The sequence below is a fragment of the Bacillus sp. ISL-35 genome (assembly GCF_018613355.1).
Classification (GTDB): domain Bacteria; phylum Bacillota; class Bacilli; order Bacillales; family Cytobacillaceae; genus Mesobacillus.
Genome location: NZ_JAGGQK010000013.1, coordinates 1 through 108,045, shown reverse-complemented (window position 1 = coordinate 108,045; position 108,045 = coordinate 1). Strand labels below are relative to the sequence as shown.

The 108,045-nt window shown below is 45.1% G+C and carries 100 protein-coding genes, 21 tRNA genes, 1 rRNA gene, 1 riboswitch and 2 other annotated features; of the genes, 92 read left to right on the top strand and 30 right to left on the bottom strand.

Translation table 11 applies throughout. From position 1 onward, the window contains the following. Positions 1-143: 143 nt before the first annotated feature. From rrf to J7E38_RS17560, 27 genes are all read left to right on the top strand, one after another. A 5S ribosomal RNA gene (gene rrf, locus J7E38_RS17690) occupies positions 144-259 on the top strand. A gap of 10 nt (positions 260-269) precedes the next feature. Continuing rightward, positions 270-345, top strand: a tRNA-Val gene (locus tag J7E38_RS17685). A gap of 11 nt (positions 346-356) precedes the next feature. Then, positions 357-429, top strand: a tRNA-Thr gene (locus tag J7E38_RS17680). A gap of 10 nt (positions 430-439) precedes the next feature. Further along, positions 440-515 (top strand) — tRNA-Lys (locus tag J7E38_RS17675). Positions 516-532: 17 nt separating this feature from the next. Next, a tRNA-Leu gene (locus J7E38_RS17670) sits at positions 533-617 on the top strand. A 20-nt stretch (positions 618-637) separates the two neighbouring features. After that, positions 638-712, top strand: a tRNA-Gly gene (locus J7E38_RS17665). A gap of 7 nt (positions 713-719) precedes the next feature. After that, positions 720-808 (top strand) — tRNA-Leu (locus J7E38_RS17660). Between the two features lie 25 nt (positions 809-833). Further along, positions 834-910, top strand: a tRNA-Arg gene (locus J7E38_RS17655). A 20-nt stretch (positions 911-930) separates the two neighbouring features. Next, positions 931-1,007, top strand: a tRNA-Pro gene (locus J7E38_RS17650). Between the two features lie 15 nt (positions 1,008-1,022). Continuing rightward, a tRNA-Ala gene (locus J7E38_RS17645) sits at positions 1,023-1,098 on the top strand. 21 nt (positions 1,099-1,119) lie between these two features. Further along, positions 1,120-1,196: transfer RNA gene (locus J7E38_RS17640), tRNA-Met, on the top strand. 39 nt (positions 1,197-1,235) lie between these two features. Continuing rightward, positions 1,236-1,312: transfer RNA gene (locus J7E38_RS17635), tRNA-Ile, on the top strand. A gap of 19 nt (positions 1,313-1,331) precedes the next feature. Then, positions 1,332-1,424 (top strand) — tRNA-Ser (locus J7E38_RS17630). A gap of 24 nt (positions 1,425-1,448) precedes the next feature. Next, positions 1,449-1,522: transfer RNA gene (locus J7E38_RS17625), tRNA-Met, on the top strand. A 3-nt stretch (positions 1,523-1,525) separates the two neighbouring features. Further along, positions 1,526-1,601: transfer RNA gene (locus J7E38_RS17620), tRNA-Asp, on the top strand. A gap of 166 nt (positions 1,602-1,767) precedes the next feature. Continuing rightward, positions 1,768-1,840: transfer RNA gene (locus tag J7E38_RS17615), tRNA-Phe, on the top strand. Positions 1,841-1,877: 37 nt separating this feature from the next. Continuing rightward, positions 1,878-1,950: transfer RNA gene (locus J7E38_RS17610), tRNA-His, on the top strand. Positions 1,951-1,964: 14 nt separating this feature from the next. Next, positions 1,965-2,038: transfer RNA gene (locus J7E38_RS17605), tRNA-Gly, on the top strand. Between the two features lie 5 nt (positions 2,039-2,043). Then, positions 2,044-2,117, top strand: a tRNA-Ile gene (locus J7E38_RS17600). Between the two features lie 13 nt (positions 2,118-2,130). Beyond that, positions 2,131-2,205 (top strand) — tRNA-Asn (locus J7E38_RS17595). Positions 2,206-2,209: 4 nt separating this feature from the next. After that, positions 2,210-2,300 (top strand) — tRNA-Ser (locus J7E38_RS17590). A gap of 3 nt (positions 2,301-2,303) precedes the next feature. Continuing rightward, a tRNA-Glu gene (locus J7E38_RS17585) sits at positions 2,304-2,375 on the top strand. 872 nt (positions 2,376-3,247) lie between these two features. Further along, on the top strand, positions 3,248-5,206 hold the full coding sequence (gene glgB, locus J7E38_RS17580) for a 1,4-alpha-glucan branching protein GlgB (RefSeq protein ID WP_214709290.1): 1,959 nt from the start codon (positions 3,248-3,250) through the stop codon (positions 5,204-5,206). Further along, positions 5,124-6,272, top strand: a complete 1,149-nt coding sequence (locus tag J7E38_RS17575) for a glucose-1-phosphate adenylyltransferase (protein WP_251030378.1) — start codon at positions 5,124-5,126, stop codon at positions 6,270-6,272. The genes glgB and J7E38_RS17575 overlap by 83 nt, the downstream gene beginning before the upstream one ends. A gap of 23 nt (positions 6,273-6,295) precedes the next feature. Continuing rightward, on the top strand, positions 6,296-7,324 hold the full coding sequence (locus J7E38_RS17570) for a GlgC family sugar phosphate nucleotidyltransferase (RefSeq protein ID WP_214709289.1): 1,029 nt from the start codon (positions 6,296-6,298) through the stop codon (positions 7,322-7,324). Further along, positions 7,321-8,772: a glycogen synthase GlgA gene (glgA, locus tag J7E38_RS17565; RefSeq protein WP_214709288.1), complete on the top strand. Its 1,452-nt coding sequence runs from the start codon at positions 7,321-7,323 to the stop codon at positions 8,770-8,772. Before J7E38_RS17570 ends, glgA begins: the two co-directional genes overlap by 4 nt. Next, positions 8,762-11,164, top strand: coding sequence for a glycogen/starch/alpha-glucan phosphorylase (locus J7E38_RS17560; RefSeq protein WP_214709287.1), 2,403 nt, complete (start codon positions 8,762-8,764; stop codon positions 11,162-11,164). Before glgA ends, J7E38_RS17560 begins: the two co-directional genes overlap by 11 nt. Positions 11,165-11,214: 50 nt before the next feature. Here J7E38_RS17560 and J7E38_RS17555 read toward each other — a convergent pair whose 3' ends face one another. After that, positions 11,215-12,087 carry an EamA family transporter gene (locus tag J7E38_RS17555; RefSeq protein WP_214709286.1) on the bottom strand — a complete coding sequence of 291 codons (873 nt, stop codon included), beginning with the start codon at positions 12,085-12,087 and terminating at the stop codon, positions 11,215-11,217. Positions 12,088-12,220: 133 nt separating this feature from the next. Here J7E38_RS17555 and J7E38_RS17550 point away from each other — a divergent pair, with 133 nt between their 5' ends. The 3 genes from J7E38_RS17550 to J7E38_RS17540 all read left to right on the top strand — a co-directional run bounded on the left by J7E38_RS17550 (position 12,221) and on the right by J7E38_RS17540 (position 14,153). After that, positions 12,221-13,120, top strand: coding sequence for a cupin domain-containing protein (locus tag J7E38_RS17550; RefSeq protein ID WP_251030382.1), 900 nt, complete (start codon positions 12,221-12,223; stop codon positions 13,118-13,120). 120 nt (positions 13,121-13,240) lie between these two features. Next, positions 13,241-13,684: a DUF2243 domain-containing protein gene (locus J7E38_RS17545; protein ID WP_214709284.1), complete on the top strand. Its 444-nt coding sequence runs from the start codon at positions 13,241-13,243 to the stop codon at positions 13,682-13,684. A gap of 16 nt (positions 13,685-13,700) precedes the next feature. Next, positions 13,701-14,153, top strand: coding sequence for a hypothetical protein (locus J7E38_RS17540; protein WP_214709283.1), 453 nt, complete (start codon positions 13,701-13,703; stop codon positions 14,151-14,153). Between the two features lie 120 nt (positions 14,154-14,273). Here J7E38_RS17540 and J7E38_RS17535 read toward each other — a convergent pair whose 3' ends face one another. Both J7E38_RS17535 and J7E38_RS17530 read right to left on the bottom strand, forming a co-directional pair. After that, complete coding sequence (locus J7E38_RS17535) at positions 14,274-15,041, bottom strand: TraR/DksA C4-type zinc finger protein (protein WP_214709282.1); 768 nt, start codon at positions 15,039-15,041, stop codon at positions 14,274-14,276. 109 nt (positions 15,042-15,150) lie between these two features. Next, positions 15,151-16,083 carry a 1,4-dihydroxy-2-naphthoate polyprenyltransferase gene (locus J7E38_RS17530; protein ID WP_214709280.1) on the bottom strand — a complete coding sequence of 311 codons (933 nt, stop codon included), beginning with the start codon at positions 16,081-16,083 and terminating at the stop codon, positions 15,151-15,153. A 329-nt stretch (positions 16,084-16,412) separates the two neighbouring features. Between J7E38_RS17530 and J7E38_RS17525 the strand changes: the two genes are divergently transcribed. From J7E38_RS17525 to hmpA, 7 genes are all read left to right on the top strand, one after another. Then, the gene (locus J7E38_RS17525; protein WP_214709278.1) at positions 16,413-17,819 is read left to right on the top strand and encodes an isochorismate synthase; all 1,407 of its coding nucleotides are present in this window, start codon (positions 16,413-16,415) and stop codon (positions 17,817-17,819) included. Further along, positions 17,816-19,567, top strand: a complete 1,752-nt coding sequence (gene menD, locus J7E38_RS17520; protein ID WP_214709276.1) for a 2-succinyl-5-enolpyruvyl-6-hydroxy-3-cyclohexene-1-carboxylic-acid synthase — start codon at positions 17,816-17,818, stop codon at positions 19,565-19,567. Before J7E38_RS17525 ends, menD begins: the two co-directional genes overlap by 4 nt. Beyond that, positions 19,564-20,373: a 2-succinyl-6-hydroxy-2,4-cyclohexadiene-1-carboxylate synthase gene (gene menH, locus J7E38_RS17515; RefSeq protein WP_214709275.1), complete on the top strand. Its 810-nt coding sequence runs from the start codon at positions 19,564-19,566 to the stop codon at positions 20,371-20,373. Before menD ends, menH begins: the two co-directional genes overlap by 4 nt. A gap of 15 nt (positions 20,374-20,388) precedes the next feature. Beyond that, entirely contained in the window at positions 20,389-21,207 is an 819-nt protein-coding gene (gene menB, locus J7E38_RS17510) for a 1,4-dihydroxy-2-naphthoyl-CoA synthase (RefSeq protein WP_214709273.1), read from the top strand. A 70-nt stretch (positions 21,208-21,277) separates the two neighbouring features. Beyond that, positions 21,278-22,768 (top strand): o-succinylbenzoate--CoA ligase, encoded by a 1,491-nt coding sequence (locus tag J7E38_RS17505; RefSeq protein WP_214709271.1) that lies wholly within the window; start codon positions 21,278-21,280, stop codon positions 22,766-22,768. Further along, on the top strand, positions 22,758-23,864 hold the full coding sequence (menC, locus tag J7E38_RS17500) for an o-succinylbenzoate synthase (RefSeq protein WP_215038770.1): 1,107 nt from the start codon (positions 22,758-22,760) through the stop codon (positions 23,862-23,864). The genes J7E38_RS17505 and menC overlap by 11 nt, the downstream gene beginning before the upstream one ends. Positions 23,865-24,298: 434 nt before the next feature. Beyond that, positions 24,299-25,513 (top strand): NO-inducible flavohemoprotein, encoded by a 1,215-nt coding sequence (gene hmpA, locus J7E38_RS17495; RefSeq protein ID WP_214709267.1) that lies wholly within the window; start codon positions 24,299-24,301, stop codon positions 25,511-25,513. A gap of 139 nt (positions 25,514-25,652) precedes the next feature. On the opposite strand, the gene J7E38_RS17490 is transcribed toward hmpA, so the two are convergent. Next, positions 25,653-26,087: a DUF4275 family protein gene (locus J7E38_RS17490; RefSeq protein ID WP_214709265.1), complete on the bottom strand. Its 435-nt coding sequence runs from the start codon at positions 26,085-26,087 to the stop codon at positions 25,653-25,655. Positions 26,088-26,246: 159 nt separating this feature from the next. Further along, positions 26,247-26,521, top strand: a binding site (T-box leader). Between the two features lie 54 nt (positions 26,522-26,575). Between J7E38_RS17490 and metG the strand changes: the two genes are divergently transcribed. Together metG and J7E38_RS17480 are read left to right on the top strand one after the other, a co-directional pair. Further along, positions 26,576-28,213, top strand: coding sequence for a methionine--tRNA ligase (gene metG / locus J7E38_RS17485; protein WP_214709263.1), 1,638 nt, complete (start codon positions 26,576-26,578; stop codon positions 28,211-28,213). A gap of 63 nt (positions 28,214-28,276) precedes the next feature. Further along, positions 28,277-28,966 carry a Dph6-related ATP pyrophosphatase gene (locus J7E38_RS17480; protein WP_214709262.1) on the top strand — a complete coding sequence of 230 codons (690 nt, stop codon included), beginning with the start codon at positions 28,277-28,279 and terminating at the stop codon, positions 28,964-28,966. 49 nt (positions 28,967-29,015) lie between these two features. Here J7E38_RS17480 and J7E38_RS17475 read toward each other — a convergent pair whose 3' ends face one another. The 4 genes from J7E38_RS17475 to J7E38_RS17460 all read right to left on the bottom strand — a co-directional run bounded on the left by J7E38_RS17475 (position 29,016) and on the right by J7E38_RS17460 (position 32,760). Beyond that, positions 29,016-29,171, bottom strand: coding sequence for a DUF1540 domain-containing protein (locus J7E38_RS17475; protein ID WP_214709260.1), 156 nt, complete (start codon positions 29,169-29,171; stop codon positions 29,016-29,018). Positions 29,172-29,257: 86 nt separating this feature from the next. Then, complete coding sequence (locus tag J7E38_RS17470; RefSeq protein WP_214709257.1) at positions 29,258-30,307, bottom strand: cytochrome d ubiquinol oxidase subunit II; 1,050 nt, start codon at positions 30,305-30,307, stop codon at positions 29,258-29,260. Between the two features lie 15 nt (positions 30,308-30,322). Further along, positions 30,323-31,684, bottom strand: coding sequence for a cytochrome ubiquinol oxidase subunit I (locus J7E38_RS17465; RefSeq protein WP_214709255.1), 1,362 nt, complete (start codon positions 31,682-31,684; stop codon positions 30,323-30,325). Between the two features lie 110 nt (positions 31,685-31,794). Next, on the bottom strand, positions 31,795-32,760 hold the full coding sequence (locus J7E38_RS17460) for a metal ABC transporter substrate-binding protein (RefSeq protein WP_214709253.1): 966 nt from the start codon (positions 32,758-32,760) through the stop codon (positions 31,795-31,797). Between the two features lie 224 nt (positions 32,761-32,984). Here J7E38_RS17460 and J7E38_RS17455 point away from each other — a divergent pair, with 224 nt between their 5' ends. Further along, a complete protein-coding gene (locus tag J7E38_RS17455) occupies positions 32,985-33,548 on the top strand; it encodes a beta-class carbonic anhydrase (protein WP_214709251.1) in 564 nt (187 codons plus the stop codon). Positions 33,549-33,577: 29 nt separating this feature from the next. Here the strand turns inward: J7E38_RS17455 and yidD are convergent, their stop codons facing one another. After that, positions 33,578-33,832: a membrane protein insertion efficiency factor YidD gene (yidD, locus tag J7E38_RS17450; RefSeq protein WP_144477032.1), complete on the bottom strand. Its 255-nt coding sequence runs from the start codon at positions 33,830-33,832 to the stop codon at positions 33,578-33,580. Between the two features lie 57 nt (positions 33,833-33,889). Beyond that, entirely contained in the window at positions 33,890-34,057 is a 168-nt protein-coding gene (gene ytzI / locus J7E38_RS17445; RefSeq protein WP_214709249.1) for a YtzI protein, read from the bottom strand. A 131-nt stretch (positions 34,058-34,188) separates the two neighbouring features. On the opposite strand from ytzI, the gene J7E38_RS17440 reads away from it, so the two are divergent. Further along, positions 34,189-34,629 (top strand): Dps family protein, encoded by a 441-nt coding sequence (locus tag J7E38_RS17440; RefSeq protein WP_214709247.1) that lies wholly within the window; start codon positions 34,189-34,191, stop codon positions 34,627-34,629. A gap of 104 nt (positions 34,630-34,733) precedes the next feature. Here the strand turns inward: J7E38_RS17440 and J7E38_RS17435 are convergent, their stop codons facing one another. Further along, positions 34,734-34,988 carry a DUF6154 family protein gene (locus J7E38_RS17435; RefSeq protein ID WP_144477042.1) on the bottom strand — a complete coding sequence of 85 codons (255 nt, stop codon included), beginning with the start codon at positions 34,986-34,988 and terminating at the stop codon, positions 34,734-34,736. A 251-nt stretch (positions 34,989-35,239) separates the two neighbouring features. Here J7E38_RS17435 and J7E38_RS17430 point away from each other — a divergent pair, with 251 nt between their 5' ends. Both J7E38_RS17430 and ytkD read left to right on the top strand, forming a co-directional pair. Further along, positions 35,240-35,560: a hypothetical protein gene (locus J7E38_RS17430; protein ID WP_214709245.1), complete on the top strand. Its 321-nt coding sequence runs from the start codon at positions 35,240-35,242 to the stop codon at positions 35,558-35,560. Between the two features lie 90 nt (positions 35,561-35,650). Then, complete coding sequence (gene ytkD / locus J7E38_RS17425; RefSeq protein WP_214709243.1) at positions 35,651-36,115, top strand: RNA deprotection pyrophosphohydrolase; 465 nt, start codon at positions 35,651-35,653, stop codon at positions 36,113-36,115. A 273-nt stretch (positions 36,116-36,388) separates the two neighbouring features. Here ytkD and J7E38_RS17420 read toward each other — a convergent pair whose 3' ends face one another. The 3 genes from J7E38_RS17420 to J7E38_RS17410 are packed head-to-tail and all read right to left on the bottom strand — an operon-like array spanning position 36,389 to position 38,965. After that, entirely contained in the window at positions 36,389-37,195 is an 807-nt protein-coding gene (locus tag J7E38_RS17420; protein WP_214709241.1) for an ABC transporter permease, read from the bottom strand. After that, entirely contained in the window at positions 37,176-37,952 is a 777-nt protein-coding gene (locus J7E38_RS17415; RefSeq protein WP_214709239.1) for an ABC transporter ATP-binding protein, read from the bottom strand. The genes J7E38_RS17420 and J7E38_RS17415 overlap by 20 nt, the downstream gene beginning before the upstream one ends. A 17-nt stretch (positions 37,953-37,969) precedes the next feature. Further along, complete coding sequence (locus tag J7E38_RS17410; protein WP_214709237.1) at positions 37,970-38,965, bottom strand: ABC transporter substrate-binding protein; 996 nt, start codon at positions 38,963-38,965, stop codon at positions 37,970-37,972. A 188-nt stretch (positions 38,966-39,153) separates the two neighbouring features. Here J7E38_RS17410 and J7E38_RS17405 point away from each other — a divergent pair, with 188 nt between their 5' ends. Next, positions 39,154-39,873: a prolyl oligopeptidase family serine peptidase gene (locus J7E38_RS17405; protein WP_215038769.1), complete on the top strand. Its 720-nt coding sequence runs from the start codon at positions 39,154-39,156 to the stop codon at positions 39,871-39,873. A 41-nt stretch (positions 39,874-39,914) separates the two neighbouring features. Further along, entirely contained in the window at positions 39,915-40,157 is a 243-nt protein-coding gene (locus J7E38_RS17400) for a DUF2584 domain-containing protein (protein ID WP_214709233.1), read from the top strand. Positions 40,158-40,377: 220 nt separating this feature from the next. Here the strand turns inward: J7E38_RS17400 and pckA are convergent, their stop codons facing one another. Next, positions 40,378-41,967 (bottom strand): phosphoenolpyruvate carboxykinase (ATP), encoded by a 1,590-nt coding sequence (gene pckA, locus J7E38_RS17395; RefSeq protein ID WP_214709231.1) that lies wholly within the window; start codon positions 41,965-41,967, stop codon positions 40,378-40,380. A 280-nt stretch (positions 41,968-42,247) separates the two neighbouring features. Further along, positions 42,248-42,388: riboswitch (SAM riboswitch) on the top strand. Between the two features lie 284 nt (positions 42,389-42,672). Between pckA and metK the strand changes: the two genes are divergently transcribed. After that, a complete protein-coding gene (metK, locus tag J7E38_RS17390) occupies positions 42,673-43,875 on the top strand; it encodes a methionine adenosyltransferase (RefSeq protein WP_144477067.1) in 1,203 nt (400 codons plus the stop codon). 256 nt (positions 43,876-44,131) lie between these two features. Further along, positions 44,132-46,027: an asparagine synthase (glutamine-hydrolyzing) gene (gene asnB / locus J7E38_RS17385; RefSeq protein WP_214709229.1), complete on the top strand. Its 1,896-nt coding sequence runs from the start codon at positions 44,132-44,134 to the stop codon at positions 46,025-46,027. 3 nt (positions 46,028-46,030) lie between these two features. Here asnB and J7E38_RS17380 read toward each other — a convergent pair whose 3' ends face one another. Continuing rightward, positions 46,031-46,900, bottom strand: coding sequence for a C39 family peptidase (locus J7E38_RS17380; RefSeq protein ID WP_251030380.1), 870 nt, complete (start codon positions 46,898-46,900; stop codon positions 46,031-46,033). A 96-nt stretch (positions 46,901-46,996) separates the two neighbouring features. Continuing rightward, positions 46,997-47,518: a gamma carbonic anhydrase gene (locus J7E38_RS17375; RefSeq protein ID WP_214709225.1), complete on the bottom strand. Its 522-nt coding sequence runs from the start codon at positions 47,516-47,518 to the stop codon at positions 46,997-46,999. A gap of 105 nt (positions 47,519-47,623) precedes the next feature. Here J7E38_RS17375 and J7E38_RS17370 point away from each other — a divergent pair, with 105 nt between their 5' ends. Together J7E38_RS17370 and J7E38_RS17365 are read left to right on the top strand one after the other, a co-directional pair. Next, positions 47,624-48,427: an alpha/beta hydrolase gene (locus tag J7E38_RS17370; protein ID WP_214709223.1), complete on the top strand. Its 804-nt coding sequence runs from the start codon at positions 47,624-47,626 to the stop codon at positions 48,425-48,427. 25 nt (positions 48,428-48,452) lie between these two features. Next, entirely contained in the window at positions 48,453-49,547 is a 1,095-nt protein-coding gene (locus J7E38_RS17365; protein ID WP_214709221.1) for a tetraprenyl-beta-curcumene synthase family protein, read from the top strand. A 434-nt stretch (positions 49,548-49,981) separates the two neighbouring features. Here J7E38_RS17365 and mnmM read toward each other — a convergent pair whose 3' ends face one another. Together mnmM and mnmL are read right to left on the bottom strand one after the other, a co-directional pair. Beyond that, on the bottom strand, positions 49,982-50,554 hold the full coding sequence (gene mnmM / locus J7E38_RS17360; protein WP_214709219.1) for a tRNA 5-(aminomethyl)-2-thiouridylate-methyltransferase MnmM: 573 nt from the start codon (positions 50,552-50,554) through the stop codon (positions 49,982-49,984). After that, positions 50,544-51,518 (bottom strand): tRNA modification radical SAM protein MnmL/YtqA, encoded by a 975-nt coding sequence (gene mnmL / locus J7E38_RS17355; protein WP_214709217.1) that lies wholly within the window; start codon positions 51,516-51,518, stop codon positions 50,544-50,546. Before mnmL ends, mnmM begins: the two co-directional genes overlap by 11 nt. A 253-nt stretch (positions 51,519-51,771) precedes the next feature. Between mnmL and J7E38_RS17350 the strand changes: the two genes are divergently transcribed. The 20 genes from J7E38_RS17350 to J7E38_RS17255 all read left to right on the top strand — a co-directional run bounded on the left by J7E38_RS17350 (position 51,772) and on the right by J7E38_RS17255 (position 68,595). Further along, positions 51,772-52,035 (top strand): YtzC family protein, encoded by a 264-nt coding sequence (locus J7E38_RS17350; protein WP_214709215.1) that lies wholly within the window; start codon positions 51,772-51,774, stop codon positions 52,033-52,035. 17 nt (positions 52,036-52,052) lie between these two features. Beyond that, positions 52,053-52,232 carry a hypothetical protein gene (locus J7E38_RS17345; protein WP_214709213.1) on the top strand — a complete coding sequence of 60 codons (180 nt, stop codon included), beginning with the start codon at positions 52,053-52,055 and terminating at the stop codon, positions 52,230-52,232. 292 nt (positions 52,233-52,524) lie between these two features. Further along, positions 52,525-53,484, top strand: coding sequence for a hypothetical protein (locus J7E38_RS17340; protein WP_214709211.1), 960 nt, complete (start codon positions 52,525-52,527; stop codon positions 53,482-53,484). Beyond that, complete coding sequence (locus J7E38_RS17335; protein ID WP_214709209.1) at positions 53,484-53,933, top strand: cytochrome c maturation protein CcmE; 450 nt, start codon at positions 53,484-53,486, stop codon at positions 53,931-53,933. The genes J7E38_RS17340 and J7E38_RS17335 overlap by 1 nt, the downstream gene beginning before the upstream one ends. 21 nt (positions 53,934-53,954) lie before the next feature. Next, complete coding sequence (locus tag J7E38_RS17330) at positions 53,955-55,928, top strand: heme lyase CcmF/NrfE family subunit (protein ID WP_214709207.1); 1,974 nt, start codon at positions 53,955-53,957, stop codon at positions 55,926-55,928. Between the two features lie 5 nt (positions 55,929-55,933). Further along, positions 55,934-56,404, top strand: coding sequence for a cytochrome c-type biogenesis protein CcmH (locus J7E38_RS17325; RefSeq protein WP_214709205.1), 471 nt, complete (start codon positions 55,934-55,936; stop codon positions 56,402-56,404). 13 nt (positions 56,405-56,417) lie between these two features. After that, entirely contained in the window at positions 56,418-56,792 is a 375-nt protein-coding gene (locus J7E38_RS17320; RefSeq protein WP_214709203.1) for a hypothetical protein, read from the top strand. 5 nt (positions 56,793-56,797) lie between these two features. Beyond that, positions 56,798-57,142: a hypothetical protein gene (locus J7E38_RS17315; RefSeq protein ID WP_214709201.1), complete on the top strand. Its 345-nt coding sequence runs from the start codon at positions 56,798-56,800 to the stop codon at positions 57,140-57,142. A 14-nt stretch (positions 57,143-57,156) separates the two neighbouring features. Continuing rightward, positions 57,157-57,861 carry a heme ABC exporter ATP-binding protein CcmA gene (gene ccmA, locus J7E38_RS17310; RefSeq protein ID WP_214709199.1) on the top strand — a complete coding sequence of 235 codons (705 nt, stop codon included), beginning with the start codon at positions 57,157-57,159 and terminating at the stop codon, positions 57,859-57,861. Further along, positions 57,858-58,541 carry a heme exporter protein CcmB gene (locus tag J7E38_RS17305; RefSeq protein WP_214709197.1) on the top strand — a complete coding sequence of 228 codons (684 nt, stop codon included), beginning with the start codon at positions 57,858-57,860 and terminating at the stop codon, positions 58,539-58,541. The genes ccmA and J7E38_RS17305 overlap by 4 nt, the downstream gene beginning before the upstream one ends. Continuing rightward, positions 58,541-59,251 (top strand): cytochrome c biogenesis protein, encoded by a 711-nt coding sequence (locus J7E38_RS17300; RefSeq protein ID WP_214709195.1) that lies wholly within the window; start codon positions 58,541-58,543, stop codon positions 59,249-59,251. Before J7E38_RS17305 ends, J7E38_RS17300 begins: the two co-directional genes overlap by 1 nt. A 21-nt stretch (positions 59,252-59,272) precedes the next feature. Continuing rightward, on the top strand, positions 59,273-59,404 hold the full coding sequence (locus J7E38_RS17295) for a CcmD family protein (protein ID WP_214709193.1): 132 nt from the start codon (positions 59,273-59,275) through the stop codon (positions 59,402-59,404). Between the two features lie 209 nt (positions 59,405-59,613). Next, positions 59,614-60,120, top strand: a complete 507-nt coding sequence (locus J7E38_RS17290; RefSeq protein ID WP_214709191.1) for a TlpA family protein disulfide reductase — start codon at positions 59,614-59,616, stop codon at positions 60,118-60,120. Positions 60,121-60,214: 94 nt separating this feature from the next. After that, the gene (locus J7E38_RS17285) at positions 60,215-60,739 is read left to right on the top strand and encodes a cytochrome c3 family protein (RefSeq protein ID WP_214709189.1); all 525 of its coding nucleotides are present in this window, start codon (positions 60,215-60,217) and stop codon (positions 60,737-60,739) included. Beyond that, complete coding sequence (locus J7E38_RS17280) at positions 60,732-62,165, top strand: ammonia-forming cytochrome c nitrite reductase subunit c552 (protein ID WP_214709187.1); 1,434 nt, start codon at positions 60,732-60,734, stop codon at positions 62,163-62,165. Before J7E38_RS17285 ends, J7E38_RS17280 begins: the two co-directional genes overlap by 8 nt. A gap of 478 nt (positions 62,166-62,643) precedes the next feature. Then, positions 62,644-63,834 carry an MDR family MFS transporter gene (locus J7E38_RS17275; RefSeq protein ID WP_215038752.1) on the top strand — a complete coding sequence of 397 codons (1,191 nt, stop codon included), beginning with the start codon at positions 62,644-62,646 and terminating at the stop codon, positions 63,832-63,834. Positions 63,835-64,147: 313 nt separating this feature from the next. Then, positions 64,148-64,675, top strand: coding sequence for a CueP family metal-binding protein (locus tag J7E38_RS17270; protein WP_251030377.1), 528 nt, complete (start codon positions 64,148-64,150; stop codon positions 64,673-64,675). A gap of 91 nt (positions 64,676-64,766) precedes the next feature. Further along, a complete protein-coding gene (locus tag J7E38_RS17265) occupies positions 64,767-66,131 on the top strand; it encodes a sigma-54 interaction domain-containing protein (protein WP_214709179.1) in 1,365 nt (454 codons plus the stop codon). A 351-nt stretch (positions 66,132-66,482) separates the two neighbouring features. Further along, a complete protein-coding gene (locus J7E38_RS17260) occupies positions 66,483-67,802 on the top strand; it encodes a GntP family permease (protein ID WP_214709177.1) in 1,320 nt (439 codons plus the stop codon). A gap of 16 nt (positions 67,803-67,818) precedes the next feature. Further along, positions 67,819-68,595 carry a 3-hydroxybutyrate dehydrogenase gene (locus J7E38_RS17255; protein ID WP_214709175.1) on the top strand — a complete coding sequence of 259 codons (777 nt, stop codon included), beginning with the start codon at positions 67,819-67,821 and terminating at the stop codon, positions 68,593-68,595. Positions 68,596-68,633: 38 nt separating this feature from the next. Here the strand turns inward: J7E38_RS17255 and J7E38_RS17250 are convergent, their stop codons facing one another. The 4 genes from J7E38_RS17250 to J7E38_RS17235 all read right to left on the bottom strand — a co-directional run bounded on the left by J7E38_RS17250 (position 68,634) and on the right by J7E38_RS17235 (position 72,582). Beyond that, entirely contained in the window at positions 68,634-69,353 is a 720-nt protein-coding gene (locus J7E38_RS17250) for a LutC/YkgG family protein (RefSeq protein ID WP_251030376.1), read from the bottom strand. Further along, the gene (locus tag J7E38_RS17245; RefSeq protein WP_214709173.1) at positions 69,350-70,780 is read right to left on the bottom strand and encodes a LutB/LldF family L-lactate oxidation iron-sulfur protein; all 1,431 of its coding nucleotides are present in this window, start codon (positions 70,778-70,780) and stop codon (positions 69,350-69,352) included. The genes J7E38_RS17250 and J7E38_RS17245 overlap by 4 nt, the downstream gene beginning before the upstream one ends. 60 nt (positions 70,781-70,840) lie before the next feature. Next, positions 70,841-71,557, bottom strand: a complete 717-nt coding sequence (locus J7E38_RS17240; protein WP_214709171.1) for a (Fe-S)-binding protein — start codon at positions 71,555-71,557, stop codon at positions 70,841-70,843. 650 nt (positions 71,558-72,207) lie between these two features. Further along, positions 72,208-72,582 carry a nuclease-related domain-containing protein gene (locus J7E38_RS17235; protein WP_214709169.1) on the bottom strand — a complete coding sequence of 125 codons (375 nt, stop codon included), beginning with the start codon at positions 72,580-72,582 and terminating at the stop codon, positions 72,208-72,210. A gap of 348 nt (positions 72,583-72,930) precedes the next feature. Beyond that, positions 72,931-73,151 (top strand) — a binding site (T-box leader). Positions 73,152-73,234: 83 nt separating this feature from the next. On the opposite strand from J7E38_RS17235, the gene leuS reads away from it, so the two are divergent. The 3 genes from leuS (at position 73,235) to J7E38_RS17220 (ending at position 76,378) form a co-directional block, all read left to right on the top strand. Then, on the top strand, positions 73,235-75,649 hold the full coding sequence (leuS, locus tag J7E38_RS17230; protein WP_214709167.1) for a leucine--tRNA ligase: 2,415 nt from the start codon (positions 73,235-73,237) through the stop codon (positions 75,647-75,649). Between the two features lie 175 nt (positions 75,650-75,824). Next, a complete protein-coding gene (locus J7E38_RS17225) occupies positions 75,825-76,136 on the top strand; it encodes a rhodanese-like domain-containing protein (RefSeq protein ID WP_214709165.1) in 312 nt (103 codons plus the stop codon). 56 nt (positions 76,137-76,192) lie between these two features. Continuing rightward, complete coding sequence (locus J7E38_RS17220; RefSeq protein WP_144477167.1) at positions 76,193-76,378, top strand: sporulation protein Cse60; 186 nt, start codon at positions 76,193-76,195, stop codon at positions 76,376-76,378. A 208-nt stretch (positions 76,379-76,586) separates the two neighbouring features. Here J7E38_RS17220 and J7E38_RS17215 read toward each other — a convergent pair whose 3' ends face one another. Then, complete coding sequence (locus tag J7E38_RS17215) at positions 76,587-77,855, bottom strand: BaiN/RdsA family NAD(P)/FAD-dependent oxidoreductase (protein ID WP_214709163.1); 1,269 nt, start codon at positions 77,853-77,855, stop codon at positions 76,587-76,589. Positions 77,856-78,123: 268 nt separating this feature from the next. Here J7E38_RS17215 and J7E38_RS17210 point away from each other — a divergent pair, with 268 nt between their 5' ends. Then, the gene (locus J7E38_RS17210) at positions 78,124-79,752 is read left to right on the top strand and encodes a putative polysaccharide biosynthesis protein (protein WP_214709161.1); all 1,629 of its coding nucleotides are present in this window, start codon (positions 78,124-78,126) and stop codon (positions 79,750-79,752) included. 42 nt (positions 79,753-79,794) lie between these two features. On the opposite strand, the gene J7E38_RS17205 is transcribed toward J7E38_RS17210, so the two are convergent. Beyond that, a complete protein-coding gene (locus tag J7E38_RS17205; protein WP_214709159.1) occupies positions 79,795-80,025 on the bottom strand; it encodes a hypothetical protein in 231 nt (76 codons plus the stop codon). A gap of 104 nt (positions 80,026-80,129) precedes the next feature. Between J7E38_RS17205 and J7E38_RS17200 the strand changes: the two genes are divergently transcribed. Next, positions 80,130-80,846: a pseudouridine synthase gene (locus tag J7E38_RS17200; RefSeq protein WP_215038750.1), complete on the top strand. Its 717-nt coding sequence runs from the start codon at positions 80,130-80,132 to the stop codon at positions 80,844-80,846. An 82-nt stretch (positions 80,847-80,928) separates the two neighbouring features. Here the strand turns inward: J7E38_RS17200 and J7E38_RS17195 are convergent, their stop codons facing one another. Then, positions 80,929-81,150, bottom strand: coding sequence for a DeoR family transcriptional regulator (locus J7E38_RS17195; protein WP_023626930.1), 222 nt, complete (start codon positions 81,148-81,150; stop codon positions 80,929-80,931). A gap of 479 nt (positions 81,151-81,629) precedes the next feature. On the opposite strand from J7E38_RS17195, the gene pepV reads away from it, so the two are divergent. The 3 genes from pepV to speD all read left to right on the top strand — a co-directional run bounded on the left by pepV (position 81,630) and on the right by speD (position 84,969). Continuing rightward, on the top strand, positions 81,630-83,045 hold the full coding sequence (pepV, locus tag J7E38_RS17190) for a dipeptidase PepV (RefSeq protein WP_214709157.1): 1,416 nt from the start codon (positions 81,630-81,632) through the stop codon (positions 83,043-83,045). Positions 83,046-83,069: 24 nt separating this feature from the next. Beyond that, on the top strand, positions 83,070-83,924 hold the full coding sequence (dat, locus tag J7E38_RS17185) for a D-amino-acid transaminase (protein WP_214709155.1): 855 nt from the start codon (positions 83,070-83,072) through the stop codon (positions 83,922-83,924). A 196-nt stretch (positions 83,925-84,120) separates the two neighbouring features. Continuing rightward, positions 84,121-84,969, top strand: a complete 849-nt coding sequence (speD, locus tag J7E38_RS17180; protein WP_214709153.1) for an adenosylmethionine decarboxylase — start codon at positions 84,121-84,123, stop codon at positions 84,967-84,969. 658 nt (positions 84,970-85,627) lie between these two features. Here the strand turns inward: speD and cysK are convergent. After that, positions 85,628-86,563, bottom strand: coding sequence for a cysteine synthase A (cysK, locus tag J7E38_RS17175; protein ID WP_214709151.1), 936 nt, complete (start codon positions 86,561-86,563; stop codon positions 85,628-85,630). A 220-nt stretch (positions 86,564-86,783) separates the two neighbouring features. Here cysK and thpR point away from each other — a divergent pair, with 220 nt between their 5' ends. From thpR to J7E38_RS17150, 5 genes are all read left to right on the top strand, one after another. Continuing rightward, on the top strand, positions 86,784-87,359 hold the full coding sequence (thpR, locus tag J7E38_RS17170; protein WP_214709149.1) for an RNA 2',3'-cyclic phosphodiesterase: 576 nt from the start codon (positions 86,784-86,786) through the stop codon (positions 87,357-87,359). A 36-nt stretch (positions 87,360-87,395) separates the two neighbouring features. Continuing rightward, a complete protein-coding gene (locus J7E38_RS17165; RefSeq protein ID WP_214709147.1) occupies positions 87,396-88,367 on the top strand; it encodes a hypothetical protein in 972 nt (323 codons plus the stop codon). Between the two features lie 48 nt (positions 88,368-88,415). Then, on the top strand, positions 88,416-89,375 hold the full coding sequence (locus tag J7E38_RS17160) for a diacylglycerol/lipid kinase family protein (RefSeq protein WP_214709145.1): 960 nt from the start codon (positions 88,416-88,418) through the stop codon (positions 89,373-89,375). A 6-nt stretch (positions 89,376-89,381) separates the two neighbouring features. After that, a complete protein-coding gene (gene pulA, locus J7E38_RS17155; RefSeq protein ID WP_214709143.1) occupies positions 89,382-91,523 on the top strand; it encodes a type I pullulanase in 2,142 nt (713 codons plus the stop codon). A gap of 227 nt (positions 91,524-91,750) precedes the next feature. After that, positions 91,751-92,524 carry a phosphotransferase family protein gene (locus tag J7E38_RS17150; protein WP_214709141.1) on the top strand — a complete coding sequence of 258 codons (774 nt, stop codon included), beginning with the start codon at positions 91,751-91,753 and terminating at the stop codon, positions 92,522-92,524. Between the two features lie 8 nt (positions 92,525-92,532). Here the strand turns inward: J7E38_RS17150 and J7E38_RS17145 are convergent, their stop codons facing one another. Further along, positions 92,533-92,811, bottom strand: coding sequence for a YtzH-like family protein (locus J7E38_RS17145; RefSeq protein ID WP_214709139.1), 279 nt, complete (start codon positions 92,809-92,811; stop codon positions 92,533-92,535). 148 nt (positions 92,812-92,959) lie between these two features. Between J7E38_RS17145 and trmB the strand changes: the two genes are divergently transcribed. Both trmB and J7E38_RS17135 read left to right on the top strand, forming a co-directional pair. Further along, positions 92,960-93,604, top strand: a complete 645-nt coding sequence (gene trmB / locus J7E38_RS17140; RefSeq protein ID WP_214709292.1) for a tRNA (guanosine(46)-N7)-methyltransferase TrmB — start codon at positions 92,960-92,962, stop codon at positions 93,602-93,604. A gap of 332 nt (positions 93,605-93,936) precedes the next feature. Further along, the gene (locus tag J7E38_RS17135) at positions 93,937-94,776 is read left to right on the top strand and encodes a YtnP family quorum-quenching lactonase (protein ID WP_214709137.1); all 840 of its coding nucleotides are present in this window, start codon (positions 93,937-93,939) and stop codon (positions 94,774-94,776) included. Positions 94,777-94,808: 32 nt separating this feature from the next. Here J7E38_RS17135 and J7E38_RS17130 read toward each other — a convergent pair whose 3' ends face one another. Next, positions 94,809-95,123, bottom strand: coding sequence for a PepSY domain-containing protein (locus J7E38_RS17130; RefSeq protein ID WP_214709135.1), 315 nt, complete (start codon positions 95,121-95,123; stop codon positions 94,809-94,811). Between the two features lie 201 nt (positions 95,124-95,324). Here J7E38_RS17130 and J7E38_RS17125 point away from each other — a divergent pair, with 201 nt between their 5' ends. The 8 genes from J7E38_RS17125 to murC all read left to right on the top strand — a co-directional run bounded on the left by J7E38_RS17125 (position 95,325) and on the right by murC (position 106,309). Next, entirely contained in the window at positions 95,325-96,398 is a 1,074-nt protein-coding gene (locus J7E38_RS17125; protein WP_214709133.1) for a M42 family metallopeptidase, read from the top strand. Between the two features lie 64 nt (positions 96,399-96,462). Continuing rightward, positions 96,463-96,981 carry a DUF84 family protein gene (locus J7E38_RS17120; protein ID WP_214709131.1) on the top strand — a complete coding sequence of 173 codons (519 nt, stop codon included), beginning with the start codon at positions 96,463-96,465 and terminating at the stop codon, positions 96,979-96,981. A gap of 171 nt (positions 96,982-97,152) precedes the next feature. Further along, positions 97,153-97,656: a hypothetical protein gene (locus J7E38_RS17115; RefSeq protein ID WP_214709129.1), complete on the top strand. Its 504-nt coding sequence runs from the start codon at positions 97,153-97,155 to the stop codon at positions 97,654-97,656. A gap of 1,134 nt (positions 97,657-98,790) precedes the next feature. Further along, entirely contained in the window at positions 98,791-99,105 is a 315-nt protein-coding gene (locus J7E38_RS17110) for a thioredoxin family protein (RefSeq protein WP_214709127.1), read from the top strand. A gap of 85 nt (positions 99,106-99,190) precedes the next feature. Beyond that, entirely contained in the window at positions 99,191-99,985 is a 795-nt protein-coding gene (locus J7E38_RS17105) for a DUF1444 domain-containing protein (RefSeq protein WP_214709125.1), read from the top strand. Between the two features lie 205 nt (positions 99,986-100,190). Beyond that, a complete protein-coding gene (locus J7E38_RS17100; RefSeq protein ID WP_251030375.1) occupies positions 100,191-103,562 on the top strand; it encodes a DNA translocase FtsK in 3,372 nt (1,123 codons plus the stop codon). 84 nt (positions 103,563-103,646) lie between these two features. Continuing rightward, positions 103,647-104,747, top strand: coding sequence for a nicotinate phosphoribosyltransferase (locus J7E38_RS17095; RefSeq protein ID WP_214709123.1), 1,101 nt, complete (start codon positions 103,647-103,649; stop codon positions 104,745-104,747). Between the two features lie 260 nt (positions 104,748-105,007). Beyond that, the gene (gene murC, locus J7E38_RS17090; protein ID WP_214709121.1) at positions 105,008-106,309 is read left to right on the top strand and encodes a UDP-N-acetylmuramate--L-alanine ligase; all 1,302 of its coding nucleotides are present in this window, start codon (positions 105,008-105,010) and stop codon (positions 106,307-106,309) included. Positions 106,310-106,628: 319 nt separating this feature from the next. Here murC and J7E38_RS17085 read toward each other — a convergent pair whose 3' ends face one another. Beyond that, positions 106,629-107,744: an aminopeptidase gene (locus J7E38_RS17085; protein WP_214709119.1), complete on the bottom strand. Its 1,116-nt coding sequence runs from the start codon at positions 107,742-107,744 to the stop codon at positions 106,629-106,631. Positions 107,745-108,045: the final 301 nt, after the last annotated feature.

Below are 108,045 nucleotides of genomic sequence, written 5' to 3'. Positions count from 1 at the left end.
ATGATCATTCGATTCTCTTGTTTTCTTCTTACACATTATCTAGTTTTGAGGGAATAAAGATTTTTACGAAGTGAAATATCTTTAAAATTTCTCTTGCAAATTAGCTTAAAGCCAGTATAATAAATATTGTCTTTAAAAAAATGTCTGGTGACGATGGCGAGAAGGTCACACCCGTTCCCATACCGAACACGGAAGTTAAGCTTCTCAGCGCCGATGGTAGTTGGGGGTTTCCCCCTGTGAGAGTAGGACGTCGCCGGGCAGTTTTAAATGGAGGATTAGCTCAGCTGGGAGAGCATCTGCCTTACAAGCAGAGGGTCGGCGGTTCGATCCCGTCATCCTCCACCATTTACTTTAATGCCGGTGTAGCTCAATTGGTAGAGCAACTGACTTGTAATCAGTAGGTTGGGGGTTCAAGTCCTCTTGCCGGCACCTTTTGTACGAGCCATTAGCTCAGTCGGTAGAGCATCTGACTTTTAATCAGAGGGTCGAAGGTTCGAGTCCTTCATGGCTCACCAGTTTTTCAAAAAAATATGCGGGTGTGGCGGAATTGGCAGACGCACCAGACTTAGGATCTGGCGCCGCAAGGCGTGGGGGTTCGACTCCCTTCACCCGCACCATTTTTTCAAAAGCTAAATATGCGGAAGTAGTTCAGTGGTAGAATACAACCTTGCCAAGGTTGGGGTCGCGGGTTCGAATCCCGTCTTCCGCTCCATTTCTTAGCCGGGGTGGCGGAACTGGCAGACGCACAGGACTTAAAATCCTGCGGTAGGTGACTACCGTACCGGTTCGATTCCGGTCCTCGGCACCACCAAGTTAGCTAATATATTAAATATGCGCCCGTAGCTCAATTGGATAGAGCGTCTGACTACGGATCAGAAGGTTATGGGTTCGACTCCTTTCGGGCGCGCCATTATTTTTTTCTCAATAGAACGGGGAGTAGCTCAGCTTGGTAGAGCACTTGGTTTGGGACCAAGGGGTCGCAGGTTCGAATCCTGTCTTCCCGACCATTTCAATTTTAATATGGGGCCTTAGCTCAGCTGGGAGAGCGCCTGCCTTGCACGCAGGAGGTCAGCGGTTCGATCCCGCTAGGCTCCACCATATGTCTTAATAAAATAATTTGGCGGTGTAGCTCAGCTGGCTAGAGCGTACGGTTCATACCCGTAAGGTCGGGGGTTCGATCCCCTCCGCCGCTACCAAATTTAATCTGGTTGAACCTATTCAATCTAGGATATCCTGGACCTTTAGCTCAGCTGGTTAGAGCAGACGGCTCATAACCGTCCGGTCGTAGGTTCGAGTCCTACAAGGTCCACCATTTTACTTGTTTTAAATACGGAGGTATACCCAAGTCTGGCTGAAGGGATCGGTCTTGAAAACCGACAGGCGGGTAACACCGCGCGGGGGTTCGAATCCCTCTACCTCCTCCATAATTTTATTATCATTAATATCGTCGCGGGGTGGAGCAGTCCGGTAGCTCGTCGGGCTCATAACCCGAAGGTCGCAGGTTCAAATCCTGCCCCCGCAATCTGGTCCCGTGGTGTAGCGGTTAACATGCCTGCCTGTCACGCAGGAGATCGCCGGTTCGATCCCGGTCGGGACCGCCATTTTTATTTTTAGGATGCAATATTATAGTGGCTCAGTAGCTCAGTCGGTAGAGCAAGTTGCTCACATCGTTGAATAAGCTTCTGCGGCAACTTGCGAGAAAGACCGAAGGTCATTCGAGCAAAGGACCTAAACCAGTAAAAGTTTAGGATGCAATAATATTATAGTGGCTCAGTAGCTCAGTCGGTAGAGCAAAGGACTGAAAATCCTTGTGTCGGCGGTTCGATTCCGTCCTGAGCCACCTTATTTAATTTAAATAATTATATGATTGAGATATGGCGATTGTGGCGAAGTGGTTAACGCATCGGATTGTGGTTCCGACATTCGTGGGTTCGATTCCCATCAGTCGCCCCTTTTCTTAATATGCGGGTGTAGTTTACTGGTAAAACCTCAGCCTTCCAAGCTGATGTAGTGGGTTCGATTCCCATCACCCGCTCCATATATGGGCCTATAGCTCAGCTGGTTAGAGCGCACGCCTGATAAGCGTGAGGTCGGTGGTTCGAGTCCACTTAGGCCCATTTTTTATATTATTCCGCAGTAGCTCAGTGGTAGAGCACTCGGCTGTTAACCGAGCGGTCGTAGGTTCGAATCCTACCTGCGGAGCCATTATGGGGAAGTACTCAAGAGGCTGAAGAGGCGCCCCTGCTAAGGGTGTAGGTCGGGTAACCGGCGCGAGGGTTCAAATCCCTCCTTCTCCGCCATAAGGCCCCTTGGTCAAGCGGTTAAGACACCGCCCTTTCACGGCGGTAACACGGGTTCGAATCCCGTAGGGGTCATAAGGAAAGCTGTTAGCAATTATGCTAACAGCTTTTTTTTGTTTCTTAAAATTTGCCTGCTTTTGCTTCCAGTTTGTTGTTTTCTCAATACAGCACGCAGCAAACACTATCAAAACAGAGTACTTAGAAGATCTATGGATTTATGCCAGTTTAAAGATCGAAAAGGAAAAACGGGTGACATAAAGAAGAAATATATGCCCGGTTATAGGAAGAAAGGAAAAACGGGTCACATAAAGAAGAGATATGTGCCCAGTTATGGGGAGAAAGAGAAAACGGGTCACATAAAGAAGAGATATGTTCCCGGTTGTAGGCAGAAAGAGAAAAACGGGTCAAATAAGAAAGAGATATGTTCCCGGTTATAGGGAGAAAAGGGAAAACAGGTCACAAAATTAGAACCAGTACCCCTAATGTCCAAGTATGTAAGGATACGCGAAATAATACTGTTGAAATAACAGTTTAATCTGTTTGTCTAATATAAGCTTTTCAACAGCCTCATATTACCATTGCTACACCAGGCAGCTTAACCTAGACTTCTTCACACCTAACCACCATCCCATCACCTCCTCGACAATATGAAAACGCTATCAACCCAAAAACATTTTTAATCAACTTCTATCTATCAAACCTAATAAATTCAACCAGCCCTCTCGAAAAATCATTATTCACTTTCAACTTTCGTTCTCCAAATTTCGCGTAATTGGAAGATTTAGTACATTAAAGCGCTACCATTTGCGGGCTTTTGTCGAATTACAGGCTTTACTGAGTATTATTGTCGAAAAATTAAGAAAATGTTTACAAGGAATTCTTTATGGTAACTAGAATACTACTCAAATAGGAAGTTTTATTTGTTCAACAAAGGCAGGTGGAGGGCATTGGTGATTAATCCTACAGAGTTTGAATTGCATCTGTTCCATGAAGGGAATTTGTATCAGAGTCATAATTTATTTGGTGCGCATGTCATGAATCGAGGAACTGAAACATATACTCGATTTTGTGTGTGGGCTCCGAATGCGTCTGAAGTAAGGCTTGTGGGTGATTTTAATCATTGGAATGGAGAGAATCACAAGTTTCATAAAGTGAATAAGGAAGGTGTCTGGCAGCTTGCCTTAGAGGGTGATCTGACCGGGGCTATCTATAAATATGATATTTTGACAGCTGGTGGGGATAAGAAGCTTAAAGCTGATCCGTTTGCTTTCTTCTCGGAAGTGAGGCCAAATACCGCTTCGGTTGTTTATCCCCTTGATGGGTACAAATGGGGCGACCAGAGGTGGCTCCAGAAGCGTGAGAGGCGAAGCACACTTGATGAGCCGATGTTCATTTATGAACTGCATGTGGGTTCCTGGAAAAAACATGATGATGGATCGTTCCTTACATATCGTGAGCTTGCAGATGAGCTGATTCCTTATATTCTTTCACATGGATATACACATATCGAACTATTGCCTTTAACTGAGCATCCGCTCGACATGTCCTGGGGCTATCAATCCACAGGTTATTTTTCTGTTACAAGCCGTTATGGGACACCACATGATTTTATGTATTTCGTAGATATGTGCCATCAAAACGGGATCGGAGTTATCCTTGACTGGATTCCTGGCCATTTTTGCAAGGATGCTCATGGGCTGTATCAGTTTGATGGCAGTTATGTTTTTGATTACCAGCGTGAGAGTGACCGGGAGAACCTCGTTTGGGGAACAGCCAATTTTGACTTAGGAAAAACAGAGGTTCAGAGCTTCCTGATTTCGAGTGCAATTTTCTGGCTGGAGAAATATCATATTGACGGCTTCAGGGTTGATGCGGTCGCGAACATCATCTATTGGCCTAATTCAGTCAATGCAGCCAATCCATACGGGGTGGAATTTTTAAAGAAGCTGAATAAAGCAGTGAAGGATTTTGAACCTGGTGCTTTGATGGTTGCGGAGGATTCGACTGACTGGCCGCAGGTGACAGCTCCAGTGGAGTATGGCGGACTCGGGTTTACCTACAAGTGGAACATGGGATGGATGAACGACACCTTAAAGTATATGGAGGAAGAAAGCCATAACAGGAAACATATACATGATAAGGTTACGTTCTCCCTGCTTTATGCTTTTTCAGAGAATTTTGTCCTGCCTTTTTCACATGATGAGGTGGTGCATGGAAAGAAGTCACTGCTTGACAAAATGCCGGGGGATTACTGGCAAAAATTCGCGCAGCTGCGCCTTTTACTTGGATTCATGGTGGCGCATCCGGGAAAGAAGCTGACCTTCATGGGGACAGAATTTGGCCAGTTTTCGGAATGGAAGGACCAGGAACAGCTTGACTGGAATCTCTTTGGGTATGAAATGCATGAAAAAATAAACCATTATACAAAAGAGCTGATCAAACTGTATAAGCGTTCAAAGCCGTTGTATGAGGTTGACCAGAGCTATGAAGGGTTTGAGTGGATTGATGCGGATAACCGTGACCAGTCGGTTTTCTCTTTTATCCGAAAAGGTCAGAATCCGGAAGATTTACTTGTCATCGTCTGTAATTTTACTGAGAAAGTTTACAGTGACTATCGGATCGGTGTTCCGAAGCCCGGGGAATATCGGGAAATTTTAAACAGCGATGCCGAGGTTTTCGGGGGTTCAGGCGTGTTGAATAAAAAAGTGCGAAAAGCAGAAGAAATAGCTTTCCATGGAAGGCCATATTCTATAGAGATGAGTATTTCTCCATTCGGAATCTCAGTTTTACGTCCTGTTATCAAAAGAAAGGGGAGAAACAATCATGCAAAAGAAGAAATGCGTGGCAATGCTGTTGGCAGGAGGAAAAGGAAGCCGGCTGCACTCACTGACAAAGAATCTCGCTAAACCTGCTGTCCCTTTTGGCGGCAAATACCGGATCATCGATTTTCCATTGAGTAACTGCACCAATTCAGGGATCCATACAGTCGGAGTATTGACCCAGTATCAGCCTTTATTGCTTAACTCCTATATTGGCATTGGCAGTGCATGGGACCTCGACAGAAAGGATGGCGGGGTGACAGTGCTGCCGCCTTATGCTGAGAGTTCCGAGGTCAAATGGTATTCAGGCACGGCAAGTGCGATTTTTCAGAACCTGAATTATCTTGATCAGTATAATCCTGAATATGTTTTGATTCTTTCAGGTGACCATATCTATAAAATGAATTATGAATTGATGCTCAACTATCATGAGGAAAAAGGAGCTGATGTGACCATTTCGGTCATAGAGGTGCCTTGGGAAGAAACCAATCGTTTCGGGATCATGAACACGGATTCCGAGCTGAGAATTACTGAATTTGAAGAAAAACCGGATGTCGCGAAAAATAATCTCGCTTCGATGGGTATTTATATTTTTAAATGGAGTGTTTTAAGGGAATATCTGATAAGGGATGACCAGAATCCCGAATCCAGCCATGATTTTGGCAAGGATATCATTCCGCTGCTGATCGAAGAAAATATGAAGTTATTTGCCTATCCTTTTAAAGGCTACTGGAAGGATGTAGGGACAGTTCAGAGCCTGTGGGAAGCGAATATGGATTTATTGGATAAGGATTGTGAGCTGAATCTGTTCGACCAGTCGTGGCGGATTTATTCCGTGAACCCGAATCAGCCGCCGCAATACATTTGTCCAGAGGGGGAAGTTTCGGAATCCCTGGTCAATGAGGGCTGCAAGATTGAAGGGGAAGTTTCTAAAACGGTCGTGTTCCAGGGTGTGACGGTTAAAAAAGGTGCAGTCATCAAGGAAGCGGTCATTATGCCAGATGCCGTCATTGGCCATAATTGCGTGATTGAAAAGGCGATTGTGTCGCCAGGCGTGTATGTCCCGGATGGAACGATCATCAGGCCAGATGATAGCTGCAATGAAATTACATTAGTATCGGAAGAAACAATCGGTGAATTGCAATCCAATTGAACCGACTTCGGGAGGAAATAGAAATGAATAAACGATTATTGGGAGTAATAGATGCGACAACCGTTCACGAAGATCTCCAGGATCTATCCCTGCATCGGTCGGTGGCGGCGATTCCCTTTGGCGGACGATACAGGCTGATTGATTTTATCCTTTCCAACATGGTTAATTCGGGAATCGAGAGTGTGGCGATTTTTCCGAAATTCCAGTACCGGTCGTTGATGGACCATTTAGGCTCAGGCAGGAATTGGGATCTCAACCGAAAAAGGGATGGATTGTTTTTCTTCCCTGCACCTAATCTTGATAAACATTATACGGGAATTGGGACTTTGGATCATTTTGCCGATAACATTGATTATTTTGAACGCAGTACACAGGATTATGCGTTGATTGCGAATTCCTATACGGTTTTCAATATGGATTTCCAGCCTTTGCTTGACTGGCATATTGAATCCGGCTGTGACATTACAGAGGTACAGAAGAATGGAAGGTCGCTAGGAATTTACCTTGTAAAGAAAACGCTGCTGATGGATTTGATCCTGACAAGGAATGAAACAGGATATTCGAATATGAGGGATGCTGCCAGGGATACCAGCAGTCAGTTACAGCTTTGTTATTACGATTATGAAGGCTATGCCGTGATGGTCGATACCATCTCCAAATATTTCAGTGTGAGCATGGATTTGCTAAAGCCTGAGGTTTGGAAGGAGTTATTCCCTAAAGAACGCCCTATTTTAACAAAGGTAAAAGATGAGCCGCCAACTCGCTATGATGTCGATGCATCGGTCCGAAACTCAATGGTCGCTAATGGAGGGATGATTGAGGGGACCGTTGAAAACAGTATTATTGGCAGAGGTGTGAAAATCGGGAAGGGTACAGTGATCCGCAATTGTATCATCATGCAAAAGACGCAGATTAAGGAGAATTGTATATTGGACTCAGTCATTGTAGATAAGGATGCAAGAATCGAGGCAGGAACCGTGATTACAGCGCCAGCAGACTCGCCTGCTGTCATCCGTAAAGGGGCAGTCCAGGGAGTGGGGAGCAGCTCGTGAAGGTTTTATTCGCAGTATCGGAATGTGTTCCTTTCATCAAGTCAGGGGGCCTAGCAGATGTAGCGGGATCACTTCCGAAGGAACTAAAGAAAATGGGAACGGATGTCAGGGTGATTTTACCGAAATACGGGTTGATTCCTGAGAAATTCCGTTCTGAAATGAAGAAAGTGACAGAGTTTACTGTGCAATTAGGCTGGCGCTCGCAATATTGCGGCATTGAAACTCTTGAACATGATGGTGTCACATTTTACTTTGTGGACAATGAGTATTATTTCAAGCGGGATAGCCTTTATGGGCATTATGATGATGGGGAGCGTTTTTCCTTTTTCAGCAGGGCGGTGCTCGAGTTCATCGCTGAAAGCGAATTTTATCCTGATGTGATCCATTGCCATGACTGGCATACCGGGATGATTCCATTCTTGCTGCGGACAGAGTATTATAAGCGTCCGGGTTATGGACTGATCCGGTCGGTATTCACAATTCATAATCTACAATTCCAGGGAATCTTCCCACAGGAAGTGCTGGGTGACCTGCTGCAGATTGAGAGCTCTTATTTCAATGAGGAACAGCTTGAATTTTACGGGATGGCCAATTTCATGAAAGCGGCATTGATTTCAGCAGATCATATCACGACTGTCAGCCCCACCTATAAGGACGAAATCCAGACCGAGTATTTTGGTGAAAAACTTGATGGGATCCTGAGAAAAAGAAAGGAGGATCTTTCCGGGATCCTGAACGGGATCGACCATGTTGCATATGACCCGGAAAGCGATCCTGGCCTGGCCGCCAGTTTTGGAGTATGGGGACTTGAAAGAAGAGTGATCAACAAGCTGCAAGTACAGCGAAGTTTTGGCCTGCCAGTCAATGATGATGTTCCGGTTGTAGCGATGATCACAAGGCTTACCAAACAAAAAGGCCTTGATTTGGTCAGGAAAGTTTTCCATGAAATCTTGGCAACAGGATTGCAGCTCGTTGTTCTTGGCACCGGTGACCCTGAGTTTGAGCACTTCTTCAGGGACATGGCTGTGCAGTACCCTGATCAATGTGGCGTTTATATCGGTTTTGATGAAAATCTTGCACATCAGGTGTATGCAGGATCGGATTTATTTTTGATGCCATCAAAGTTCGAGCCTTGCGGATTGAGCCAGATGATCGCGATGCGCTATGGATCGATCCCGGTTGTCAGGGAGACGGGCGGGCTGAACGATACGGTCCAGCCTTATAATGAATTTAACGGGCAGGGCAATGGTTTTACTTTTGCAAATTTCAATGCCCATGACATGCTCTTTACGATTGAACGGGCACTGTCTTTTTACCATCAGCGTGAAAAATGGCTGCAGCTGATGGCAACGGCGATGGAAACAGACTATAGCTGGGCGCAGTCGGCAAGACAATACAAAGACTTGTATTCCGATCTCATCTCAAGGAGTGAATCGCATGTTTTCTAATGTTCCCAAATTCAAAACCGCTTTCTTGAAAAAACTCGAGATGATGTTTGGAACCAGCTTTGAAGAAAGCACGAGCCGGGAGCAATTCCAGACTCTCGGGCATATGATCAGGGAGCATGTGAGTTCTGATTGGATTAAAACAAATGAATTATATCGTGCTGGCGCGAAAAAGCAGGTGTATTACCTGTCAATCGAATTCCTGTTGGGACGGCTGCTCAGGCACAATCTAATCAACCTGGGTGTTGAAGAGGTTGTATGCAAGGGACTCAGAGAACTGGGAATCGAGCTTGATCAATTGGAGGAAATCGAGGCGGATGCCGGTCTTGGCAATGGCGGTCTTGGCCGTCTTGCCGCCTGTTTCCTTGATTCGCTGGCATCGCTTGATTTGCCTGGACATGGCTGCGGAATCCGTTACAAGCATGGCTTGTTTGAGCAGAAAATCGTTGATGGCTACCAGGTTGAACTTCCGGAGCAATGGCTGAGGCACGGTCATGTGTGGGAGGTACGCAAGACGGATGATGCAGTGGAAGTCCCTTTTTGGGGAGAGATTGAGAGCAGAATGGAAAATGGCCGGCTCGTTTTCAGGCATCTGAACGCCGAGACCATCATGGCTGTTCCATACGATCTTCCTGTCATCGGGTATCAGACCCAGACGGTAAATACCCTTCGTCTTTGGAATGCTGAGCCATCGAGATTTCCGGCTAATGCCGATATTTTCAAATATAAGAAGGATACCGAGTCGGTTTCGGAGTTTTTATATCCGGACGATACCCATGACGAAGGAAAAATCCTGCGGCTGAAGCAGCAATATTTCCTTGTCGCAGCGAGCTTGAAGGCGATTGTGAAATCGTTTAAAAAGAAGAATAAGAGTTTGCTAGAGTTCCATGATTATGTGAGCATCCACATCAATGATACACACCCTGCAATCGCGGTACCTGAGTTAATGAGGATTCTCATGGATGAAGAGGGACTTGGCTGGGAAGATGCGTGGCATATTACTGTCCAGACGCTTTCCTATACAAACCATACAACCCTGGCAGAGGCGCTTGAACGCTGGCCAATCAGGATATTCCAGCCGTTGCTGCCTCGTATATACATGATCGTGGAAGAGATAAACGAGCGTTTCTGTAAAGAGGTATGGGAGCAATATTCAGGGGATTGGACCCGGGTCGAAAGCATGGCAATCATTGCCCATGGCGAGGTGAGGATGGCTCCGCTAGCGATTGTCGGCAGTCACAGCATTAATGGGGTGGCAAAGCTCCATACGGATATCTTGAAAAATCGGGAAATGAACTTGTTTTATCAATTCTATCCAGAGCGATTCAATAACAAGACGAATGGCATCACTCACCGGCGCTGGCTGTTGAAGGCAAACCCTGGATTGTCCGGGTTGATTACCGATGCAATTGGTCCAGATTGGGTAGGTGCGCCGCATAAACTGGAGGAATTGATGCGCTACAAGGAAGATGCAGCCTTCCTGGAAAAACTGCATGGCATCAAGCAGGAGAATAAAGAACGACTCGCAAGGCGGATTTTTGATAAAACGGGGATTGAAGTCGACACAGAATCGATTTTCGATATCCAGGTAAAAAGGCTCCACGCCTATAAGCGGCAGCTGTTGAATGTGCTGCACATCATGCAGCTGTATAATGCGTTGAAAAAAGACCCGGAAGCACTGTTGTATCCACGGACCTTCATTTTTGGCGCCAAAGCCTCACCTGGGTATTATTTTGCCAAAAATGTGATTAAACTCATTAACAGTGTTGCTGACAAGGTGAATAATGACCCGGCGACGAAAGAGAAGCTGAAGGTCGTTTTCCTTGAAAATTATCGTGTGTCGCTGGCCGAGGAGATTTTTCCGGCAGCGGATATCAGTGAGCAGATTTCAACGGCGAGCAAGGAAGCTTCTGGGACAGGAAATATGAAGTTCATGATGAACGGCGCTTTGACACTGGGCACACTTGATGGTGCCAATGTCGAGATTACGGAAATGGTTGGCAGGGAGAACATCTTCCTGTTCGGATTGAGTGCAGAGGAAGTGCTGGATTACCAGCATAACGGCGGCTATCATTCGCTGGAGTACTACCACCATGATGAACGGATCCGGGAAGTCGTTGACCAGCTGGTGAATGGGTTCTTCCCTGATACTGAGAACCATTTCAATGAAATCTATGATTCTTTGCTGGGCCATAATGACCAGTATTTTGTTCTGAGGGACTTTGCTTCCTATGCAGAGGCACACCAGGAAGTCAGCCGGAAATACTTCAACCGCGGCGAATGGCTGCGGATGAGCCTGGTGAATATCGCCAAGTCCGGATATTTCTCCAGCGACAGGACCATAAGGGAATATGCGGATGAAATCTGGAAAGTCCAATCTGCTTTGAAAGTATAGAATTAGGCCAAACCGTTGACGGTTTGGCCTGTTCTTGTCTTATATCCTTTTCATAGAATCAACAGCCCAGTGCCAATCGTAATCAATACAGCACCTGTCACGGTAGAGCGGGTCGGTTTTTCTTTTAGAATGATGAAGCTCAGGATCATTGTGAGGACGACGCTGAATTTATCGATGGGATTAACGATACTTACCTTTCCGATTGCGAGTGCGGCGAAGTAACAAAGCCAGGAGAAGCCTGTGGCTGCACCGGATAGGATCAGAAAGATGTAAGACTTCCTTGAAATCTTCTTCAATTCCTTCACAGTTCCCTGAAAAAATACAATTCCCCAGGCAAAAATAATGATCACGACAGTCCGGATGAAGGTCGCCACATTGGAATCGACATCTTCAATTCCGATTTTTGCGAGAATATTGGTCAGCGCCGCAAAAACAGCAGACATGATGGCGAGGAACAGGTACGATTTCGTGTTGAATCCCTTTTTTCTCTGCATGTTTTTCTTTTTCTTTTTTCCAATCAATACGAAGGTACCTATCGAAATGATGATACCACCTGCCACAACAGGCATTGTGGCAGGTTCCCTCAGGATGATAAAAGAAAGCAGGATCGTCAGTACCACGCTTGATTTATCAATCGGGACAACCTTGGAAACACCCCCAATCTGGATTGCTTTGAAAAAAGCCAGCCAGGAAAGGCCTGTTGTCAATCCTGATAGAACAAGGAATATCAGTGATCTCGTTGATACTGCCATTATATTTTCGGTCTGGCCCGTAATCACCACCATCAAATAAGCCATGATGACGACCACCACAGTCCTGACAGCGGTGGCCAGGTTCGAATCGACATCCTCAATGCCAATCTTTGCGAGAATTGCTGTAAAAGAGGCAAAAAGTGCAGCAAGCAGAGCAAGAACAATACTCATTTTTTTATCTCCGTCCCATATGATTTAGTCTTAGTTTGAGACTCTGCCCCAAGAATATTCTTGTCCATAAATTGAACAATGTACGAATCCAAATGAATGGGCATAGGATAGGTTGATAAAATCTGTGAAGGGAATGAGTAATGTGTACGGTCCCACCTATCCCTATCAATCTTATGTAAGTTCAGGTTCATATAGCCCAAACAATATGATGCGATTCAATCAAAATAGCCAAGAGCAGGTACTTGAAGCGCTGCTTGCTGGTATAAAAGGAGAAGCTTCAGCCATTGATTTTTTTGGCCGCCTGGCGGAAGCAGCGCCAAACCAGAGGCACAGGAAAGCGATCATGCAGGCTTTAGAGGATAAACAAATCCATTTCAACCAATTTGCAGACTTATACATCACACTGACAGGCCAACAGCCGCAAACTCAATATGAAAAGATAGAATTCGAGTCTTATCGTGATGGTCTGCAAAGGGCCTATGAACTGGAGAACCAGGATTACCATGAATATCGTAACCGCTATTTACTGACACAGAATCTTCCGGTTGGCCATGTCTTTTTCCGTGCGTTTACTGATGAATTAGAGCATGCGACGCGGTTTAGCTGTCTGCGGGAAGAGGCGGGAAGCCGTTTACAGGACTATGGAAAAGAACCTTATACCCTCAATATTGAAGATGCGACCTTGCAGAACGAAACCTTCCGGACAGCCATTTGGACGGGGAAGAATTTGCAGGTGACGGTCATGAGCATCGATGTTGGGGATGATATTGGCCTCGAAATCCATGAAACAGGGGACCAGTTCATCCGCGTCGAAGAAGGGGAAGCACTTGTGCAGATGGGCGACAGTAAGGATAATCTCGATTTCGAAGCGAGAGTGTATGATGATTATGCCATCCTGATTCCAGAAGGGAAATGGCATAACGTGACAAACATAGGGAATACAAAGCTGAAAGTATATGTGATTTACGCACCGCCTGAGCATCCGTTTGGCACTGTCCACGAGACAAAAGCAGATGCAGTGGAGGCAGAATGATGATTTTACCCGCGAGATTGGAGATGAATTGCTCCAATCTTTTTTTAATTCCTCTGTATACTATCCCCATTATTTGGGCACTAATCGTGATAGTATGCAATTTTTTAAGAGGTGTTTTCATTGAAAAGGGAAAATAAAAACTTATTCATTGCCGGTTTGATCCTTGGCCTGGGCTTATTGGGAGCGATTGATGGTATTGTGTTCCACCAGCTCCTTCAGTGGCATCATATGGTCCTCAGCGATAATATTCAGCTGGAGATTGTTACAGATGGACTGTTCACAGCGCTGTTCTCAGCCACTCTCATCTGGGGTGGCGTGAAAATTTTTCAGGATGCCCGGAAAAAAGAGCTTGGCACCAGCTGGAGGATCTTCCTTGGAGGGATTTACATCGGCGGCGGTGCATTCAATATCGTAGAAGGAATTGTTGACCATCATATACTCCAGGTACACCGGGTCAAACCAATGGCTGAAAACCCATTAATGTATGACCTGGCATTTTTAGCGATCGGGGCATTGCTTGTGGTGATTGGCTTCATGATCAAACGGCTGGAACCAGATGCATGAAGGCGAGGTGTTGAATATGAAAAAGTTCAATAGCTTTTTAGTTTTTTTCATCCCGTTCATCGTGTTCTTTTTTTACTTTACAAGTAATAACGAACATAATCTTTCTTCAGCCAGTCACATGCAGCATGATGTAGCCGAAATTCCAGGCGGATACAAAGTTCCTTCGGTCAATATAAGCGTCACTCAAGACATGTCAGGTACCTGGCTTTTGGGAGTTAATACTGCTAATTTTTCTTTTGCTCCAAAAAAAGTAGGGAGTGAGCTCCCAAGTTACAACGAGGGCCACGCGCATCTTTACATAAACGGCAAAAAAGTAAATCGGCTGTATGGACAATATTACAATCTTGGCACCTTGAAGAAAGGGAAAAATGAAATCATGGTTACTCTCAACTCCAATGATCACGGAGTGCTGACTTATAGGGGGAAACCAATCAGAAGCAGTGTTATTGTGAATACAGAGAGTGAGTAGGGACAGTTGCGGCATGAAAACAGCGGCCGTTTTTCGTCGCTGAACGGCTTTATTTGCTCCCTGGATTTCCAAATGGTTATTAAAAAAGCCTCAGTTCACTTAATGAACTGAGGCTTCTGCTTATTTATCTTCATCCTTTTTTTTGTCATCTACATAACTATCTCCCTCTTTATAAGGGATATCGCCAAGCTCGGATTCCATGCCGGTTTCGTCCAGCCTTTCCTCGTATTCCTCTTCGCTGTCGCTCTGGAATACTTGCCGGTCATCGCCTTCGATATCTGTGGCGCTGAAGGATTCATAGTCTTCAGTGAACCCGCGCTCGGTTTCATTATCAATATAAAGCTTATTGTAATCTTCGTGGTCTCCGGTAAAATCGGATGGTGTTTCGGAGGTCCCGAACTCAGCTACATCATTGAAGCTGTTCCTATTGTCGGCCATCTCCTCGTTCTGTCTGCGGTCGAAATCTGCTTCATGTGTGTATTCCAATACTTCTTCCTCTGCTGGACGGTCATTTGATAGACCTTGTTCCTGCGAGTGTTCGACACAATATAACGTGTATGGAATTACTTCGAGTCGCTCATATGGGATCTCTTTCCCGCATTCGGCGCATTTTCCGTAGGTGCCGTCCTCGATCGCCTTAAGGGCATTCTCAACTTTGCCAATCTGGTCATCATGATGCTCGTCCATCGCCAGGTTCTTGCTGCGCTCGAATAATTCTGTTGCACTGTCGGCGGGATGGTTATCGTAGGAAGAAAGTTCTCCGGTTGCCTCCCTCTGGCTGCCTTCAAGGTAACCTTCCTCTTCATTTTGATCTATTTGTGATTGAAGTGTTTCTTTTTCATTTATAAGTGTTTCCTTCAAGTTATTGAGCTGTTCCTTTGTCAACATGATTACACATCCTTCATATTGTTTCGTGTCATACGTTCTAAATACCCGCTCATCATTTCAGGAAACATAGAAAAAGCTTCCGCCTAAGGCAGAAGCTTCTCGTTTAACATTAAATTAAGCTGATGAAAATACCGACGGATAAAAGCAGGCCAAAGATCGTGTTGGTCTTTGCCGTTGCCGCCATTGCCGGCATCATTTGAATAGGATTGGATTTTCCAATAAAACCTTTTGTTGCTTTAACTGCTTTTGGAATGCTAAGTGCGACAATCGCCAGCCAAGGGGATACAACACCCGCAATGATTAGGCCAATCACCCATGTATATGACACGATGAACATGCCAGCAAGCAGTCGGATCGCACCTTTCCTTCCAAGCAGGATGGCGAGTGTTTTCCGGCCAAAATCTTTGTCGCCGTCAAGGTCACGGATATTATTAGCAAGCAGGATGGCACCTACCAGCAAAAAGCTCGGGAATGATACGAGTACACTTGTCGGTGTGACAGTGCCAGTCTGGATATAAAACGAAATCAATATGATCAGTACACCCATGAAAAAGCCAGCGACAAGCTCACCGAAAGGAGTGTAGGCAATCGGCAGCGGACCGCCTGTGTAAAGGTAACCGGCAGCCAGGGAAACAACTCCGACAGCTGCGACCCACCAGCTCGTGCTCATACAGATATATACACCGAGTAAAACGGATATTCCATAAAGACTGAAGGCGAGATTCAAGACCGTTTTGGGCTTGATGCCATGACGGACAATCGCGCCGCCAATCCCAACGGAATTCTCATTATCAAGTCCACGTTTAAAATCATAATATTCATTGAACATATTTGTTGCTGCCTGGATTAACAGGCTTGCGACCAGCATGGCTATAAACATGCCCCAATGGATGCCGCCGCTGTTTTCTATGGCTAAAGCAGTACCGAGAAGGACAGGTGCAAATGCGGCAGTCAATGTATGCGGACGGGTTAATTGCCACCAGACTTTCCAGCTTGCTTTATCAACTGCTGGTGAAGAACTAGGCTGTAGCTGTGATTGCATATCTAATTCTCTCCCTTAATATCAATCTATCAAACCTTAATATTTTATCTAAAAGAACGAAAATTGTCAAAAAGACCTTTAATATCTAGGCTAAATTACCTTACAATTATTAGTGTAGATATTCACATATCCACTGTCAATTAGTATTTTCACGTCTAAGCAGGATGGTTTTTCCAGATTATGCAAGCCTTTGGCATGAAATATATAATAAGGATGATAATCGCTTTGAAAAGCCCGCCATGATTGACATCGTGATGTATGAGGTGTATCTTAAAATAAGCTTTTAAACGTTTGATAACAGATGAGAGGCTGTTATTGGGGGGATAATTTTGGTTGCCATTCAGGAAACGGAACTTAGACAGGGAATTCTTGATGGGATTGAGCGGGCCAAAGGACTATCTCAGTCGATTTTGGTAAGCGAAGTCCATAAAATAGATCGTATCGATCCTTTTCATTTTTTTGCTTCAGGCCGGGAAAAATATTTAGGAGAACGTTTTTTCTGGAAGGATCCTGAGGGAGAACAGACCCTGGCAGGATTGGGGATTTGCGGTCAAATACAGTCGGATCAGGCAGCTGACCGCTTTTTTCATGTTGAAAAAGAGTGGAAGCGCTTCATGGATTCCGCTCTGGTATTTAATAAATTCAATCTTAACGGAACAGGGCCAGCCTTGTTCGGCGGATTTTCGTTCGACCCGCTGAAAAAAGGAACGGCTTTATGGGCCAAGTTTTCAGAAGCATTATTCCATATTCCGAAATACATGCTGACCATGATCAAGGGAGAGGCGTATTTTACGACAAACGTAATCTGCACCCAGCATGATGATCTTACTTTATTTGAAAAAGTGTCCAGTGAGCGGCAAGAATTGCTCTCGAAGGCAGTTGTGAAACCGGCACTTGCTCAGCTTGATCTCAAGGAAATTGTTGAAATCGAGCCGGAAGCATGGAAGCAGACTGTAACAGATGTCGTAAACGGTTTTGAAAATAGCGACCTGAAAAAGGTTGTCCTCGCAAGGGAGCTGCGTCTCCGTTTCGAAAATGAGGTTCAGGCAGAAAGAGTCCTAGCGAATCTTCTGAATCACCAGAAAACGAGCTTCATCTTCGCCTTTGAATCCAATGGGGACTGCTTTATCGGGGCGTCACCCGAGAGACTGGTCAAGAAGGATGGAAATAGCCTGTTTTCAGCATGCCTCGCAGGTTCGATCGCGAGGGGGAACACTCCTGAAGAAGATGAAAAGCTGGGCACGGAACTTTTAACAGACCAGAAAAATTTGATTGAACACCAATATGTTGTTGATATGATCAAAGAGGCGATGGAGGAAACCTGTGATGAGGTCATCCTTCCAGAGCAGCCTGCTTTAATGAAGATGAAATACATCCAGCATCTGTATACCCCTGTCATCGGTAAAAACCGGGAAGGGACATCGATTCTTCATCTGGTCGACAGACTCCATCCGACTCCAGCACTCGGAGGATTGCCGAAGCAGGAAGCGATTGAGAAAATCAGGGAAATCGAACAGCTGGACAGAGGGCTATATGCTGCACCTGTTGGCTGGATCGATTATCAGGGGAACGGTGAATTTGCCGTAGCGATCCGTTCAGGATTGATCCAGGGGAATGAGGCTTCCTTATTTGCCGGATGTGGAGTCGTGGCAGATTCAAATGCCGAAAGCGAATATAAAGAGACTAGCATCAAGTTCCGACCGATGCTTACAGCACTTGGAGGAAAGATAACATGAGTCACCAGGAAGATTTAACAGCGTATATCGCTGCATTTGTTGCAGAGTTATCCAAAACAGGGGTGAAGGATGTTGTCATCAGTCCTGGTTCGAGATCAACGCCAATGGCACTGGTGATGGCAGAGCATCCTGACCTGAGAAACCATATTCTTGTCGATGAGCGTTCTGCATCATTTTTCGCCCTTGGGATTGCCAAAGCAACCCAAAAGCCCGTGGCGCTCCTTTGTACATCTGGTACGGCTGCGGCAAACTATTATCCTGCGGTCATTGAAGCGAGTATTTCAAGAGTCCCGCTGATCGTCCTGACAGCGGATCGTCCGCATGAACTGCGTGATGTCGGAGCACCACAGGCAATTGACCAAATTCATTTGTATGGAAAAAACGTTAAATGGTTTGTTGAGATGGCGCCTCCGGAAAAAACGGAGGACATGATTCGCTATGCACGTACTGTTTGTGGCAGAGCGACTGCAACAGCATCAAGCTATCCGCAGGGACCTGTCCATTTGAACTTCCCGTTCAGGGAACCATTGATTCCAAAGCTGGATGAAAATTTATTCGAACTGCCTGAGCGTGTTGGTGGATATGTCGAAATCCAGACCGGACGAATAAGCTTGTCAGATGAATTGTTTTCGAGAATTGCTGAAGACCTTGCGTCCTATAAAAACGGAATCATCGTCTGCGGGCAGATCGATAGCAGTGAGTTTGCTGAACGCGTGCTTGCGCTTGCTGACAGCCTGAAGTTCCCGATTATCGCTGACCCGCTATCGCAGCTGCGAAGCGGTGAACACGACGGACATAATATTGTCGATACATATGATGCGTTTTTGCGTAATGAAGACGCGAAGGAAGCTTTAAAGCCCGATGTAATCATCCGTTTTGGTGCGATGCCTGTTTCAAAAGCGCTGACGATCTTTATAAAAGAGAACCGCCACGCCAGGCAGTTTGTGATTGATAGCGGTGCCGGCTGGCGCGAGCCGACGATGTCTGCAAGTGATATGTATTATTGTGATGAAGCACTTTTTTGCGAGAAGATCAGCAGTGCCGTTGATCATGTTAATGAGTCTCCCTATTTGGATAAGTGGCTTGCGTTGAATGATACGGCCAAGCATCAGCTAAAGGGCATTGCCGAGGTAGAGGAATTGAGTGAAGGCAAGCTGTTCCATCTGCTTGCTCAAATGCTTCCTGAAGGAGCGACTCTATTCGTTGGCAACAGCATGCCGATTCGTGACCTAGATTCGTTTTTCCTGCTTAATGATAAGAATATCAAGGTCATGGCTAATAGGGGAGCGAATGGCATAGACGGGATTGTCTCTACTGCACTTGGGGTAGCGAGTGTATCGCAGCCATGTTACCTTGTGCTGGGGGATTTAACTTTATATCATGACCTGAATGGGCTGCTGGCATCAAAATTGTATAATATCGATATTAATATTTTGCTGATCAATAATAATGGCGGAGGAATATTCTCTTTCCTGCCCCAGGCAAACGAGCCAAAGCATTTCGAGATGCTTTTCGGCACTCCGCTCGATCTTGACTTCAGCCATGTTGTCACGATGTACAAAGGGAAATATGACTTGATTAAGGATTGGGCGCATTTTTCCGAGACCTTTACCGAAAATCAGCACGTCGAAGGCTTGAAGGTCATGGAAATCCGCACGGCAAGGGATTCGAATATGCTGGAACATCGAAATTTGTGGAAATCTGTTTCCCGGGAAATAACGGCTATGCTAAAAGGTGACGAATCATGAAAACCATGATTAATGGAATCCAATATCATGTCGAGCAATACGGAAGCGGCTATCCTCTCGTATTGCTCCATGGTTTTACCGGAGAGGCTTCTACATGGAAGCCGTTTTGTCCTATATGGGAACAGCATTCAGACCTTGTGATGGTTGACCTCATTGGCCACGGCAAGACTGAATCGCCAGGCGATATGGAGCGATATGATATCAAGAAAGCAGCAAAGGACCTTAAGATTCTTTTAGACCAGCTCGGTATTGAAAAAGCGGATTTGCTTGGATACTCAATGGGCGGACGGACAGCCATTACATTTGCGAGTCTGTATCCTGAAAGGGTAAGGAAGCTCGTTCTTGAGAGCACAACGCCAGGACTCAAAACTCCTGAAGAGCGAGAAGCACGAATTCAGCAGGACCATAAACTGGCAGCCAGGATTGAGAGGGAAGGCGTGGAGAAATTCATCGACTTTTGGGAAACGATCCCGCTTTTTCATTCTCAGTTGAATCTTCCGGCAGAAGTAAGGGAACAAATAAGAAGTCAAAGGCTGAGGAATGATCCTGTAGGCCTGGCAAACAGCCTGCGGGGAATGGGAACCGGTGCCCAGCCTTCTTGGTGGGATGAGCTTGTGAACTTTGACTTTGAAACCCTGCTGATTACAGGAGAGCTTGATGAAAAGTTTTGCAGAATAGCCGCCGACATGGCTTCGAAGCTGCCAAATCCGACAAATTTGACGATAAATGGCTGCGGGCATGCAATTCATGTGGAAGAACGAGAAAAATTTGGTACAATAGTAAGTGAGTTTTTGTCGAATACATAATAGGAGGTTATCTTAATGACAGTTGAATGGGTTTCAGAACGCAATTACGAAGATATTCTGTATGAAACATATAATGGCATTGCGAGAATCACCATTAACCGCCCGGAAGTGCGCAACGCATTCCGTCCGAAAACGGTTATGGAAATGATCGATGCATTTTCTTATGCTCGTGATGATTCAAGCGTGGGCGTAATCGTCCTTACTGGAGCTGGAGACGATGCATTCTGCTCCGGCGGAGACCAGAGAGTGCGCGGACATGGTGGATACGTTGGTGAAGATGAGATTCCACGTTTGAATGTCCTTGACCTTCAGCGTTTAATCCGTGTGATTCCTAAACCAGTTGTCGCTCAAGTAAAAGGTTATGCAATCGGTGGAGGCCATGTGCTTCATGTCGTATGTGACCTGACAATCGCGGCTGATAACGCTATTTTCGGCCAGACAGGCCCTAAAGTAGGAAGCTTTGATGCCGGATACGGTTCAGGCTACCTCGCAAGAATCGTCGGCCACAAAAAGGCACGTGAAATCTGGTACCTGTGCCGTCAGTACAATGCCCAGGAAGCTTTGGACATGGGTCTTGTCAACACAGTTGTACCTCTTGACCAGGTTGAAGAAGAAACGCTCAAGTGGTGTGAAGAAATGCTTGAGAAGAGCCCAACTGCGCTTCGCTTCCTGAAAGCGGCAATGAACGCTGATACTGATGGACTTGCTGGACTTCAGCAGATGGCAGGAGATGCAACATTGCTTTACTACACAACAGATGAAGCAAAAGAAGGCCGCGACGCGTTCAAGGAAAAGCGCAAGCCAGACTTCGGCCAGTTCCCAAGATTCCCTTGATTTATAATTTTGACGCAGCTTGATGGGCCTCCATCAAGCTGTTTTAGTATGTAGAGAAAGGATGACATCAATGACAGAAACGATGCCGAATTGGCTGAAAAAACGGGCCGATCTCTCTCCAGACCGGGAAGCGCTGATTTTTGAAGGACGCACCTTTACATTTAAGCAAGTTTTTGAAAAGGCCCAAACATATGCTGGAAAGCTGGGTGCCCTGGGCCTGCAAAAAAGTACGGCGGCAGCCGTGCTGTTTTCCAATCAGGCTGAATCTGCCTTAATTTTATATGCTTTGCAAATGGCTGGAATCAGGGCGGTCATTTTGAACAATCGCCTTACCTCAGAAGAACTCTCATGGCAGTTGGGTGATAGTCAAGCCGATGTACTTCTATATGAAACCCGCTTCAATGATAAAGTTTCAGCCATTCATTCTGATACAAAGAAAGTCAGCACAGATGACTTAAAAGAACTCGAAGGAATAAATCCACTTATTCTTGAAGAATACGATATGGATGAAGTCACTACAATCATGTATACGTCAGGCACGACCGGCAATCCGAAAGGTGTCATGCAAACATACGGAAACCACTGGTGGAGCGCGAATGCCTCAGCGCTTAATCTCGGTTTGCATGGTCAGGATAAATGGTTATGCACTGTACCGATTTTCCATATCAGCGGCTACTCTATTTTAATGAGAAGCCAAATATATGGAATGCCGATTGTCTTACATTCTTCTTTTGAAGAGAAAAAGGTAATCGATGATATCAGTCGTTACCAGATCACCATTATGTCGGTCGTCAGCACGATGCTAAGGCGGATCATTGACGAATTGGGATCTGACAGACTGCCGGAATACTTCCGCTGCATGCTGTTGGGCGGAGGGCCTGCTCCTTTGCCACTACTTCAATCCTGTCTGGAAAAGGATATTCCGGTATTCCAAACCTATGGGATGACAGAAACCTCTTCGCAGTTTGCGACATTGTCACCTGAATACAGCATTGAGCGCCTTGGTTCTGCCGGTAAAGCGCTGTTCTCCAACCAGATTCGGATAGTGGATGAAGATGGCAAGGATGTTCAGCCGGGTGCAGAGGGAGAAATTATTGTCAAAGGCCCGAATGTGACAGCAGGGTACTTGAACCGTCCTGATGAAACAGCCGATAAAATCCGCGAGAGATGGCTTCATACCGGCGATATTGGCTATGTGGACGGCGATGGATTCCTGTATGTTCTGGACCGCCGTTCCGATTTGATTATTTCCGGCGGGGAAAATGTCTATCCTGCTGAGATTGAAGGTGTCCTGCTTTCACATCCAGGTGTTGCTGATGCCGGCGTGATTGGAATCCCTGATGAGAAATGGGGACAAGTACCTGTCGCTTTTATTGTGAAAAATAATTTGGGCGTGTCAGAAGAAGAGTTGCTCAAGCTCTGTGAACAAAAACTTGCAAAATACAAGCTTCCGAAAAAAATCCACTTCGTTGACTGCCTGCCCCGTAATGCCGCAAAGAAATTATTGAGACGCAAACTGCGTGATTGGCTGGATGCGGAGTGTGATGAAAATGGAAATTAAGTCCGTACATTTATCGGTCATTAAAATGCCATTGAAGCAGCCTTTCATGACTCATTTAGGATCGGTCACCGACAGGGAAGCGATCATTGTGGAAGTGGAAGATCGTAAAGGCCTCACCGGGTATGGTGAAGGGGTAGCATTTTCATCTCCCTGGTATACAGAGGAAACGGTGCAAACCTCTTATCATGTGCTTAAGGACTTTTTGATCCCTCTTTTGAAAAAAAAGGGGCCTAGCCATCCTGATGAAGCATTCGGATTGTTCAGTTCCGTGCGCAGGAACCATATGGCAAAGTCCGCCCTTGAAACTGCGCTCTGGGATCTACAGGCGAAGAAAGAAGGCATCCCGTTATCAAGGCTTATTGGCGGAACGATGTCAGAGATTCCTGCAGGTGTGGTTGTTGGGAACCCGAATTTGTCTGAAGTCGTGAAACAAATTGACAGCTATCTGGAGCAAGGCTTCAAGCGTGTGAAAATAAAAATCAGCCCCGAAACTGATTACGAACTGATTTCCGGCATTCGCGAGCGATTTCCTGATTTGCCACTGATGGCAGATGCAAACTCGGCATATTCGCTAAAGGATACGGACCGTTTAAAAGCTCTTGATGAATTCGGCCTGCTGATGATCGAACAGCCGCTGGGTTTTGATGACATTGTTGATCATGCGAAGCTTCAGAATCAAATCAAGACACCCATTTGCCTGGATGAAAGCATCGTCACTTTTGATGACGCCAGGAAAGCAGTCGAGCTTGGTAGCTGCGGGGTCATCAATATAAAAATCGGCCGTGTCGGGGGCTTAGGTAAAGCCAGAAGAATTCATGATTACTGCCACTCAAAAGGCATTGCTGTATGGGCCGGGGGCATGATTGAATTCGGAATTTCAAGAGCACATAACATAGCGCTCGCTTCACTACCTGGATTCACGATACCTGGGGATATTTCCGGTTCGGACCGCTATTGGGAAGAAGATATCATACAGCCGGAGATCAAGGTGGAAAACGGGATGATCAAGGTGCCTGAGAACCCTGGCATAGGTTTTGAACTGAACCGGAAACGAATGAAGGAAGTTACTGTTTTTGAAGAACGGTTTGATTTTTAGAAATGTGGAGAGCACTGCTTAGGCAGTGCTTATTTTTGTTCTCACAAACTGGAAAAAATCTGCGTTTTTTTCCAATTCGCTATAAAAATTTAAAAGTCGCTATAAAAAAGAAAAAATCGCTATAAAAATAGAAAAGTCGCTATATAAATGAAATTTTCGCTATATAAATTAAAATCTCGCTATAAAATTTTTTGTTAGTTCTTTTTTCGTATAGGTTGATGGCTTTGATTTGTCATATTCCCAGATTTAGTTCATTTTTATTATGAAATCTGTTTGGAATGAAGCAAATCCCAATGAAAAATCCGTTTCAAAAGAACTATTTTACGATAGTGTGATTTGCATCACTTAGTTTGCTCAAGTAATTTATTATAATCACTATGGGAATGAGGTAAAACACCTTAACGAGAAGATACAAACATAGGGGAGTGTATGAAATGCTAGATCAAAAAACGATTGAGATTATCAAATCAACAGTACCAGTACTTGAAGTGCACGGAGAACAAATCACGACAGTTTTCTATAAAACAATGTTCGAAAATCATCCTGAGTTATTGAACATTTTTAACCATGCGAACCAGAAGCAGGGCAGACAGCAAAGAGCGCTTGCTGGAACAGTCTATGCTGCTGCAAAATACATCGACAATCTTGAAGCGATCCTGCCGGTTGTAAACCAGATTGCGCATAAGCACCGCAGCCTTGGCATCCTGCCTGAACATTATCCAATCGTCGGTAAGCACTTGCTGATTGCAATCAAGGAAGTTCTTGGAGATGCGGCTACAGATGAAATCATCAATGCGTGGGCCGAAGCTTATGGCGTGATCGCGGATGCATTCATCTCTGTGGAGGCGGAAATGTATGATGAAGCTGCGAACCAAAGAGGCGGCTGGAAGGACTTCCGTCCATTTATTGTTGCGAAAAGGGTTGAGGAAAGTGAAGTCATCACTTCTTTCTACTTGAAGCCGGTCGATGGGAAGGCAATCGCTACATTCAAGCCAGGACAGTATATCAGCATCAAGCTAGAAATCGAAGGCGAAAAGTTCACACATATCCGCCAGTACAGCCTGTCAGATGCTCCTGGAAAAGATTATTACCGTATCAGTGTGAAAAAAGAAGCTGGCATGGAAACTCCGGATGGCAAAGTATCGAACTACCTGCACAACAGCGTAGAAGAAGGCGAAGTTCTGCAAATTAGTGCACCAGCAGGCGACTTCTTCCTTGATACAGAAAAAGACACTCCAGTCGTCCTGCTAAGTGGAGGCGTTGGCCTAACTCCGATGGTCAGCATGCTGAACACAGTAGCAGAACTGCAGCCTGAAAAAGAAGTAACTTTTATCCATGCGGCGCAGAACGGAAAAGTGCATGCCCTTAAAGATGAAGTCGCAGCAACCGCAGCAAAAGCAAAAGTGAACTCAGTGGTATTCTACGACCAGCCAACAGAAGAAGACCGCCAGAACAACAGCTTTGATGTTGAAGGCTATATCACAAAAGAATGGCTAAAAGAAAATGTGAACCTTGAACAATCAGACTTCTATTTCTGCGGCCCAGTACCATTCATGAAAGCAGTCAACTCTGCTTTAAAAGACCTTGGCGTAGCAGAAGACAGAATTCACTTCGAATTCTTTGGACCAATGGCGAGTCTTGAGGCTTAATAAATAGTAATGCTCTCTCCGATAATGGAGAGCAAACTACTAGTTTAATTAGCGCTTTAAAACGCATTAGGTTTGCAAAGAAACACATAAAAACGCTTGGATTTCCAAGCGTTTTTTCTTACATATCTTACCTATATCTTCATTTTCGGCTAAAATAAGGACCGAACCAACCTGTTTCGTGTGTTAATACAAAAGTCCAACGAAATTGTTTATCTACAATATACATATCTGTGCCTATTTCATCAATTAAGTCATCGGTATGAAACGTTGAAGCATTTTCAAGCAGTAATGCGAAATCAGAATGTTGAAAGAAGACAAAGCATTTATTTTTCCTTTCATTGTTAAAAGCCTCCTCAGCTTTCTCACCTTCAAGGCAATCCTTCTTTTTATTACTGAAAAGATGCCACAGATAGCCACCAAAATCCCTATCATCTAATAAATAAATTGCTTCTTTCTCCTTCTCGTCTAGATGATTGGCGAAATTATTTTCCCATTCTTTTCGTAAATATGTTCCCCATTTTGGTATGTCTAGTACCTTAATGTTTTTCCTTTTAAGTTTATCTACAATATCCATTTAACACCTCAAAATATCAGTTATTAGCACCTATTTTAGCACCTGAATTTCAAGAGTGACAATAACAAAAACAGACCCATTTACTTAATGGCAGAGTGCCATTATTAATTGGTTATTGACTTCCTGGAAATTTCTGAATAAAATCAGGTTAATAAATTCCAAAAAGCAATGAAGAGAAAAAGTAAAGTGACCCTGTTTTTTACCAGAGAGCTTCGGAAGCTGAAAAGAAGCAAAGACAGACGCTTGAAAAATGGTCTCTGAGCTCCGTCCTGAACATGCTGAGGGCATAAGTAGGAAACGGCGAGAATTGGCACTCGTTATCAATGTCACAGTATAAGAGCAGGCATTATATGCTCCGTACTTGGTGAGGCAAATAGTGTAAGCTATTTGCGAAATAAGGTGGTATCACGGGGAATCCAAACCTCGTCCTTAACTTTTATACAGTTAAGGGCGGGGTTTTTTTATTTTTTCAAAGGAGGTCATAAAAAATGGGCATTTTTATTGGCGGAGCATGGGCTTATGCTAATGGTTCCTTGCATCTTGGGCATATTTCGAGCCTGTTGCCTGGGGATATTTTGGCAAGGTATTACCGGTTAAAAGGAGAAAAAGTTTTATATGTTTCTGGCAGCGACTGCAATGGTACACCCATTACGATTAGAGCTAAGCAGGAGGGAGTAACGGCAAAAGAGATAGCCGATCACTATCATAACGAGTTTGTTGATTGTTTTTCTCGTTTGGGGTTCTCTTATGATATGTATACGAGGACAGATACAGAGCATCATCATCAAATTGTTCAAGCCATCTTTTTGGAACTGCTAGAGAAAGGATTCATTTACAAGAAAGAAATTGAACAATCGTATTGCGTGCATGATCAACAGTTTTTGCCTGATCGATATGTGGAGGGTCTGTGTCCAGTTTGCGGGGCGAATGCAAGGGGTGATCAATGCGACGCCTGTTCGAGTGTATTAGAACCGCTGGATTTGCTCGATAGGCGATGCAAAATCTGTGGTCACCCGCCAACGGTGAGAAAAACGGAACATTTTTATTTTGCCTTAAGCTCCTTTCAACAGACTCTGGAACACTATGTTGATGAGGCAGAAAGAAAAGGGGACTGGCGTGATAATGCCATCTCTCTAACCAGGAGATATCTGAAGGAGGGTATTCAGGATCGGGCCGTATCACGTGATTTAGACCATGGGGTGAGTGTGCCGGCAAAGGGGTATGAGCAAAAGAAAATATATGTGTGGATCGAAGCCGTTTCTGGTTACTATACTGCCAGTAAATTATGGGCAAAAAAAACAAATGAAAACGACCAGATATTTTGGAAAACGGGGACTAAATCGTATTATGTACATGGCAAAGACAATATCCCTTTCCATTCCATCATTTGGCCTGCAATACTTGCGGGAGTGGAAAAAGACCCTTTGCCAACTCACATTGTTTCGAATGAATATCTCACACTGGAAAAAAGGAAATTATCGACAAGCAGAAATTGGGCAGTCTGGGTTCCTGATATTCTAGAGATCTATGACCCTGATTCCATCCGTTATTTTCTGACGATTAACGCTCCCGAAAATCGGGATGCGGATTTCTCCTGGAAGGAGTTTATCTATAGTCATAATAGTGAGTTGCTTGGTGCATATGGAAACTTTGTAAACCGGACCTTGAAGTTCATCCAGAAATCATTTGATGGCTTCATTCCTGAGAAAAGTATTAGCAAAGAGATAACGAATGGTGTCAGCAGGCTATATGAAGACGCAGGAAGGAGTATTGAAGAAGCCAGATTTAAACAGGCATTGGAAACAGTATTTGATTTTGTCAGGTTTTCAAACAAATACTTTGACCAGCAACAGCCCTGGAGGCAGGTTCATGAGGCTACAGAAGCGTGCAAGCAGACGCTGGCAGACTGTGTCTACATCATCGGGAATCTGGCCAATATCCTGACACCCTTCCTGCCTTTTTCTAGTGATAAGGTAAAAGACATGCTTTCTATAACAGAAGAAAACTGGAAGCCGCAGACAATCCCAGCTCGTAATGTTAATGGTGTAGAGCCATTATTTGAACGGATCGATCCAGAAAGGATTCAGTTAGAATTAGAAAAACTAGGTAGAGGACAAAGAGTGTAAAGGTTAGCAGAGGTTGTGAATCATCACTAATTCAGTGATTATGGAATAAAGGAGGCTGTCGAAATGAAAATAGCTATAGGTTTCAGCGGTGGAAAGGATTCCACGCTGACATTATATAAAATACAAAATAATCCGCATTATGAGATTGATTCCTTATTCGTGACACTAACTGAAGGGGTGGGGCGTGTTTCCATACATGGAGTCCGGCACGAGTTGCTGAAACAGCAGTCGAAGTCATTAGGAATTCCATTGAGAGAGGTTTGGATTCCTCAGGAATGCTCGGATGAAAAGTATAAGGAAATAATGAAAAAAGAATTCTCGCATATGAAGGACGAGGGAGTTACCCATATTGCTTTTGGTGATATTCACCTTCAGGATATTAGAGAATATAGGGAAAAACTGCTGGAAGACACCGGTTTGACTCCTATTTTTCCTCTGTGGAATCGTTTTGTTGGTGAGATTAGCAATGAGTTTATTCAGCTTGGCTTTAAGACTGTGCTGACCTGCATTGATATGGATGCCTTGGACAGAAGCTTTGTTGGAAGAATCTACGACAGGGAATTGATCAATGACTATCCAAAAAGCCATGATATTTGCGGAGAAAAGGGAGAATTCCACTCGTTCGTGTTTGATGGTCCAAACTTTATGTTTCCAGTAGGATTTGAAAAAGGAGTTGAAAAAGTTACTCCTGATTATTTCACTGGTAAGGATCGATTCCTTTTTATAGACCTTATTCCTCTTGAAAGAAGCTGACGATTAAAAATGAAAAAAAACAGGACCGGTTTGACCCGGTCCGAATAAATTAACTCAACGCTTCAAATGTCTTGCAGTCGGTTTCCTTGCTATTGTCGGCTGTCTCGCCGGCATGGCTGACTACATAGATTTTTTCGGCATTGCAAAGATTGCCATGTTCCCAATATTGACAGTTGTTCACTTCGCATAATACGTCCTTAGCCATTGGTGTACCACTCCTTTTTGATTGATACACTTATAGCTTGCTGCGTGAGGGTATAACTCATTCAAGCTAATATTAGGCAAAAGAAATCAAGTTTGTTCACGGGTCTTTTTTTGGCGTAGATATCTTTTATCCTGCATGAACAGGCTCCAAAAATAAATGAATCCCGGAAACAGAATCAAGAAACCGACAATATAGGTGGTGAATACAGCCCGGAAAGAGTTTGGATCAGTAAAGGCCGACTGTATCGTTACCTCAGGATAGACGATATAAGGCAGATGCGCCTTTCCATAAACATAGCTTGCTGCCAGGTATTGCAGGGTAATCATGATGACAGCGAGCCTTGGGAGTCCTCGCAGTGATTTATTGCCAATCGAAGGAAGGATAAGGGCCAGGCCGCCGATTAAAAAAAGAACAACCGACAGGATCAGAATCGGTAGATCGTCCATCATTTTATCATAAATCCAGGCTGCCTCATTTCTCAATGTCAGCATGATCGCCAAAGCCATTACCAGCGAGATCGGCCCAAGAATCAATGCATCACGTCTGTAGACATTGTAAGCCTGGAACTCCTCTGAAGCTTTTGAGTAATCGGCAAGCAGCAGGGATGACAGAAACAGCGTACTGCTTACGGCAAAGCCGATAAAGGCATACTCATTTGGGCTGGTGAACAATTTGACAAGGTTGAGGTTCTGGGAGCCATCTGAGAACTCTACGAATCCTCCGTGAGTGATCGGCAGGACGCTGATCAGCAGCCCGGGAATCAGGATGCCGCAGATTCCTGATATATAAGTAAGTACTTTGCGATAGTCTTCGGCAATATTTGAAAAAACAAGAAAAGCACTTCGAACAGTTAACAGTAGTAGGATCATGCTGCCTGGAATCAGCAGGACAGTGCCCAATGTGTAAGCGCCTTTCGGAAACATGCTGTATACGGCGACGACCAGCGCGACGATGAAGGTGTTCGTCACCTCCCAGGTTGGCGAGAGGTAGCGGTTGGCGATATTCGTGGCCTTTGTTTTCGTTTTATTGATGTACACCATCGACCAGAAGCCCGCGCCAAAATCCATCGTGGCCATGACAGCATAGATAAAAACGAAGCCCCACAGGACGGTTATTGCAGTAAGCGCATCAGTCACAGCGGATCACCCTTTTCACGTATTTGAGTCAAACAATGGTATTTCTTTTTGCTGTGCCCTGTTCAAGTCGTCTAAAACGGTGTTTTTCCTGAAGTAATACCGAAGAACAATGATTTCCATGACGCCCAGCAAAACATAAACGGCAGCAAAGAGGATAAACAAAATGCCCAGGTTTGTCGCGGTTGTCGCCGAATCCTCTGTTGTCAGGACATGATAGATATTCCATGGCTGCCTTCCTGTACAGGCGAAAATCCAGCCGAACTCTATACCGAGCATGGCAAGGGGGCCGGAAGCCACAAACAGCCACATCAGGAATTTCGGGAATTTATCCTTCTTCAATAGTTTGTTCCATACAAAGGCAATCAATGAAAGCATGATGAGCAGCATGCCTACACCGACCATGGCATTGAACAGCGTATGAATAAACAGCGGCGGCCAATGCTCCTCGGGAAAATCATTAAGGCCTTTTACCTCGGTTTCAAATGAATTGCCTGCCAGGAAACTGAGTGCCCATGGAATTTCAATTCCCCATTTGACGGATTCGGTTTCCCTGTCTGTAAAGCCGCCAATGGAGAGCGGCGCATATTTTTGAGTTTCAAAAAGCCCTTCGGCACCTGCCAGTTTTTCAGGCTGGTATTCATGCAGGTATTGAGCTGCTGAATGCCCGTTCGCCGCAGTCAGGATTGAAAAAACACCCCCGATGATCAGGCTGGCCATCAATGCTTTTTGATGGAATTTATAGAGACGCGAACCAAAATCACTTTTCAGCATTTTATAAGCTGCCACTGTAGCGATGATAAAAGCTCCAGTCATATAAGCGGTGAATACAACATGTACAGCTGTCACCCCGAAGCTTGGATTAAAGAAGGCAGCCCATGGGTCGATGTCAACGAGCTCGCCATTTTCGACCCGGAATCCAGCTGGAGTCCCCTGGAATGCATGGACATTTGTAATCAGCACCGCGGAGGCAAGGGCCCCAAGAGCCACAAGTGTCAGGCTGGCAATCCTCATCCATGGCGCAATTCTGTCAGCGGCGTACACATAAATGGACATGAACAATGCCTCGACAAAAAAAGCATAAATTTCAATCTGGAATGGCAGGGCCATGACTCTGCCGATGACTTCCATGAATCCTGGCCACAGGAGGGAAAGCTGGACTCCGGCAATCGTTCCGGTCGGGATGCCGACTCCGAGAGTGACTGCGAAGGCTTTCGTCCATCTTTTTGCCATGACTGCGTAGTCCTTGTCATTTGTTTTTTGGTAAAGCAGTTCTGCAGCGAGTATCATCAGCGGCAGTCCAACGCCGATGGTCGCATTGATAATATGGAACCCCATGGTTGTCCCGAACAGGGAACGGGCAATCAGTATATCATCCATCAATAAACTTCCTTTCCGTAATATGCCTCCTTCTATTGTTTTCACTTTATGGGAAAATATGTAGATGAAATTCCCATAAAAAAACCTCCCAATTAGGGAGGCATATACATCTACTCATTCAGTGCTTTTCCTAGAGTCGTAATATTCTTTTCCATCAACGTGAAATATGTTTCTTTGTTTTTGATGTCTTCATCTGTCAAAACAGAGAGGTTGTGCAGTGTAAGTGGCTTAGCACCGATTTCTTCCTGGACCATTTTTGCCAGCTTTGAGTTGAAATTCTGTTCGTTCAAGACATATTTTATTTTTTCGTCCTTTGCATGCGAGATGAGTTTTTGAAGTTCTTTTTGGGACGGCTCATTGGTCGTCGACAAGCCGGAAATGCTGATTTGTTCAAGTCCATATCGCTTTTCCCAATAGCTATAGGCAGCATGGGCTACAATGATTTCCTTTCGCTTGGCAGCCCCGATTACCTCTGTAAATTCCTTGTCTAAATCCTCTAATTGGGCAGACAACTCAGAATAATTTTTCTCAAATGTATCTTTATGTTCAGGCATTTGTTCAGCTAATTGTTCTTTGATGGCAAGAGCCATTTCATTTGCGTAAACGGGATCAAGCCAGACATGCGGGTCAACGTCTCCGTGTGCGTGGCCATCATCACTAGAATGTTCATCTTCGCCATGGTCTTCCTGTTCTCCATTTCCTTCTTCGTCAAGATGCAGCGAATCTCCGACGGGGACCATTTTTACATCCTCATTCTTCAATGTTTTGCCGGCTTTATCGACGAAACCCTCAAGACCGAGGCCTATATAGAAAAATAAGTCTGCGTCAGCGAGTGCCATCATATCTTTTTGAGAAGGTTCAAATGTATGTTCATCTGCACCCGGCGGATAGATTGTTTTTACATCAACAAACTCACCTCCGATTTTCTGGGTGAAAAACTGAAGCGGATAGACAGTTGTGTATACCTGCAGAAGGTTTTCATCCTTTTCCTTATTAGAAGTGTCCTCTTGGCCGCAGCCGGTGAGAAATGTTGAAATTGTTATAAATAATGATAGTATAAAAGCGAATTTTTTCATAAAGACCTCCTGGATTCAAAACGTACTCATTACGATTTATGAAGTGTGCGTATAATATTCATTTTAGTTTTCTAGTCAGCATTAAAAAATATTAATTCGTAATCGTTACGATTTACCTTCTGTATCATACAAAAGGATCGGTCCAAAATCAAGTAAAACATTTTGGCTCAGCCGTGATTTGCGGTATTCTATTAATTAGAACATGTTAAAAAGGAGTAGAGAAGATGAAAATGCTTGAGGAAATCCTTCAATTTAATGAACAATTTGTAGCTGAAAAGAAATATGAAGAATTCACGACGACCAAGTTTCCGAACAAAAAAATGGTTATTCTGACATGCATGGATACAAGGCTTGTTGAGCTTTTGCCAAGAGCATTGAACATTCGGAATGGTGATGTGAAAATCGTCAAGAACGCCGGCGCACTCATCATGCATCCGTTTGGCAGTATCATGAGAAGCCTGCTTGTCGCTGTTTATCAGCTCCAGGCAGAGGAAGTGGCGATCATTGGCCATTATGACTGCGGTATGAGCGGGATGAAGCCCGACATCGTGATTGAAGAGATGAAAAATCGTGGGGTCAGCGATGATATGCTGAATACTTTAAACTACTCGGGAATCGATGTGAAGGAATGGCTTCACGGTTTTGACAATGTCAAGGACAGCGTTGCCCACAGTGTCGAAATCGTAAAAAACCATCCCTTGATGCCTAAGGATGTTCCTGTTCATGGTCTCGTGATTGATCCGGCAACAGGAAGGCTGGATCGCGTGATCGATGGATATGAAAAATAATTCAAAGGGCTAGGAAAAATAAATCACACTCAATGATCATGTGCTTTGGCTTTTTTCTTGGAAGGCCACTCTTCCGGTACAGGGTCAAATCCGCCGGGATGCAGTGGCTGGCATTTCAGGATCCGTACGATCGTCAGCCATCCGCCTTTGAAGGGGCCGAATTTTTGGATCGCTTCAAGTCCGTAATGGGAGCAGGTCGGATAAAAACGGCAGGTTGGCGGCTTTAATGGTGAAATGACCGTCTGATAAAATCGGATGATGCCGATGAATGCTTTTTTTAGCATAGGTAAATCCCTTCTTGTAAATAGAATCAGGAAAAAGGAGCTGGTTTTCAGCTCCTTTTATTTATTTTCACCAGGTTCTTCTTCAGAAGCTCTTGCCTGGATTTCGGTGCTGTTTTCAATCGGGTCGATCGTGTGTTTGAATTGATAGGCTTTTGAGGTCGTCAACACGCTTAAAACCAGGACAACGATAACGATAATGACTGAGATAATCAAAACAGTGTACATAATACGTCCTCCTTTGTTCAAAATTATTGTAGCATGTTCTATCCCAGTATAGGAAAAAAGTTGCTGGCAGCATGTTTTTTCTCAGACAGGGAGGGGAATATAAATAGTGACTAAGAGGAGGATGAATTTACATGGCACAAACTGAACTAATTCAAGCAGTAAACAAACAAGTAGCGAACTGGACGGTTCTTTATACAAAGCTGCACAATTATCACTGGTATGTAAAAGGCCGCCACTTCTTCACGCTTCATGTGAAATTTGAAGAACTTTACAATGAAGCAGCGACAATCATCGATGAATTTGCAGAAAGAATTCTCGCGTTGGACGGAAAGCCTGTCGCAACGCTTAAAGAATATTTGGAGCTGTCTTCAGTAAAAGAGGCAACAGGCTCTGAAAATGAAGAAGAAATGGTAAAGCAATTGCATGATGACTTCTCAACAATCGTTGAAGAGCTGCAGCAAGCAATTGAACTTGCAGAGAAGGCAGACGATACCGCAACCGCTGATATGATGACGGAAGTGAAAATGAGCCTTCGCAAACATATGTGGATGTTCAAGGCTTATCTTGGCTAATAAACTTATCTTGGCTAATAAAAAAACTGGCTATCTGGCCAGTTTTTTTCTGTTTATAAAGAAAAACCGGCTTCATTGGCCGGTTCATATGTATGGTCTTTTCGTTAATGAATGTTGCGGGAAGGATATGTGACAGAACGCGCGCCAAAGTCATCCTGGGCAAATTTCCCCTTAAGACTCTCGATCAAATAGAGACCCATCAGATCATAAAGCTCCTGCTTATCAAGGTCCTGGATAATCTTCAACAGGTCTTCACGGCTCATTTCTTCAAGGAAGGCAAAAGCGAGCATATCGATATCCTCTTCGTCGCCGGTCAATTTATTGCGGTATAACTCGTATAGCTCATCAATTAGTTTCATGGCATTTCACCTCTCCTTCTTGATCCTCCATAATCCTATACTTATTTAATACCCTCCAAAGGAAAAAATATGCCTTGAACTTGAAGTATTTCCCTGTTGGGTTATTGATTAACTTTATCTTTATTTGTGTCTAATTTTAACATACTCCTTACTTTAAAAGTAAATCTGGAGTGCTTAAAAATTATTTATTTTAATGATATTCAGTATAAAGGAATATAGACGCAGGGAACGATATCCATGAGGTGAGACACATGACAGAAATCAAAAAAACATACTATATCAACATCAGTGATGGCGAGATTCAAAGCGTATCAACTGCATCTCCATGGAATTTTAAAATTGAGGCAACTGACGAAGAAATCACCGCATTGAGGGAAATATTCGATCAGGGCCATTCCACCGGCTGGCAGAACTTCATGAGAGCGCACGTTCCATATGTACAATACCATTATGACCGCGAAAATGATGCGCTCGACAGGCAACTGCTCCAGACATATGAAATGATCTATAAACTAGGCGATGAAGAAACCAGGAACCATATTGAAAGCATGGGGATCCTTCCTGAAAAATAGAGCAGCCGCAGACGAATCGTCTGCGGTTTATTCATTGTTTCTTTTTCTATATAATTAGGACATGAGATAGATCGGGGAGAGGAATCGATCATGAAAAAGTTTAAAGCGATGAACGGCGAGGACGTCATCTTGTCCTTTCAGGAAAACGCCTTTGAAAAAAGGGCATGCCATGTGCTGGTCATCTGTAAATATCGAGACAAGTGGCTTTTGACCAACCATAAAGTAAGAGGTTTCGAGTTTCCCGGCGGAAAAATGGAGAAAGATGAAAGCTTGGAGGATGCTGCACGCCGGGAAGTCATGGAAGAAACGGGTGCAGTTTTAAAGAGGATCGAGTTTATTGGGGAGTACCAGGTTATGGGTAAAGAAGATTCATTTGTAAAAAGAATCTTTTACGGTGAAGTGGAGAAAATCGTACCCCAGGATGATTACCTGGAAACAGGGGGACCAGTACTTATAAATGGAGATTTGCTCGCGGAGAGAATGAAGGATGAATATAGTTTTATCATGAAGGACGATGTCATAAAACATGCGCTTGAATTTTTGCAGAAGAAATGATGAAAGTTGGCGGTTTGCTGTTAAGACCGCCGCTTTTTTAGGGGGATTTGAACGAAAATATGAAATTTCATAGCGTCACAAGTACAGTTCACTAACTTATTGGCGAAAAACAAATTTTATTGGCGATTTTCACCATGTTATTGGCGAAAATTTTATTTTATTGGCGGAGTTCACACCTTTATTGGCGAAAATCCGTTTTTATTGGCGATGGCATTACTTATTCTAAAAAGCGACTAACACAAAAAGAAGCCAGAAGGATTAAACCTGGCTTCATCACTGGTTACTTTTGATCAGTTTCTTTTCAAGCAGCTCGACCAGTTGATACATAACAGTGGCGAACACGGCGATGACCAGCAGCGACAGGAACACGAGTGTGAAGTTGAATACCTGGAATCCGTAGATGATCATGTATCCAAGACCTCGGGCCGAAACGAGGAATTCTCCGACCATGACACCTACCCAGCTCAGGCCGACATTCACTTTCAAGGTGGAAATGATGGTCGGGAATGATGCTGGCAGGATGGCTTGCCTGAAGCATTGCGTCCTTGTCGCTCCGAATGTTTGCAGCACTTTCAAATAGTTTGGGTCCACTTCTTTAAAAGAGGTGTAGACCACGATTGTGGTGATGATCACGGAGATGATGGCTCCCATGGCAATGATGGAGGTCATATTGGTCCCAAGGGCGACAATCAGGATCGGGCCTAATGCAACTTTTGGCATTGAATTCAAGATGACCAGGTACGGGTCCAAAATTCTGGATAGCAGCGGCGACCACCATAGTATTGCGGCAAGTATAGTTCCAGCTAAGGTGCCCAGTATGAATCCGAGTACAGTCTCTGCCAGTGTTATGCCAAGGTTGACGGCGAGCGAACCGTCGAGCGTCTTCTCAATCAGCAGATTCCAGACCTTTGAAGGTGAACTGAAGAGAAGAGGATCAATCCATTTTTGCTGGCTCGATATTTCCCAGCTTGCAAAAAAAACGATGAAAATCAACAATTGATAGAGGCGGACTTTTTTCTGCTCTCTGCTTAACTTTTTCAGGTACTGTTGATGGAGGAGTTCAGTATTCTTCTGGTTCAATGGACTCCAACTCCTTCCATATCGTCTGGAACAGTTCATTGTATATAGGGTGGTTCCTTGCCTCAAATGGGCTCAGGTTTCTAAGCTCCTCCGGCATTGAGAAGGTTTTATGCAAGCGGCCCGGCCTTGGCGAGAACAGGAATATGCGATCGCTCATGGCGATGGCTTCCCCGATATCATGCGTGACCAAAATCGCTGTTTTTCCAAACGACTTGAATGTATTTGAAACCAGGTCCTCGAGTTTCAATTTCGTTTGGTAATCAAGGGCGGAAAACGGTTCATCGAGCATGAGCAGCTTAGGTTCTGTTGCCAGTGTCCGCACAAGGGCCACACGCTGGCGCATCCCGCCGGAAAGCTGTTTAGGATAAAGCTTTTCTACATTCTCCAGCCCCATCTGCCCCAGCAACGCTAAAACTTCCTCTTTTTTTGACTCTTCCAATGTTACGCTGATCTTTAATCCTAGCAAAATATTTTCCTCAATCGTTTTCCAAGGGAATAAGTAATCCTGCTGCAGCATGTATCCGGTCTGATTCGAAGCCTCTTTGACAGATTTCCCTTCGAGTTTTACCTGACCATCAGAAGGGTCGATCAGCCCAGCGATAATCGAAAGCAGTGTCGTCTTGCCGCAGCCGCTCGGACCCAGGAAGGAGACGAATTCCCCTTCCTGGACATCGAGTGAAATGTTATTCAGTGCAGTGACAGCGGATGTTTTTGTAAAATAAGTGTGATGGATCCCTCTTAATGTCAAAAAGTCCATTAGGCTGCAACCTCCTGTTATTTCATGACTTTTCCTGCCACGTCAATATTGACTAAAGTGTCATGGCTGACTTGCTTAGGAAGTTCCCCGGCTTCATCCATGATGGCCTGGAGATTGTTCCACTCTTCCTCATCCAGGATCGGGTCAGTTGCGTATGAACCCTGGCTCTTATAGCGGTCAACCACTGTCTCGATCAGTGCTAGATCTGTATCTTTAAAATATTCCTGGATCGCTTCTGCGGTTTCTTTAGCGCTATGAGAATCAACCCATTGCTGTGCTTTATAGACGGCACGGGTGAACTTTTCAATCGTCTCAGGGTTTTCCTTCATGTAGCTTTGTTTTGCCATGAATGTGGTATAAGGTACATGACCGGACTCCGTACCGAATGAAGCGACGATATGACCTTTGCCTTCTTTTTCAAACATGCTTGCCTGCGGCTCGAAAAGCTGAACGAAGTCGCCGGTACCGGAAGCAAAGGCATTTGGAATATTGGCGTAATCAATATTCTGGATCATTTTTAAATCTTGTTTCGGATCAATATCGTGTTTCTTGAGCACGAATTCACCGACCATTTGCGGCATTCCGCCTGTACGCTGTCCGAGATAGGTAGACCCCTTCAACTGATCCCATGAAAAATTGTCGATCTTCTCTCTGGAAACAAGGAAGGTGCCATCTGTCTGGGTCAATTGGGCGAAGTTGATGACCGGGTCATTTGAATCCTGAGCATAAACATAAATGGAAGTTTCCGAGCCAACAAGGGCAATGTCTGCCGCATCCGACAGCACGGCGGTCATCGTCTTGTCACCGCCCCAGGCTGTCGTCAGCTCGATTTTCAGCCCTTCTTCCTCAAAAAATCCCTTGGCAAGGGCAACATATTGAGGAGCATAGAAAATCGAACGAGTTACCTCTGCCACTTTTACAGTCTGTACCTTGTCTTGACTGCAGGCTGCAAGAGGTATAATAAGTACGGCAACCAAAAATAATGCAAAACCAGCTTTGAACCATTTTTTCATATAGATGCCTCCTAAAAATCTTTCTTAAATTGGGCTTACGATAATGTATGAGGAGGGAAAAAATGTGTGAATGCCCAGTAGCAAAATAGAAAAAAATTCATATAAGAGGAGTGATAACGGTGGAAAATGACGGTCAAATTATATCAGCGTATAAATTTCCTTCTCCCAACCCGGCAGTCGAACTCGAAATGGTGACTTATTTTGCAGGCGGACTGAGAGTCAAGGGGCTGCTGGCAAGACCAACTGATGGAAGCGGGACAGAAGGGTTCCTGTATCTTCGCGGCGGAATCAAAAATGTCGGAAAGGTGAGACCTGCACGGATTGCCCAATTCGCTTCCGAAGGATTTACGGTTTTCGCTCCTTTTTACCGTGGCAACCAGGGTGGTGAAGGGGATGAAGATTTTGGCGGAGATGACCGTGACGATGCTTATGCAGGCTTTAGGCTGCTTCAGTCTCTGCCAGGTGTTGAAAGGGTACATGTCTTTGGTTTTTCCCGCGGCGGTTTGATGGCCCTGCTGACCGCCAATCAATTTCCCGAGACAGCCTCAGTTGTCACCTGGGGCGGCGTGACCGATATGTTCTTAACCTATGTGGAAAGAAAAGACTTGCGAAGGATGATGAAAAGGGTAATTGGCGGATCGCCGAAAAAGGTGCCAAACCGCTATAAATTCAGGACGCCTCTATACGAAATCGAAAACCTTAGAGCCCCCGTGCTGCTGATCCACGGCCGCAATGACCGCAATGTGTCAGTTGAACACTCCTATCGGATCGAGAAACGGTTAAAAGAGTTGGACAAGCCTGTGGAAAGCTGGTACTTTGATGAATATACGCACTATTTTCCGCCGGTGATGAACCGGAAAGTGGTCAGTGATTTAACGAATTGGATGAAATCACAGCCGCAACAATGATAAAATGAATTTGAAGTTACTTGTGTAGAGGAGCGAAAACGATGGGGATGCCATTAGAGTTGAATACAATGATCGTGACAAAGGGCCGCGAAAAAAGGCTCGAAGACAATTTCTTCTCTTTGAAAAAGGAAGGCTACAGGCTTTATCCAATTGACATTCCAGTAGAAGTCAAAAAGACGATTGAAGGAGACCTGACTGGAACAGGCGTCATCTCGAAAGTTGAGTGGACAGAAAATGAAACAACGATTACGTATCGATTGGTTTCTTTAAATTCTACGAACTGAGCAGGGCACATATTGTGCTCTGTTTTTATTTTGGAATAGGACTGGCGGAAAAAACGATTAAGTGAGCGAAGTGTATCGTTATTGGTGACCTGTTTTCCGAGGAAACGCAATCCTAGGTCACCAATGACTTTTGGCTTTGTTCAATAAGAGCCCATATATGCATAACGAGTCAACAAAACAAAAGGCCATCTCTTCTCCAGAGATGGCCTCGCTCAAATTCTTATTTAACGGTTGGTCCGCCTTTTTCTTCGATTTCAGACGGTACGTTTGTGAACTTTTTGAAGTTGTCGCGGAACTGGTCTGCGAGTTCGTTTGCTTTTGCGTAGTAGGCTTTTTTGTCGCTCCAGGTTTTTACTGGCTGGAGGACATCGTCAGGTACACCTGGTACGTGCAGCGGGATATCAAGGCCAAAAATTTCGTCTTTAGCAGTTTCGACGTTGTTCAGTTCGCCTTCAAGTGCTGCCTGGACCATGGCGCGAGTGTACGCCAGCTTCATGCGGCTGCCGGTGCCATACTCTCCGCCTGTCCATCCCGTGTTCACAAGGAATACCTTCGCGTTGTGCTCGTCGATTTTTTCACCGAGCATTTCCGCGTACCTTGTAGCAGCAAGCGGCAGGAATGGAGAACCGAAGCAGGTTGAGAATGTTGCCTGCGGTGAAGTGATGCCGCGTTCTGTACCAGCCAGCTTCGAAGTGTATCCGCTCAGGAAGTGATACATTGCCTGTTCCTTTGTCAGCCTGGCGATTGGAGGCAGGACTCCGAATGCATCAGCAGTCAGGAACACAATTGCGTTTGGATGTCCGGCGATGCTTGGATCCACGATGTTTTCGATTGCCTGGATCGGATAAGCTGCACGAGTGTTTTCGGTCAGGCTGCCGTCATCATAATCGGCCACACGTGTGTCGTCTTCGACTACGACGTTCTCAAGGACGGAACCAAAGCGGATTGCATCAAAGATTTGCGGTTCTTTTTCCTTGGACAAGTTGATGCATTTCGCATAGCAGCCTCCCTCGATATTGAACACGCCGTTAGCTGACCAGCCATGCTCATCATCACCTATCAGACGGCGATTATTATCAGCAGATAAAGTTGTTTTGCCTGTGCCGGATAGTCCGAAGAACAAGGCTACATCGCCTTCGCGGCCCACATTTGCGGAGCAGTGCATCGAAAGGATCCCATTTTCCGGAAGTATATAGTTCATCACAGAGAAAATCGATTTCTTCATTTCGCCAGCATATTCGGTTCCGCCGATCAAGACGACGCGCTGTTCGAAGGAAACGATGATGAAGGTTTCTGAGTTTGTTCCATCAACCTCAGGATCTGCTTTGAAGGTAGGAGCTGAAATGACCGTAAACTCGGATTCATGCTCAGGCAGCTCTTCCTCTGTCGGACGGATGAACAATTGATGGGCAAACAGATTGTGCCAAGCGTATTCATTGATAACCTGGATTGGCAGGCGATATTTCTTATCCGCACCGGCGAAACCCTTGAATACGAAAACTTCCTCTTTATCTTTAAGGAACTTCAATACCTTATTATATAGCTTCGTGAAGGATTCCTCGGAAATCGGCTGGTTGACAGAGCCCCAGTCAATTTTGTCTTTTACGGATTCTTCTTCGACAATGAATTTATCCTTAGGTGAACGGCCAGTGTATTTACCAGTAGTCGCTCTAACTGCACCAGTTGATGTTAAAAGTCCTTCATTGCGGTTCAGGACCTTTTCGACAAGCTGGGGAACAGATAGCTGTACCTGTACATTGTTTCCTTTTAATAATGCTGAAAGTTCATTTGATATTCCTACAACGTTCATCGGAGGATACCTTCCTTTTTAAAAGATTGATAATTTGTAAGTGTTTACATCTCGTTATTAGTATAACACATTGGTTCAATTAATCTATACTAATGATGAAAAAATTACCTTGTACCTAACTTGCGTTATATAATTCTTTCTTTATATAGTCAAGTAAAAGGGGTTGGTTTGACAATTTTTTATGTTAAAGAAATGGTTTCAACAACAATCGACAATTTTGTCGAGAAAATGATTGACATGGCCAGACAGGTTCGTTATGATTTTGATTTGAACGGATACTCTCTTATCCCGAGCTGGTGGAGGGACAGGCCCAATGAAACCCAGCAACCTGCAAACGAGAAAAACAGTCTATGAATGAGCTGATCTTTTCCGGGCAAAGGTGCTAACCTGACGCAAGGGAACTGCCCTTGAACGATAAGAGCGAAAGGCGCGGATTTAAGCATAAACCTTTCCTCACAAATGGAGAGGTTTTTTATATTGCTTTTTTCTGTCCGTTGCATGGAAATGCATCTGGACTGCCTTCTTTGGTGTCATTGCTCCCGTGGGTGAAATTAGGAAAAAAGAAGTTCACCATGAATCTTAAACAAATTTTTCTAATAAAAACTCAGCGTTTATTTCATACTACATAGGGAATGAGTACCGTATCAAACGAGGTCTGTATTGGGACAGCCTCGATCAATTTTTATACATGAGGGAGGAACTCAGATGTCAAACAAACGCCGTTTGTTCACTTCTGAATCAGTAACAGAAGGCCATCCGGATAAAATTTGCGACCAGATTTCTGACGCGATTTTAGATGCGATCCTTGCTAAAGATGCTAACGCACGTGTTGCTGCTGAAACATCAGTTACGACAGGCCTTGTACTAGTTGCAGGCGAAATCACAACATCTACATACGTAGATATTCCGAAAATCGTACGTGAAACAGTCAAGGAAATTGGCTATACTCGCGCGAAGTACGGTTTTGACGCTGAAACTTGCGCAGTTTTGACTTCAATCGACGAGCAGTCTGCTGACATCGCAATGGGTGTTGACCAGGCGCTAGAAGCACGTGAAGGCCAAATGTCCGATGCTGAAATCGAAGCAATCGGGGCTGGTGATCAGGGCTTGATGTTCGGTTTTGCGTGCAACGAAACGAAAGAGCTTATGCCTCTTCCGATTTCATTGGCACATAAAATTTCCCGCCGCCTGACTGAAGTGCGCAAGGAAGAAATCCTTCCATACCTTCGTCCGGACGGAAAAACTCAGGTAACGGTGGAATACGATGAGAACGACAAGCCAGTCCGCATCGATACAATCGTTATCTCCACTCAGCACCACCCAGAAGTTTCGCTAGAGCAAATCCAGCGCAACCTTAAAGAACATGTCATCAACCCTGTCGTACCGGCAGAATTGATTGACGAAAATACTAAATACTTCATCAACCCAACTGGCCGTTTCGTAATCGGCGGACCACAGGGGGATGCTGGTCTTACTGGCCGTAAAATCATCGTTGATACTTACGGCGGATACGCTCGCCACGGCGGAGGCGCATTCTCTGGTAAGGATCCTACAAAAGTTGACCGTTCAGCTGCATACGCTGCACGTTATGTTGCGAAGAACATCGTGGCTGCGGGCCTTGCAGAAAAAGTTGAAGTACAGCTTGCATACGCAATCGGCGTTGCCCGTCCGGTATCCATCTCAATCGATACGTTCGGAACAGGCAAGGTAAGCGAAGATGTATTGATCGATGTTGTTGAAAACAACTTCGACCTTCGTCCTGCTGGAATCATCAACATGCTTGACCTGCGCAAGCCAATCTACAAGCAGACAGCTGCTTACGGACACTTCGGCCGTTCTGACGTTGACCTTCCATGGGAGCGTACAGACAAGGCAGAGGCACTTCGCACTCAGGCTCAAGGAAAATAAAAAGTACAAAGGGAGTTGCATAGAAATATGTAACTCCCTTTATTATTTGCCGTCTAATTAGGGGAGCTCCAAGATAGGTTCAAAGGTTTGCACCTGGTCCAAAAGGTGTAAAATAGAGTATTACCTTAAATTTCCCTCAGATTTTACTGCAAAAATTTTGCGTTTAATGGTAGTATTAGATGGTATGTTTTTAGCTAGTAAAATCACTGGAAAATCACAATAAATTTTTTCTGAAATGGAGAAGGTGAAGTACATAATGTGTGGCTTTATCGGTTGTGTACATGAAAATGCACAAGAATTCAGCAGCGATGACAAGCAGCTGTTTAAAAATATGAATGATATCATCACCCACCGCGGGCCTGATGATGATGGGTATTTCTATGATGAGCATATCCAGTTCGGCTTCCGCCGTCTGAGCATCATCGACCTTGAGGCTGGCCATCAGCCATTGACGTATGAAAATGAACGCTATTGGATCATTTTCAACGGGGAAATCTACAACTATCTTGAACTTCGTGAAGAGTTGATTGAAGAAGGACTGACTTTCGAAACACACTCTGATACTGAGGTCATCATCGCCCTATACAGCCATCTTAAGGAGCAGGCTGTTGACAAGCTGCGCGGAATGTTCGCATTTGTCATCTGGGATAAGCAGGAAAAGGTTCTTTACGGTGCGCGTGACCATTTTGGTATCAAGCCATTCTTCTATTTTGAAGATGAAAATCGTACTTTCTTCGGTTCTGAAAAGAAGAGCATTTTGCTTGCACTGCAGAACGATGTGATTGATTATAAGGCACTGCAGCACTATTTGACTTATCAATTCGTTCCAGAACCTAACACAATGTCTGAAGGCATCTACAAGCTTGAGCCAGGGCATTATTTTACAAAGAAAATCGGTTCGCCGATGGAAATCAAGCGTTATTGGAAAGCGAGCTTCTCGCCAATCCACAAATCTGAGGATGAATTCACGAAGGAGATCAGGGATGTCCTGTTCGAATCGGTGAAAATCCACATGCGCAGTGATGTGCCGGTTGGTTCTTTCCTTTCAGGCGGAATTGATTCTTCCATCATCGCGTCAATTGCAAAGCAATATCATCCTGGAATCAAGACATTCTCTGTCGGATTTGAGCAGAATGGCTTCAGTGAAATTGATGTCGCGAAGGAAACTGCTGAGCGACTGGGTGTTGAAAACATCAGCTATGTGATCAGTCCGCAGGAATATATGGATGAACTCCCTAAAATCATGTGGCATATGGATGACCCGCTAGCCGACCCGGCAGCTATACCATTGTATTTCGTAGCGCGTGAAGCAAGGAAGCATGTAACGGTTGTCCTTTCAGGTGAAGGTGCCGATGAATTGTTCGGAGGCTATAATATTTACCGCGAACCTCAGGACCTCGAGGTTTTCAATAAGATTCCCGGAGTAGGGAAGGCGATGCTTAAGGGCATCTCAAAAATGATGCCAGAGGGCATGAAAGGCAAGAGCTTTATCGAGCGCGGCGTGACTCCGATGGAGGAGCGTTATATCGGAAATGCGAAGATGTTCACGGAAAAAGAGAAGAGCGAGCTGCTGCATGTTTATAACGGCCAGTACGATTACAGAGATGTAACGAAGCCATTATACCGCGAAAGCAGAGGCTACGATCCGGTTGATACAATGCAATACATCGATATCCATACATGGATGCGCGGCGATATTTTATTAAAAGCTGATAAAATGACGATGGCTCATTCTTTGGAGCTTCGCGTACCATTCTTGGATAAGGTTGTTTTTGAAACAGCTTCAAAGATTCCGACAAGCCTGAAGACAGCGAATAATACAACGAAGTATATTTTGCGAAAAGCGGCAGAAGGAGTGGTTCCTGACCACGTTCTTACCCGCAAGAAACTCGGCTTCCCGGTGCCAATCAGACACTGGCTGAAAAATGAAATGAACGACTGGGCAAAGAACATCATTAAGGAAAGCAACACAGAGCATCTCATCAATAAGTCTTACGTTTTAAGGCTGTTGGATGAACACTGCCAGAACAAGGCGGATAACAGCCGTAAAATCTGGACAGTTCTGATGTTCATGATGTGGCATGATGTGTATGTCGAAAAAAAATACTCCTTCCAGAAGGAGTATGAGGCTCAAAAAGTATTGCAGTCCTAAAAATCAGGGAAGGTAGGTGATGGCCTGCCTTCCCATCTGCACCCAGGCTTCTGCGAAGTCCTTAATGGGTGCTTTTTTATTTTTTTCAACCGTCAAAGGATCGTTGAAGTAGATGAAGTTTTCGTCATAGCCTGTCACCAGGACGGAATGCTCTTTTGTTGTAACTTTGACATGTCCATTTGGTGTGTACCATGTCTGAAAAAAACTGTCGTCCAGCTTTTTGTATTCAGTGTTAATGATCACCCAAACTGGCCTGCCATCTGACAGGTGGGTTTTCAACTCCTGGAATTCTGCACCGGTCAGATCTTTTATTTTGTCTGGAAGATACTTTTCTGCCAGTTCAGCAATTGGCTTATGATAGACTCCGAGCCCCGGTTCTGTGTATGTGTACATGTTGCCGACAAAGCCCTCATTCGGGTCGCCAAAATAGATTTTTCCATCATTGAGGCGGTACTCAGCCGGGTTTTTCCTGACTTCACTGGCGAGTGTCAGCTTGTCCACTTGTACACCCTGATGAATGAGGAGCATGGCCAGGCTCGTGACCTCACATCCTCTCGGGAGCTCAGGCATTTGCCAGATGGTCGGTGCCTCCAAGAGTACCTGCTTTTTGATGGGGATGATCTTAGGTTCGCTCTCTTCTGTGGGAGCAGGTGCCTTTTCTGCCCTGGGTACAGGCTCATCAAGCCAGTCTTTCACCGACTGTACAGCCTGGGCTACATGTGAAGCCTGCAGGTTCTCGAGGAGGAAAGCACCAACGATTGAAGTAAAAACAAACAGGAACATCAGGATGGATTTCATCATGCTATTTTGTTTTCGGATCAATATATAAAACATGAGCAGCAATGGGATAATTGCTGCAAGAGGTAAATACAGTTTGTCCACATCCATCACCCCGTCCGCATATTTCGAAAATAATAGGGTATATTATATTATTTAGTATCGGACTGGTGAGGGAGTTTTTTTAGCAAATCATTCACCTTTGTTCTTCAAACTTTTATAGTATTGTCCTTTTTCGGCGTACTCTCTGGAAATACGTTCCATATCCTGGATATCGTCTTCGTTCAATTCACGGATGACTTTTGCCGGACGTCCGAAAGCAAGTGTATTGGGCGGAATCTTCTTTCCCTGCGGAACAAGGCTGCCGGCACCGATAAAAGCGCCTTCGCCGATTTCAGCCTGGTCAAGGATGATCGAACCCATCCCAATCAATGCTTTTTTCCTGATGATGCAGCTGTGGAGGACGACCTGATGTCCGACCGTCACTTCGTCTTCGAGGATCAAGGGGTTATTTGGGCTTTGATGCAGGACCGAGTTATCCTGGATGTTCACTTTATTGCCAATGATCGTCGGGGCGACATCGCCTCGGATTGAGGTATTGAACCAGACACTCGATTCCTCACCGATTTCGACATCTCCGGAGATTGTTACATAATCCGCGATAAAAGCGGAATCTGCTATTTTAGGTGTTTTGCCATTGTAAGGATAAATCATTGTACACACTCCTGTAATTTTATAATGCTTTCGTTTTTATTTTTCATTAATTATATATTATAGTTCTTTTAAAGAAAGAAAAAGTATTTGAGTGGGGGAATGGTCATGTGGAAATGGGAAGCTGATGGGGATGCTAAGGCTGTGATTGTCATGATTCATGGAGCGCTGGAGCATCATCGCCGGTATGGCTGGCTGATTGAAGCCTGGCGCTCATCCGGATTTCATGTCATAATGGGTGATTTGCCAGGACAGGGCATGACAACAAGAGCAAACCGTGGCCATATTGATTCCTTTGATGAATATATTTTGGAAGTAAAAGAGTGGATAGAAGCAGCTTATGACTTTGACCTCCCAGTGTTTCTGCTGGGCCACAGCATGGGCGGGCTGGTTGCCATCCGCTTGCTGCAGGAGCAACGTGTGGAACTTGCCGGATTGATATTGTCATCTCCGTGCCTGGGATTGGTGAAGTATCCTTCGAAAATGCTGGATATGCTCTCGCACGGCCTGAATGTCATTGTACCGACATTTAGGATTTCACCTGGTTTATCTGTCGAGATGGCAACCAGGAATGAGGATGTCAGGGCAGTCGACGCGAATGATTCATTATACATTACCAAGGTATCAGTGCGCTGGTACCGCGAACTGGCAGCTGCAATGGAGCTGGCGTTTGATAACATGGATAAAGTCCAGGACGTACCGACACTGCTTCTGCAGGGCGGGGATGATAAGATTGTCGATAAACGTGCGGTTAAAGAATGGTTCAACAATGCCCCGCTTTCAGAAAAACGATATAAAGAATGGCCGAAATGCTATCACGAAGTCTTTAATGAGCCTGAACGTGAAGAGGTTTTTGACTATGCGCATGATTTTGTCATGAGCCAGCTGAAGGCAATTGGATATGTTTATTAGAAAGAAAAAGGGGTGAAACTGCAGCATGATGATCCCATCAATGCCCATTAGTTTGATGTACCGAGTGTACAGAAAAGTCCTGCCACAGGTACACCGGGAGCTGGCATACTGGAAAAGCAGGGCGGAGGAGATCCCGAATCCTGAACTCAGGAGGCAGGCACTGGCAAGCATCGAGCACAAAACTTTCCATTGTGAAGGCGGCTCGATTTTAAGTCTGACCGCTAAAAAACAATATAAAGAGGCCATCCGGTTCATTGTGGCGTACCAGACGATCAGCGATTATCTCGATAATCTTTGTGACCGCAGCACATCGCTGGATCCGGTGGATTTTGCGGCGCTGCATGAGTCGATGGCAGATGCTCTCAGCCTGGACAACCAGTTGAAAAATTATTATCGCGAGCGGGAAGACCAGAATGATGGCGGGTATCTGATTGAACTGGTGACCGTTTGCCGCGAAGTCCTTGCCGGTCTTGGTCATTATCAGGATATTAAGAAGCACCTGGTTGAACTTTGCGATTATTATTGTGATTTGCAGATACATAAGCATGTCGATGTGAAAGAGCGTGTGCCGAGATTGCAAACATGGTTCGATGCCCATCGTGAAAATATTCCCGACATGGAATGGTACGAATTCTCAGCCTGCACCGGATCAACGCTCGGCATTTTTTGTCTCGTATCCTACGCTCTTCGCGATGATTTCAAGCCGGAATATGCCGACAGCATCCGCAACGGTTATTTTCCATACATACAAGGGCTGCACATCCTTCTGGATTATTTCATCGACCAGGAAGAGGACCGCGAAGGCGGCGATCTTAACTTCTGCTTCTATTATGAAAATGAAGAAGCTTTGTTTGAGAGGCTGCGGCATTTTGTTGAAAATGCCGACCAGCACACAGCTCGATTGCCGCATCGGAAATTCCACAAACTGATCAACCGCGGGCTGCTAGGCGTTTATCTGTCCGATGAAAAAGTAAGGCGACAGGAAAGAATCAGGAAGCTCGCCAGGGAAATGATCAAGACAGCCGGCCCCGTCAGCTACTTCTTTTATGTTAATGGACGAGCTTATCGGTCATTGCAGAGGTGGGTGCCGTCGGGAGTCGTGAAGGCGTTTATAAAATAAGGTGGTAGCCAGGGGGATTTACCCTGGCTTTTAAGTATGTGGAGAAAATAAAGTAAACTGGAGCAACTGGAGCAATTGAATTTAGGGTGTGTCGGCTCTATAGGACAAAAATTGAAAAAAGGGGTGTCGATTTGTCCAATAGAGCTCTTCTAACGGACACAAAATGATAAAGAGGTTGCAGATTTGTCCGATAGAGCCCGTCTAACGGACAGAAATTTAGAAAAGAGCCGCCGATTTGTCCAATAGAGCCCGTCTAACGGACAGAAATTTAGAAAAGAGCCATCGATTTGTCCGATAGGGCCCTTCTAATGAACACACAATGAGAAAAGATCAATCCGATTGTCCGATAGAATGATCTGAAAGCGTTGGATAAAAGGGAGTTGTTCATTCAGCATTTTTGAGTACGTAAAAAGGATCCTTCATAATGAAGGACCTTATCTCTTCTCAATCGCAATAATAAACGGAGGATTGTTCTTTTGGTTCAGGAATTTATACTCTAATACGTGTGCGATGTTTTGATCCAGTGATTTTACATAACGCAATAAATATTCCCGTTCTACTTTGCCTTCCGGGTGTCCGTGGTAAATCACGATCACGATGATGCCTTCTGGTGCCATGATTTCGAGCAGCTGGTCGATGGCATGGATGGTGGTTTCGGGTACGGTGACGATGTTTTTGTCTCCGCCTGGCAGATAGCCAAGGTTAAAAACGGCACCGGTTATTTTACCGAAATGGAGTGGGGGAATGCATTCTGCGATGTTTTCATGTCCAGTATGGAACAGGGTAACCTGATCCTGCATTTCGTGCTCGCGAAGCTTTGTTTTACAGGACATAAGCGCTTCATCCTGAATGTCAAAGCCGTAAATACGGCCGGCAGGGCCTACGAGATTAGCCAAAAATAACGTATCATGCCCATTTCCAACAGTAGCATCCACCGCAATATCCCCTGGTTTAACGGCAAGTTCAAGGAGATTCCGTGCAAATGGAAGAATCCTCTCAAGCTTCATTTTCAATCACCACTTTGTTTCCAGTATAGAATTTACCTTGCCAGCTGTCGCGCCGTTTCATTTCCTTGTCAATCGCGTTCAGCACTTCCCATTTGTTGACGCTCCACATCGGGCCGACCATCAGCTCAATCGGGCCATCTCCTGTGATCCTGTGGATGATCATTTCTGGAGGCAGGATTTCGAGCTGGTCACAGACCAATTTTACATAATCTTCTAAGCTAAGAAATTCAAGCATGCCCTTTTCATACTGCTTGACCATCGGGGTACCTTTCAGCAAATGGAGAAGATGGATCTTGATGCCCTGGACATCAAGATTGGCGACTTCTTGAGCCGTTTCCATCATCATTTCCGGTGTTTCCAGAGGCAATCCATTAATGATGTGCGAACAAACCCTGATGCCGTGCTTGCGGAGCTTGTCCACGCCTTCTTTGTACGTCTGATAATCATGGGCACGATTGATTAAATTGGCCGTTTTTTCATGGACAGTCTGAAGACCAAGCTCGACCCATAAATAGGTGCGTTCATTCAGTTCAGCTAGGTATTCAACCACATCGTCGGGCAGGCAATCAGGCCGTGTTGCGATTGAAAGCCCGACGACACCTTCCTCTTTTAAAACTGTCTCGTATTTTTCCCGAAGGACCTCAACCGGTGCATGTGTATTCGTGAAAGCCTGGAAATAGGCCATGTACTTGCCGTCTTTCCATTTCGTATGCATCTTTTCTTTGATCTTCTTGAATTGTGTTCCGAGATCTTCTACTCGGTCACCGGCGAAATCGCCTGAACCTGCTGCGCTGCAGAAGGTACACCCGCCGTGGGCTACCGTGCCGTCACGGTTCGGACAGTCGAAGCCGCCATCAAGCGCCACCTTGAAAACCTTGTGGCCAAAATGGTTCCGTAAATGGTAATTCCATGTGTGGTATCGTTTATCATCTGTTGCGTATGGAAAAGGGTTGGCCTGTTTCATGCCAGTAACCTCCTTATAACCTGTCAGTCAGTAATAATAAAAATTGTACCACTTAGAATAGGGTAATCCAATTGCAAAAAGATTACAAAAGCCTGTTTCGCATTAAAGCTGTTTTTCGAATTCTGCATTTTAAATTGCTGCTAAAACGATTGCCAACATTAAACATTGGCAAAAACGTGATAGGAAAATCTATTGTGAACAAAATAAAGAAGAAGCAGACTTGCTTCAGCATCAAGAAAAGGAGGGGCTAAAATTGGCAACACGTCAATCGGTTGACCAGCTACTTCAACAATGTGAGGATGCAATCAATCTTGCCCAGGAACAATACAAAAGCGCGGCAACTCAGCAGCATTATAATGACGGTAATTTCACGAATGCCCTGCAGGCTATTGAGGATGCCTATAATGATCTTGCCAAGCTCGCCTTCAGTGCGAACGCACAGCAGCGTGACCAGCTTCACAGAATGAGGCTGCAGCTGCAGCAGGTTCAGAACAATATGATTTTGCTTGATCATTAAAACGGGAGGGATAAACTTTGAAAAAACGCTCAAAGCAAAACAATCCTGAACAAAAGACGCGGAATGGAATCAACAACCAGGATCTTGAACTTGGAATGGAGCATGACCCAATCAAAGAATCCAAGAAGAAGTATGAACAAAGTGGCGGGCAGCCTGTAAAGTCAAAATTCCATCCCGAACCAGAGCAATCTTCATAAATTGTAACACCCCCATTTCCAAAAAAGGAAGTGGGGTTTTTTATTGTGTCAATAGTAAAAGGACCACAGACTTGTATATTTAGCAAATACCCCCCGTTCACAATTCGGATAAAACTGGCGGAAATTTCGTGATTTAAATCACAGATTGAGGGCTCTCGGAAATGGTTTAAATAAGGTAGCAAAGCACGCGCAGGAATTTAAAAACGCCAATAGATAAAATAATCGTTCTTAAATGCAAGTTGTCTTGTGAAAATATTCACGAATTCGCCACATATAGAAAGGAGTCATTTGAATGAAAGTTCTGCAGCTAGCATTGTCCTTCATCTTAATATTCATTTTTCAGCTGCCAGGTCTGGCAGGTGCGGAGACCAAAACAGATGTTTTAAACATGGAGGAGCTCACAATCCAGGTGATGCCTGAGTATTCCTACCATCCGAAAGATAAGAAGAAGAATCTGCCACTGCTGGTGGGCTATCATGGCGCCCTGAAAAACAATGCTGAACAGCCGCAAAAAGGCCAGGTGGTCGTTCCGCTCCCGATGGATGAGGAGAATTTCAGGATTGGTTTTGCCGGTGATTATTCACGGGACCTCACCGAAATGAATGAAATCGAATATGAGCTGGATCAGGAAAAAGGCACAATTTCCTGGGAAACGAGTGAGGAAATCCAGCCAGGGGAGATATACAAATTTGTGATTGAGTACTACACCGATAGCATCAGCGAGAAAGACGGCACCAAGAAGCTGGCTTACGATTTTACAAGCTTTACGGAAATCGGCTTGCTGAACCTGATTTTTGTTGAACCGCTCAATTCGGAAAGCTTCAAGCTTGAGCCAGCTTCAGAGCAGCAGCAGAAGAATTCCTACAACATGAACATGTTCCTTTATCAAAGCCAGGGAATGAAAGCCGGTGAAGCAAAGAATATCAAGCTTGAATACAAACGAGCTGACGACAGGACGACCGCGGAGATCATGGAGGAGATGGCCGGGGATGCCAAAAAGGCAGGCACCGTTAAACAGAATGATGAGAAAATGCCTATGTGGCTGGTTATTACGGTAGTCGGGAGTATCACAATCATCTCTGCTGTGCTCCTAATATTCTTCATGAAGAGAAAGAATTCAAAGCCAGAGCAGGACAATGCATCATCTGATTCGGATTCAAAAAAGGCGAAACTCCGGGCGATGCTTGTGGAAGGAAGCATTACGGAAACGGAATACAATGAACTGCTTAAAAAGCTGGGAGGTAGAAAGTGATGTCCAAAAACAAAAAAATCTTGATCGGGCTGGGACTTGCAGCTATTGCGTTCGTCATCATGATGTTTTCGACAATGCCAAGTGCAGGAAGCAAGGAAATTACGATTGAGGACCTGAGCAAAAACGCATCGAACTATGAAGGAGATTATATCATGACCCAGGGCTTGCTCAATAAGGAATCAGTAAAATGGGATGCTGATAAGCTGGAACTTCGTTTCGAACTATACGAAGAAGGCGAAGGAACGCTTCAGGTATTCCATAAAGGAATCAAGCCAGATAACTTTTCCGAAGATGTCATTGTTTTAGTCGAAGGTTTTATCCAAAAAGACGGAGTGTTCGAAGCGGAAAAAGTCCAGACGAAATGCCCGACAAAATATGAAGGCGAAGACATGGAGAACTATGATAGCGAAATGCATAAGGAAATGTACAAAAATGACAAGAAGGAATAAAACAGATGGGTGGTTATCTGTATGTATTTGATCGGGAATATCTCAATCTACCTAGGAATCGTGATTTCACTGCACGGAATCATCGCCAACCTGACAGGGCTAAAGAAGAACAGCAGCAAATGGCTTGAAAGTGCAAGAGGAGCGGTTCTCTCACTGGCTTTCGTTTCGAGCATCGCATCGTTCCTGCTGCTGTACCTTCTCGGAACAAGCCAGTTCCAATATAAATATGTGGCTTCCTATACAAACGAAAGCCTGCCGATGGCTTACAAGCTGACAGCCTTCTGGGCCGGAAACGCCGGATCCCTGCTGCTCTGGGCATTCCTTTTATCAATCTATGCGGCAATGGTTGTTTTTTCAAAAGAAAAAAAGAACCCCATGATGCCATATGTTTCAAGCATCCTGCTGGTGAATATCCTGTTCTTTTTCACGGTGATGGCCCTGAATGTCAATCCATTTGAAATGACCGATAAAATCCCGGCAGACGGAAAAGGGCTGAACCCGATGCTGCAGAATCCAGGGATGATCCTCCATCCTGTGACGCTCTATATGGGATATGTCGGATTGGCAGTTCCTTTCGCCTTCGGGATTGCGGCACTGATCCTGAAGAGAATGGATTCGGAATGGATCAAGCTAACGAGAAGATGGACATTGCTGGCATGGCTGTTCCTGACACTTGGAAACGTGATCGGCGGCTGGTGGGCTTATCTTGAGCTTGGCTGGGGCGGCTACTGGGCCTGGGACCCGGTGGAGAATGCTTCGTTCCTGCCATGGTTGACCGTATCGGCATTCCTGCATTCGGTGATGATCCAGGAACGGAAAAACATGCTGAAAACCTGGAATGTAAGCTTGATCATCCTATCTTACATCCTGACATTGTTTGGTACATTCCTTGTCCGAAGCGGAGTCCTGACCAGTGTCCACGCATTTGGCGACAGCAACCTTGGAACCTACTTCCTTGTGTTCATGGCATTCATGATGATCTTCTCGCTATATATCGTCATGACAAGATATGGATTGATCAAGAAAGACAGCAGTCCGATCGAAGCTTATTTTTCAAAGGAAAGCAGCTTCCTGCTAAACAACCTGATTCTTGTGGCCGCAGCGTTCGCAGTCTTTTGGGGCACGATGTATCCACTCATTTCAGAAACCTTCACGGGCACAAAGATCAATGTCGGTGCGCCTTACTTCAATAAAGTTATGGCTCCGATTTTGCTGGTGTTGATCGTGCTGATGGGGATCTGTCCGCTGATTGCCTGGCAAAAAGCTGTATTTGAAAAGTTCATTAAAAACATGCTTTGTCCGCTTGCGATGGGTGTTGCGACAGCCATCCTCCTGTTCGCATTCGGTGTTAGAGGAATCTACGCCATAATCGGCTTATCCGCTACAAGCTTCATGTTTGGTACACATTTGCTTGAATTTGCAAGGGGCATCAGCGCAAGACGGAAAGCAACGAAAGAAAATATTCTGAAGGCAGCTTTCAAGCTGACGGTGAAAAACCAGCGTCGCTATGGCGGATATATCGTCCATATCGGGATTGCCCTGATTGCGGTGGGGGTCATATCTTCTCACTCTTACTCAACAGAAATATTGAAAACCGTCGACGCCGGGAACAGCATCAAGATTGGCGAATACAACCTGAAATTCAACGAACTGACCGAGCATATGAAAAACGGCAATGGCGTGGTCGCCGCGGATGTGGATGTGACTTATAAAGGCAAGGACATAGGCAAAATCAAGCCGGAAAAAATCTTCTATGAAACATGGCCTGAGCCATCAACAGAGGTAGCGATCAAGACGAACTGGAGCCAGGACTTATACGTGGTGCTCAGTTCCTGGGAGAACAAAGACAAAGTCACGTTCATGGTAAAAGTGAACCCATTCGTCAGCTGGATCTGGCTGGGCGGTATCATCATGGTGATTGGCACTGCAATAGCCTTAGCTGGCGGCAGACCAGCTTCGATCCGCTATCAGACCAATAAATTCGCGGGAAGGTGATGGAGATGAAAAAGAAAATTATCGTTGCGACATTTCTTTGCTTCATCCTGATTCCTGGCCTGACATCCGCTTTTACGTATAACTCGAAGGAATTCAAGCATGTCATTGCCCAGCTTGATATGCAGGGTCATGCAGATCATGATCTATCCACCTGTTCAATCAAGAAAGTTTATTATGACGAAGTGGTAGAAATGCTGAATGGCGGCAAATCAGAGCCGGAAATCATCCAATCCTATGTTGATGAATACGGGCAGGCAGCCTTAAGGACACCGGGTGGCGGCACTAGCGGCTGGATTGCCTGGGGAATGCCAGCTGCAGGTTTTGCCATCGGAACTGTAATCGTCGGGGTCTGGATCAGGAAATTGACAATCAAAAAGGCGGCAACAAACGTTGAAGCCAAATCTGGATGGGATTCCGAAATCGAGAAGGAGATCGCATCCAAAGCTTTTGATGACGAGCGCCGAAAGCTTTTCTAGGAGTTGATGAAAAATGGATTATGTATTTTTAATAATTGGATCACTCGTGATCATTACTTGTTTTTACTTTATCATTTCTCCTTTCTTTTCCTCAGGCGAGAGCCAAACCACGGGAACGGAAGCAGAAGGTGAAAAGTTGACTCTGGAGCAGGTGTACAGCGCAGTGAATGAGCTGGAAATGGACTTTCTGATGAAAAAAATCACTCGTGAAGATTTTGAAAAAATGAAAGAAAATTATCAAGTGTTCGCAGCTTTATTAAAGGAAGAAACTGAAACGCTTAAGCAAGGCAAAACGAAGCTGCCAAAAGGCAAAGCGAAAATGCAGGCTGATGATGCGGAAGAAGAAATTCTCAGGGAACTGAGAAACCTCCGCCGGCAGAAGGGGTGAATCAAATGGCTCCTGCCTATCACCCTGAATGGCTGGTGAACTTCTGGCTGACGACGCCTGGTTTGAACTTGTTGAATCCTCATTTTGTGCTGACGTTTCTTGGAGTTGTAATAGCACTATTGTGGTTTTTAAAACGAAAACGGACTGGTGCACTTGAGGTGGTTGACGATAACGAGAAACTGTTCAGGCACCTTTTGCAAAGGAAAAGAGTCATCGAGGAGGAACTTGCCAGATTGGATGGCAGGCTCAGCTCAACAGAAATCATCGAAGAAATTTTTATTGAAAGAAAGCTTGATTACCAGGGCCAATTGGACCAGGTGAATAAGGAATTGAAACAATACACTGGATGAAAGAGTTGGGGACCATGCTGGAACTGCGAAAAATGACCAAAATGCTGGGAGATAAACTGATATTGCGAAACATCACCCTGACACTTGAAAAAGGGGAAATCCTCGCAGTAATAGGGCCAAACGGTGCCGGAAAGAGTACGTTTTTCAAATGTACGGTCGGATTGCTGCAGCCTACAAGCGGAGAGATTCTCCTTGATGGAAAGATCGTCAGGAAAAACTCTGCACAGATCAAGCAGCGGATTGGGTTCTTAGGTCATGAATCCTTCCTGTACAATAACCTGTCCCCGCTCGAGAATCTTAGATTTTACGGAAAGCTTTACAAGGTGAAGGACCTTGACAGGAAAGCGAATGAGCTTTTGAAGGAGGTAGGGTTGTATCTCTTCCGTGATATGCCGATCCGGTCGTTTTCAAGGGGAATGATGCAGAGGCTGGCGATTGCGAGGGTGCTGCTCCCTGACCCTAAAATCCTGATGCTCGATGAGCCACACACCGGACTTGACCAGGAAGCCGTCGCTCTCCTGAATCAAATCATTAAAAACAAACGGGACAGCGGAACATCCATCCTGATCATCTCACATGATTTCGAGCAGGTGCATGCACTTGCTGACAGGGCCGCCCTGCTGAAAAAGGGAAAAATCATTGCAACAAGGCCGCTTGGTGAAGGGATCAGCCTGTCTGAGATGAAGCAATGGTATGAATCAGAGGTGAAGAGCTCATGATGTCGATACTTCGCGATGCCTGGACGATTGCCAGCAAAGATCTTCGCAACGAGATCAAGACAAAGCAGACGATTGGGATGATGGTCATTTTCTCCAGTCTGGTCGTCCTCATTTTCAGCTTTGCCTTCGATCCAACCAACAATATGGTGAAGGCGGTCATTCCAGGTCTCGTCTGGCTGATTACTGTCTTTTCCGGGATTCTTGGCCTGAACCGCTCGTTTCTTTCGGAGCATGAAAACGATGCACTGACTGGACTTCGCTCGGCTCCCATTGACCCTTCGAGTATTTATCTGGGGAAGGCGCTGGCGAATTTCATCCTTGTCACGGCTGTTCAGCTCGTGAGCATCCCGGTGCTGTTCTTGCTGTTCGACTACCGCTTTTTTGGAAAATTAAGCTGGTTCATTCTTGTTGTTGTCATTGGAACACTGGGCTTTATCATCGTCGGCACATTCCTGGCTGCCCTGTCAGCGAATGCCAAAAACAGCGAAATGCTGTTGCCGGTTTTGCTGCTGCCGCTATTAAGTCCATTGCTGATTGCCGGAGTCCAGGCGACAAGAATCGTTCTGGAAAATGAAATGATTGCGGATGCAGCGTCATGGATCAGATTGATGGCTGCTTACGATTTGCTGTTTCTGGCAGCGTGCTTTTTCTTATTCGAATTTATTATGGAGGGGTCTTGATGAAAAAGAATGCTGGTTTGATTGACCGAATCTTGCTGTTTACTTTGATACCATCATTTTTTATCGCGCTTTACCTGATTTTTATCTGGTCGCCTGTCGAAAAGATGATGGGTGCCACCCAAAAAATATTCTACTTCCATGTTGGCAGTGCCTGGGTCGCCTTCCTCGCTTTCGGGGTAGTGGGTTATTACAGTGTCAGAGTGCTGATCAAGCCGAGGCTTCAGCATCATATCAATGCTGGAATCTCAGCTGAAATTGGTGTCCTTTTCACGACAATCACATTAATCACCGGGATGATCTGGGGAAAATCAAGCTGGAATACGTGGTGGACATGGGAACCACGTCTCGCGACAACGCTGATCCTCTGGTTCATTTATGTCGCATATCTTTTTGTCCGTAAGATGGACGGTTCTATGGAGAAAATCGCCAGGCTGTCAGCTGTTTTCGGCATTGTTGGCGTCATCAATGTCCCGATTGTCTTCATGGCGATCCGCTGGTGGAACACGAAGCTTCATCCAATCGTGTTCGGTGAAGGCAAAAACCAGTCAGGAGGCGGAATCGAACCGGATATGCTCGTCACATTGCTGTTCTCGATTTTTACGATCACCTTGCTTTACGCGTTCCTGATGCGAAAAGGCATCGAAATTGAAAAAATGAGACATATCGTCAAAAAGGCTAAGTCAAAAGCAATCGAAAAGCTTGCGGGCTAACAATTAAGGAGGAATGGAAAAATGACTTACTTATTCATGGGTTATACAGTGATCTGGACGTTGATTGCGGGGTATGTCGTTGTGCTGGGCCGCCGCCAGAAGCAGCTGAAAAAAGAGCTTGAACTGCTGGAAGAATGGAACTCAGATTTTTAATAAAGGCTGTTTTCGTAAAGATTGGTGTTAAAATCCTAAAGCCGATTTTAACGTAATATATACCTATTGCGGAGGTCGGTATAAAGTTTAGATGCTCTTTTCTCATAAAAAGAGTCTTCTTTACAAGGGTAATCAGCTAATTCAATCCAATTTGTATTCAAAAGCAACAAAGTTTGAGAAAAGAGCCTTAAAAAAAGCGGGTGATGAAAATGGGCAAAAAAATCGTTCCGGTCATCGTGATCGCAGCTGTCATCGGAGTCCTTGGCTTTTTGGTCAGCGGATTAGGCGGGAAAGCATCCGCCCAGCCTGGTGACCAGTCGATCGATTTTGAACTGCAGGATATTGACGGCAATACTTACAAACTTTCTGATTTTAAGGGCCAGCCGGTTGTCCTCAATTTTTTCGCGACATGGTGTGCTCCATGCATTGATGAAGCGCCTGAACTTGAAGTATTCGGAAAAGAGTACAAGGATGCAAAGCTTTTGATCCTTGCAAAAGGCGAATCGAAAAAACGGATGGAAAAATATATCGGGGAAAGCGGTTCTAAGCTTACGTATCTTTTAGACACAAAAGAAGAAATCTCTAAAAATTACAATGTGATCGGACAGCCTGAGACTATCATTATTGACAGCGACGGCATGATTGTCGAACGCTTTTCCGGCCCGACAACAAAGGACGATTTAATCAGTCTGATCCAGGAAAAAGTTTCACCATGACCTTGGTTAAAGCACATTCGTGTTTTAATAAGGCTGTTTTCGTATGAATCCGAAAACAGTTTTTAGTAGTTGGCTATAAGGGAGGTGAAAGAGAATGCTGAAAAAGCTGCTGGGAATAGACAAAAAGATGCTGTTATTCATTGGTGTGTTCGCTGGAATCATTGTTTCTGTCGTCACTGTCAAGACGCTTGCTTATACGGATTCACCTGAATTCTGTTCAAGCTGCCACATCATGACAGAGGTCCATGATTCGTTTTCCGATTCCAACCACGCTGGTCTAGCCTGCGGGGACTGCCATTTGCCGCATGAAAACATGGTCAAGAAATACACGTATAAGGCAAAGGCGGGCATGACCCATGTGTACTACAATACGCTGGGGGAAGCCAAAATCCCGAAGGTGCTCCACGCAACGGAAAGCTCTGACGAAGTCATCAATGAGAACTGCATCAGCTGCCATGAAAACACACTGGAAAATGTATCGCATGATGCAAAAGACAGCTGTTCAAGCTGCCATCAGGCAGTGCCGCATGGCAAAGGTTTCAAGACAGAGGATTATTTTAAACCGCCGAAACCAGGCGAGCTTTTAGAGAAAAAAGGAGGTACGATGAACAATGGCTAGAAATTTCCGCTGGGCATATTTGCTCCTTGCGGCTGTCATGCTCATCATAACAGGCTGCTCCAGCTCGGATGAAGAAGCCACTTCAGCCAGTGAGCTAAAAACGGGGCTTAGCAAAGATGAAATCAGCAATGAAGCCTTCAAGGATCTTTTCCCGCTTCAATATGACAGCTACAAACAAAACGAAAAAATGGAAGATACAAAATACAGCGGTTCCGTGAAACGAAGCAAATTCGACCATGATAAGGAACCGTATTTGCCTGTTCTTTTTAACGGCTATGGCTTTGCGACTGAGTACAATGAAGATCGCGGCCATATTTACGCGAATGAGGACGTCCGGGCGATCGCGCGCATCACTGACAAGTCAGTCGGATCCTGCCTGACCTGTAAATCGACTGCCGTACCACACATGATCGAGGAGATGGGCGACGATTACTGGAGCGGCAATTTTAACAAAGACATCTGGCCGAAAGCAGAGGCAATGGGCCATTCCCCAATCGGCTGTTCAGACTGCCATGATCCGCAAACGATGGATCTGCGCGTCACGCGCCCGAGCTTCATCAAGGCAATGGAATCCCAGGGCATCGACATGTCCAACCCAACCAAGAATGACATGAGGAATTATGTCTGCGGACAGTGCCACGTAGAGTACTACTTTGCAGCTGACAATAGTGAAGTTACCTATCCTTGGGCAAATGGATTCAAGCCGGAAGATATGTATGAATACTATGAGACTGCCGCCAAAGAACAAGGTTTTGAAAAGGACTGGGTCCACAATATTTCCGGGACGCCAATGCTGAAATCCCAGCACCCTGACTTTGAGACACATATCGAAGGTCCGCATGGCGAGGCTGGAGTAACATGTGCAGACTGTCACATGCCATATGACAGGGTAGACGGCAAAAAGAAAATCAGTTCACACTGGTGGACATCGCCTCTGAAGACAATGGATCAATCCTGCGCAACCTGCCATAGCAACAGGGATATGGATGAGCTGAAGGATCGTGTAATGGGAATCCAGGAAACACATATGGAAGCTCTTCATAAGGCCGAGGATATTTCGATTACCTCACACTATTACGTGAATAAGATGATCACATCAGGAGTAAGCGAAGAAAAGATCGAGCAGGCTCAGGAGCATGTCAGGAAAGGGCAATGGTTCTGGGATATCGTAGCGGCTGAAAGTTCGGCTGGATTCCATAATCCGCAGGGATCCATGGATTCATTGAGGATTTCGATTGAAGAATCGAATGCGGCAATCAATCTAGCCACCGAGGAATTGACCAAGAAAGGCGTCAATTTAGAAGAGGTCAAGACAGAGATAGAAAAAGTGAAGAAGGCTGTATACGACGAAAAAGATAACTTCAAGAAGAAAGACAAAGCAATCAACAGTTACTTCCCGGCCCAACAGCCAGCTCCAAAAAAATAGAGAATAGTAAATTTAGAGAATAGATAAATAGGAAAACACTGTGCAAATGCTAGTTTGTACGGTGTTTTCTTTAGTTTTGCAGAAATTTCAAGAGGAGTCAAGGATGAGTTCTATATGGAGCAAAAATTTAATTGTAAAAACGGTGAAAACTAGATTTAATGTTCATACAAGGGGTGAAAAGTCAGTCCGTTAGGTGAAAAACTGGGTAATTTTTCGAGGTGGACAGGCTTTATTCGCAAAATACTGGATTTGTTCGCAAAAAATTGTTTTTATTCGCGAAAAAAAACGCTTTTAATCGCAAAAAATAGCAGTTTATTCGCAAACTGGAAAAAACAGCTGATTTTTTCCAGATATTAAGAGAAAAAATAGAAAATTTCAACTTCAAATCCCTGCATAAATTCCTATTGCAACCCACGATAAAAACCACTAAAATTACTTTGTTATTCGAAATTAATTTAGTGAAAGAAGGCGTTATATGATGCCTAGAGCCTTGTGGCTTTTGATTATCGGGATGGCAGTCAATGTTACTGGTTCCTCTTTTTTATGGCCTTTGAACACCATTTATATACATGAGCATCTGGGCAAGTCGCTTTCTGTTGCCGGGATTGTACTAATGCTGAATTCTGCTGCCAGCGTGATCGGCAATCTTTTTGGCGGCAGCCTTTTTGATAAAATCGGCGGCTACAAGTCTATTATTCTTGGAATCAGCATCACCATTGTGGCACTGCTCGGCTTGACCTTTTGGCCAGGCTGGCCGCAGTATATTTTCTTTTTGACAGTGGTCGGCTTTGGTTCCGGAATCGTCTTTCCGGCGATGTACGCAATGGCAGGTTCGGTCTGGAAAGAGGGCGGCCGTAAAGCGTTCAACGCCATTTATGTGGCTCAGAATCTTGGAGTCGCAGTTGGGGCAGCGCTTGGCGGACTTGTCGCATCCTATTCATTCCAGCTGATTTTCATAGCGAATGTAGCTATGTACCTGATTTTCATGGTGATTGCTATTCTGGGCTATCGCAGCATCGATACCAGGGCGGCGATGCAAACGAACGTCCTCCAGGAAAATGGTGCCGTTAAAAGCCATGCCAAGCTGTATGCGCTTTTGATCCTGGCTGTTGGCTATTTGCTTTGCTGGGTTGGGTACGTACAATGGCAAACAACTATTGCAGCCTATACGCAGGAACTGAACATCTCCCTGAACCAATACAGCATTCTCTGGACAATAAACGGTGCTTTGATCGTTCTTGGCCAGCCAATTGTGAACAGGCTGATCAAGCCGTTCCAGAATAAACTGAAGCTGCAGATCATCCTCGGAATGGTCATCTTCATGGTTTCCTATGCAGTTGCGGCAGGAGCCCAAGCATTTTCAGGCTTCGTTGCAGGCATGATGATCCTGACGATTGGTGAAATGCTGATTTGGCCGGCTGTTCCGACCATCGCAAATGACCTGGCTCCAAAAGGACGCGAAGGCTTTTACCAGGGAATCGTCAACAGTACCGCTACTGGCGGGAGGATGATTGGCCCGCTCATGGGCGGCATCCTTGTCGACCTGTACGGCATGCCAATGTTATTCGCAATCCTGATCGTGATCATGTTTGTCGGGATCTTCACGACCGTTGTTTATGACCGGAAAATAAAGGTATCCCATAATGTTGTTGCACAAGCGCAAAGTTAAAAGAGTCTCAATACGTGCAGCACAGTCGCAAAGTTATAACATTCTCCATACGTGTGGCACAGTTGCAAAGTTAATAGAGTCTCAATTCGCTTTGCACAAGCGCAAAGCTAAAAGTAACTCCAACCATGTGCCATCACAACGTTTGCTGTACAAATAAATAAACAACAGGGAGCTGGGCCGAGGTGTCCAGCTCCTTTTCTAATCAGTCACAATTTATGCATTTTTTCTCGATAAAAAATGCATATTTTACATCTAATATAGGAACGTGGGATTATGATATAATCATAATTTGAAAGACAAGGGGGTGAATGGGTTGAAATTTAAAATCCTCGGAATGGCGTTTTTGGCTGCCGGTTTGTTGACTGCCTGCAGTGGCGGAGAAGAATCTGCCGAACCTGAAAAACAACAACAGAACATCAAGGAATTGGTGAGTGATTACAGCACGGGCAAAATTGAGGGCGACAATGCTTCCATCACCTCACATGAGCTGACGATTGCTGATAGTGAAGGGGACAAGCAAGTCTATGACATCTCGGAAGAAGACTTCTTCGTCTCAATCGCACCTTATGAAAATCAAACCCATCCATGAACGAATCATAGCTTGACAGGTTGTCAAGGTGAATTGGTTGAAAAAGAGTTTGATGTATATATTGAGGATGAGGCCGGAAACGTGGTCGTTGACGAGAAAATGATGTCCCAGCAAAATGGGTTCATCGATTTGTGGCTTCCTCATGATAAAAAGTATAAAACAAAGATTGGATACAACGGTAAAAGTGTTGAATCGGAAATATCCACTTTTAAAAACGATGCGACCTGCATCACGACTATGCAGTTAATGTAGACGAAAGCACCTGTTTCAGGTGCTTTTTTTGTGCGTGTTAATATTTTCAGAAAAATGTGATAAAATCAAAAGAAAAACCAGGTGGCGGACTATGAATACAAAGCTTTTACATATCCCGGCAGACATTATTGAAACGATTGTCGAGAATGCGTTTGAATGGCTTGTGGTGGTAGATCAAGAAGGAAGAATCATCTATATCAACCATAATTATTGTGAATTCCTTGAAGTCAATCGTGAAGAAACGATTGGCCGGCATGTGACGCAAGTGATCGAGAATACCAGGATGCATATTGTGGCCAAAACCGGGAAGGAAGAACTGGCCGACCTGCAATATATCAAAGGCAATTACATGATTGCCAATCGGGTGCCCATCATCAAAAATGGCGAGGTAGTTGCAGCGTTCGGCACTGTCTTTTTCAGGGACACACAGGAATGGATGAAAATGGACAGCCATGTAAAAAGCCTGCTCACAAGAATGCAGCCCTATATCCAAAAAATTGATTCTGGGGTGAAATATACGCTCGATGATATCCTTGGCGAGTCGCAGCAGATTGTCAGTTTAAAAGAAAAAGTGAAAATGGTGTCCAACAGCGATATTTCGATTTTAATCAGGGGAGAGAGCGGAACAGGGAAGGAACTGTTTGCCCACAGCATCCACCAGTTAAGCAGCCGGAGCCAGAAGCCTTTCATCAAGGTTAACTGCGGTGCAATTCCCGAAAACCTCCTGGAATCCGAGTTGTTTGGCTATGAAGAAGGAGCTTTTACAGGTGCGAAAAAAGGTGGAAAGAAGGGGAAATTCCAGCTGGCCAATGGCGGCACCCTCTTCCTTGATGAGATTGGCGACATGCCGCTGAGCATGCAGGTAAAACTTTTGCGTGCTCTTCAGGACGGGGAAATAGAGCCGATTGGTTCGACGAAATCGATTTCGGTGGATGTCCGGATCATCGCTGCCACAAACAGGCCGCTTGAGAACATGATTGAGGAGAAACGGTTCAGAGAGGATCTATTTTACCGGATCAATGTCGTCCCGTTCAGCGTCCCTCCATTAAGGGAACGGGCGGAGGACTTGAGCCTTCTGATCGCCTATTTTATCGAAAAGGTCACAAATCGGTTGGGCAAGCGGATTGCAGGCATGGAAAGGAATGTGATGGAAATCCTGAAATCATACAGCTGGCCGGGAAATATCCGCGAACTGCAAAATGTCATCGAAGCTGCCGTTCATTTGACCAAAGGAGAACAAATTACGCTGGATTCTTTGCCGGATTACCTGCAATCACAGACAGCGATTTATCGGTTCAAGAATAAGAAGCTAAAAGATATTGTGGAAGAAACAGAAAAATGGGTATTGAAACAAAGCCTTGATAGGAATAATGACGACAAAATGCTGGTGGGCAGGGAGCTCGGGATCAGTAAATCTACACTGTATGAAAAACTAAATAAATACGGTCTCTTGTAGTCCGGAAATTCGGAATGCTGTCCGAATTTCCGGACTTTCCTATTTTCTAGCAATATTTAAAAGGGTTATCACTGTATGAATGGTGTTTATCAACGCTAAAAGGACAGGTCAAAAAAACAAATTTCTATTAAGTAAAAGGAATAGAAGAATGATAGAGTCCGGAAATCCGGAAATAGGTAACTGAAAATTATGAATACATACCGATCCACCTGGTTCGAAAAGTTGGCACGAAAGTTGCAATAAGATAATACAGCAATTTTATTCTAGGTTTTTGTAAGCGTTACCACAACTTTGGCGAGGAGGGCAGTTTTTATTTGTTTGTTCACTTTAATATAACAAGGGGGAAAAAGAATGCTGAGTATGATTGGATTGATTGGCGGTCTGGCTTTGTTGATTTATTTGACGATGAGGGGGATGAATCTGCTTATTGTCGGGCCGATTTCGGCGTTGTTTGTAGCTGTGTTCAGCGGGATGCCGCTGTTTCCGCAGCTGGCTGAAGAAGGTGCGGCCAACTTCGTAGGGAACTATATGTCTGGTTTTTCGGGTTTCGTTACTGCATGGTACATGATGTTCCTGCTTGGGGCAATTTTTGGAAAGGTGATGGAAGATAGCGGAGCCGCTGACAGCGTGTCTGAGTTCATCGTCGAAAAGCTGGGGATGAAGTATGCCGTGCTTGCGATTGTCGTTGCCTGCGCTGTGTTGACATATGGCGGAGTAAGCTTGTTTGTCGTAGCGTTTTCTGTTTATCCAATGGCTTTAAGCTTGTTCAGGCAAGCCAATTTGCCAAGGCGTTTCATTCCGGCTGCACTGGCCTTCGGTTCGGTAACGTTCACCATGACTTCTGCAGGTTCTCCAGAGATCCAGAACTGGATTCCGATTGAGTTCCTCAATACTTCTCCGCTTGCAGGCTGGGAGGTCAGCGCCATCGTTGCCGTCTTCATGATGATTTTCGGTTACTGGTGGCTGAAACGAATGATCACAAAAGCCATAGCAAAAGGGGAGAAATTTGAAGCGAGGAAGACCGATCCAATGATGGAAAAACGAGAGCTGCCACATCCTCTGATGGGTCTGATTCCTTTGGTTGTGGTGTTAGTGATTTCATTCGTTTTCCATGATTCATTAAAACAATCAGCACTGATCATCGCTCTGCTTGGAGGGGTTGTATCTGCCTATTTGCTGAATCGCAAGTATTTCAAAAATTTCTGGGAAGCACTCTCAGAAGGAACGATGGGCGCCTTGATTGCGATCGGAAATACTGCTGCCGTTGTTGGGTTTGGCGGTGTGGCGAAAGCGGTGCCGGCTTTCCAAACCGCAGTTGATGCGATGACGAATATACCTGGTAGCCCGTTGATCGGGGCGGCGATTGCCGTCAGCGTCATTGCCGGGATGACTGGTTCGGCTTCCGGAGGTCAGGCAATCGCGCTTCCGTTACTTGCACCTCACTACATGGACATGGGCGTCAATCCGGAAGCATTGCACAGGGTAGCGGCGATTTCCTCCGGAGCGCTTGATTCCCTGCCGCATAACGGTTACGTGGTTACGACTGTCAGGGCGATTTGCGGCGAGTCCCATCAGGATGCCTACAATCCAGTGGCAGCAGTGACGGTCATTGTTCCGCTGATTGGTGTGGCTATCGCGATTGTTCTATTCTCACTAGGATTAGGTATTTAAGGAAAGGAGTTTCCCGATGCTAAAAGATAAAGTAGTCCTGATAACCGGTGCCGCCCAGGGAATCGGGTATGAGATCGCCAAGAGTTTTGCTGAACAGGGCGGAAAAGTATTTTTGACAGACTTACAGGAAGAAACGGTAGAAAAAGCAGCGGCCAGTCTGCATGAATCAGGACATGAAGCTGCTGGTTTGAAATGTGATGTAACCAGCGAAAAAGACATTGAGCAGGCAGTTGCGAAATGCGTCGACCACTTTGGCCGTGTTGATGTTCTCATTAACAATGCCGGCCTGCAATATGTATCCATGATCGAAGACTTCCCGACGGAAAAATTCGAACTGTTGATAAAAGTCATGCTTACAGCACCGTTTGTAGCCTTGAAATATGTACTGCCGGTCATGAAAAAGCAAGGTTTTGGCCGGGTCATCAACATGGCGTCGATCAATGGGCTAGTCGGATTTGCCGGTAAGGCAGCATATAACAGCGCCAAGCACGGAGTCATTGGATTGACGAAGGTAGCTGCACTTGAAACCGCCGAACATGGAATCACCGTCAACGCTGTTTGCCCGGGATATGTCGATACCCCTTTGGTTCGCAATCAGCTATCAAGCCTGGCGGAGACCAGGAATGTCCCAATTGAAAAGGTTCTTGAAGAAGTCATTTTTCCGCTCGTGCCCCAGAAACGCCTGCTGGCTGTCGAGGAAATCGCAAGTTATGTTCATTACCTGGCCAGTGACGCTGCAAAAGGAATCACTGGCCAGGCGGCAGTCATTGACGGAGGTTATACCATTCAATAAGTTTAAAGCCGGCTTCCCTTTTCGGAAGCCGGCTTTTTTTACAAATCCTCAATGACGATATAAGTAGCTTTTACTGGTCCATGTACTCCGACCACCAGGTTCAGCTCAATATCCGCTGAGTTGCTTGGCCCTGTGATGAAGTTGATGCAGGAGGCCACTTTTTTTCCGGACAGATGCATTTCCCGGAGCTTCTGCGCTGCCTGGGTAATGCGCGGTATGATTGTACTTTTAGGAATCAATGCTATATAGGTGGCAGGGAGGAAACTGACTGTCCGTCCTTTATCCTGGTTGCTAAGTAAGACGACGGTGCCGGATTCTGCAAGGGTGAATTCGCTAATCGTGATTCCGACATTCGCCCGCTCAGCCTGGCGGATATTTTCCTCGCCCTTTGAATAATCCCATTGATGGAATTCAATATTTTCAGAAGGCCACTGTTTTTTCATCAGTGAATCAAGTCCCCAGTCTGCAAAACGTTGATCCTTCCACGACACAACCGGACCGCCGCCATAGTCGTGGACAACCTTATCCAGAGTAGAAGGCAGAGTTTCCAGGTCTGTCGTCACAAGGCTTGTGTGGATTTTCAAGCATTGATTTTTAAGGACTTCGACTAACTCATCGGTAGTTGCCTCGCTTAAAACTTCATCCTGAGGCCGGTGCTGCCAATCAGGTACCGTGACACCATTCTTGCGCCGGCTCCTGCCCAATGAATTGGCGATCTGGTTGAGGAATGCATCCCGGTTTTGAATGGTCCCCGTCATAATTTCCCGCCTCCTTTTTCCCTGTTCTTGAACCAGTCCCTGAATCTCTCTTTGTTTGGAGCTGGGAATTCCCTGATTTCTGTCCAGGCCTTTAACGGTCCGGGCCCGTTTGAAATTTTATCTCCAGATGTAAAAGGATTCATCGCAGCAGGGGCTGCTTTCGACCCGAACTTATACAGCATCGGGGACGCTGCGCCAAGCCCGAACGCTTTCATGGCGAGTTTTTCGGAAATCGGTGCTTTGCCTTCCTCCTCGACGATCACCTGACGATGCTTATGCAAAAGCTGATGAAGCGGAATTTTTACCGGACAAACTTCCGTACATGCTCCGCACAGTGTTGAGGCATAGGGAAGCTCCTTGTATTCATCGTACCCGCCGAGCAGCGGGGACAGCACCGCGCCTATCGGACCGGAATAGATGGAGCCATAGGAATGCCCGCCGACATGGCGGTAAACCGGACAGACATTGATGCATGCCGCACAGCGGATGCACTGCAGGATCGGCTGGAACTCGGTCCCAAGAATCTTGGAGCGGCCATTATCGACGATGACAAGATGGAATTCCTCTGGTCCATCGACATCCAGCTCCTCACGTGGTCCTGTCAAAACCGTGATGTAGCTCGTCAGCTTTTGCCCGACAGCACTTCTTGTCAACAGGCTGACCAGTACCTCCAGCTCTTCGAATGTCGGGACGAGCCGCTCCATCCCCATCACTGTGATCTGTGTTTTTGGCAGGGAAGTCACCAGGTCCGCATTTCCTTCATTTGTGACGAGGGCGAACGACCCTGTTTCCGCCACGGCAAAATTGCAGCCGGTGATCCCGATGTCTGCAGTCAAATATTCATTTCTCAGCATTTCTCGGGCATGCCAGGCGAGTTCCTCTGGCTTCTCCGTCTTTTGGTAGCCGAGTTTTTTGGCAAAAACGTCCCGGATTTGCTCTTTGTTTTTATGTAAAGCTGGGACAACGATATGCGACGGCGGATCATGATCATCCACCTGGAGAATGTATTCGCCAAGATCCGTTTCCACAACCGTGCAGCCAGCCTGTTCAAGAGTGGAATTGAGGTTGATTTCTTCCGTGACCATTGATTTCGCTTTAACGATTTTTTTCGCGTTCTTTTTGTTCACGATGCTTTTAATATAATCATTTGCCTCTTCAGCGGTCTGAGCGAAAAAAACATGGCCGCCGCGCTTGGCAATATTTTCGCTCAGCTGCTCCAGATAGTAATCGAGATTGTCGAGCACATGCTGGCGGATTTCCTCTCCAAGACTGCGCCATTCTTCCCAGTTCCCCAGTTCATCCGCAGCATCCTGCCTGCGTGTCCCCATCCGCTCCTGCGCACCCGCAACCGCGCCTCTCATGAATGAGTCATCGATGCCATTTGCAACACGCTCTTTAAAGTCATCAGTCCCGATTTTCATTGGCATAGGAATTCCTCCTTATCGGTTAATCCGCATTACCGGATTTTCAGTAACTTAATTACAACCTTACTGGCTGTTCAACACCTCTGCGATATGCAGAACCCTGATCGGCTTGCCCTTTCGATCGATCCGTCCGCCGATGTTCATCAGGCATCCAGCGTCAGCCCCAATCAAATATTCCGCTTCTGTTTCCTCGATATGCATGACTTTTTCATCGACCATCTGCTCAGAGATCTGGGCCATTTTCACTGAAAAAGTACCGCCGAAACCGCAGCACTGCTCCTTGCCCGGGAGCTCGGTGAATTCGAGCCCTTTTACATTTTTTAAAAGAATCATAGGTTCTTGTTTAATGCCCAGCAGCCTTGTCATATGACAGGAGGTGTGATAGGTTGCCTTTCCTTCAAACCGGGCTCCGACATCTTCGACTTTTAAAACATCAACAATGAACTGCGTCAGCTCATACGATTTTTCCGCAAGATTTCTCGCCTTCGGTTCCCAAACTGGGTCCCCCTTAAAAATATGAGGATATTCATGGAACATCGCAATGCATGAGCCAGAAGGGGAGACAACATACTCGGCATCTGCGAATGTATCAATCATCGACTTCATCGCCGCTTTTGCTTCTTTCACATAGCCACTGTTATACGCAGGCTGCCCACAGCAAACCTGCGCTTCAGGAAAGTCAATTTCACAGCCAAGCCGCTCCAGCAGCTCCACCGTCGCTTTTCCCACATTGCCCTGGAACAGATCAACCAAACAAGTCGCAAAAAGAGTCACCTTCATTTGGTCCGCCTCATTTCATCTATCTTTTTACTTTAATAGTACTATATTAAAATGGTCAGTTGAAAAAATCTTTTGGCGGGGAATAGGTTCTGTTTTTGGTGGTACCGGCAGTATGAAGATTCATTGAATGGAGGATTCGAGTGACTGTATCTTCTGAATCAATATGGAGGAATTTCCTCAATTGTATATTGGTTAAAAACCGGACCATATAAAAGAAAATAATCTCTCACAGCAGCCTTGTGTGCTTCCTTTGATGTCTTCCCGCAATTTTTACAAAACCATGCTCCATGGGTGCGGTCCATCCTGAAAGTGTTGCAATGGGGGCACATGAAACCGGTAATAAGATCCGGAGGGATATCCAGTGATTTCGGATCGGGTATGAAAGGTTCATGTTGTTTGAGCAGCAGCCTGGTAACTTTTTTTATATCCTTGTTTGTCAGTTGTTCTTTATCATGCTTTGATTTTAAAGTGGAAATCTTGAAAGGAATTCTTGCTGTCCGACATAGTCTATAGGCTACTTCTTTGTGGTGGTATGGATTTTTGATAATGGTCTGAGGATTGCTGATTGTAACAAACATCTCTATCGGAGGCAGAGGAAGTTGGTGTTTAAGAAGCCACTTGGCGAGGTGGGAACTTTGGATTTCAGCTTGTTAAATTGGATTGCTATATGCCTTTTCTGCGCCATCTGAATTCTGGAGCAATTGATCCAATTCAGGGTCGAGTTCAATCGTGCCTGCAAAATTCTTCGATTCGATAACTGCTATAAACCAGGCGCTGATGATCAAAGTATCAATTTGGAAATGACCGTTATGGTGGGGAAGCCTGAGGTATTGAAAAATTGTTAAGTCGTCGTCGGGAAACAGGGAAAGATAGTAGTCTACTTCTTTTTCCCCCTTGTATCCTGCTTTCCATCGGTTTAGTTTGGAGAGGAATTCAGGTTTTCGAGGGTGGTGATCAGGCAAACGGCGGATAATGGCTTCATAAATGAGGATTTCCATGGGGATTGTACGATATTTTGCGATCACTTGCATCACTCCATATTAAGTTTTACCAAGTACATTCGTTATCGCCGCTAAAAATCCTTTAATTTCATTTGTTTTTTGAAAAAAGTCTTGGAATCCCGCGATATGAGAGGTTAATTCCGCGAAAATTCACCGTAATTCCGCGAAAGTACAAGTTGATTCCGCGAAAATCAATCGCGATTCCGCGAACTGGAAATTCTCCACGATTTTTTCCAAAAATGTGTCCGAAAACAAGGTGGAAATCCTACACAAAACACCGCGCCCACTCATAAACTACTCTCCATAATCATTTATTTCCATCCCCGCTTGCATCTGCAGGGGAATTTTATTACAATTACTCTATATTCATAACGAAAGACTTCGATAAGGAGCAGTAGTGGTGTAAAGCCTGTTGTAGAGAGCTGGCGGTTGGTGCAAGCCAGACGGGATCCATCATGAACTCGCCTTTGAGTCGCAGACGTGAACAAACAAGTAGCGTTTGCCGTTTTCCGCGTTAAGGATGAATGAAGCGAGTGTTACACACTAATTTGGGTGGTACCGCGGGAGATCATACATAACCTCTCGTCCCTTTTTACAGGGGCGGGAGTTTTTTATTTGCAAAAATTCATCCGCTAAAAATAAAAAATAAATCGAAATCAAACAGGAGGACATTGCGATGAGTTTCAACCATCAGGAAATCGAGAGTAAATGGCAAGCTTATTGGGAACAGAATAAAACCTTCAAAACAACTGAAGATAAAGGGAAAGAGAAGTTTTACGCACTTGATATGTTCCCGTATCCCTCTGGTGCCGGCCTTCACGTTGGACACCCGGAAGGTTATACGGCAACTGACATCCTTTCCCGCATGAAAAGGATGCAGGGATTCAACGTCCTACATCCAATGGGCTGGGATGCATTCGGACTTCCAGCAGAGCAGTACGCGCTGGATACCGGGAATGACCCGGCAGAATTCACCGAGAAGAACATTAATACGTTCCGCCGCCAAATCAAGGCATTAGGTTTTTCATACGATTGGGACCGTGAAGTCAACACGACTGATCCTGAATACTACAAGTGGACTCAGTGGATTTTCCTTAAGCTTTATGAAAAAGGGCTTGCGTACATTGACGAAGTCGCTGTTAACTGGTGCCCGGCACTAGGGACAGTTTTAGCGAATGAAGAAGTGATCGACGGTAAAAGTGAGCGCGGAGGACATCCGGTGGAACGCCGTCCGATGAGACAGTGGATGTTGAGGATCACTGCCTATGCGGACCGCCTTCTTGAAGACCTTGACTTGCTTGATTGGCCGGAGAGTCTGAAGGATATGCAGCGCAACTGGATTGGCCGTTCGGAAGGTGCGGAAATCACTTTTAACATCGAAGGACATGAAGGTACATTCACGGTTTTCACAACACGTCCGGATACACTGTTCGGCGCAACATATGCAGTGCTTGCACCTGAGCATCAATTAGTTGATAAAATCACTACATCAGAACAAAAAGCAGCAGTCGAAAAATATATCGATGAAATCAAGAGCAAGAGCGATCTTGAGCGTACAGATCTTGCCAAGGACAAAACTGGCGTCTTTACTGGGGCCTATGCAATCAATCCAGTTAATGGAGAAAAAATGCCAATCTGGATCGCGGACTATGTTCTTGCTTCTTATGGAACTGGCGCCATCATGGCAGTACCGGGACATGACGAGCGTGACTACGAGTTCGCTAAGAAATTCGATTTGGAGATCAAGGAAGTCGTTGCCGGCGGAGACATTGAAAAAGAAGCATACATTGGCGACGGCGAGCACATCAACTCTGAATTCCTTAACGGAATGGGCAAGGAAGAGGCAATCAGTAAGATGATTGCATGGCTTGAGGAAAAAGGTATCGGTACGAAGAAGGTTACTTACCGTCTTCGTGACTGGCTATTCAGCCGCCAGCGTTACTGGGGCGAGCCGATTCCGATCATTCACTGGGAAGATGGCACAATGACAGCAGTTCCGGAGGACCAGCTTCCGCTTGTTCTTCCTAAAACGACGGATATCAAGCCTTCTGGTACAGGCGAGTCTCCACTTGCCAATATTCATGACTGGGTGAATGTAGTGGATCCTGAAACAGGCAAAAAAGGCCGCAGGGAAACGAACACAATGCCGCAATGGGGTGGCAGCTGCTGGTACTATTTGCGCTATATTGATCCGAAGAATGACCAGGCACTTGCCGATGAAGAAAAATTAAAGCAGTGGCTGCCTGTTGATATTTATATCGGAGGCGCGGAGCACGCTGTACTTCACTTGCTTTACGCTCGTTTCTGGCATAAGGTCCTTTACGATGTAGGTGTTGTCCATACGAAAGAGCCATTCCAGAAGCTTTTCAACCAGGGGATGATCCTTGGTGAAAATAATGAAAAAATGAGTAAATCAAAAGGCAATGTCGTCAACCCGGATGAAATCGTCGGAAGCCATGGTGCGGATACACTTCGCCTTTACGAAATGTTCATGGGACCGCTTGAAGCTTCGATTGCATGGTCTACAAATGGACTTGACGGATCACGCCGATTCCTTGACCGTATCTGGCGCCTGTTCGTCGATGAAAACGGCAGCCTGAGCTCGAAGATCAAAGATGTGGAAAACCAAAACCTTGAAAAAGTCTACCACCAGACGGTTAAAAAGGTAACAGAAGACTATGAAGGACTTCGTTTCAACACAGCGATTTCTCAAATGATGGTCTTCATTAACGAAGCATACAAGGCTGAGGAGCTTCCTAAGGCATACGTCGAAGGTTTCGTGAAAATGCTTGCGCCAATAGCGCCGCATATCACAGAAGAACTTTGGGAAAAGCTTGGAAACAGCGAGTCTATCACTTATGCAGCATGGCCAGCATATGATGAAGCCAAGCTTGTCGATGACGAAGTTGAAATCGTTGTTCAGGTGAACGGCAAGATCAAAGCAAAAATGATGGTACCTGCCGATGCAAACAGAGAAACTCTTGAGCAGATCGCGATGGGCGATAATACCGTTAAGGAACAAATCGACGGCAAAACAGTTCGAAAAGTGATAGCAGTACCAGGAAAGCTTGTCAACATTGTCGCTAACTAATACGTTTTGCAAGGGATCGCTATGGCGGTCCTTTGTTTTTATATAAGAATACCCCATGAGGTTTTTTCTTTGTATTATAAAAGGAGTTTTTATATAATAAATAGGGGAAAATACAATATGGTGTATTGATCCTTGAATAAGGATAAATTTTATTGAAAATTGGAGGAAATGACTTATGAATAAAATTGAAACAATCTCAACTGAAGAGCTTCAAAAGAAACTGGAAGCAGGCGAAAAGCCTGAAATGGTGGACGTACGTGAACATGACGAAGTTGAATCCGGCATGATCCCTGGAGCCAAGCACATCCCAATGGGCGAAATTCCTGAAAGAATGAACGAATTCGACAAGGACAAAGAATATATCTTCATCTGCCGTTCAAGCGCACGCAGCGGCAATGTCTGCCACTACATGAACGAGCAAGGCTACAAAGTCCGTAACATGGTTGGCGGCATGATGAGCTGGGGCGGAGAAACAAAACGCCCATAATTATAAGATTCTGAAAATCTGGCCAGAATGGATGGTAAAAAGGAAGGAAGATTCCCTTGATCCAGGTCAGAGTGTTTGATCATGAGCATGAAAAAGATCTCGAACAGGATATGAACGTGTTTCTTGAAAAGCTAGATGAAAAAAAACTTCTCGACATTAAATACAATGTCGCGGTCATACCTGAAGAAGAGGATGAAGAGCAGATATACTGTTTTTCAGCCATGATTGTGTACAGAGCCTGAGTCTTGAATCAGGCTCTGTTTTTATGTGAAAAAAGATTCGTGGCAAGGCACGAAGGGAGAAAGCGTCCGTCATCAAGGCCATGACGGACAAAAACGGATGGAAACCGACCAAAAGTGTCCATCATCAAACCATGAAGAACAAAAAATAGCAAAAAATCAAAAAAAGTGTCCATCACGTCAATCTGTGATGAACACTAAATACATATCTCTATTTCTCAAGCGCATACCCGGCTGCATTGGTTCCGGCGAGCCTTCCGGTAACAAGCGCAGATGTGATGTTGTAGCCTCCAGTATATCCGTGGATATCGAGGATCTCACCGCAGAAATATAGTCCTTCTGTTTTCTTGGATGCCATTGTTTGCGGCTCGACTTCTTTGACGGAGACGCCGCCGCCGGTGACGAAGGCTTTATCAAGCGGCAGGGTTCCGTTGACCTTGAACTCGAATTGCTTGACTGATTTGGCAAAGTTCCTGATTTTTTCATGGCCAAGCTGTCCGCCCTGCATTGCTGGGTCAATTTCATTCCGCTCAAGCAGGAACAATAAATAGCGTTCAGGCAAAAGGCCTTTAAGCAGGTTTTTCAGTGCTTTCTTTGGCTCGGCATTTATCAGCTTATTGATTTCCTGGAACAATTCTTCTTCCTTCATGTCAGGCAGGGCGTCCAGGGACATAACGACTTCTTTCAGATTCCACTTTTGCATCGCTTTGACGACGAACTGGCTGCAGCGCAGGACGGCTGGGCCGCTAATTCCAAAATGCGTGAAAATCATGTCCATCTTGTGTGTGATCAGCGCTTTTCCTTTTGGGTTCAGGACACTTAGCGCAATCCCTCTCAAGGAAAGTCCCTGCAGAACCTTTTCTTTTATAAAAGGCTCTGAAGAAGTCACGGGCACTTCGGTTGGAAAAAGGGTGGTGATGGTGTGGCCTGCTTTTTCTGCCCAGGCGTATCCATCGCCAGTCGAACCGGTATGGGGCACGGATTTTCCGCCGACGGCGATGATTACGCTGTCTGCTAAAATACTTTCTCCATTTTTCAATTCAACAGCTTCAACTTTTCCGTCCCTATAATGAACATCGGCTACAGGAGTATTCGTCTTAATTTCTACTTTTAACTCTCTAAGCTTTGTTAAAAGAGCATCGACAACCGATTGGGCTTTATCTGAGACTGGGAACATCCGGCCGTGGTCCTCTTCTTTCAGCTTGATCCCGAGTCCTTCAAAAAATGAAATGATATCTTCATTGCTAAAAATCGAAAGGGCACTGTAAAGGAACCGGCCATTTCCGGGTATATGTTTAATGATTTCATCGACAGGAAGGCGATTTGTCACATTGCAGCGTCCACCGCCGGAGATGGCCAGCTTGCGGCCAAGCTTGTCCCCTTTATCGATCAGCAGCACCTTTGCACCTTTCTCGCCAGCAGCAATCGCAGCCATCAAACCAGAAGGCCCGCCGCCAAGGACGATTACATCGTATTTCATTGCTTCACCAACTTTTCGTTTCACTTTTATAAATGCAGTTTCGCACTTTTCTTATTATAATCCATCTCTACTTTAAAAACATTGCCAAGACTGAGAAATTCAAACCTCTTCAGCCTGAAAACTGGCAGTGAAGCTGAAGAAAGAGTAAACTAGGGAATGCAGGAAATTTCTCCATCCATTGATAAATATCATAGTGCCGGATTGTGTTTATGGTAAAATACAAGTTTGTAAACTGATTTTATTTTATAGATTGAAAAGTAGGGATTATATGTCATCTAAGCTATTACGAGGGACGTTCATACTGACAATTGGCACGATTTTATCCAAAGTGCTGGGATTGTTTTATGTTATTCCCTTTTTTGCCATCGTAGGAGATTATGGGACCGCTTTATATTCTTTTTCTTATATTCCGTATACCATTTTCATTAGCATCGCCACAGCTGGTGTGCCGCTGGCTGTTTCAAAGTTCATAGCAAAATATAACGCTCTTGAAGAGTATGCAGTGGGCAGGAAGTTGTTTAAATCAGGAGTCGCTGTCATGCTGGCGACAGGCATTTTGTCGTTCCTGATCATGTATATAACGGCTCCTGGACTGGCTGATATTGTCATGAACACTAGTGGGGAAGATCATGCGAAAATAACGGCAGATGATGTGACAACGGTGATCCGTGCAGTCAGTTTCGCACTAATCGTTGTTCCATTCATGAGCTTGATCCGCGGTTTCTTCCAGGGACACCAATCGATGGGGCCTTCGGCAGTATCCCAGGTAATCGAGCAGATCGTCCGGATTATTTTCGTGCTCGCAGGCGCATACTTTGTCCTCAATGTCATGAAAGGCGACATGGTGACAGCTGTAAGTGTCGCCACGTTCGCCGCGTTCATCGGTGCACTGGGCAGTCTGGCGATACTCGGATGGTATTGGGTAAAAAGGAAGCCACATTTGGATAAATTGCTGGAAGAAGACAAAAAGACGATGGATATTTCCTTAAAGGACATTTATAAGGAAATCCTTCTTTATGCAGCGCCATTTGTATTTGTCGGGATTGCCAATCCTCTGTTCCAGTTTGTGGACATGATGACCTTCAACAGAGCAATGATGGCTATTGGCAATAGCCAGAATGAAGCGAATACCGCGTTTTCTGTGCTGAATTTCCAATCCCATAAGCTGGTGATCATTCCTGTTTCGCTGGCTACGGCTTTTTCATTGACTCTTGTGCCAAGCATCACGAAGGCTTTTACAGAAAACGACCGAAAGGGAATGAGGAGGCAGCTTGACCAAACATTCCAGGTCCTGATGTACCTGACAGTGCCGGCTGCAGTTGGAATTGCCCTTCTGTCAGAACCAATGTACACCGTCTTCTATGCACATAATGATCTCGGAACAGAAGTATTGGCCACGTACGCCCCAGTTGCCATCCTGTTCGCTTTATTTTCGGTAACAGCGGCGATCCTGCAGGGAATCAATGAACAGCGTTTTACGATTTTAAGTCTGTTGACTGGTTTGTTGGTAAAATTGAGCCTTAACATTCCGTTAATCAAGCTGTTTGAAACGCAAGGGGCAGTGATATCAACTGCGATAGGATATTTGGTTGCGATCTTCATCAATATGCTGGTGATCAAAAAGTTCGCGAGGTATCCAATGGGATTTGTGACGAGAAGGATTATTCTTATTCTTGTATTCTCTGGTTTGATGGCAGGGGTAACGGCTGCATTCTATGGAATGCTTGTCCAGTTCCTGTCACCGGCTGCCAAGTTCCAGTCAGTTATGATCATAATAATTTCTGCTGTTGTAGGTGCAGGTGTGTATTTTTATCTTGGATTCCGGACCAAACTGGTAGACAGGCTCTTCGGGGATCGGGTCACCAAACTGAAGCGCAAATTAAGGCTGCCGGTTTAATGAAGAATGGCCTTCGGTTATGAAGGCCATTTTTAATGCATTCTAATAGTAAAACTGGTCATTGTCGCGGATGTTCAAACGGCGCTCGATCCTGTCGACCCTGCGTTCTAGGCGGTCCAGCTGGTTGTTCAATCTTTGGATTTGCCGTTCAAGGCGGTCGATTTGGCCGCCGCCCGGATATCCTCCACCCGGATATCCACCTCCTGGATAGCCTCCGCCTGGCAGTCCGGGAAGCGGAATGTACAAGCCTTGTCCTTGCTGACGATAATTCATTCAGGTCATCTCCTCGTAATCTGAAGTAAAGTATGATATTAGTCTATGTAAGGCAAAAGGAAATGGAATGGGCGTGTGCCCATGTGATTCAGAGGAGGTATACCATGAGAATAGATAAAGTGCTTTCCAACCTTGGATATGGGAGCAGGAAAGATGTGAAAAAGCTTTTAAAAGATGGTGCGGTAAAAGTGAATGGCGAATTCATCAAGGACGCCAAACAGCATGTTGATCCTGAAAATGACACCATCACTTTGAATGGAGAGGAAATCCATTATCGAGAGTTCATCTATTTGATGATGAACAAGCCGCCTGGCGTTATTTCTGCCACTGAAGACAACCATGATGAGACGGTCATCGACCTGCTTGAAATGGAGGATCTGGTCTTTGAGCCATTCCCGGTCGGAAGGCTTGATAAGGATACGGAAGGCCTGCTTTTGATCACAAATGACGGACAGCTGTCCCACCGGCTGCTATCGCCTAAAAAGCATGTTCCGAAAACGTATTTTGCAGTGATCGAGGGGGAAGTGACAGAAGCGGACATCGAGGCATTCAAACAAGGGGTCACCCTTGATGACGGCTATGAGACGAAACCCGGGGAGCTTGTCATTTTAAAATCTGGATTGACTTCCGATATCGAACTGACAATCACAGAAGGGAAGTTCCATCAGGTGAAGAGGATGTTCCAGGCAGTGGGGAAAAGGGTTGTTTACCTGAAGAGGTTGTCGATGGGCCCGCTACAGCTTGATGAAACACTCGAACTTGGAGAGTACAGGGAGCTGACTGACGAAGAATTGGACATGCTGCAAAATTATGAAGTATAAAAAATCGCCGAGGGTGCTCCCCCGGCGATTTTTGCTTATATTTAATTGTTTAGTGCCACTTTACGGCTTTTTCGATTTTGTGCTATGACGACATCTTTACTTTTTTTTGGGTCGTTGTCCATTTACCTCGGCTCGGACTTTTTACTAAGTCGTTATAAGCCAGGACATTCAAATCCCTCTGGATGGTTCGAGGAGTAATTCCGAATTCCTCTACAAGATCTTGAGTTGTGACAGTTCCATTCTGACATATATACATGTAGATGGATTTGATGCGGTTTATCATCCGGTTAGTCGAAGGTTTCAAACAACCACTCCCTATCCTTTTTTAAACCCCTTTGTCATTTCCTGCAACCGACATTGATTGAAGACGAATCCTCAAGTATGTAGTTTTCTTCTTTCCAGACAGCTCCTTTTGCGTCCATTTTAAAAAGGAAGTCATAAGATGTCCTACCTTTTGGACTATTTTACACTTTAATAATACAAAATTCCAGATTATTCACTGTTTTTTATGAAAATTTAATAATTAGCTATTTATCTGCCTCCTTCTTTACGGTTTATATACTTAACGATATGGTGTTAAACAGGCTAAATATGACATTTATTAGAAAATTTAAAAAGTTTGTTGTCTGTCAATGGTTTACGGATGGAGAAAAGAAGGAGTAAAATAAAATTCAAGTTTTCAAGTGGGGATTTGCGGTACAATAAGAACATCTTCCCGCTTAAGTAAAACCTTTCAGGGGAAAGAAAGATATACATACAACTCTCATTTGGAGGTTTTTGACCATGACTTCGATCAACTGGACGAAAGAAGTAGAAAAAAGAGAAGCGGATCTGATCAATGATGCTCAGGACCTGTTGAAAATCAAGAGCGTTCTTGATGAAGAAAACAGCACTCCAGACGCGCCGCTTGGTGAAGGGGTAAAGGAAGCATTGGACTTCATGCTTCAATTAGGTGAAAAGGATGGCTTTACCGCCAAAAATGTTGGCAATCTTGCCGGCCATCTCGAATTCGGGCAGGGTGATGAAATTGTGGGCGTTCTCTGCCATGTCGATGTTGTGCCAGAAGGGGATGGCTGGTCCAGCAACCCGTATGGCGCTGAAATTCGCGACGGGAAAATTTATGCCCGCGGCGCAATCGATGACAAAGGTCCAACTATGGCGGCATATTATGCTATGAAAATCGTCAAAGAATTGGGCTTACCCCTTAATAAGCGTGTCAGGATGATCATTGGCACAGATGAGGAAAGTGATTGGCGCTGTGTTGACCATTATTTTGAGCATGAAGAAATGCCTTCGATGGGTTTTGCGCCGGATGCTGATTTTCCGATTATTTATGCTGAAAAAGGAATTGCTGATTATGATTTAGTGTGCAAGGCGGCTGGTATTGAAAAAGAAGGTTTTGATGCCGAAGTAATCGAATTTTCATCCGGACGCCGATATAATATGGTGCCTGATTTTGCAAAAGCTGTGCTGGCTGTTCAGCAGGGCCAGACAGATATTGTCCAGCGCTTTGACGAATTCAAGCGAAAAAATGAACTGGATGGCAAGGCGACCGTCGAAAGCGGCAGGCTAGTCCTTGAGCTGGAGGGAGTTTCAGCACATGGCATGGAGCCGGACAACGGGAAAAATGCGGGCTTGTATATGGCAGCCTTCCTTTCTGAGCTGAACCTTGATGGAAACAGTGAAAAATTCTTTCAGTTTACCGCTAAATACCTTGGCAAGGATTCACGCGGCAGGGAGTTAGGCGTTGCCTTTGCCGATGATATCACCGGAGATTTGACGATCAATGTAGGCAAACTTTCATATTCCCGTGAGAACGGCGGCCGTGCTGGATTGAATATGCGCTATCCGGTTACGACGGATCTGGAAAAAACCAAAGAAATCCTCCATAAGCTTTTGGAAGCTGAAGGATTGGCCATCGAGAACTTCACGAATTCCAATCCGCATCATGTCGATGAAAAGGATTTCCTGATCCAGACGCTGAAAAAAGTGTACGAAGAGCAGGTTGGTGAAAAGGCAGAACTGATCTCGATTGGCGGCGGTACTTATGCAAGGTCACTGAAATCCGGGGTGGCATTTGGCCCGCTGTTCCCTGGCAGACCTGATATCGCACACCAGAAGGATGAGTATATGATCATTGAGGACCTTCTGCGAGCAACGGCAATCTATGCGCAGGCTATTTATGAATTGGCAAAATAACTAAAAATCAAGGAGGGGAAGCGAATGGAATATGTAATTGTAGACGGTGAGGTGCTGGACAGGACCGAAGCCAAGGTGGACATTGAGGATAGAGGCTATCAGTTTGGCGATGGTGTATACGAGGTGATACGCATTTACAACGGGAAAATGTTCACCGGGATTGAGCATCTGAACAGGCTTATAGAGAGTGCCGAAAAAATTCGGATGAAGCTCCCATACAGCCCTGAGGAACTTTTAGTAAAAATGGAAGAGCTGATTTCGAAAAACGAAGTGGATACAGGAACCGTATACATGCAGTTCACAAGGGGAACTTCACCCCGGAACCACGTTTTTCCAGGCGAAAAAGTGGCGACAACCTTCGTTGCTTATACGCGCAAGGTACCGCGCCCTGTGGATCCAATGGAGAAAGGTGTGCGAGCTATCCTTGACGAAGATATTCGCTGGCTTCGCTGTGACATCAAAAGCCTCAACTTGCTGGGCAATTTGCTTTCGAAGCAAAAAGCGGCAGAAGCAGGCTGTTTCGAGGCCATTCTCCATCGCGGAGAAACGGTTACTGAAGGCAGCCATTCCAATATCTCGATTGTCAAAGACGGTGTGATCATCACCCATCAGGCAGACAACCATATCCTGAATGGAATCACAAGGCAAAAGGTATTGGAAATCTGCAGGAATGAGGGCATTCCTTTTGAGGAGCGAGCATATACGCTTGACGAATTGTCCTCAGCTGATGAAGTCTTCTCTTCCGGTACGACCGTCGAAGTCATGCCGGTTGTCGAGGTGGCTGGAAAACCTGTCGGAAACGGGCAGCCAGGTTCAGTCACGAGGAAGCTTCAAACTCTTTTCAAAGCAGAAATCGAACGCCAATGCGGAAATATCTGAACCTGAACCTGCGGCTTAAAAGCTGCAGGTTTTTTAGTATGGAAAAGTTCATTTCAGGCCACACCTCCTTTTGCCATCATCGCTTGCTTTGTTTTTTCTTGGCAGGAATGGGTATCATAAAAATATTTAAAACACCAGGACTGCTTTTGTTCATTCAGACAATGTACAGCAGGAAAACCGAACAGGGGGAACAGAAATGAAATTCACACCTGAACAGCATATCGAATTGCATGGATTCAATAATCTCACGAAATCATTAAGTTTTAATATGTATGACATCTGTTATACGAGGACGAAGGAAGAGCGTGAGGCTTACATTGAATATATTGATGAACAGTATAGTGCAGAACGGCTTACCAAAATCCTTACCCATGTTGCAGATATCATTGGTGCGCATGTCCTTAATGTGGCCAAGCAGGACTACGTGCCGCAGGGAGCCAGTGTGACCATCCTCGTATCCGAAGGTCCGGTCGTCGAGGTGCCGGATGAAGCGTACGACGAATCACCCGGGCCGCTGCCGGACAATGTTGTCTTGCAGCTTGATAAAAGCCATATCACCGTCCATACGTATCCAGAGTTCCACCCCGATGAAGGAATCAGTACGTTCCGCGCCGATATCGATGTCTCGACCTGCGGGGAAATTACCCCGCTGAAAGCCCTGAATTATCTCATCCATTCCTTCGAAACCGATGTGATGACGATTGATTATAGGGTAAGAGGCTTCACGAGGGATAAAGAAGGGAACAAGCTGTTCATCGACCACGACATAAGCTCGATTCAAAACTACATCCCGGAAAATGTGAAAGACCAATTTGATATGGTCGATATCAATGTCTACCAGGAAAACATTTTCCATACTAAATGCAAACTAAGAGAATTTGATTTGGATCATTATCTTTTCGGCTATACGAAAGAATCTTTGTCTCCGGAAGAAAGGGAAGAAATCACCGAGAGGATCCAGGCAGAAATGGAAGAAATCGTGTCCGGAGTGACCCTCCATTCAGGGACGATTTTTGAAGAGGAAGACGAAGAGATGGAAAAATAACACTTTAAAAGCCATGTACTGACAAAACGTAAAGGCTTCAGACGAACTATTGTTTGTCTGCAGTTTTTCATTTTGTCCGAGATAAAATGGAAAGTGCAGAAAGATACCCTTATGCGAGGGAAACCGATCACATAAGGGGAAGATAAAGGCAGAAAGATACCCTTATGGAAGGGAAAACCGATTCATAAGGGTACTATTAAGGGCAAAAGATACCCTTATGGAAGGGAAAACCGATTCATAAGGGTACTATTAAGCCTGAAAGATACCCTTATGCATGGGAAACCGCATCCATAAGGGTACTATTAAGGGCAAAAGATACCCTTATGGAAGGGAAACCCGATTCATAAGGGTACTATTAAGGGCAAAAGATACCCTTATGGAAGGGAAAACCGATTCATAAGGGTACTATTAAGGGCAAAAGATACCCTTATGCAAGAGAAACCCGGTCCATAAGGGTACTATTAAGCCTGAAAGATACCCTTATGCATGGGAAACCGCATCCATAAGGGTACTATTAAGTCCCAAAGATGCCCTTATGCCAGAGAAACCGAATCCATAAGGGTACTATTAAGCCTGAGTATCCAGATACAACAGGGTACTAAACACCCAAAGCTTCCTATATAAAAAACTCGCCATCTCATGGCGAGTCCTCTATTGATTAATCCTGAAACTGGAATAAATCGCTGGAAAGATATCTTTCACCTGTATCGCATGCGATGCAGATGACGACTTCATCGGGTCTTAGCTGCTTTGCGACATTGATGGCTGCGAAGCATGCGGCGCCTGATGATGGGCCGACAAGGATTCCTTCCTCCCTGGCGAGTCTTCTTGCGGTTTCGTAGGCGTCCTCATCTTCGATTTTATGGATCTTTTCGTACACATCCTGATTGAGGATTTCGGGGATGAAGCCTGGGCTTGTGCCAACCAGTTTATGCTTCCCTGGCTTGCCGCCTGAAAGCACAGGTGACCCTGCTGGTTCGACGACATGCACTGCCAGGTCAGGGTATACTTCTTTCAGTCCTTCGCCTGTTCCGGTGATTGTTCCGCCTGTTCCGGCTGTAGCTACGAACGCGCTAAGCGGCTTTTTCAGTTCTTCCATTGCTTCAATGATTTCTTTTGCTGTTGACTTGCGGTGAGCATCAGGATTTGCTTCATTTTCAAACTGCATTGGCATATAGCTGTCTGGTATTTCCTTCAATAACTCTTCTGCTTTCTTGATTGCCCCTGGCATTTTTTCGTCTCCAGGTGTAAGTACGACTTCAGCGCCGTAGGCTTTTAACAGGTTGATTCTCTCGATTGTCATCGTATCTGGCATGACGAGGATGGCTTTGTAGCCTCTTGCCGCTGCATTCATCGCCAATCCGATTCCGGTGTTGCCGCTTGTTGGCTCGATGATTGTTGAGCCTGGCTTCAGCTTTCCTTCATTTTCTGCTGTAACGATCATGTTAAACGCTGCTCTGTCTTTTACACTTTTGCTCGGATTGAAGTATTCAAGCTTCAGGTATACTGATGCCCCTCCCTCAGGTGCCAGACGGTTTAATTTTACCAGAGGTGTTTCACCGATTAATGCTGCAATATTATTAACGACTCTCATAAGATAGCCTCCTTGAATGTACTCGATTGCTTTAGTATTCCATCTAAGTGAATAATTGATTATCAGCAATTGAAAAATAATGTTAACCTTCTCTTTATCATATAAAAAAAGACTATTCCTATCAACTTGTAGGGATTAGAAAAGTTAATAAGGAAATTCTGCCAATATCACATGCCATTTGCTACAATAAATTCAAGCGGACGAGAAAGGGTGTTAATCATTGGGACAGCATGCTCATTTTTTCTATGCTCTGGAAGTTCCTGGGGAAGTCAAAGAAGTATTCAAGAGTCAAATCGAACACCTGCAGGAAGAATTACCATTCAAAACCTGGGTCCATCCACAGGATCTACATATCACACTGGCGTTTCTAGGAAATGCTCCCGATGACAAAATGGAAGCTGCGAGTGAACGGATTGAAGCAGCAATGAAGTTGCAGACTTCATTTGAATTGAAAATTGATCACCTGGGCATTTTCGGCCGCAGCGAAGCTCCCCGGATTTTCTGGGCGGGGCTCAAAGATTCACAGGATTTGAAGGAAGTAAGACAGGATGTGTTTTCAGCTTGCCTCGATGCGGGCTTCACCCTCGAAAAACGTCCTTTCAGTCCTCATATTACCATCGCCAGAAAATGGGTGGGGGAGGCCCCTTTTTACTCTGCAGTACTCGGAGCAGTGAACCCTTTTAAAAACGAAGAAATTTCTTTTCAGGCCGGAAGGGTCGTTTTGTACAAGACCCATCTGGGGAAAAGTCCTAAATATGAACCAATCAAACAACTCCCGCTTGCTCCCGGTGTTTAAAGCCACTGGGTAGCAGGAATGAAGGCAGGTCAATCTATGGCACAATTAATCAAACTTCAAGACTATGTATCACGCTATGCCCAGGATATTTATCTTTATCCTTCGAGATATGTCCGGCTGAAGAAAAAGCAATGGGAGGGATTGAAGGAGAAATGGGAAAACAAACCTGACCAGCCAGTTAAAGACTTCGGGAAGGAATCCTCATCAGAACTGCCTGATTCCTTCCTTGATAAAATCAAGAGCAGAATCCGCCAGCCCGGGACAGCAAAGGAAGAGGAAATTGTTCCTGAAGGCCCGGGACAAAGCGATGACCAGGACATTCTGATGGATGCCGATGCATTCGATTCGATCCGCAGCATTAAAACGGAAGATGGATTGAAGCAGCATTTCCTCGATCATTTGCTGCCATTTCAGCTGAAGTGGGCAAGCTCCACATTGACTGAAAGATCCTTTATCTCAAAAGAATTCACCCATGACCCGACCTTGAAGTTTTTGCTTCAGCGTTTTCCGGATACCTTCCTCATTTTATATAAACCTATCTTTTTGCTGAAAAAAGCGCCGGTCGAAGCAGAGCTTGTACTGATCACTCCCGCTGCCGCGATTTGTATTTCATTTATTGAAGCAGAAGAGGATGCTGCTTTTGTCGGCTCGAAGGACCGATTCTGGATTAAAAAGATAAAAAATAAGGAAACGAAAATCCTCAATCCGCTGATTGCCTTGAACAGGACGGAGAAAATCGTAAAATCTCTTTTTGATATGTACGGAGTGGATCTGCCTGTGCAAAAAGTGCTGTTGAATCGAAATGGCTACTTCGATTATCCATTGCCGCCATATGGAGTGCAGTTCATCGATAAACGAAATTTCGAGGAATGGTTCATGGCCCAGAGAGGAATGAAATCTCCATTAAAGCATATGCAATTAAAAGCGGCACAGGTGCTTCTTCAATTTTGCCAGACAACATCAGTCAGGAGACTTGAATGGGAAAACCGGACAGGGGAAGAAAAGTAAGTAATTTGCCAAGTTAAGAACCTAATAAATAGATAAAGGTTTGATCATATGGAGAAAATCTATTTCATCGTCAATCCGAACGCGAAAAATGGGAGCTGCAGGGAAATTTGGAGAAAGCTAGAGGGAGAACTCGAAACGATGGATATTCCGTACCTTGCCTTTTTTACCGAACGAGCGGGGCATGCTGAAGAGCTCGCCGGGTCAATTGCCCGGAAGTTAAGCGGCAGACAGGCAACCATCGCGGCAGTTGGGGGAGACGGTACGCTGCACGAAGTGGTGAATGGCGCAGCATCGTATCCTAATATCATTGTTGGATTCATTCCAGGCGGGTCCGGTAATGACTTTTCAAGAGGATTTGCGATTCCAAAAAAAGCAGCCGAAGCACTAGGTCTGGTGATCGACCAGAGCAATTCCCGCATTTGCGAAATCGACATCGGGAAAATCCAGCATAAGGAATTACATGAAACCTACTTCATGAATAATATGGGTGTAGGCTTTGATGCCGCAGTCGCAAAAGAATCGAACGAGTCAAGGATGAAATTGCTGCTGAACCGTGTTTCGCTGGGCAGGCTCGTCTATGTTTATATCCTAGCAAAAAAACTGCTTACATTCCGAACCATCCCGATTCATATAACGATTGAAGGGAAAGAGTTTCACTATAATGATGCATGGTTTGTGACCGTTTCAAACCAGCCATACTACGGAGGTGGCATGAAGATCGCTCCGGGGGCTCTTCCGGATGATGGGATTCTCGATGTCACTGTCGTTCATAGGATCTCCAGATGGAAGCTGCTGCTGGTTTTCGCCAGTGTCTTCTGGGGAAAACACACAAAGTTCAAGGAAGTTGTACAATATACCGGCAAGTCCATCACGATCGAATCAACGGAGCCGGTGTTGGCCCATGCCGATGGTGAAGCAATTGGGCATACACCTTTGAAAATCGATGCATGTCCAAAGGCATTAAGAATTTTAACAGAAAAAAACAATCCAGGGATACCGAGGAGTTGAAACTAAATGATTGCCATTAAAAGGGAGTTTTACGCCTATCTTGATCAAGTAGATCTCATTACAGTTTTACTGCCTTATTCCTATTTTGATGGTGACGCCAATGAGTTTCGGCTTAAAGGAGAGGGCGTTGATTTGCCTTTGGCAATCCAGGAAAAGGTATACCTTGAGGAGACAGTGAAATATATTTGCTTGACCAGTATCAGGCCGGAAATCGGAAAACCATATAAAGTATCAGATAACCATGGCGGCGAAACCGACCTGCAAATCGGTGCAGTCATCCGTACGGAGGAGTTTGACAGATTATTTTTTTACGAGGGAAAAGATCTTGGGGTCAGCTATACACCTGAAAGAAGCACGTTCAAGTTATGGGCTCCAACTGCCGGTAAAATCAGGCTGAAGCTGTTCAGGGAGGATCAGCATAATCCTGAATTCATCAATATGAAACGAACCGGAAAAGGTGTTTGGAGCATTTCTGTAGATCGGGACCTGGAGCTTTACCGTTATTCTTTCCTGGTGTGTATCAATCTCGAATGGAGAGAGGCGGTTGATCCATATGCAATCGCGTTAACGATCAATGGTGAATATGGAGTGGTGGTCGATCGAGCCAAAACAAGTGAAGTACAAGAAAGTTTTACTCCATTGAGAAATCCGGTGGATGCCATCATCTATGAAGCCCATATCAGGGATCTGACCATGCATCCGAACAGCGGCGCTTCCAAGAATGGCACCTACTTGGGCGCCGCAGAAATGGACACGAAGACCCCAATGGGGGAGAGTACCGGCATTTCTTATATACGCCAGCTCGGAGTTACCCATATTGAGCTTCTTCCTTTCCATGATTACGAAGGGGTAGACGAACGGGACATTTTTAGTTCCTATAACTGGGGGTATAATCCTGTCCATTATAATGTGCCGGACGGCAGCTATGCGACGGATCCGGAAGATCCCTACAACCGGATCACCGAACTTAAGCAGCTGATTTCAGCGGCACACAAAATGGGTCTGGGCGTCATCATGGATGTGGTCTATAATCATGTCTACATCCGGGAAGATTCCCCTTTTGAAAAAATCGTCCCCGGCTATTATTTTCGTCATGATGAACACGGCCTTCCCTCCAATGGCACGGGAGTGGGGAACGATATCGCCTCTGAAAGGCTGATGGTGAGAAAATACATTGTTGATTCTGTCCTGTACTGGCTGAATGAGTATCAGGTTGACGGCTTCCGTTTTGATTTGATGGGAATCCTTGATGTTGAGACGATGACCGCCGTCAGGAAGGCTGTGGACAGTGTAAATCCTCATATTTTGATCATTGGCGAAGGCTGGGATCTCAATACCCCGCTGCCAGTTGACCGGAAAGCCAATATTGCCAACCAGGCAAAGCTTCAGGGGATTGGCCAGTTCAATGACTGGTTCCGTGATTCTATTAAGGGCAGTACCTTTAATATTTATGATAAAGGTTATGCCCTGGGGAATGAGCGGTATCTAGAAGCTGCCAAACAGGTAATGGCAGGCAGCATTGGGATCGGCAAGCGGAAAAACGGCCTGTTCCTCCAACCGGTTCAGTCGGTGAACTATATTGAGTCCCATGATAACCATACATTGTGGGATAAGCTGAAAATATCCACTCCTGATGTGGATGATGCTATTTTGAAAAAGCAGCACAGGCTGGCAACATCGATGGTTTTGCTGGCACAGGGTATCCCATTTTTACACAGCGGCCAGGAATTTTTCAGGACAAAGAAGGGAGTCGGCAACAGCTACCGGTCTCCTGACGATATAAACTGGCTCGATTGGGACCTTCGTGATGAAAACCTGGATAATGTTAACTACATTAAAGGGATCATCGCGATACGAAAAGCGAACGAAGCTTTCAGGCTTGGCGACAGCGAGGAAATACGCAGGCGAATGGCGTTTTTGCCATTGCAGGCACCGTTGATTGGTTATGAACTGCAAGCAGGCACAGGCTGGGAAAAAATCCTCGTTCTGATCAACCCTTCAATGGACCAGCAGCTGGCCGAACTCCCGGAAGAGGCAAAATGGAATGTCCTGGCTGACCATGAAAATGCCTCGGCACAGCCATTTCGCCATATGGAAGGGAATAAGGTCCTGCTGGAGCCCTGCTCACTGTCCGTAGTGGCAAAATAGCAGGGTCCTTGATTTGATAACTTTTTCACAATATTAATTTAGTGCTGTTGGGGTTGACGTACCGAGCCTTCGGGGATAAAATTTATAAGATAGCTATTGTGTGTATTTTTCTATCAATAGCTGTCTTTTTATTTCCGATAATAAGTACAACGGTGATTTTTGATTTTATAAAATCCATTTCCGGTTTTCAGCACAAGGGAAATAGTGATAAATGAAGGTGACTAACTTTGGAACATTTATTTGGACAGGATTGGGAGATCGTTCCTGCTGGCGGCGCAACCGGTGCTGCCTATTTTGCACAGCATGAAGAACAAAGGCTGTTTTTAAAACGAAATTCATCCCCTTTTCTTGCTGTACTCTCCGCAGAAGGAATCGTACCCAAGCTTGTTTGGACTAAAAGGTTAGAAAACGGAGATGTTATAACGGCGCAGCAGTGGATGAACGGAAGAGAGCTGAAGCCCGGGGATATGAACAATGACCGTGTGGCCAGGCTGCTAAAGAAAATCCATGCTTCAGATCCGCTTCTTGGGATGCTCACCAGGCTGGGAAAGAGTCCGCTGAAGCCCGAGATGTTCCTTCAAGCCCTAAATGAAGACTTGGATGTGGAACTGCGTAAGAAGCCTGCAGTCATTGATGCGATGAAGTTCCTGACTAAATATGTCGGGGATGTCGACTTTGCTGAAAAAGTGGTTTGCCATTGCGATGTGAATCATAACAACTGGCTGCTTACCGAAGACAACCAGTTGTATTTAATTGATTGGGACGGCGCGATGATCGCTGATCCTGCCATCGATCTTGGACTTCTCCTCTATTCTTATATACCACTGGAGGAATGGGAAGCCTGGCTGGACAAGTACGGAATCAGCCTGACAGAGAATCTCCGGCTGAGGATGAAATGGTACGCGTTCGCCCAGTCGCTTTCATCGATTCAATGGCACAAGAACCAGAACCGCATTCCAGAGATGGAAAAATGGATTGATTTTTTAAAGGCACTTTTTTAATTTTTTTTTTAAGAGAATTGACCGATATCATCCACCCATTGTGATAACTGGTTCCGATTCGTCTCGATATGCTGTTCCAGGTCGGAGGCGTTGACGCCGTTCTGGCTATACTGGTAGACATCCTGGAGAATCGATTTGATGTTGCCATCCACATTCGTGTTGACCATCAGCGATTTGATCAGACGTTCCAACTGTTGATACTCTGCAACCGATCCGCAGCAGTCAGTGTGCTGGTTGCTTAATATATCCTTTAATAAATTTACCTGGTCATGGTGGCTTAAAGGCACGATGATCACCCTTTCTTTTAAAAGGAATTCACATATAGATTGTGGATTCCTTTTTCCGTTTATGCAGCCGGGAGAAATTTCACCCTTGAAAACAGCTGGGTTGCATGATATTGTTTGAAACGAATGAAAATAGTACAGAGGTGTCATGATGAGACTAAGAAACAAGCCTTGGGCTAAAGATAAATTGAAGGAATACTCGAATTTTGTGATCCAGGAGCCGGAGCAGCACCGGGAAAAATGGGGAGAGGTTTTTGAAAAGGACCAGCCGCTCCACATCGAAATCGGTACCGGGAAAGGCCAATTCATTACAGGGATGGCCAAAGCCAATCCTGACGTTAACTATATCGGCATTGAACTGCAGGAAAGCGTCATTGTCAGTGCACTGGACAGGCTGATTGAAGAAGATTTGCCAAACTGCAAACTGATGAATGTGAACGGGGCGGAACTTGCCAAGTATTTTGCAAGCGGGGACGTCGACAGGGTTTATTTGAATTTCTCAGACCCATGGCCAAAAACACGCCATGAAAAACGCAGACTGACGTTCAAATCTTTCCTTGAAGTTTATGAATCCATCCTTGTGAAGAATGGTGAAATCCACTTCAAGACCGATAATCAGGGCTTGTTCGAGTATTCGCTCGTAAGCTTTTCACATTACGGAATGAAGCTGAATTACGTCAGCCTCGACCTGCACAACAGCGATTTCGAAGGCAATATCATGACAGAATACGAAGAGAAATTCTCGTCACGAGGCAGCCGGATTTACCGCTGTGAAGTGCAATTTATTTCAAAATAATGAAGACGACCGAACCGGCGATTTTGCATCGACCGGTTTTTAAATTGGAAAAAAAACGTGATAATTTCCAGTTCGCCAATAAAATTTTATTTTCGCCAATAAAGCAGCGGAAATCGCCAATAAAAATTAATTTTCGCCAATAAAATCTGAAAATCGCCAATAAAAATAAATTTTCGCCAAAAAGATTATGACTCCGCCAATAAAAAGAATTCCAATGGGAATGATGCCTCCTAAAATGAGCATCCTTCCATGTGTAAAGTCAAAATAGAAGTTGAATTATTTAAAGATTTAAAATTCCAGTGATACAATCATAAGAAAAAGGGGGATTGGCAATGGAAAACCTGGAGCTTGGAAATGTTAAGCTGAGGTGGCTGAATGGCGGGGTGACCCACCTGGATGGCGGCGCGATGTTTGGCGTCGTACCGAAACCGCTTTGGACTAAAAAATATGAAGTCAATGACAAAAACCAGATCGAGCTGCGGACAGATCCGATACTGATTCAGGCAGAGGGAAAGAATTTCCTCGTTGAAAGCGGGATCGGAAAAGGGAAATTCAATGAAAAGCAGAAACGAAATTTTGGTGTCCTTGAAGAATCAAGCCTTGATGCCGAACTGGAACGACTGGGGCTGACTGCCGCTGACATTGACTATGTTTTAATGACGCATATGCATTTTGATCATGCCTGCGGATTGACGAAAGTGGTCGATGGTGAGCTGGTATCTGTTTTCCCAAATGCGAAAATCATCACTTCTAAGGTCGAGTGGGATGAAATGCGCAATCCGAATATCCGTTCAAAGAGTACATATTGGAAAGAAAACTGGCAGGGGATTGAGCAGCAGGTAGAGGCTTTTGATAAAGAATGGTCGTTTGGGCCGATTAAGATGGTGCATACAGGAGGACACAGTGATGGCCACTCGATACTGATCATTGAGGATGGAGATTCAACCGTAGTCCACATGGCTGATATCATGCCGACCCATGCCCATCAGAATCCGCTCTGGGTGATGGCGTACGATGATTACCCGATGGATTCGATTTTTGCCAAGGAGAAGTGGCTTGAATATGGTATCAGCCGGGACGCCTGGTTCACTTTTTACCATGATTCGGTGTACAGGGCTGTCAAGTTCGACCAGGACGGGAAAATAACTGAAAGCATTGAAAGAAAAAAATAGACCTGCCGCGGCAGGTCTGGATTTTTTTCGTCTCAATTTAATGGGTAAGCATCCAGGATGGCTCCGGTTGATGCATCTGCGATGAATTCAAATTGCTCAACCTTGCCGTCAACATTTCGTGAAATCCCGCCTTTGTAAACCTGGTATTCAATTGGCGGTTTGGAGTAAGGTTCAACCGTCATATTGATCCATGAACCGCTGATGGGCCCGGATTTTTTAAAAGCGGCCTTTGCGTCATTCAGTACTTTATCAGCTGAGACTGTTTCTTTTTGTGAGGCAAGTTCCTTTACAGCGTATGCACCAGCAAGGCCGGCACCAACGCCGAGGACAAAGGCTTTCCAGTTCATAGTCAAGTACCTCCAAGGTTATATATGGAATTTCAAGTTATCTTCATCATAACAAATCCATATGCTGGAGCAAAGGATTAATGACCGCACAATTCGTTGAGTGTCAGGAATAAGACTGGCAAGCAAAGGGAATGTTCTGTAAAATGGATGGTATAAATAATGTTTAGCAAACCTAAACTTTTTTTGAAAAGGAGCAGTTAAATGAACGAGCAAACATTAAGCCTGTTTAAAACTTTGACAGAGTTGCCTGGAGCACCGGGTAATGAGCATGCTGTACGCAAATTCGTGCGCGAGCAGCTTGGACAATATTCAGATGAATTGATCCAGGATAAATTGGGAAGTGTGTTTGGCGTGAAGAAGGGAAATCCGGATGGCCCGAAAATCATGGTCGCCGGACATATGGACGAAGTTGGCTTCATGGTCACCTCGATCACGAAAAACGGGATGATCCGCTTCCAGACTCTGGGCGGCTGGTGGAGCCAGGTGCTTCTTGCACAACGCGTCCAGATCATCACGAACAATGGACCAGTTACTGGGGTAATCGGATCGATTCCTCCTCATCTATTGGATGAGTCGAAGCGCAACAAACCGATGGAAATCAAGAATATGCTGATTGACATCGGTGCAGATGATAAGGAAGATGCGATTAGGATAGGTATCAAACCAGGGCAGCAAATCGTGCCAATCTGTCCGTTCACACCGATGGCAAACGAAAAGAAGATTCTCGCGAAAGCATGGGATAACCGCTATGGCTGCGGCCTGGCAATCGAACTGTTAAAAGAAACAAAAGACATCCAATTGCCAAATATGCTGTACTCCGGTGCGACTGTCCAGGAGGAGGTCGGCTTAAGAGGCGCTCAGACGGCTGCCAATATGATCGACCCGGACATTTTCTTTGCCCTGGATGCAAGCCCGGCCAACGATATGTCAGGAGATAAAAATGAATTCGGCCAGCTTGGCAAGGGAACCTTGCTGAGAATTCTTGACCGCTCAATGGTCACGCACAGAGGCATGAGGGAATTCATCCTCGACATGGCTGAAACCCATGATATTCCTTACCAGTACTTCGTTTCCCAGGGTGGAACCGATGCAGGAAGAGTCCATACTTCCAATCAGGGAATCCCGAGTGCGGTCATTGGCATCTGCTCACGCTATATTCATACTGCAGCGTCCATGATCCATGTCGATGACTATGCGGCAGCGAAGGAATTGCTCGTCAAACTTGTCATGGCGGCTGATAAAACAACGGTCGAAACCATCAAAAATAATAGTTAATCTACTCTAAATGAGGAGCAGCTGATCACTGCTCCTTTTTCATGGATGAAAGGTGGAAATGGATATGAAAGTGGCAGTAGGTTCAAAAAATCCAGCAAAAATCAATGCAGTTAAGGCAGCGTTTAAAGAAACAGATTTTGAGATTGTCTCCATTGATGCTGAGTCCGGGGTAAGCGACCAGCCGATGTCAGATGAGGAAACCATCAAAGGTGCTGTCAACAGAGCCATCGCGGCTGCTGAAAAAGGAGAAGCGGAAATTGGCATTGGCCTCGAAGGCGGAGTCCAGCAAACTCCATACGGACTGATGCTTTGCAATTGGGGGGCTCTGGCAGTGAAAGGGATGGAGCCGGTAATTGCGGGAGGAGCGAGGATTCCGCTTCCTGATGAAGTAGCACAGCAGTTGTTGGCAGGTTCCGAACTCGGACCAGTGATGGACGATTACGCCAAAAAACAAAATGTCCGTAAAAATGAAGGAGCGATCGGGATTTTTACAAATGGACAAATCAACCGCAGCGAAATGTTCACACATGTAATGAAGCTGCTCGCCGGACAATATGAATATAAAACGGATAAGACAGTCTAAACAGGCTGTCTTTTTTTTACAAAAATATGGTGAAAATAAAGATTTATCGACAAATTTCTGAAAAATGTCTTAATTTCCAACAAAAAATGCTTGTGAAGCCTTGTCACCCATCAAACAAGCAAGGTATGATAGAAACGGAGTGGTTAAGTCCTTAGCAAGGGGGAAAAAAGTATGATGAAGTTCAGAAGGGCATTTGGGCTCGTTATAGTAGGAGTATTTCTGCTGAGCGGTTGTTCTGCCCAGTTTTCAGAGCAAAAGGCTGAAATAAAAAAAGAAGTTTCAAATACATTTGAAGCGCAGCCTGAAAAAACGAATAATAGTGCAAAAGACATAGATTATTACTTGCCATCCGATTTTAAGGTTGAAGAGGAAACGCCAAATAATGTCCTGATCAATAATGGATCAAAAACCTATATTCTTTTTTATAACCAACATGAAAAAGAAGACAGTAAAGTGGTCTATGATTCCACTGTGAAGCAGCAGAAGGAATGGGAGGCCAATGAGACATTCAGTAAAAATGGCAAATTTGGCTATATGCTGGTCAAGCAGCTGAAGGAAAAACAGTATCAATTAATTGTCGGCATCGGCGGCGTCAAGCTGACCACAGAAACCGAAAATGTAAAAGAAGACGCAGAAGCCATGATGGCAATCGCGAATTCTGTGAAAGTAAAATAAACATCGCCTATACGCTGTCTGAAGCTAATATAAGTTCAGACAGCTTTTTGTTTTTTTTACGGGGGAGTTGTCCGAAGTGGAGGTTGGTTCAGACAGATTTTTGTTTTTTTACGTGAAAGCTGTCCGAAGTGGAGGTAAGTTCAGACAGCTTTTTGTATTTAACCGCTAAAGTTGTCCGAAGTGGAGCTGTGTTCAGACAACTTTTTGTGATTACGTGTAACAGTTGTCCGAAGCAGAGCCAGGTTCAGACAGGTTTTTGTATTTTCGCTCCAAAGCTGTCCGAAGCAGGGCCAGGTTCAGACAGCTTATAGGATTTACCCGCTAAAGCTGTCCGAAGTGGAGGTAAGTTCAGACAGCTTTTTGTATTTAACCGCTAAAGTTGTCCGAAGTGGAGCTGTGTTCAGACAACTTTTTGTGATTACTTGTAAAAGTTGTCCGAAGTAGAGCCAGGTTCAGACAGGTTTTTGTAATTTCGCTCCAAAGCTGTCCGAAGTAGGGGGAAGTTCAGACAGCTTTTAGTATTTTCGCCTCAAAGCTGTCCGAAGTAGAGCAAGGTTCGGACAGCTTTTTGGATTTACCCGCTAAAGCTGTCCGAAGTGGAGGTAAGTTCAGACAGCTTTTTGTATTTAACCGCTAAAGTTGTCCGAAGTGGAGCTGTGTTCAGACAACTTTTTGTGATTACTTGTAAAAGTTGTCCGAAGTGGAGCCAGGTTCAGACAGGTTTTTGTATTTTCGCTCCAAAGCTGTCCGAAGTAGAGCAAGGTTCAGACAGGTTTTTGTATTTTCGCCTCAAAGCTGTCCGAAGTAGAGCCAGGTTCAGACAGCTTTTTGGATTTACCCGCTAAAGCAGTCTGAAGTAGAGCCAAGTTCAGACAGGTTTTTGAATTTCCACACAAAAGCTGTCCGAAGTAGAGGTGGGTTCAGACAGCTTTTTGGATTTTCACCTCAAAGTTGTCCGAAGTAGAGCAAGGTTCAGACAACTATTCGTATTTTTTCACCTAAGTTGTCGAAACCCAATTGCTGCTATTGCAGGTCCCGGTAATAATATCTTCTCGTAATCAGATTAGTTTCTTTTTTCACCAGGCATGGGTACAATAAGAAAAGTAAAATGAGATTTAACCGGGAGGTACCAATATGAAAACCTTGGAGTCAATGGAACAATTCGAAACGTTGAAAAACGATGGAAAACATATATTTTTATTTACGGCGGGCTGGTGCCCGGACTGTCGTGTGATCGAGCCAGTCTTGCCTGAAATTGAAAGCAAGTACAGTGACTATGAATTCGTCTCTGTCGATCGTGATGACTTCATCGATTTGTGCATCCAGCTGGATGTATTCGGCATTCCAAGCTTTCTTGCTTATGAAAATGGCAAAGAGCTTGGCCGGTTTGTCAGCAAAAACAGAAAAACACAGACTGAGATTGAAAACTTTATTGAAGGTCTTGCTTAATTCTTTCCCTCCATCTTTTGAGGTGGAGGGAAATTTCATGTAAAATGAGTTGCAGAAACTCCTGGAGAAGTGGAGGGATACAACAATGGACAGCAGAAAAATGCGTAAAGAACTTGAAAACCGCCTGCAGCATCCGGACCGGACTTTTTCCTATGACCGGGAAAAGGATCAGTTAAGGATTGAAAATAAAAACACTGGACGCGGCATTACGATTGCATTGCCGGGGATTGTCGCCAAGTGGCAGGATCATAAAGAAAAGGCGATTGATGAGGTTGTCTACTATGTTTCGGAAGGCTTGAATGCGATGGAAAGCCAGCTTGAGCTGTCAGGCAAGGAAAAGAACATCTTCCCTGTCATCCGCTCGACGTCATTTCCATCGGAAGCAGAGGAGGGCACACCTTTCCTATATGATGATCATACCGCGGAAACAAGGATCTATTATGCTTTGGATTTAGGCACTACATACAGGCTGATTGATTCAAAGCTTTTGAAAAAAGAAGGATGGTCAGCGGGCCAGGTCCGTGAGACAGCTTTGTTCAATGTCCGTTCGCTTTCTGTGAAGCTGAAAGAGGACCGTGTGGCCGATAACACCTTTTATTTCCTCAATACCAATGACGGCTATGATGCGAGCCGGATCCTGAATACGAGCTTTTTGAATGAAATGAAGAAAAGAATGAAGGGAACCATGGCTGTGGCCGTTCCCCACCAGGATGTCCTGATCATCGCTGATGTGGAGAACAACACAGGCTATGATATCCTGGCCCAGATGACCATGAGCTTTTTTGCGAGTGGAAGGGTACCAATCACTGCCTTAAGCTTTTTATATGAAAATGGAGAATTGGAACCAATCTTCATATTGGGTAAAACAAAAAAGGAATAGGATAGACAGAAGATGAAAGCCCGATAATACGGGCTTTTTTCCTTTATGTACTTATGATGTAAGGTTTTGTAAATAACTGAGCCTAAAGTTGATTCTTCCCGGAGAATTCTTCTCGTAAAAAATGCTCATTCTTTCAATTTATCTCGAAAAATATTGATTTACTGTTAAAATAAAGAATGAAATGCGAAAGAAAGAGTGATTAAAATTGAGTTGGATTAAAAGAATTTTTACGATGTTCCAAAATGATGATGATGAATTTGATGATATTGAGAGAGAACAGCCAGTCCAAAAATTGGTCAAACAAGATCGCAGCCCAAAGAAAGATCTTGAGGCAAAGGTTTTATACCAGTATCCAAAGGGGCAGTTCCGGTTCCCTTTAATTCCCGATGGTGAACCTGGAAATGAGAATCCGAGAAAAGTACGGAAAGAAAGGGTTGGCCCAGTCGAAGAAATAAAGCCTTTTATCAATGAAAAAGGCTCGTTCAGTTTTAAAAATGACAGCATCACCCGGCAGGATTCCATCCAGAGACCGCGCCGGAAATCTGTAGAGGACTCGAAGGAAACACACAGAACAGAACGAGCAGGAAAAGTGAAGGAACCTTTGAAGACTGGAAGAACAGAGGAAACTCCTTCGAAATTCCGCTATGAACCGAAAAAAGGCAGCGGACCGAAATTCACGCAGCCGTTCAAGCCAACAGAAATTCCGTCACCAATTTATGCATTCAACAGACCGCCAAGGAAAGAGCAAACTCAAAAGAGCCTGGAAGATGTAGAGTATGAATTGACCGGATTTGAAAAGGCTCAGGAAATCAAAATATCACAAACTGTTCGTAGAGATATTGATTTTATCCAAAACGGGCCGATTCAGCCAGAACAGCCAGAACAGCCAGAACAGCCAGATCAGATGGTAATGCAGGAAGGAATTCTGCTAGAGCAGCCGAATCGGGTTGAAAAGCAGGAAGGAATTCTGCTAGAACAGCAAGATCGGGTTGAAAAACAGGAAGGAATTCTGCTAGAACAGCAAGATCGGGTTGAAAAGCAGGAAGGAATTCTGCTAGAGCAGCCAGATCAAACTGAAATGCTGGAAGGAGTTCTGCCAGAACAGCCAGTTCAGATTGAACAGCAGGAAGAAACTTTGCTAGAACAGCCAAATCAAATTGAAATGCAGGAAAACCTTCTGGAACAAGATCGATACATAGAAGATGACCTTGCAGAAACTCAGGATATCAAGGTATCTGAAATAGAGGATGATATTGCTCAGTTCAATTTGGAAACAGAAGCACTTGAAGTAATCCTACATGGTGAAGAAGAGCAAGAGAGTGATGATCAAGTTTCCGCAATAGGCCCGTTATATGGGAACGAGGTTGAGGAAGACGATCAAAACAAGCCTGAATCTGCAGCAGTCGATTCAGTTACAGAAGTATTGATTCCTCGTCAAATTGAACCCGAGTCGGCAGAAGTTCTTGAGGAGTCAGAAGTATTCGTTCCTCGTGCTGAAGAAGTGGATGGGGACGTACAGGAAGTGATAGAGCTGACCGCTCCATCATCGGAAAATCCTGTGTCTCAGCAAACCATCGCAGAGGCACAACAAGAAGATGCCCCTCAGCCAAACGCAGCAGAAGAGGCGATATCTTATAAAGAGCCAGTTCAGCCTAATGAAGCAGAGGAAAGCTCACTGCCTGAAAACTCAACCGAAGAGTCTTCAGGGCAGGAAGAGGAGAAGCCGGCAGAACCGAAAAGGCAGCTTCCTTTCAATGTCCTCATGCTTAAGCAGGATAAAAGAAAATGGGAAGCACGCAATATGTCCAAATATCCTTCTTTTATGACAGATGGCAGAAAAGCTGAGGCACAACAGCAGCCAACGGAAGACATAAAGGGAGTCCATGCAAAAGCAGCAACTGAGGAATCTGGATCAGCTGGTGCCGCTTCTACCAACGTTGTCACGCCTGGAAATCAGCCAGTCGAGGCAAGTACTGATGCCCAGTCATTCGAAGGTGAGGCACAACCAACAGCACAGGAGAACGTGGCTCCAGTGACAGTACGAGAAGCACAAGGAGTACAAATGCATAAAGGAAGCCAGCCGTCGCCAGAGTTGGTACCTTCTTCGGTCGTGGCAGAAGAAAAGGCACCTTCTGAAGTCCAACCGGCAGCGGTATATGACTTCCCGCCTCTTGATCTGTTGAATCCGCCTGTGTTCAAGGCTCCGGATCCGGAATGGCTTTCAGAACAGGAACATATGCTCAATGAGACTTTAAGGAATTTCAATGTTGGCGCAAGAGTGGTCAACGTGACACAGGGACCATCTGTTACCCGATTTGAGGTACAGCCTGAGCCTGGAGTGAAGGTCAATAAAATTACCAATCTTTCTGATGATATCAAGCTAAGCCTTGCGGCGAAGGATATCCGGATTGAAGCGCCTATTCCTGGGAAGCACACAATTGGGATTGAGGTGCCGAACCATTCGAGCAGGCCGGTATTATTGAGTGAAATTTTACAGTCCGCAGGGTTTATGGATCTTGAATCTCCGCTGTCGGTGGCTCTTGGACTTGATATCGCCGGAAATCCAATCGTCACTGACCTGAAAAAGATGCCGCACGGATTGATTGCCGGTGCGACCGGTTCAGGTAAGAGTGTCTGCATCAATACAATGCTGGTCAGCCTGCTTTATAAAGCACATCCGGATGAGGTGAAGTTGCTGCTGATTGACCCGAAAATGGTTGAATTGGCACCTTACAACCGAATTCCTCACCTGGTAAGCCCGGTCATCACTGATGTAAAAGCAGCGACAGCCTCACTTAAATGGGCTGTTGAGGAAATGGAACGCCGTTACGAATTGTTCGCACATACAGGTGTCCGTGATATCAGCAGGTTCAATGAACTTGCCGAGAAGCATCGCAGATTTTCTGATAAGCTTCCGTATATCGTCATTGTCATCGATGAGCTGGCCGATTTGATGATGATGGCACCTGGTGATGTCGAGGAGGCGATTTGCCGGATTGCCCAAAAAGCGCGTGCCTGCGGTATTCACTTAATCATTGCGACCCAACGCCCGTCTGTTGATGTCATTACAGGTTTGATTAAAGCGAACGTCCCTACAAGAATAGCGTTCTCTGTTTCCTCACAGGTGGACTCAAGAACGATCATTGATATCAGCGGAGCCGAAAAGCTTCTGGGCAGGGGGGATATGCTGTTCCTGGAAAATGGTTCTTCCAAGCCATTCCGTCTGCAGGGCACCTTCGTAACCGACAATGAGATTGACGACATTGTTGCCTTTGTCAGGGAGCAGCGAGATCCAAACTACTTGTTTGAACAGGATGAACTCCTGAAGAAAGCCCAGGTGACTGAAGACGAAGATGAACTTTTTTATGAAGCATGTGAATTTGTCATCGATCACGGAGGCGCCTCTACTTCAAGTGTCCAGCGCCGTTTTAAAATCGGATATAACCGCGCGGCAAGATTGATTGAGATGATGGAGCAGCAAGGATTCATCTCCGAAGGCAAGGGAAGCAAGCCAAGGGACGTCCTTATTACTGCTGCGGACCTTGAGTCGCTCCAGGAAACTAGTACATTCAATTAATAAATGGTATTCTTTATTAGCATGTATTTAATAATAAGGAATAACTGATATAGAAGTTGCGTTGTTATTGAAGGAGCTTTTTGGATGAAAGAAATTGAATTGAAAATGCAGGGGAAAATCAGCCGACTGACCAATCATACATTCAAGTTTGATGAGAGGATCCGGGATGGCTGGTTTTCAGCCGTGTATTTTCTCAAGACTCAGGAGCTAGTGAAGAAATACCATGAAGACAATATCATCACCATGCAATTTTTCCAGAAAGATGAGGCAGTCCTTTGCGGAACAGATGAAGTGATTGCCCTGGTAAAAACCTTTGCCGAACGTCCTGAAGAACTTGAGATATACTCATTGAAGGATGGAGATAAAATTTCTCCATTCGAAACGGTCCTGACAATTACCGGTCCTTACCAGAGTTTTGGTTATCTGGAAGGAATCATTGATGGCATCCTGGCCAGAAGGACATCTGTGGCAACGAATGTTTATAATGTTGTCAAGGCTGCAAGCTATTCTGGCAAGCAAAAGCCGGTGATCTTCATGGGGGACCGTGACGATCATTATACGACACAGGCTGGAGATGGATATGCTGCCTACATTGGAGGCGCCACAGCACAGGCCACACACGCGATGAACGAGTGGTGGGGCAAGCATGGTATGGGAACGATGCCTCATGCATTAATCCAGATGTTCGACGGTGACATCGTGGCCGCTACCAGGGCTTATCATGAAACCTTTCCGCATGATGATCTGATTGCGCTGGTGGATTATAATAATGAAGCGATTACAGATTCATTGAAAGTCGCGAGGGAATTCGGGGAAAAGCTAAAGGGAGTAAGGGTTGACACTTCCCGTACGATGATTGACCAGTATTTCCTCCGCAACCAGCACCTGCTTGGAACATTCGATCCTCGAGGCGTGAATGCTGAATTGATTTTTGCGTTAAGAAAAGCCCTTGATGACGAAGGGTTTAACCATGTGAAAATTGTCGTAAGCGGCGGCTTCAGTGAAAAAAGGATTCTTGAGTTCGAAAAGCATCATGTTCCCGTCGACATGTATGGAGTTGGCGGCAGCCTTTTGAAACTGAAAATTGGTTTTACCGGTGACAATGTGATGCGGAATGGAAAACACCAGGCGAAATCAGGGAGAAGGTTCCGACCCAACCCTCGTCTTGAAAAAGTTGAATTCTAATCTCGGGCCGAAGTTTAACAGACACTTACTTAGGGAAAAAGTAAATTTATCATGATTACGGTTTTATAATAATTTTGAAATAAGAATGAAACTGTGTTATTTACAGTATTGATGTTATAATGATTCAATACATGAGAGATAGGATAGATAAGATTGCGTTGGTTCGTGCGGCAGTTTCTAAAGGGAGACAGGCCAAATGAGCAAAACAGGATATCTGTCATATACTGTGTTACATACAGACGTTGTTGGAGGTTCTTTATATGACTATTTACCATTTTGTAGGTATAAAGGGGTCTGGAATGAGTGCTTTGGCTCAAGTTCTCCATGATATGGATTATCAGGTACAGGGCTCCGATTATGACAAGCACTTTTTTACCCAGGTGGCCCTTGAGAATTCTGGAATAAAGATCCTTCCGTTTAATAAGGAAAATATACAGCCTGGGATGACAATCATTGCCGGCAATGCCTATCCGGATACCCACGAAGAAATTCAGGAAGGAATGAAACTTGGCCTTCCAATCATCAGGTACCACCGTTTCCTTGGTGATTTCATGCAGAACTTTACGAGTGTGGCGGTTACCGGGGCACATGGCAAAACATCGACTACAGGTTTGCTTGCGCATGTAATGAGGGGTGCCAAACCAACATCCTTCCTGATTGGTGATGGAACCGGGAAAGGTGACAAGGATGCTCAATACTTTGTATTCGAAGCCTGCGAGTATCGCCGTCATTTCCTTTCCTATTTCCCTGATTACGCCATCATGACGAATATCGATTTTGACCACCCGGATTACTTCGCCAATATCGAGGATGTCTTCTCGGCTTTCCAGGAGATGTCATGGCAGGTCAAAAAGGGTATTTTCGCATGTGGTGACGATGATCAGCTTCAAAAAATCCAGGCGAAGGTGCCAGTCGTATTTTATGGCTTTGGGGAGGAAAATGATTTCCAGGCTCGGAATATCATTAAATCAACAAGTGGGACTACCTTTGATGTCTTTGTCCGGAATACATTCTATGACACTTTCTCGATCCCGGCATTTGGAGACCATAATGTGCTGAACTCACTTGGGGTCATTGCATTATGCCATTATGAAAATATCGACTCGAAGGTCATCCAGGAGCAGCTTGAAACGTTCGAAGGCGTTAAAAGAAGATTCTCTGAAAAGAAGGTTGCGGACCAAATCATCATTGATGATTACGCCCACCACCCAACAGAAATCAAGGCTACAATCGATGCGGCAAAGCAGAAGTATCCGGATCGTGAAATAGTTGCTGTTTTCCAGCCGCATACCTTTACAAGGACCCAGGCATTCCTTAATGAGTTCGCCGAAAGCCTGAACAAGGCAGATAAAGTGTATCTTTGCGAAATCTTCGGCTCAGCCCGTGAGATTCATGGAAAATTATCAATTACTGATCTAAAAGAGAAAATCGACGATGCTGATATTATCACTGAGGACCATACAGAATTGCTGAAGGAACATGACAATGGAGTCATCCTGTTCATGGGTGCAGGCGATATCCAGAAGTTCCAGGAAGCATATGAAAAGCAATTGCAAGTTTAACACGAAAAGCGTAAGCGCCTTGGTCAGCCCCGACAAGCGCTGGAGGTCCTGCCAGTGAAGTCGTTCTTTGACTTCATTGGCAGGACCGAAATCGAAAAGTATAGCCGACTGCTCAGAAACGCAGAAACTGGAGACTCCGACAAAGAAGCGCTTTTTGCTTCTGCGGGCGGAGTTGAAGTTTCGGAGTTTCTAGGAGGCGACACTAGCCAAGCGTCTCGAGGGGCTAGGCGCTGAAGCTGGACAATTATCGAAGAAAAAAATTAATACTTACTGATACTCAAAAAGGATGCGGCCAAGTGAGCCGCATCCTTTTTTAGTGTTATTTTAAATTTTCGGGATTTAAGCCTTCCAGTTCCGGAATGACAAATCGGCCGTCTTTTCGGATGAGAACATCATCAAAATAGATCTCTCCGCCACCGTAATCTGGGCGCTGGATATTGACCATATCCCAGTGGATGTTGGAATGATTGCCATTGAATGCATCATCATAGCATTGTCCTGGTGTAAAGTGGAAGCTTCCATCGATTTTTTCATCAAACAGGATGTCCTGCATCGGGTGGAGGATGTATGGATTTACGCCAATCGCGAATTCTCCAACATATCTTGCTCCTTCATCGGTATCGAAAATCTTGTTAATTCGATCTGTATCATTCGCTGTCGCTTCGACGATTTTTCCATCCTTGAAGGTCAGCTTCACATTTTCAAAGGTGAATCCCTGATATGGGGAAGGAGTATTGTATGTGATCACACCATTGACCGAATCACGGACAGGTGCTGTATAAACCTCGCCGTCAGGAATGTTCAGCTCGCCGGCACATTTTACAGCCGGAATATCCTTGATTGAGAAAGTCAGGTCTGTCCCTGGTCCAGTGATTCTTACCTTTTCTGTGCGATTCATCAACTCTGCCAGGCTGTCCATTGCCTTGTCCATTTTGCCATAATCAAGGTTGCAGACATCGAAGTAGAAATCCTCGAAAGCTTCGGTGCTCATTTTCGCAAGTTGTGCCATGGCTGAGTTTGGGTAGCGAAGGACAACCCATTTCGTTTTTGGAACACGGATGTCACGATGGACCATTTTGCCAATTGTACCGCCATGGATTTTCATTTTGTCTGCAGGGACATCAGCATGTTCGTTGATGTTATCACCTGAGCGCAGCCCGATGTAGGCATCCATTTTACTCATTACGTTGGCTTCGAAGTCAGCAATCATGTCGAACTGCTCCTGCTGGGCACCCAGAAGCAATGCCCGGTCCACCTGGTGGTCCTTCAAGGATACGAACGGATAACCGCCAGCCTCGTAGGCTTCTTTAACCAGGGCGGTAACAAGCTCGCGCTGAAGGCCGAAGTTTTCGATCAGGACTTTTTCTCCTTTTTGAAGCTTGACAGAGTAATTGATCAGGTTTTTCGCCAGTTTCTGTATACGTGGGTCTTTCAAATGAATCACTCCTAAGTATGTAAAATTAAACACATAATCATATTGTAACCGAAACGCCGAAATTTGTGCTCAATTCCTTTTTAAGAGTTCTGACAGTTTGGACTGGTAATGGGAAAAGGCTGTCAAAAAAATGGGATCTTGACAGGTTGAGCTTCTTAAGCGGAAAAGCTGTCAAGAAAAGCATGGAATCTTGACAGATTGAGTGGGTGGAGGGGAAAAGCTGTCAAGAAAAGCATAGGATTCTGACAGGTTGAGCTGGTGAAGAAGGAAAGCTGTCAAAAAAAGCATGGAATCTTGACAG

Excerpts from the sequence above, each read along its gene's own strand:
- J7E38_RS17460 (WP_214709253.1), bottom strand. The coding sequence starts at position 32,760 with ATGAAAAAATTCGCTTTTATACTATCATTATTTATAACAATTTCAACA.
- J7E38_RS17570 (WP_214709289.1), top strand. The coding sequence starts at position 6,296 with ATGAATAAACGATTATTGGGAGTAATAGATGCGACAACCGTTCACGAA.
- pepV (WP_214709157.1), top strand. The coding sequence starts at position 81,630 with ATGACTTCGATCAACTGGACGAAAGAAGTAGAAAAAAGAGAAGCGGAT.
- J7E38_RS17265 (WP_214709179.1), top strand. The coding sequence starts at position 64,767 with ATGAATACAAAGCTTTTACATATCCCGGCAGACATTATTGAAACGATT.
- J7E38_RS17245 (WP_214709173.1), bottom strand. The coding sequence starts at position 70,780 with ATGCCAATGAAAATCGGGACTGATGACTTTAAAGAGCGTGTTGCAAAT.
- ytzI (WP_214709249.1), bottom strand. The coding sequence starts at position 34,057 with ATGTACACTGTTTTGATTATCTCAGTCATTATCGTTATCGTTGTCCTG.
- J7E38_RS17305 (WP_214709197.1), top strand. The coding sequence starts at position 57,858 with ATGATGTCGATACTTCGCGATGCCTGGACGATTGCCAGCAAAGATCTT.
- J7E38_RS17410 (WP_214709237.1), bottom strand. The coding sequence starts at position 38,965 with ATGAAAAAATGGTTCAAAGCTGGTTTTGCATTATTTTTGGTTGCCGTA.
- mnmM (WP_214709219.1), bottom strand. The coding sequence starts at position 50,554 with ATGAAGCTTGAGAGGATTCTTCCATTTGCACGGAATCTCCTTGAACTT.
- J7E38_RS17340 (WP_214709211.1), top strand. The coding sequence starts at position 52,525 with ATGAAAGTTCTGCAGCTAGCATTGTCCTTCATCTTAATATTCATTTTT.
- J7E38_RS17575 (WP_251030378.1), top strand. The coding sequence starts at position 5,124 with ATGCAAAAGAAGAAATGCGTGGCAATGCTGTTGGCAGGAGGAAAAGGA.
- J7E38_RS17400 (WP_214709233.1), top strand. The coding sequence starts at position 39,915 with ATGGGGATGCCATTAGAGTTGAATACAATGATCGTGACAAAGGGCCGC.
- J7E38_RS17130 (WP_214709135.1), bottom strand. The coding sequence starts at position 95,123 with ATGAACTGGAAAGCCTTTGTCCTCGGCGTTGGTGCCGGCCTTGCTGGT.
- J7E38_RS17490 (WP_214709265.1), bottom strand. The coding sequence starts at position 26,087 with ATGGATATTGTAGATAAACTTAAAAGGAAAAACATTAAGGTACTAGAC.
- leuS (WP_214709167.1), top strand. The coding sequence starts at position 73,235 with ATGAGTTTCAACCATCAGGAAATCGAGAGTAAATGGCAAGCTTATTGG.
- J7E38_RS17095 (WP_214709123.1), top strand. The coding sequence starts at position 103,647 with ATGAAAGAAATTGAATTGAAAATGCAGGGGAAAATCAGCCGACTGACC.
- J7E38_RS17325 (WP_214709205.1), top strand. The coding sequence starts at position 55,934 with ATGAAAAAGAAAATTATCGTTGCGACATTTCTTTGCTTCATCCTGATT.
- menH (WP_214709275.1), top strand. The coding sequence starts at position 19,564 with ATGAAAACCATGATTAATGGAATCCAATATCATGTCGAGCAATACGGA.
- J7E38_RS17215 (WP_214709163.1), bottom strand. The coding sequence starts at position 77,855 with ATGAAATACGATGTAATCGTCCTTGGCGGCGGGCCTTCTGGTTTGATG.
- J7E38_RS17430 (WP_214709245.1), top strand. The coding sequence starts at position 35,240 with ATGACAGAAATCAAAAAAACATACTATATCAACATCAGTGATGGCGAG.
- J7E38_RS17370 (WP_214709223.1), top strand. The coding sequence starts at position 47,624 with ATGTGGAAATGGGAAGCTGATGGGGATGCTAAGGCTGTGATTGTCATG.
- ccmA (WP_214709199.1), top strand. The coding sequence starts at position 57,157 with ATGCTGGAACTGCGAAAAATGACCAAAATGCTGGGAGATAAACTGATA.
- dat (WP_214709155.1), top strand. The coding sequence starts at position 83,070 with ATGGAATATGTAATTGTAGACGGTGAGGTGCTGGACAGGACCGAAGCC.
- J7E38_RS17465 (WP_214709255.1), bottom strand. The coding sequence starts at position 31,684 with ATGGATGATATACTGATTGCCCGTTCCCTGTTCGGGACAACCATGGGG.
- J7E38_RS17440 (WP_214709247.1), top strand. The coding sequence starts at position 34,189 with ATGGCACAAACTGAACTAATTCAAGCAGTAAACAAACAAGTAGCGAAC.
- J7E38_RS17275 (WP_215038752.1), top strand. The coding sequence starts at position 62,644 with ATGCCTAGAGCCTTGTGGCTTTTGATTATCGGGATGGCAGTCAATGTT.
- J7E38_RS17475 (WP_214709260.1), bottom strand. The coding sequence starts at position 29,171 with ATGGCTAAGGACGTATTATGCGAAGTGAACAACTGTCAATATTGGGAA.
- J7E38_RS17115 (WP_214709129.1), top strand. The coding sequence starts at position 97,153 with ATGATGAAGTTCAGAAGGGCATTTGGGCTCGTTATAGTAGGAGTATTT.
- pulA (WP_214709143.1), top strand. The coding sequence starts at position 89,382 with ATGATTGCCATTAAAAGGGAGTTTTACGCCTATCTTGATCAAGTAGAT.
- J7E38_RS17205 (WP_214709159.1), bottom strand. The coding sequence starts at position 80,025 with ATGAATTATCGTCAGCAAGGACAAGGCTTGTACATTCCGCTTCCCGGA.
- ytkD (WP_214709243.1), top strand. The coding sequence starts at position 35,651 with ATGAAAAAGTTTAAAGCGATGAACGGCGAGGACGTCATCTTGTCCTTT.
- J7E38_RS17535 (WP_214709282.1), bottom strand. The coding sequence starts at position 15,041 with ATGTTGACAAAGGAACAGCTCAATAACTTGAAGGAAACACTTATAAAT.
- menC (WP_215038770.1), top strand. The coding sequence starts at position 22,758 with ATGGAAATTAAGTCCGTACATTTATCGGTCATTAAAATGCCATTGAAG.
- J7E38_RS17280 (WP_214709187.1), top strand. The coding sequence starts at position 60,732 with ATGGCTAGAAATTTCCGCTGGGCATATTTGCTCCTTGCGGCTGTCATG.
- J7E38_RS17455 (WP_214709251.1), top strand. The coding sequence starts at position 32,985 with ATGAAAATGCTTGAGGAAATCCTTCAATTTAATGAACAATTTGTAGCT.
- J7E38_RS17285 (WP_214709189.1), top strand. The coding sequence starts at position 60,215 with ATGCTGAAAAAGCTGCTGGGAATAGACAAAAAGATGCTGTTATTCATT.
- metK (WP_144477067.1), top strand. The coding sequence starts at position 42,673 with ATGTCAAACAAACGCCGTTTGTTCACTTCTGAATCAGTAACAGAAGGC.
- J7E38_RS17135 (WP_214709137.1), top strand. The coding sequence starts at position 93,937 with ATGGAAAACCTGGAGCTTGGAAATGTTAAGCTGAGGTGGCTGAATGGC.
- J7E38_RS17365 (WP_214709221.1), top strand. The coding sequence starts at position 48,453 with ATGATGATCCCATCAATGCCCATTAGTTTGATGTACCGAGTGTACAGA.
- J7E38_RS17110 (WP_214709127.1), top strand. The coding sequence starts at position 98,791 with ATGAAAACCTTGGAGTCAATGGAACAATTCGAAACGTTGAAAAACGAT.
- J7E38_RS17555 (WP_214709286.1), bottom strand. The coding sequence starts at position 12,087 with ATGAGTATTGTTCTTGCTCTGCTTGCTGCACTTTTTGCCTCTTTTACA.
- J7E38_RS17300 (WP_214709195.1), top strand. The coding sequence starts at position 58,541 with ATGAAAAAGAATGCTGGTTTGATTGACCGAATCTTGCTGTTTACTTTG.
- J7E38_RS17200 (WP_215038750.1), top strand. The coding sequence starts at position 80,130 with ATGAGAATAGATAAAGTGCTTTCCAACCTTGGATATGGGAGCAGGAAA.
- murC (WP_214709121.1), top strand. The coding sequence starts at position 105,008 with ATGACTATTTACCATTTTGTAGGTATAAAGGGGTCTGGAATGAGTGCT.
- cysK (WP_214709151.1), bottom strand. The coding sequence starts at position 86,563 with ATGAGAGTCGTTAATAATATTGCAGCATTAATCGGTGAAACACCTCTG.
- J7E38_RS17160 (WP_214709145.1), top strand. The coding sequence starts at position 88,416 with ATGGAGAAAATCTATTTCATCGTCAATCCGAACGCGAAAAATGGGAGC.
- J7E38_RS17165 (WP_214709147.1), top strand. The coding sequence starts at position 87,396 with ATGGCACAATTAATCAAACTTCAAGACTATGTATCACGCTATGCCCAG.
- J7E38_RS17405 (WP_215038769.1), top strand. The coding sequence starts at position 39,154 with ATGGTGACTTATTTTGCAGGCGGACTGAGAGTCAAGGGGCTGCTGGCA.
- J7E38_RS17415 (WP_214709239.1), bottom strand. The coding sequence starts at position 37,952 with ATGGACTTTTTGACATTAAGAGGGATCCATCACACTTATTTTACAAAA.
- hmpA (WP_214709267.1), top strand. The coding sequence starts at position 24,299 with ATGCTAGATCAAAAAACGATTGAGATTATCAAATCAACAGTACCAGTA.
- J7E38_RS17120 (WP_214709131.1), top strand. The coding sequence starts at position 96,463 with ATGAAAGTGGCAGTAGGTTCAAAAAATCCAGCAAAAATCAATGCAGTT.
- J7E38_RS17260 (WP_214709177.1), top strand. The coding sequence starts at position 66,483 with ATGCTGAGTATGATTGGATTGATTGGCGGTCTGGCTTTGTTGATTTAT.
- speD (WP_214709153.1), top strand. The coding sequence starts at position 84,121 with ATGAAATTCACACCTGAACAGCATATCGAATTGCATGGATTCAATAAT.
- J7E38_RS17315 (WP_214709201.1), top strand. The coding sequence starts at position 56,798 with ATGGCTCCTGCCTATCACCCTGAATGGCTGGTGAACTTCTGGCTGACG.
- J7E38_RS17480 (WP_214709262.1), top strand. The coding sequence starts at position 28,277 with ATGAAAATAGCTATAGGTTTCAGCGGTGGAAAGGATTCCACGCTGACA.
- menB (WP_214709273.1), top strand. The coding sequence starts at position 20,389 with ATGACAGTTGAATGGGTTTCAGAACGCAATTACGAAGATATTCTGTAT.
- J7E38_RS17505 (WP_214709271.1), top strand. The coding sequence starts at position 21,278 with ATGACAGAAACGATGCCGAATTGGCTGAAAAAACGGGCCGATCTCTCT.
- yidD (WP_144477032.1), bottom strand. The coding sequence starts at position 33,832 with ATGCTAAAAAAAGCATTCATCGGCATCATCCGATTTTATCAGACGGTC.
- J7E38_RS17240 (WP_214709171.1), bottom strand. The coding sequence starts at position 71,557 with ATGAAGGTGACTCTTTTTGCGACTTGTTTGGTTGATCTGTTCCAGGGC.
- mnmL (WP_214709217.1), bottom strand. The coding sequence starts at position 51,518 with ATGAAACAGGCCAACCCTTTTCCATACGCAACAGATGATAAACGATAC.
- J7E38_RS17295 (WP_214709193.1), top strand. The coding sequence starts at position 59,273 with ATGACTTACTTATTCATGGGTTATACAGTGATCTGGACGTTGATTGCG.
- trmB (WP_214709292.1), top strand. The coding sequence starts at position 92,960 with ATGAGACTAAGAAACAAGCCTTGGGCTAAAGATAAATTGAAGGAATAC.
- metG (WP_214709263.1), top strand. The coding sequence starts at position 26,576 with ATGGGCATTTTTATTGGCGGAGCATGGGCTTATGCTAATGGTTCCTTG.
- J7E38_RS17530 (WP_214709280.1), bottom strand. The coding sequence starts at position 16,083 with ATGCAATCACAGCTACAGCCTAGTTCTTCACCAGCAGTTGATAAAGCA.
- pckA (WP_214709231.1), bottom strand. The coding sequence starts at position 41,967 with ATGAACGTTGTAGGAATATCAAATGAACTTTCAGCATTATTAAAAGGA.
- J7E38_RS17290 (WP_214709191.1), top strand. The coding sequence starts at position 59,614 with ATGGGCAAAAAAATCGTTCCGGTCATCGTGATCGCAGCTGTCATCGGA.
- J7E38_RS17335 (WP_214709209.1), top strand. The coding sequence starts at position 53,484 with ATGTCCAAAAACAAAAAAATCTTGATCGGGCTGGGACTTGCAGCTATT.
- J7E38_RS17320 (WP_214709203.1), top strand. The coding sequence starts at position 56,418 with ATGGATTATGTATTTTTAATAATTGGATCACTCGTGATCATTACTTGT.
- J7E38_RS17550 (WP_251030382.1), top strand. The coding sequence starts at position 12,221 with ATGAGTAATGTGTACGGTCCCACCTATCCCTATCAATCTTATGTAAGT.
- J7E38_RS17560 (WP_214709287.1), top strand. The coding sequence starts at position 8,762 with ATGTTTTCTAATGTTCCCAAATTCAAAACCGCTTTCTTGAAAAAACTC.
- J7E38_RS17540 (WP_214709283.1), top strand. The coding sequence starts at position 13,701 with ATGAAAAAGTTCAATAGCTTTTTAGTTTTTTTCATCCCGTTCATCGTG.
- J7E38_RS17225 (WP_214709165.1), top strand. The coding sequence starts at position 75,825 with ATGAATAAAATTGAAACAATCTCAACTGAAGAGCTTCAAAAGAAACTG.
- J7E38_RS17375 (WP_214709225.1), bottom strand. The coding sequence starts at position 47,518 with ATGATTTATCCTTACAATGGCAAAACACCTAAAATAGCAGATTCCGCT.
- J7E38_RS17255 (WP_214709175.1), top strand. The coding sequence starts at position 67,819 with ATGCTAAAAGATAAAGTAGTCCTGATAACCGGTGCCGCCCAGGGAATC.
- J7E38_RS17435 (WP_144477042.1), bottom strand. The coding sequence starts at position 34,988 with ATGAAACTAATTGATGAGCTATACGAGTTATACCGCAATAAATTGACC.
- J7E38_RS17125 (WP_214709133.1), top strand. The coding sequence starts at position 95,325 with ATGAACGAGCAAACATTAAGCCTGTTTAAAACTTTGACAGAGTTGCCT.
- menD (WP_214709276.1), top strand. The coding sequence starts at position 17,816 with ATGAGTCACCAGGAAGATTTAACAGCGTATATCGCTGCATTTGTTGCA.
- J7E38_RS17105 (WP_214709125.1), top strand. The coding sequence starts at position 99,191 with ATGGACAGCAGAAAAATGCGTAAAGAACTTGAAAACCGCCTGCAGCAT.
- J7E38_RS17210 (WP_214709161.1), top strand. The coding sequence starts at position 78,124 with ATGTCATCTAAGCTATTACGAGGGACGTTCATACTGACAATTGGCACG.
- J7E38_RS17330 (WP_214709207.1), top strand. The coding sequence starts at position 53,955 with ATGTATTTGATCGGGAATATCTCAATCTACCTAGGAATCGTGATTTCA.
- J7E38_RS17250 (WP_251030376.1), bottom strand. The coding sequence starts at position 69,353 with ATGACGGGGACCATTCAAAACCGGGATGCATTCCTCAACCAGATCGCC.
- asnB (WP_214709229.1), top strand. The coding sequence starts at position 44,132 with ATGTGTGGCTTTATCGGTTGTGTACATGAAAATGCACAAGAATTCAGC.